Below are 113,087 nucleotides of genomic sequence, written 5' to 3' on the forward strand. Positions count from 1 at the left end.
ATCCACCGACGGTGTCCGAGGGCGCGGCATTCAGCTGGCGCCCGACGGAGCATGACACCCACGAAACGGCCTGGGAGCGAGCGCATATCGGCGCGGACGGGCTGCTCGACTGGAGCGAGTTCTGTTTCACGCCCGAATACCGCGCGGCCATCGCCGCCACCGTCCTGGAGGTGGATCAGGCGGAGGAGCGGACGCTCGAGGTGGCGTGCACCGGGCCGGTCGCGGTCTACCTCGACGGTGAATTACGGCTGTTCACCCGGAATTTCACCTATATGGAGCCGCGTCGCGAGCAATTGCGGGTGCGGCTGCGTTCCGGGCGCACCGCCGTGCACCTGCTCACCTGGCAGCTGGCCTTCCGCGAATGCAGGCATATCGCGAGCCTGCGGGTGATCGGGCTGCCGGTCCGGGTGGTCATACCGGCCCGGGGTGCCGATGAATTCCGTTCGGCGGCAGCGGAATCCATACTCGACGCACTCGGCTGCGCGCCGTGGGCCAGTATCGACGGCACCGTGACGCTCACCGGTCCGGCCGGTGCGCGCTATCTCGTCGAGTCGGACGGAAATCCGCCGACGGCGGTGACGCTCGTCGACGGCACCGCAAGCCTGACGTTATCCGGTGCGGCGGTGGATGATTCGACCGCTTCGATGCTCGCCACCGGCGAGACCACGCTGACGGTACGGGTCGACGATTCCGCCGCCCCGGTGCTGCGGCGGTTGCGCGCGGCGCGCGTACCGGGTGTCCATCGCACGGGCTCCGCCGACGATCCGGCGATTTGGCGGTCCGAACTGCTGCGGCACGTCGCGGATGGTGTGCCCGGCGTTGCGCGCGCACTGGCCCGGCATGCGCTCGAGCCAGGCGCGAAGCTGCGCGACGAAGATTTGGATCCCGCCCTGGCCATGATCGAATCGCGGTCCGACTGCGCCGATTTCGAAGCGGTCGGGCTCGTACATCTGTGGCGGCGGCTCGATGACGCGGTATGGGCTCCCACCCAGCGCGATCGGGTGCGCCGAGCGCTGGTCGGCTTCAAATACTGGATCGACCAGCCCGGCCTGGACGCCATGTGCTACTTCACCGAGAACCACCAGTTCGTCTGGCATACCGCGGAAACCCTTGTCGGCGACCTGTTTCCGGACGAGGTGTTCGGAAATACCGGCTGGCCGGGCCGACGGCACGCCGCGCACGGACGCGAACTCGCCGCGGAGTGGATGCGACGCAAGCTGTCCGGCGGATTCAGCGAATTCGACTCCAACGCCTATCTCGCGATCGACGCCCTGGCGCTGGTGTCCTGGATCGAATTCGGCACGGAGCCGCCGTTGCGCCGTTTGGCGGAGGCCTTGTTGGACAAGGCATTGCTGACGTTGGCCGGCAATTCGTGGCGCGGGGTGCACGGTGCGGCGCACGGCAGGTCCTATGTGCCGACCCTGCGATCGTCCCGCTTCGAGGAGACCGCGCCGATCATGTGGACGCTGTGGGGCGCGGGTTCGCTCAATACCGCGGTACTGCCCGCGACCGCGCTGGCCACCGCAAGGTGTTACCGCACACCGGATCTCGTGCGCGCGGTGGCCACCGAACTACCCGGCGAATGGGACGGGCGGCAGGTGTATCGCGGCGATTATCGCTGGCACCACGATCTCCTCGAGCGACCGTACGGCTCCGATCTGCGGGTGTGGCGCACCCCCGACGCCATGCTTTCCAGCGTGCAGGACTATCGGCCCGGCTTGCCGGGATTGCAGGAGCATATCTGGGGCGCCACCCTCGGACCCGAAATCCAGGTCTTCGCAACGCATCCCGCGACGGCGAGCACATCATCGTCGGCCCGGCCCAATGCCTGGGCCGGACAGCGGGTGCTCCCGCGCGCCCACCAGCACCTCGACACCGTGCTGGTACTGCATCGCATTCCGGAACCGGATCTCCTCGGCACCACCCACCTCTGGTTCCCCACACCCCATTTCGATGAATGGATCCAGCACGGCCCTTGGCTCTCCGGGCGAGCGGGCAACGGATACGTCGCGGTGGCCACCGAGGGCGGTTTCCGACCGGTCAGCCGTGGCGACGAGGCACGACAGGCCTGGCTGCCGCGCGGCAGCGGGCTCGGTTACGTCGCGACCGTCGGCAGGGCCGCGACCGACGGCTCGTTCTCGGACTTCGTATCCGCGCTCACCACACCGGATTTCGCCTCCGATTCGATAGCGGTGACCACCCGCGACGGCCGCGCGCTCGCCCTCTCCTGGCCGGGCGCGTTCACGGTGGACGGCGCGGCGGATTTCGCCGAACCACCGCATCTCGACAATCCGGCGCTGCACCTTCCGTTCGGTGCGGACCGGCTGGAGGCCGAATGGGGCGGGCACCGGCTGGTGCTCGACCTGAGCGAGGGTCGCCGGGTGGAACCGCCCAGCGGCGTGCCGGGGGCGGGCGATGCGGACTGAACGCCCACATCACGGCCCAGGCAATAATTCGGACTCCGGCGCGGATCTGACCTCATCCCGGCAGGCCCATCCCCCGCTGCCGCCTTTGACCGATCTCTCGGCGGCGCGACTCGCCGAGATCGGCGATCTGCTCGTCGCCCGAACTTGGCGGATGGGCCTGCCGTCCTGGTTCTGGGGCGAGGGGGTCTGCCTGCTCGGCATGCTGCGGCTCGCGCGGGCGCGGCGTCTTCCGGTTCCCGTCGAGGTGGTGGACTGGCTGCGACACCACCGCGAACGGGGCATCGACATCGGCCACGTCAACAACCTCGCGCCGGGCACCGCCGCGGTGCTGGCCGCCGCCGAATATCCGGAGTTCGCGGATCCGGCCATCCGGCTCGGCGAGTGGTTCAACGAAACAGGCTCCTGCACAAGATCTTTCAACGGCGCGCTGGAGCATTGGCCCGGCGGCGTCTGGGCGGACACCACGTTCATGGCGGGCGTGTTCCTCGGCCATCTCGGCGCGTACCGGCGCGACCCGGAGCTGCTGGCCGCATTCGGCGATCAGCTGCTCGCCCACGCCGAGATCCTGCAACACCCCGAGCTCGGGCTGTTCGCGCACGGATCGCACCGGGGCGAAACGCTGTGGAATTTCTGGGGCCGCGGCAATGCCTGGTGCGCGCTCAGCGCGGTCGAATTCCTGGAGCTCGCCGCGACGGCCACCGTCGACGCCACCCAGGTCCACCGGATCACCGCCGCACTGACCCGTCAGCTGATCGCGCTGGCGCAACGGCAACCGGCACATGGCGTGTGGAGCGTGCTGGTTGACGATCAACCGGAGAATGCCGGGATACTGGAGACCTCGGCCGCCGCGGGCATCGGCGCCGCCATGCTGCGCGCCGCCCCCCTGATCCCCGAGCACACACCGACTTTCACGACGGCGGGCTGGCGGGCAATACGCGGCGCACTGGCCTACGTCGATGCCGAGGGCGCACTCACCCGAGTGAGCGCCGGCACCGTCCTGCAACTGATCCCGTTCGGCTACAGCGTAATTCGCGACGACCGCCCGCAACTCTGGGGCCAGGGCCTCGCCATGCACGCGGTGGCCGCGGCCCTCGAGAACTTGGCTCAGGCCCGCACCTGAACCTCGGGATCGACCGGTTCGGCCTCGGCCAGACCGAACCGGGCATGCAGTGCCGCAAGGGGTTTCGGTGACCACCAGTTCCAGGTGCTGAACAGGCGCATCAGCGCGGGAACCAACAGCAGGCGGATGATGGTCGCGTCGGCGATCACGGCCAGCGCGAGGCCGATGCCGAAGAGTTTCATGATCGCGACCTCGGAGGTGGCGACGGCAAGCAGCACCACCGCCATCAGGCCTGCGGCGGCGGTGAAGATCGGGCCGGTCCGTGCGGTGCCCATGGCCACCGCGTGCGTATTCGCCTGTGCCGCACGGTCGGAGGCGAGCCATTCCTCCCGGATCCTGGACAGCAGGAATACCTCGTAATCCATCGACATGCCGAATGCCAAGCAGAACATGAGGATCGGCATATAAAGGTTGGTGGTGCCGGTCGGGGTGAAGCCGAGCAGCCCGGACAGATGCCCGTCCTGGAAGACCCACACCATCGCGCCGAAGGTCGCGGTGAGCGATAACGTGTTGAGCAGCAATGCCTTCAGCGGCAGCAGCACGCTTCCGGTGAACAGGAACAGCACCGCGAGCATGACGACGGCGATCAGCGCGATGGCCAGCGGCAGCCGCGCCGCGATACTCGCGATGGAATCCGCGTTGATGGCCGCAGCACCGCTGAACTCCACCGCGCTCGGCGGGTGCACCGCACGCAGCGCGGCCAGTTGTGTCTCACCCTCCGGCGCCGACGGCTCAGCCCGCGTCACGATGGACAGATACGTCCCTGCGGCACTTGCCATTTCGGGAACATCGGCGGCCACGCGCAACCCACCGGCATAGACGCCCCCACTGGACAGCACCCCGCGCACGCCGTCGACCCGCGACAATTCCGCCGCATACGAACCGATTTCGGCCGAGGGGCCATCGAATCCCGGCAGTGCCGCCACCAACCCGGCCGCCATATCCGCGTCGAAATCCCGGCGCAGCGCGTCGCTGACGATCCGGCTCGACGCCGACGTCGGCAGGACTCGATCGTCCGGTGCGGCGAATTGGGCCGACAGGAAAGGAGATCCGAGCAACAGCAGCACCGCGACCCCGGCGACCGCGACGCGCAGCGGCCGCTTCATCACCGCGACGACCAGCCGGTACCACCAGCTGCGCTCCGGCGGCACCGCGACCGCGGGCCCGCGACGTAACCACCGCCGCAATGGTTTTCGCAGATCCAGCGCATTCACCCGGTCGCCGAGCAACAGCAGCGCGGCGGGCAGGATCAGGACCGACGCGCCGACCGCGGCGGCCACGACGGGCACCCCCGCGTAGGCGAACGACCGGAAGAACACCTGCGGAAACACCAGCAGCGCCACCATGGCCAGTGCGACGGCGAGTCCCGAATAGACCACCGTCCGCCCCGCGGTCTGCACCGCGCGGATCACTGCGGCCCTGGTATCGCGGGCCGCCGCCAACTCCTCGCGATAGCGGCTGACGATGAACAGGCTGTAATCGATGGCGAGGGCGAGCCCGAGCGCGGTGGTCATATTCAGCGCGAAGACCGAAACGTCGGTCATCGCGGTGAGCGCGCGCAGAATGCCGAGCGTCGCCGCCGTCGCGAACAAACCGATCGCCACCGGCAGCAGCGCGGCGATCACGCTGCCGAACACCAGCGTCAACAGGATCGCCGACACCGGAAGCGCGATCGCCTCCGCGACGATCAGATCCCGTTGGACGTGCGCGTTCACATCGGTGACCACCCCGGCAAGCCCACCGCCCCGCACCGCGACACCGTCGCGGTCCCGCTCGATATCCGCGGCCAGCGCCGCCGTGCGCCGCTGCACCTGGCTGTCGTCGCCCGCGATCTTGGCGACGATCAGCGCACCGCGGCCGTCCCGGCTGCGCAGGCCGAGCGCCAGATCCGGCCGGGTCGACCAAAATGATTGCACGCCGGTGACATTCGGATCGCTGCGCATCCGTTGCGCCACCTGCTCGGCCACCGCGCGCGCCGCCGGGCTTTCCACACCGTCGGCCGCGGTGATCAGCACGACGTAGTTCGGGTTGCCGCCGGGGAAATGGTCCTGGATGAAGCGGTTGGCCCGCACCGATTCCAGATCGGCGGCCAGATAACCGCCGCTGGACAGGTGCCCGGGCACGGTGGCCCCGAAACCACCGCCGATCAGCGCCAGCAGCAGCGCCACCAGCAGCACGATTCGTGGTCGCGCGGTGGCGAATTCGGCGAATGTGGTCGGCATCGGTGCGTACCTCTCGGAACGGCTGCGACGAACGGGTCGATCGTATGGGCCGCCCGCTCCGCGGACCGCAGTGGCCTTCGTCATAATCCGATCCGAGGTACCATTTTCGCGGTCCGGACGAATCCAGGTGTACCGCTGCGGGATCGGAGACAGATGGGTCTCAACGTCAGGCGTTTTCTCGATATCGTCGGTAGTAGGCGGATGGCCGTCGCGGTGCTCGCCGCCATCACCGGCTTCTACTACCTGTTCGTCGCCTTCACCAATTGTGTTGATACCGATACCAATCGGCGCGGCGTCGCCGCGGTGCTCGCCATGCGCTCGACCATCCACAATTCCGGCACCGACTGGCGGGCCATCACCAGCGGCAATATCGCGCTCATCGCCTACATCCTCATCGTGATCTGGGAATTCCTCATCGCGTTCGTGCTGCTCGCGGCGGCGGTCGCGTGGCTGCGCGCGCTATCGGGGCGTCCGGCCCGGCTGCGCGCCGATCAGGATATCGCCGAGAAGCTGTCGAGCCTCGGGTGGACGATGGTGATCCTGCTGTTCGCCGGCGGTTTCCTCACCATCGCGGGCGAATGGTTCCGCATGTGGGCCAACAAGGAGGTGAACGCCTCCTCGGCCGCGCTGCAGAATTTCCTCATCGCCGCCGTCGGCCTCATCCTGCTGCACCTGCCCGACCGCCCAGTGCCGCCCGATCGCCCAGTGCCGAAAGGGCGTTGAACGTTTCGCAGGCACCGCGCGATAACCACGTGGGACTCCCCCTCCGACACCCCATCGGCGTCGAACTACGAAGAACGGCAACGTGACTCGAGGGATACGTGGTTATCGACAAGAAGCCCAGGGCATTCCACCCGACACACGGCTCGCTGCTCGGCGGCCTGCTCGGGTGCGCGATCCTGCTGGCCGGAGCCATCTGGGCGGCTAATACTCTTCCGGCGCACAACTATTCGTCCAATTCCGCACCGCTGCTGGTGGCCGGGTCCGGTGGGCTGATCCTCGCCGCCAGCGTGTACGGGTACCACACCGGTAGGCGCAGGCTGGAATTGCGCGCCTGGCTGGGCAGGCACGGCCGCTCGGTCTGGGTGCCGTCGGAGCACACCCGGGTCCGGATCATCTTCCACGATCCCGAGACCAACCGGCCCAGCATCTTCGTCGTCGACGCGCTGTGGACCGATCCGGCCTCCGGCCGCACCCACACCGCGACCAGCGCGCACCTGCGCGACGATCCGACCACCCACCTGAGGTCGTACCGCCGCGTCCTGGTCCGCTACGACCCGGCCGACCCGGCCCGCTGCCTGGTCGACCTCGACGCGCCGTAGTTCCTTGACCTCGAGTGCGGTTGGGGATGAATCCTGGAGTCATGACACGTCCTGCCGAAATGTGGAACACCGCCTATGACAACGACACCGCGCCGTGGGTGATCGGCGCGCCGCAACCGGCGATCGTCGCACTGGAAAAGACGGGGCTGATCAGCGGCCGCGTCCTCGATCCAGGATGCGGCACCGGTGAGCACACCATCCTGCTGACCGAGCTCGGCTATGACGTACTCGGCGTCGATCTGGCCCCGAGCGCGGTCGAGTACGCCCGCCGCAACGCGGCGGACCACGGGGTTGTCGCGCGATTCGAGATCGCCGACGCGCTGCGCTTCGGCGAACGGACGGACTGGGCGGGCGCTCCGGCCGGCTCCGCACCGGCCTTCGACACCATTGTGGACAGCGCGCTGTTCCATGTCTTCGGCACCGAACCCGAGGCCCGCGCGGAATATGTGAACAGCCTGCATTCGATCCTCAAACCCGGCGGCCTGCTGCACATCCTCGCGCTCTCCGACACCGAATCCGGTTTCGGCCCGCGGATCAGCGACGCGCTGATCCGCGAATCCTTCGGCACTGGTTGGGAATTGGAGGATCTCCAACCGTCCAGCTACCGAGGCAGGCCGATCACGACGGCGCAGGAGGGCCGGTTCGACGGCATCGAGCTGGGCGAGGGCACGATCGATGTCGCGGCCTGGCTGACGCGGCTGCGCCGGGTCTAACGCATCCGCGCCAGGAAGTCGTCGATAGCCGCCCACATCGCCGGGTTCAGCTGGGTGTGCCTGCCGGTGCCGGTGACCGTCCGGAAATCGACGCCGTTGGCGGCGAACTGGGCCGCGAGCGCGGCATGCAGCGGGGACGGGACCATGGTGTCGGTGGCGTTGAGCAGCAACAGGATCGGCGCGTTGTAGCCGCGCGTCGGCACCGTCAGGTACTCGGTGTACACGTCGCGAATCCGCTTGTCCGATAACGGTTTCGAGAGCAGGTCGCCGATGCCGAGACCATTCACCCGTGCGTCGATGGCGGGCTGGCACATGGTGGCGATCTCGTCGAGTACGGTCCGGCCGAGCGGGCTCAGGTAGTCGTCGACGCCGGCGTCCGGCCGGGCGGTGCGCAGCCCGGCCAGGATGTCGGCGATGAAACCGGTGGTGCCGTCCAGGCCCGGCAGCGCCGGAAGGCCCGGTCCCGCAACGGGAAGCCCCTTTTCCACATCGGATTCCGGGTCGATCGCGATGGTGCCGCGGAAATCGAGGTCGGGCGCGTAGGTCTGCTGGAGATATCCGGTGCCGAGCGCGGCCTGACCACCCTGAGACGGCCCCATCACGGCCCAGGTGCGCGACAGGTCCGGGCGGGCCGAGCGCGCGGCGCGCACCAGATCGATGGTCGCCGTCGCCTCGGTCTGCCGCTCCAGGTACGGGTGCGGGCCGGTGTCGAACAGGCCGAGCCCGAGGTAGTCGGGCGCCACCACCGCGAAGCCGCGGTCGACGAGGTGACGCATCATCGCATCCTCCTCGCCGATGAAGACGGTCTGCGGCCCGGTGCTCGGATCCGATTTACCGCCGCAGCCCGCGCCGAGGCCGGTGGTGCCGTGGGTGAAGGCGACGATCGGCCAGCCACCCGGCGGCGGCGTACCGCGCGGCACGAACATCGCGCCGCTGGCCGGGCGCGGGCTGCCGTCGGAACCGGCCATCCAGTAGCTGATCACCGAACCGCCGGGGATGCCGTGGAAGCTGTCGGGCTGCCGAACAACGGAGGTCAGCATCCCCGGAGTTTCCGCCGCGGCCTGACCGGCCTGCACCGTGAGCGCGGCACACGCCGATATCGCCCCCATCGCGACAAGACTCCGCCAACCACGGGAAACCCGCATCTGCCCATCCTCCGATTCGAACGACATCGTTCCTGTCAGGCAGCAGCCTATGCCGTGTTATGCGCGCGCAGCACGTCGACAATCGGGTGACAGCGAACACAAGGCAACCGCATCGGCTATGCGGTCGACAGGGCTTCGAGCAGCGGATACCGGCCGTCAGCGCGCGGGACCAGCAGTCGCGGAACAGTCAAGTGTTTCCAGACTCACATGCCGCCGCACGGCCTCGGCTTCGATCATGAATGGCTCGGCACGCGACTCGCGACGGTCGCCTACCCAACTGGCTGGGGTGCGATTTCTCCGGTTTCCGTTCTTCGACAACCGAATTCGTCATCAGCCGGGAAACCCGACGCGGATCGTACGCGTAAAGGCTTGCCGCTCTGCGACACCGGGTACGCAACAGGTAGCACCCCTTCGAATGACTCGCCGCATCCGCCCCGGCCTGGCGAAACGATGCGGCTTCTCATCGAAACAACCGGCCCATCAACCCGATTGACACGCGGCCGAAGCATGACCGCGCGCTCGCGCGGAAGGAGCGAGCATGACCGACTGGATCAGCACTCCCATCGAATCCACAATCCTGCGTGGGGTTCTCGAATTGGAGCGCACCGCACGCGGCGTCTTGCCGCACCGGTTGCCCGCGCGGGCACGCCGCCAATTCCCGAACAGTTCCCTTTCCATGGTCGAGACGCAGCCGACGGGTGTCCGGCTGGCCTTCCGCACCCGCGCCACCGCGATCGAATTGGATGTGCTGACGACGCGGGTCACCTGGCTCGGCGCCCCGGCCCCGCTCAACAGCGGCTACGACCTGCGGCTGAACGGCAGCCCCGCCGGACAGGACGAAACCGGCGCGGGAAATCTGCTGATCATCGACACCCGCACCGGGGCGGGGACCACCGAACCCGGACCGATGGGCACCGTCCGGTTCGCCGGGCTGCCCGCCGTGGCGAAGGAGGTCGAGATCTGGTTGCCGCATACCGAAACCGTCGAGTTGATCGCGCTGCGCACGGACGCACCGATCGAACCGATCGATGTCGGAGATCGCAAGGTGTGGCTGCACCACGGCAGTTCGATCAGCCACGGCGCCAACGCCGACTATCCGACCGGCACCTGGCCCGCCCTGGCCGCCACGCTCGGCCAGGTGGAACTGGTCAATCTGAGCCTGCGCGGCAACGCACTGCTCGACCCGTTCGTCGCGCGGACCATCCGGGATACGCCCGCCGACCTCATCAGCGTCAAGATCGGCATCAACCTGGCGAATACCGATCTGATGCGGTTGCGCGGCTTCGGACCCGCGGTGCACGGGTTCCTCGACACCATCCGCGATGGCCATCCCGGCACGCCGCTGCTGGTGGTCTCGCCGATCCTGTGTCCGATCCAGGAGGACGCTCCCGGCCCGATCACACCGGACCTCAGCGGCGGGCGGCTGCGCTTCCGCGCCCCCGACCCACCGGCCGAGCCCGACCCGGGGCGTTTGACGCTCAACATCATTCGCGAGGAACTGGCCGCCATCATCGCTCTCCGGGCGATCGACGATCCGGACCTGTACTACCTCGACGGCCGCGAACTCTACGGCGCGGCCGATTTCGCCGAACTGCCGCTGCCCGACGCACTGCATCCCGACACCGCGGGCCACCGCCGCATCGCCGAAAACTTCGCCAGGACAGCCTTTTCCGCCGATGGACCGTTCGGAGTTCGGACCCGCCGACAGGTTGCCGCCACGGTCTGATGGGGTCTGCCGACCCGCTGCTATCCTGATGGCGTGATCTCTTTCCGTCAGATGTGGTGGCGGCCGTCCCGACGGCCCGCGTAGAACCATGTCCACGGGCTGTACACAGCCCGTGAAGTCCGTTGCGCGGAAAGAGCTTTCGTACAGCCCTCCAATTTTCAGGAGCTGTACCATGAATTCCTTCACCGCTACCAGAGCCCGCAGCGACCAGCTGGCCGCCGATGTCGCCGCCCACCCGGACCGCTACCGCATCCTCACCGGTGAACGCCCGACCGGCCCACTGCATCTCGGCCACTACTTCGGCACCATCGCCGAACGGGTACGGCTGCACGGGCGCGGCGTCGACACCTTCATCATCCTGGCCGACTACCAGGTCATCACCGACCGCGACGGAATCGGGCAGGTCCGCGACAACGTCTACGGCGCGGTTATGGACTACCTTGCCGCGGGCATAGATCCGGAAACCGCGACGATCTTCACCCACTCCGCGGTCCCCGCGCTGAACCAGCTGATTCTGCCGTTCCTCAGCCTGGTCACCGAGGCCGAACTCCATCGCAACCCCACCGTCAAGGCCGAACACAGCGCATCGGGGCGGGCATTGAGCGCGCTGCTGCTGACCTATCCGGTGCATCAGGCCGCCGACATCCTTTTCTGCAAGGGGAATCTGGTGCCGGTCGGCAAGGACAACCTGCCGCACGTCGAGCTGACCAGGGTGCTGGCCCGCCGATTCAACGATCGCTACGGCAAGGTATTTCCGGAGCCCGATGCGCTGCTCACCAGCGCACCGGAGGTGCCGGGCCTGGACGGCAGGAAGATGTCCAAGAGCTACGGGAACGCGATCACGCTCGGCATGACAGCCGACGAGACCGCGGCCGTCATCCGGCGCGCCCCGACCGACTCGGAACGCCGCATCACCTTCGATCCCCAAGGGCGCCCGGGCATTTCGGCGCTGCTGAGCACCGCCGCACTGTGCGTCGGCATCGATGAGCACACGCTCGCCGACCAGATCGGCGACCGCGGCGCGGGCGCGCTCAAACAGCGAACAACCGAATTGGTGAACGACTACTTCGCCGCCCATCGCCGCCGCCGCGCGGACCTGGCGCGGCAGCCGGATCTGGTGCGCGACATCCTGCGCGCCGGGAACGGGCGGGCCAACGCGATCGCCGAGCGGACCCTCGACGAGGTGCGCGCGGCCATGGGCACCAGCTACTGATCCGCCGCGCCGAGCCGGAATTTCCAGCATGATCGTCCAATGGCACAAAATGCTGATTCGACAACCACCGCGACACCGGCGTTGACCTACGGTTCGTATCTTGCGCTGGACGAACTCCTGAACGCCCAGCACCCGCGCTCGGACGAGCACGACGAGCTGCTGTTCATCGTCATCCACCAGGTGTACGAGTTGTGGTTCAAACAGCTGCTGCACGAACTGGGCCTGCTGCAGCAGAAGCTGGCGGCGGGCGACACGCCGCACGCGCTGCACACGCTGAAGCGGATCCTGACCATCCTCAAGGTGGTCGTCGCGCAGATCGACGTGCTGGAGACGATGACACCCCGGCAGTTCGCCGGTTTCCGCGCCCGGCTCGCCGCATCGAGCGGATTCCAGTCGGCGCAGTTCCGTGAGCTGGAGGCGGTGCTCGGCCGCCGGGATACCGCGGCGTTCGCGCACTATCCGGCGGACAGCACGGGCCGGGCGCGGATCGAGGCGGCGATGGCGCGGCCGTCGCTGTACGACTCGTTCCTGCACTATCTGGCTAAGCAAGGCTATCCGGTCCCGGCCGGGTGGCTCGAGCGCGATGTTCGCGAATCCGCAACGCCCGCACCGGAATTGCAAGAGATTCTGCTGCGCGTCTACGCCGACGACGGCGGCCCGGCCCAGGTGGCCGAGCGGCTCGTCGACGTGGACGAGGGGCTGCAGGAGTGGCGCTACCGGCACGTGATGATGGTGCGGCGCACCATCGGCGACAAGCCGGGCACCGGCGGCTCCTCCGGCGCGGATTACCTGCGCGGCACACTTTTCCGGCCGGTATTCGCCGACCTCTGGGCGGTTCGGAGCCGCCTGTGATCACGCTCGAAGACCTACGCGGCACCCCGAACGCGTTGGCCCCGCACTATTCTCGCTTCCGAGTGGACGAACGGGCGCTGCTCACCGGACATTCCCATCAGGCGTGGCCCGATGTGGCGCTGCGCGGGCAGATCGAGGCGTTCACCGATGCCGCCGATGCGGTGGATGCCAAGTGGGACCGCGCATTTCGCAAGGCCGACGCGGTGAAGGACGGATTCCGGCGGATATTCGGCGATCCCGCGGCGGAACTCGCACTGAGCGCGAATACCCACGAGCTCGTCGTACGGTTCCTGTCCAGCCTCGACTTGCGCGCGCGACCACGCCTGGTCACCACCGCCGGTGAATTCCACAGCATTCGACGGCAATTGGCACGGCTCGCGGAGGCGGGCATCGAAATCGTCCGGCTGCCAACCGATCCGGTCGAGACGCTGGCCGAACGGTTGGCCGCGGCGATCGACGACCGAACGGCGGCCGTACTCGTCTCGGCGGTGCTGTTCGAAACCTCGCGCATAGTCCCGCAACTCGGCGAGCTGGCCGAGCGCTGCGCGCACCTCGGCGTCGAGGCGCTGGTCGACGCGTATCACGCGCTCGGCGTCGTACCCTTCTCCGTGCCCGAACTGGGTTTGACCGAGGCCTGGCTGGTGGGCGGCGGCTACAAGTACCTGCAGCTCGGCGAGGGCAACTGCTTCCTGCGCGTGCCACCGCACGCGCGGGATTACCGGCCGGTGATCACCGGCTGGTACGCGGAATACGGCGAACTGTCCGCCGGACGCGACGACGATCTGGTGAACTACGCGCCGGGCGGAAACCGCTTCGCGGGCGCGACCTACGATCCGACCAGCCACTACCGGGCCACCCAGGTATTCGACTTCTTCGCCGAACACGGACTGGACCCGGCCCTGCTGCGCCGAATCTCGTTGCACCAGAACGAATTACTGGCGCAGCGCTTCGACGGTCTCGATGCGCCGCCGGACCTGATCGACCGGGATCGCCGCGCGCCCCGCACCGCGTTCGGCGGCTTTCTCGCGCTGCGCACGCCCCGCGCCGCCGAGCTGCGCAATGCGCTCGCCAAGCGCGGCGTATCCACCGACAGCCGCGGTGATTATCTGAGATTCGGTCCCGCACCGTATCTTTCGGACCTCCAGCTGGAATCCGCGATAGCCGCGCTCGGCGACGCACTGCGCACGCTCCGGCCGTGAGCACCGGGCCCGGTCGCCACCCGACGGCCGGGCCCGCAGTCCTCGTCCGCGGGCCGCAGCACGGTCCGGCGCGCCCGCGACCGCCCGAGCGACCGGGAACAACAGAGTTAGCCGGGGTGTTGCTTATAGCCGGAGCATTGACGAAAGCGAGGGACGACCGTGCGGGTCGAGATCTGGACCGATATCAACTGCCCGTTCTGCTACCTGGGCAAACGGCGATTCGAGGAGGCGCTCGCCGACTTCCCGGACCGTGCGGCCGTCGAGGTGGTGCACCGCTCGTTCGAGCTGGATCCCGGATTGCCCGCGGACGAGACCGGGCCGGTCATCGCGAAGATCGCCCGCAAATACGGGATCAGCGAGGCGCACGCCGCGGCCAACGAGCGCGGCATCGGCGCGCAGGCCGCACAGCTCGGCCTGCCGTATCTGACCGATGGCCGCGACTACGGCAACTCCTTCGATATGCACCGCCTGCTGCATTTCGCGCGGGAACAGGGCAGGCAGGAGGCGCTGCTCGACGCCCTGTATCGCGCGAATTTCGCTGAAACGGAACACCTTTTCGGTGATACGGAGCGTTTGGTCGGCGTCGCGGTGGCCGCGGGCTTCGACGAGACCGAGGTCCGCGCGGTGCTGGCCGATCCGGCCGCATACGCCGACGCGGTCCGCACCGACGAGCGCGAGGCGGCCGAGCTCGGCGCCACCGGTGTCCCGTTCTTCGTCTTCGACAATAAATACGGTGTCTCCGGCGCCCAGCCGTCGGCCGTCTTCACCCAGGCGCTCGAACAGGCCTGGTCCGAACGCGAACCCGCGGTCCAACTGCTCGCCGAGGGCGACGCCTGCGGACCCGACGGGTGCGCGCTGAACTGATCAGCGCCCGCCGAGGCTGCCGCCGCCGTCGACGTCCAGCACCTGGCCGGTGATGTATCCGGCGTCGTCCGAGAGCAGGAACGCGGTGGCGGCGGCGACATCGTCGGGTGTGCCGAGGCGGCCCATCGGGATGGACGCGAGCGCGGCCGCCTCGCCGGCACTGCCCCGCGGGCGCGCCCGGTAGAACAGTTCGGTGCCGATCGGTCCCGGCGCGACCGCATTCGAGGTGATGCCGTCCGCGGCCAGTTCGAGCGCCCAGGTTCGGGTGCAGCCGACCAGTGCGCTCTTGGCCGCGGAGTACGAGGTGCGCTCTCGCGCGCCGTAAACCGCGCGCGAGACGATATTCACGATCCGGCCGAAATGCCTTGTGCGCATGCCGGGTACGAGCGCCTGCACGATCTGCGCCGACGCGCGCACGGTGACCTCCCACACCAGTCGCATGGTCGCCAGGTCGAGCTCATCGATCGGCTGCGGCTCGGCGATACCCGCATTGTTCACCACCCGGCTCACCGAATACCGCTCGGCGATCGTCCGCAACGCCCGCGCGGTATCGTCGGTATCCGCGAGGTCGCAGCGCACGAATTCACCCGGGAAATCCGGCCCCGGCGCACTCCGCCCGACGCCGATCACCCGGTAACCGGCCGTGGCGAGCCGATGTGTGATGGCCAGGCCGATCCCACCCGTCGCACCGGTTACCAATACATCCGATGAATTGTCGCCCATGGGCCGATTCTGGCACAGCGCAAAGCCTCTCGACCGCCATGGTGACGCGGGTAACCCGTCTCACGCAGGAGCCCGGCGCGGGCCGACGGCGCCCGAACCGGTCCGTCGGCTCGCTTTGGTCTCCACCGTGCAATAACGACGAAACCCCTTTCGGCTCAACAGGTACCAAGCGCGGCACGCACGGCATCCAGGTGCCCCTGTACGATCGGCCCCGCCTGCTCGGCCAGGATCCGCACATCCGCCGACTGCCCGGTGGCGACCTCCTGGTTACCGGCGCTCAGCGCGGCCAGGTGGCCGGACTCCTGAGCCCGCAACCAGTTGATGTCGAAATCGCGGCCCATCTTCGGCACCGTGACCATCAGCGTCCGCATCTGATCGGAATCGGGCATCATCGGCAGCATGACGCCGTACCGTGCGGCCACCGTCGTGACCATGCCGTCCAGCCGAGTGTGATCGCGGACCAACATGGGCGCCAGATCCCGGATCGCCGGGCAGGACGACATCGCGGCGGCCCGCGCGCTCAGCGCGATTTCGGCCATATTCGTCTGATGCGCGGCACTCAGAAAGTTCTGATCCTGTTGCGACACAGTCGGACCGGCGGCCGGACCGGCATTCGCCGCACCGGCGGCGCCGACGCCGACCGCTGCGGCACACAGTCCGACGGCCATCGCCCGTGACAGAGTTCCCATACTGACCTCCTGGTGGATAACGGCTCCCCGCGGCGCGATTACCCCACATCCCCCGCCATACACCGCCTGCCGAAACCCCTGGCAGACCGCGAACTATCCGCTCGTCCGCTACGGTTGATCCCGAGTCGCACCTGCCGAACAGGAGAGGCCGATGCCGAACGACCGGACCGACGGTGTACCGACCGAGCAGACCATCGCCTCCTGGATCGAACAGCTCGTCGAGCTCGGTATCCGCAGACCCGGCTACCCCGCCGACGACGCGGCGGCCGCGGCGATCGCCGACCACCTGCGCACCTTCGGACTGGAAGACGTGCGCCTCGAACCGATTTCGGTCCCGCACTGGGAGCCGGTCGACTGGTCGCTGCGGGCGACTCCGGCCGGCGGCGAGCCGCGCGATCTCCCCTGCTTCCCGCTGCCCTTCTCCGCGCCGACACCCGGCATCGAGGCCGAGCTCGCCGCCTTCGACGCCGAGCAACCACATTCCACCGCAGGCAAAGTCGCGCTCTGCGAGATCGAAATGCTGTCCGCGCCCGCGGATCTGCTGGTGACCGCCGGCAGCGCGCCCGCCGATCCGGCGGGCCGGGTATACGACCCGGACGACACGCTCGCCGGTACCACCCAGCTCCTCCCGTTCAGCCCGGCATGGCACGACGTCATGGAACCGGCGGCGGCCGCGGGCGCCGTCGCCTTCATCGGCGGCCTCACCGGCTATATCGGCGACTCGTACGAGTACTACGTGCCCTACGACGCCAAAGCTCGCCCGATTCCGGGGGTTTGGGTGCGCGCGTCCGACGCGGCATGGCTGCGTGCGCAACTCGGAGTCGGGTCGGTCCACGTCCGGCTCGAGATCGAATCCAACACGGGGACAAGGCAATCGAGCAATGTCGTTGGCGAACTGCCCGGCGCCGACGCCGAGCGGGTGATCATCGGCTCGCATCACGACGGCCCGTGGGAGTCGGCGGTCGAGGACGCGAGCGGTGTCGCGCTGGTACTCGCTCAGGCGGCCTACTGGGCGCGCCGTCCGGCCGAAAAGCGGCCGCACCGGCTGATTTTCGTGCTGCACGGCGGCCATATGGCCGGTCTCGCGGGACCGCGCGCCTATGTCGCGGCACATCGCGCCGAACTCGATGCCACCGTGCTCGAGCTGCATCTCGAACATGCGGCGCTGGAATACCGGCAGACCGCCGACGGCGATTACCTGCCGACCGGCCTGCCGGAACCGCGCTGGTTCTGCACCAGCCGAATCCCGGTGCTGGAACGGGCGGTATCGGACGCCATCGTCGCGAACGATCTGCGCCGCTCGATGATTCTGGCGCCCGACGCCGTCGGCGCGCATCCGCCCACCGATGCCGGGCACTACCACGACGCGGGTGTGCCGGTGGTCAACTTCATCACCACCCCGGCCTATCTGTTCGATCGGATGGATCGCCTCGACAAGATCGATTTCGCGGGCCTGGTGCCGCTCACCAGGGCCGCCATTCGAATCATCGAATCGACGGCGGGTATCGGCGCGGCGGAAATGCGCGAGCGGATGATTCGCTGATCAGTCTTCCGAATACCGGTAGAACCCCTCACCGGTGGCTATGCCCAATTTGCCCTTATCGATGTAGTTCTCCTTCAACCACGCCGCGAACCGCCGCCCCTGTTCATCGCCGTGCACCATGATGTTGTACGGGGTGGTGAGCCCGATGACATCGAGTATCTGGAAGGGTCCGACGGGGGCGCCGGTCGCGATCCGCCAGGTCTCGTCCACGGTCGCCGGTTCGGCGTAGCCGTCCGCGCTGAGTTCCATCGCGGCGCGCAGCAGCGGGACCAGCAGCGAATTCAGTACGTAACCCGCCTTTTCCTTGTGCAGCTCGATCGGCACCATTCCAATCGCCTGGGCGAATTCGGACACCGTACGGAACACCTCCGGATCGGTATCGGGCGAGCCCATGATCTCGGCGGTATTGCGTTTCCACACCTGATTCGCGAAATGCAGCGCGAGGAACCGGTCCGGTCGCCCGGTGGCGTCCTTGATCGCGCTCGGCAGCAGCGTCGACGAATTCGTTGCGAAAATGGTTCGCTCCGGCGCCAGTTCGCTCAGCTTCGCATATATTTCCTGTTTTATCTCCAGTACCTCGGGCACCGCCTCGATGACGAGATCGGCATCGCGCACCGCCGCGCCGAGATCGGCGACCAGCACGATGTCCGCCGCGGTCTGCTCGGCCTTCCCATCGCCGCCGCCGGGAACCTCCGCGCGATATGCCGCCGCGAGCGCGTCGAACCGGCTCCGCCCGGCCGCGAGCACGGCGTCATCGATGTCGTATGCGGTCACCTCGAAGCCGTGAAACGCCGTCTGGTACGCGATTTGTGAGCCGAGCACCCCGGTCCCCAGCACCGTCACCCGGCGGATCTCCATCGCCACCGATCACTCCTTTCGAAAGCCGAAACAACGCTGTCGCCTCATCTTCGTCCATCGGTCGCCGTCGGCGCAGATCGATCGCCGGCCGTATGAGGGTGTGCCGCACCCGACAGCTGGTGCGTACAGTCAGCTATCGAGGCGCGAAACACATTCGGCCACAACATATTCGATCGGATCCCCCGAACGCTGGGGACACTTTTCCCAGTGCCACGGCATCTTCCGGCTGCCTGGTGAACCGGGCCCGCCCATAGCCTTTCGCGGACCCCGTCGCGATGGCGGGCCTGCGCGAGGAGCTTCGACGAAAATGCTGCTATCCGTTGTCATTCCGGTGCTGAACGAGGAGAACTGCATCGCCGCGACCCTGGACCGGCTCACCGCGCAGGACACCATCGACGAGATCGTCGTCGTCGACAACGGCAGCACCGACGCGACACCGCGAATCGTGCGCGAGTACGCGCTGACCCACCCGCGGGTGGTGCTGGTGGCGGAGCCGAGGCGCGGTGTCGCGCGGGCCCGCAACACCGGATTCGACCACGCGAGCGGCGATTTCATCGGCCGGACCGATGCCGATACACACGTCGCGCCCGACTGGGGCGAGGTCGTCGTGCGACATCTGACCGCGCACCCGGACACCGCCGCGCTGACCGGCATCACCACCTATTACGACTCGCCAATCGGCTTTCTGTTGAAATTCGGTCTCTGGCTACAGAATCGGCGCGGCAAGCTGGGTGGCCCCGTCGGCAATATGCACGGTCCCAATATGGCGATCCGCCGCACCGCCTGGCTGGAGGTCCGCGAGCAGACCGTCACCCGCCCGGATGTCATCGATGATCTGGACCTGGCGCTGTGCCTGTCGAAACGCGGGCTGCACATAGAACAGTTGACGGATATGCGCGCCGAGACCTCCGCGCGCCGCCGCCGGACCAGTCCCCGCCGCTGGTGGCAGTTCCAGCTGTCGGGTCTGCGCACCATCGCCGGCCAGGGTTACCAGGTGAGCCCGCATCACCGAATGTTCGTCGTGGCCGCCTGGCTCGGCCACACCGCGCAGTGGCCGATCTATCGGTTCTGGGATTTCGACGGCCGTCGCTTCACCCTCATCCCGGCGAAGGAGCGGCTGTTCCCGCTCAGCGCGGCGAATTGACTTCCGGCCGCGCGGCTTTCGCCCCTGCCGGACGGTGCAGCCAGCCTCCGATGCGCCGGTGCACGGCCGGTGTGACCAGGTAGGTCATGATCGGCACGACGATCAGCACCACCAGCAGGGTTCGCGCGGGAACTATCCAATGCGGAACGATCATGCCGACGAGCATCGAGACGAGGGTGACCACCGGATACAGCCCGGTGAAGCCGACCACCGCCAGCTTCCATTTCACCGGAGCAACCGAAACAGGCTGAGCCACAACATCTTCCATTTCACGAACAACTCCTTGCACCAGATCGAATCTAGTGATCGCGCCGGATGCTGTGAAAGATCGAAATCCGCGGATTGAGTAATCTGGCGTTATGAATCTGGAGCTGCGGCACCTGCGCTACGTGGTCACCGTGGCCGACGCGCTCAATTTCACCCGCGCCGCACAGCAGCTGCACATGTCCCAGCCCGCGCTCTCGGCCCGCATCAAATCGATCGAGCGCCATCTCGGCGTCGCGCTCTTCCGCCGCACCACCCGCTCTGTCGAGCCGACCGAGGCAGGCGCCGAATTCGCCGACCGGGCCAGGGAAATACTGCGGCTGCTCGACGAGGCCGAACGCGAATGCCGGAATTCGGTGAACGGCACCGTACTTCGCGTCGGCTACTACGGTGCGGCTGCCCGCGAGTCGACCACCGCCGTCATCGAGCGCTTCCGGGCCGGACATCCCCGAGTCGAGGTCGAACTCGTCCGGTACGGCTGGGAGGATCCCACCGCCGGGCTGCGCGCCAACGAGGTGCGATTGGCCTTCGTACGGCCGCCTTTCGATACGAAGGGGCTGCGCCTGCTGACCCTCGGTGTCGAACCGCGCATCGCCGGACTGCCGGCAAACCACCCGCTGGCTACCAGAGCGACCGTCGACGTCACCGAATTACTGAGCGACCCAATCGTTTACCGCATCACACCGGACCGGGCCTGGGCCGACTTCTGGTATGGCGCCGAGGCACGCGTGCACGCCCCGCCGCCGCGTCGTATCGAGGTCCGCAATCTCGACGACGAACTGCAGGCGGTAGCCGCGGGTCGCGCCATCACGCTGACCACCGCGACCGCCGCGACCTACTTTCCGCGCCCCGGCGTCACCTATGTCGCGCTCACCGGTCTGCCGCCCAGCAGTATGGCGCTGGCCTGGCGCGCCGATGAAACGGATCCACTCTGCCACGCATTCATCGACGCCGCACGCGCATACGTGGCGGCCGGATAACGTCGTCGATTATTTCGGAAATCCGGGACCGAAAAGCGCACAGGGGAATCCCCAGTTGAACTCGCGTCAATCGTGGGCCTATGTTGGCCGAAATTATCCGGTCCGGCCGACTTCGCGAGGATTACCATGATATCGATACCCGGAATTTACCGAATGTTTTCCGCCGTTGCCGGAGCCGCGGCGCTGACCGCCGCCGCGGTGGCCACGCCCGCACCGGCCGCCGCCGCGACCATCCCCAAGTTCGACCACATTGTGCTGGTGATGTTCGAGAACACCGGCTACGACAACATCATCGGCAGCCCGGACGCACCGTACTTCAACCAGCTCGCCGATAACGGTGCGCTGTTCACCGACGCACACGCGCTCACCCATCCCAGCGAGCCGAACTACATCGCGCTGTTCTCCGGCGACACCCAGGGCGTCACCGACGACGGCTGCCCATACGATTTCACCGGCGTCGACAATCTGGGCAACCAGCTGAACGGTCACGGATACCGATTCGTCGGCTATTCCGAGGATATGCCGAGCGCCGGATACACCGGATGCAGCGCAAGCGACGGACTATACCGCCGCAAGCACAATGGCTGGGTCGATTTCGACAATGTGCCCAAGGAATCCAATCAGCCCTACTCGGCCTTTCCGGCCGATTTCACCCAATTACCGACCGTCTCATTCGTGACACCGAATATGTGCAACGATATTCACGACTGCCCGGTATCCACCGGCGATTCCTGGTTGAAGGACAAGTTGTCCGGCTACGCCGACTGGGCCAAGGCCAACAACAGCCTGCTGATCATCACCTTCGACGAGGACGAGGGCACCGACGTCAATCGGATCCCGATCATTTTCTACGGCGCCACCGTCAACACCGGCCAATACGGTGAGCGTATCGATCACTACTCCGTCCTGCGCACCATCGAAGACGCCTACGGCCTGACACCGGTCGGCAATGCGGCGGGCGCCACCCCGATCACCGACGTATGGAACACCTCCGCCCGGTGAGTGCGAGCCCGCGCCCCTCAGTCGGGGATGTAGTCCCGCAGGGGCGCGGGCCGCAGCCCGGCCGCATCGACGGCCGCCAGCGCCCTGGTCAGATCGGCGAGCACGGTGTCGTTGAAATGCAGCAGCACGATGTCGCCCGGCCGCAGCACCGGCGTCGGCGGGGTCGCGCCGCCCCAGGTGGTGAAGTCATAGGTCCAGGTCGCGAGGGCCTTGGCACCGCAGGCCGCGGCAACCGTCCGAGTGGTGTCGTTATACGCGCCGAACGGCGGCCGGACCAGCCGCGGCTCCTGCCCGAATTCCGCCAATGCTCTTTCCCGCGCCCCGCACAGCTGCGCCCGCTGGCCCGCCGCGTCCAGCGCCGTCAGATCCGGATGGTCGATGGTGTGGTTCTCCACCCGCGACGGCCCGCGATCGACCAGCGCGTGAAAGTACCCGGCATCGTAGGAATAGGCGCCGGGCAACAGGAATAGCGATGCAGGAATATGCCTGTCCAACAACAACTTTTGCGCGGCCGCATCGTGATTCCAGCCGTCGTCGAGCGTGATGAATACGACCGGATCCGCCGTCGCGACATGTGCGACGACGGGTACCGGGGTGGGCCAATCAGCGGACCGCGCGGGTGGGCCGAATCCGATGAGCAGCAATACGATAGCGGAGAACAGTAGCGATGCTTTCGGCATTCCCGCATGATCGACTTGTATAGCGGTTGAAATCAACTGGCGGACAATATGTTTCAACTGGGGATCGGCTCACCGCAATGTATCCGCCGAATCGGCGGCGTCGAATTGACAGATAGTCGATCGACCGCGATAGGGTCGCACCGTCCCGATCCGCCCGGCGAATTTCGGAGGTGCGATATATCCGGCAAGGTCGGCTCACCCGGATGGTGGCAGCAGCGGCTGGCGGCCGACGCCGCACCGCGGCTGACCCGACAGCAGATCGTCGCCACGGCCGTCGAGGTGCTGGACGCCGAGGGCTTGGCCGGATTCAGCATGCGGCGGGTGGCGACCGCGCTGACCGGCCGCCCGGCCATCTCGTCGCTGTATCGGCACGTCGGCTCGCAGCGGGAATTGCTGCTCGAGGTCTTCGATGCGGTGCTCGGCGAACTGTTCGACGGGCATCCGGAGACGGCGCCACCGAGTTTCCGGCGCGGTAGCTGGCAGCAGCGGGCGCGCGCAATGGCGACGGCGCTGCGCGATGTCCTGCTGCGCCATCCCGCCGTGGTACCGCTGGCGGTTCCCGGACAGCCGCTCGGGCCGAACGCCATGCGCGCGCGAGATATCGGGCTCACCATATTCACCGATGCCGGGCTCGCCCCGGAGTCAGCGGCGCTGGCCTATATGAGCCTGTCCCACTTCATAATCGGTGCCACCTCGGTATATCTGGCCGCCGATGCCGACGACCGGTCGCGCGCCGAACTGGCCGAGCTCTACCGCTCACTGCCCGCGACGAAATATCCGGCCGTGGTCCGCCACGCCGACGCGCTCGCCGGGGCGACCAGCGAGGCCGAGTTCGAATTCGGATTGCGCACCCTGCTCGCGGGTATCGCCGCACAGCTCTGACCGACGTACGGGATTTCGATTGCCAGCGGCTTGCCCGTATGCGATCATCGATCACATATCGCGATCATTGATCGCATCTCGTGAGGAGTGGATCGATGCCGGAGACACTGCCGAATGACGGCCTGCTGCCGCACTTCACCCGGCACACCGTGCCGACTGGCGATGTGGCGATCAACCTGGCCACCGCCGGTACCGGACCGCCCGTCCTGATGCTGCACGGATATCCGCAAACCCATGTGATGTGGCATCGGATCGCCCCGCGGCTGGCCGAGAAATATACGGTCGTGCTGACCGATATGCGCGGTCAGGACGGCAGCGCCAAACCACCGGGCGGCCCGACCCATCGCGAATACGCCAAACGGACCCTCGCCCGCGACAACTACCTGGTCATGGCCGAACTCGGCTTCGAAAGATTCGCCGTCGTCGGCCACGATCGCGGCGCTCGGGTCGCGCATCGCATGGCCTTGGACTACGCGGACAGCGTCGCGGCCTTGGCGGTGCTCGATGTGCTGCCCAACCGGTATACGTTGCGGCACATCGACTATCTGGTCGCGCAGAAGTACTTCCACTGGTTCTTCCTCGGCGTCGAGGATCCGCTGCCCGAGCGGCTGATCGCCGCTATGCCCGAGCAATGGGTTCGCAGCGCAATGACTTTCGCGGCAGGACCGGACTCGCGGGGCCTCGACGAGGCAGCGATTCGCGAATACATCCGCTGCTTCGCCGATCCGGCCGCGATCCACGCCGGTTGCGAGGACTTCCGCGCCGGCAGCCGCGCCGACCTCATGGACGACGACGCCGATCACGCACTCGGCAAACGCGTGACCTGTCCGGTGCTCGCGCTCTGGGGCCGGGACGGCTACGGCGGTTTCTACGGTGACGCGGTGCTCGACGCCTGGCGCGAGTACGCGACCGACGTGCGCGGCCACGAGATGCCCTGCGGCCACTGGGTTCCTGAACAGGCCGCACCCGAGGTCATCGCCGAGTTGACGGATTTTCTCGACGAACCGATGTCCGCACACACCTAGGAGATCGAGATGACGGACAAGAAATCCCGTATGCGCAAACAGTTCCGGCAAATGCTCGCCGAGCAGGACGGCCCGATCCTGATCCCCGGCGCCTACGATCCGGTGAGCGCGCTGCTGATCGCCGAAATCGGCTTTCCCGCAGTATATTTCGGCAGCTACGCGGCGTCGGCCACGCTGCTCGGCCAGCCCGATGTCGGCATCGTCACCATGCCGGAGATCGTCGGGATGACCAAGGCCATCGCCGATGTCGTCGACATTCCGGTGCTCGCCGACGCCGAGGACGGCTGGTCCAACGCCGCCAACATCTGGCGCGTGGTGCGCGCCTTCGAGGATGCGGGCGCGGTGGCGATCCACATCGAAGATCACATACTCGGTAAGCACACCGGAACACTCGGCCAGGACGAATATGCCCGCGTCACACCGCGAATCGCGTCGCGCGAAACGCTCGTCGGCAAGATCCGGGCGGCGGTCGCCGCCCGCACCGACCCCGGCTTCGTCATCATCGGCCGAACCGACCTCGGTTGGGCGGGCGGCACCGCCGACGAAATCCTGGACCGGCTCAACGCCTGCTTCGCCGCGGGCGCCGACCTCGTTTTCCCCGCGGGTATCGATCTGGAGATGCTGCGCGAGATCCGACCGAAACTTCAAGGGCCGGTGATGATTACCGAACACCGCGGCCAAACACGCTCGGACGAGCAGGCATTGGGAGTCGACATCTCCATCCACACCTCGCTCGCCCTGACCGCCGCCTTCACCGCGGTCAAGGCGGCGCTCATCGAGCTGCGCGACGGAACCGGCACCCTGTCCTGGGCCGAATACCTTTCCCGCTACATGGAATTCGAGCAGTTCCTGCCGTACGCGGCGTACGAGCAGCGAGTGGCCCGATACGTCCGCTGATCGGTCTCGAAAGCCCGCCGGATAGCGCCTTATCTGCCCCACTTCCACGCGACAACGATCAGCGAGATATTCACGGCGAACGCCGCCGCGATCAGCACCCACTGACGGCGCGGAGACCACTTGCGCTTCAACTCGGCCCCGACCATCCCGACACCCTTCGCACCCTCGGCAACCTCGCCTCCTGCCGGGTGGACACCGGCGATTTCGCAGGCGCCATCAAGGATTACGAGCAGCTACTCGCCGCACGAATCCGAACTCTCGGCCCGGATCACGAGGACACCCTGCGCACCCTGGGCGACCTGATATACACGCACAGCCAGCAGGACTCGAAGCCATAACCCGAGTCCGTCGCTGAATACCTTGCGCGGCAACGATTCTGCGGCATACGACGTCGAGCGAATCACCCACTCTGCACGGACACCAACGGCTACCTGTTGGCTCGCCGACAGAATCGACAGCGTCGCACCATCGTATTCGGTGCCCGGGCAACGATATTCGCTGCGACACACCCCGGCATCGTCATCATCGCGCAAACCGGTCCGCTGGCTTGGAAGCCAGCAATCCCAACAATCGACCACGGCGTAACGGTCTGGCGGAACCGGGCGCGAAGGGGAGGCGCCCGGCCGCACTGTCCTGACGGGTAACCCGTCAGGTTTTCAAATACTACGCTTTCACAACGGTTTTCGGGTTTCGAAGATTTCGCGCAACGCCGCGAGCCAAGGCAACCAGCGCGGGTCGGGGCCCACACTGTCATCCCCGGTCATGTTGGTACAGCTGTAGGCGACCGCGACACCCGATTCCGGGTGGGCGAAAGCGAGCCGCCCACCGGTGCCCAGGTGCCCGAACGATCCGTCGCCGAGCATCGGGCTGACGGGGCGGGTCAGCTCATAGCCGCAGGCGAAGCGATGGGTCACCGGCAGTACGTTCAGGGGTGCGGGATGGCTCAGCCCATCGGTCTGCGGTTGCCGTGCCCGGTCCACGGTGTCGGGCGACAGCAGTCGGACCCCGTCGACCTCGCCGATCGTCGCCGCGTACATCCGGGCAAGGGAGCGTGCATTGCCAATTGCGTTGCCGGCCGGTACTTCTGCCGCGTGCCCCGCGCGGGTGTTCAGCAGTTCGATCCCGGCGTCCCTGGTGGCAACGGTGCCCAGCGTCGCGCGAACCAGGCGCGCCGTGACATCGATCCCCATCCCGGCCAGCGCCGCCTCCACTTCCGCCGCCCCGGGCCACCGGTCGCGGTGGAACTGCGGGACCACCCGATCCTCCTCGGACTCCGGCAGACCGATCCATAAGCTCAGCCCGAGCGGTTCGGCGATTTCGGCAGCCAGAAAGTCGCCGACGCCCTTGCCACTGACCCGCCGGATGAGCTCACCGGCCAGGTAGCCCCAGGTGATGGAGTGGTAGTAGATCGCGGTTCCCGGCTGCCACAGCGGAACCATCGGCTCCAACGCGGCCACGCACGCCGACCAATCCGTCAATTCTTGAACGCCGATACCCGCCTCTGGATCGAAGCTCGACAGGCCCGCCCGATGCGACAGCAGCTGGGCGACGGTGATGTCGGACTTACCCCCCGCCGCGAATTCCGGCCAATACTCCCGCACGGGGGCATCGATATCGAGCTGCCCCCGTTCGACCAGCATGTGCACGCAGGTCGCGGTAACGCCTTTCGACACCGACATCTGCACCGCCAGCGAATCCCCATCCCATATCTTCCCGGATATCGGATCTTGTCCGGTCCATAGATCGACAACAGCCTCGCCGCCGCTGTACACGCAAAGTTGCGCGGCCCCCTCATCGCCGTTCTGCGCGAGCGCGAACGCATCACGCACCGGCTCGAAGCCGTCTTCGACAAATCCTTCCACCGCCGCCTCCTGGACGAGATTCGCACGAAACCAGTTCGCCGCCAACAGTATTCGATCTATGAGGTCACCGCGACAGCGCCACTCGGTGCCGGTGGTCGGCCAATTCGATCTGGAGCCGGTACGCGGCCTGTGCCGAGCGGGCGGCGTTCCAGCACGCCCGCCGGGTCGGCCGGAATTCGTAGGTCTGGTCGAGTACGACTTCCGGGCTGGACTTGCGCGCCTCCATCCAAGTACGGCCGTGGCGTCGCAACAGCACATAGCGACGCAGCCGATCCCGCAGGGTGTACCACGCGTAGGTCGCGGCCGAGAATCCCGCGGCCGCCAGCGACGCGAGCCCCAGCGAATTCTCGATGGGTTCGGAATGCCGGAAGAAGAAAGAATCCGTATTCGTATACTTCAACGCCAGATTCGCCACGTTGAAGACACAGTAGGCGAATCCGAGGAAGTATGCCGTCGCGACGCCCGCGAGCGCCCGCGCGAACGGACCTCGGCGCACCCACGACAGTTCACGGGCGGTATACGCGAAGCCGACGAGCGTGCTGATGGTGAGCGGAGCGATGAACGCTATCCAGAACGCCAGCACCTTGCCCGTCACTTCGAAATGGTTCTGCAGAAACGGCACCGCTTTATGAGCCATCGGCGAGCGAAGGTAGGTCGCGATCATCGCAGACATGATCACGACGGCCGCCGAAACCTGAACCTTCGCGGACAGGTTCCGGCCGGTTATATACGAACTGAACGCGAGAACCGGTATGGCCGAAAGTGCCCCGAACGTCATCCCGGCCAATGTCATCAGGTTCGTGACGCCGGTCAATCTTTGCAGTGCCGGGCTGAGCACATCGTCGGTGATGTACGGGACTCGGCATAGTTTCGCCAAACCCAGGGTCAACAAGATCTGAGTGAACGGATTCCGGATTCCCGTCGACCGGCCCGGCCCGGCTCGGCCGCCGGACCGGATGCGTTCGGCAGCAAGTACGAGCAGAAAGATAGGTATGAGTGCGGAGATCGCAATTTTCACATCGCCCATCCGAAGGTAGCGGCGGCACGTTCCAGCATCAGACGTCGCCGAGGCGTGAGGTTCTTGTCGGGAAACAAAGGGCGACTGAGGGATTCGGCGGCTTCCATCAGCAAGGTGGCGAACCATTCCGCCTGGCGCTCCAATGGCAGATCGAAATTGGAACGTAGACACGCCTGCTGCGCCAAGAGCCGGGCGACCACCGCCGTCGGGATCGCCGGTGCGGTACGGGTGAAATACTCGAGCCGTTCCTCGGCCGAGACCTCGTGGCCGAGCACTATATGCCCGAGCTCATGTGCGATGATGCCGTCCCGTTCGACCGTGGCCACCCCGGCCCGATGCCGGATGATGTCCTTCTCGGGCAACGGGATCCAGATGCCGGAGAAGTCGATGCTCTCGTATTCGCCTAGTCCTTCGACGATTTCGATGGGCCGGTCGCGCTGAAGGCTCAGTTCCTCCACAAAGCGTTGAATCGACCACGGACGACGCAAGGTGAAACTCGCGATAGCCCGCTCCGCGACAAGGCGATCCTGATCTACATCATCACTGGCCGAGGGACTCAAGGTAGTTCGTCAACTCCTGTAATGCGTCGTCACCCAGATGGTCCGCGCTCGGCCGCAAGGCGACGAAGGGAATTCGCTTGTCCCGCTGCGCGATCAGCAGACTCAGCTGACGGTATGGACTGTGGTACTCGTCGGGGTCGTCGGAAAGGAAGTTCCCCGGCATATCGAAGTAGCGAGCCAACGCCGTGAGCAGGTGCTCGTCCGGCCGGTGCGCACCCGGCCGCCGCAGCGCATCGATATCCGCTTCCGATACCGAAAGTGCTTGCGCCACAGTCGCCGTGGCAACCTCGACGCCATTGCTGTCGACGACCGTCGCGAAAAGTATGTTCACCCGATCTTCCAATGGCACAACGCGGCTGCTGCTCCGGCTCACCGGCCTTCTCCCTCGGTCAGGCTGATCCGGTCCAGCTTAGACCGCCACCGCCTGGTGAAGGTCGCTTCCAGAGCAGGATCCAGATCCGTTGCGACGCCGGCGAGCCACCGCCGATACTGCTGGTTCTCCCGCTCGATTCCGGTCGCGGTCGGCGGCGTCGCCAACAGCGCACCGATGAGGCGTTCGATGCTCTTGGGAAGTTCGTGACCCGGCCCGCCTGCTCGCTCCAGCACCTCGGTCGCCTGCGCGGCGGCAAGCCTGCCGACGGCCACACCGAGTTCCTCCTTGACCGCCCGCGCCGACTCCTGAACCACCGCAGGAAGATCCGATCGCTCGAAGAGCTGAAAGCAGCGATCGGCCGCCGCGATGAGGGTGTCCACCAAGTCGATGTCGACCTCCACCACACGGAAGCTCAGCGGGTCCTTCCCGCGGCCCATGAGAGGCCGACCATTCGACGCTCGATCCTCCATTTCGATCGAGTCGCCACCCCAAAGCACCCTCGCCGCACTGCCTTTCACCCACCCGAACGCAATATCGAGCTGCTTCAACGTGTTCGGACTCGGCGGCGCGGTACCAGGCACCGGATTCTCGACCCGAGCCATCGTCGAAACGGAAGGCCCCCCGGCGGCACGCACCTGCGACCGCGTCAGCCCGAGCTCCTCACGCCGGTCGGCCACGATCCGGCCGAAGCGCTCCTGCAGATCCCGCGTCACCACGAGGCGAACCCTATGCAACCCATGCCCGCCGATCTCCCTCTCCCTCGTCGGCCCACCAAGATCCACCGGGTACCCACAACTATCATTACATGCTCACAAATCATTCACGACCATAAACCCGGATGTCATGATACTTTCATGCTTGCGTTATCCGGCACATTGAGTAGCACAACGACGTTTTGCTCGTACTTCGGACAGCGGCGAAAGTGAACAGCTCACCGGCCACTCGCGAGAATGCCGACTGGAGGGGAGACGACAATCAGCCTGGCCGGTGAGCGTTCCTCGTCAGCGACGTAATCAACGCCATCCGGCAGAGCCAGGCCGTCGGCGACGCGAAATCCCGAGAGCGTCGGATTCACGGTGGATCCGACGCTCTCTTGGAGGGATTCGCGATACTCAGGCGGGAACCACCTCATCGCGGCGGGCTGTGATGGCCTGGTACACGGTGAGGAAGAACAGCACGAATCCGATGGTCAGCAGGATGTGACCGCCGCCGGCCAGGTGCGATAGGGGCGAGGATTCGCCGTACCCGAGGACGGTTCGGGCACCGATGATCGTCATGCACGAAACCGTCCAAAGGACAGCGACGTTGTAGACGGCGAAGAACCAGCGATAGGCGCGGGTATTCGACAGGGCGAGTTGGTGTTCGAGCACCAGGACGATCAGGAAGAACAGCGTTCCCAGCGCCAGCAGATGCGTATGGACCACGGCGAGTTCGGTTTTGCCGGTGAATTCGTGAGCCTTGGTGAGTTCGCGGTAGAACAGGCCCGACGGCAGTCCCAATGCGGTGTAGGCGACGGCGGCCCAGTAGAGCTGTTTCATCGAGTCCTCGTTCGTGAAATATGTTGCGGTCGTTGGGATCAGGCGGGCTGCGCGGCGAGCACCGGAGCGGTCTGCGGCGCGGGCGCCTCGCTGGTTTCGCGGAGGATCAGCAGGCCCGTGACCGCGATCAACGCGCATGTCAAGCCGTGTACACCGAATGCGGTGGCCATGGAGCCGTGGTGGGCCAGGACGTTGATCATGTCGCCGAACGGGGCGACGTCCACCGTCAGCAGAACCCAACTGAGGGCGCGGCGGTGGCCGGTCACCAGCAGGATGCCCATGCCCAGGCCCATCGCGAGTTCGCGGCTGCCCTTCACGATGAGAAAGCCGCCGCCGTCGCCGGCGGGCCAGTGCGGCAGGCCGAAGCCGGGCGCGGACGTCGCGGGGGTCAGGACGAAAGAGATCCCGAGGTAGAAGGTGAAAAGGACGACGGCCGTGGCCAGGACGGTGTTGAGGTTCTTGCGCGACATGGTTGTTCTCCGGTGCCGTTGCTGTTGTCCGGCAAGGGAACTGGCCCTGCCGAGGGGTAGTGCCCGGCTTCGTGCGGGTCGGCCGGGCGTTGAATCTTCGAGTCGGCGGTCACCGGGAAAGCACGTCGCCGGGCGCCAATTCGAGGGCGAGGTGGTAGATCATCGGTCGCGCGGTGAGGTCGAGATCGTTCTGAATCCGCAGCGTCAACTCACGCCATTCCGGAGTGCCGAGGGCGTTGCGCAGGGAGGTACCGCTATCCCAGTCCCCCACGTTGACGAAAACCGCCTCGGCCGCCTCTCCGACCGCCTGGAACATCCGGGTCCGGCGGAAACCGGGCGCGGCCGCCATGTACTGGGCGCTATCGCGCCACCGCTGCAGAAACAGGTCCCGCTGTGCCGCGGGCACCGACATCGTGTTGATCACTGTGACCGGGACATCGACGTCAGGGACAACCGGGGTGTTGGGAACGGCGGCGCTGGTTGAGTTCGTCATATTGCACAGTTAAATGACAATCTCATTAGATGTCAATACTGCTACCTGGCAATCACTTTGAGTTGCTAGTGTGAGGTCATGGTGACCCGCCCGCTGGACTCACGCGCAGCATTCCTGTTGTCGCAGATCGGTTATCACGTGTCGTATCGGCTGACCGAGCAGCTAGCGCGGCTGGATCTCGACCCAGCCCACTTCGCAGTGCTGGGCCACCTGGCCGCCGCGGATGGCCGCAGCCAACAGGAACTCGCGGACCTGCTGCGCGTCCACCGCAACGCAATGGTCGGACTGGTCGACGAACTAGAGGAACGAGCCCTGGTAACCCGCCGCCCACACCCGGCAGACCGCCGCGCCCACGCCGTCCATCTCACCACCCACGCCCGCGAAATGCTCGAGACAATCCAATCCGAAGCCGACGCCCTCGAATCGGAAATCCTCGCCCCCCTCAACAAGACCGAACGAACCACCCTCCTCCCCCTACTCCACCGCATAGCCGCCCACGCCAACCTCCCCCAGGAGTCCACCCCGGCCTACAACGCCGCCGCCGCCCACGCCGCCGATGACCTCAACCCACCGAACAACACCCGAGCACCCGGCCCGGAATGCACGCAGCCAATCACCTGAGCCGGTGCGAGTCCGATGAACTTTACAGAATAGGTCCGGAATGGGACATTATCTGTCATGGCTGAAGGTGACTTCGTCAGCCTCGAGGCGGCTGCGACAACACTCGGCGTTTCCGTTCGGCAGGTTCGTCGCCTCGCGGACGCCGGAAGCCTGACAAGGGTCGCCAGAGGACTGCTCGAGCGCGACTCGATGGATCGCTACCTTATGTCGCAGCGCCGAGGTCGCACCCGCGCATGGGCGGAATACACGGCATGGGGGGCGATCGCCCTTCTTTCCGGCGAGGAGGCCGGCTGGCTTGGGCCGACGCAGACTTCCCGGGTCCGGCGTACGCTTCGCGAACTGACGGATCCGACCGAGCTGGTCGCACGGGTCCGAGATCGTGCGCGTATTCGACTATTCACGGCCCACCGCGCAGCCCTGACTCGGCTCGGTACGACCATCCTGCAGCCCAACTTGGGTGCTCTCGGCATCGTCGACATCGAGGACGGCCACCTCGATGGCTACATCGCCACACAAGAACTCGACAACACCATCCGAACTTTCGGACTCCGAGAGAACGCCTCCAGCAACGTCACCCTACGTGTCACCAGCTTCGACATCGACCAGGTCGACACACTCATTTCCGCCGGCGTCGTCGCGGCACTGGACTCCGCGACCTCACTTGATCCGCGGATCCGGGGAGTCGGGCAACGCGCCCTCAGCGAGATACTGGAGAACTATCGATGAGTGATCAACGACAGCGGCCGACAATCAACGTCGACTCTCCGCCCGGCGGCTGGCCACCGCCCTGGCCCAATGTTGCCGAACTTGCCGACGTACTCCCACGCGATCACTGGACCCTGGTCGGCGGGCTTATGACCCAGTTACACACCATCCACTACGGAATCGGCATCGTTCGCCCGACCAACGACGTCGATATCGTGCTACATATCGAGACCCAGCGTGGAATCCCGGCCGCCTCGGCGTCCGCGCTCGAAAGCCTCGGATATCAACTGCAGCCGTCCATCGATCCACGCAACAACACCGCTCACCGGTTCGTTCGCGGGACGACAACCGTAGACCTTGTCGCGGGTGCCCAGGCGGAGGAGCACGTCGATGTGCTCATTGCCGACCACCCGGCACCGAAGGTCATCGAACGACTCCGCGGCCGCGAAATGGTTCGCGTCGAAGGCGGAACCCAGGCGCTGCGCCGAACCATCAACGCACGCATCGAAATCGCGTCGGGAACAGTCGCAAACATCTCCGTGCCGCGCCCATTCGGTGCCCTGATCCTCAAAGCCGCGGCCTACACGACAGATTCCCGCGACCGGGATCGACACCTTTACGACGCAGCCGCGCTGCTGGCCTGCATAGCGGATCCGTTCACAGAGCGTGACGACTTCGCCGGCTCCGATCGACGTCGAATCTCCATGCTCGCAACCCATCTCGTACCCGAGCACTCCGCTTGGCGCGCACTGCCACGCCGACATCGCGTCCAAGGCGAGGCAGCCCTGGCCATCCTGTCCAACACGGACCCAACACCGCCGCACTGATCACCGAAACGATATCGAGGCTGGTGCTGCAGGTTCGGTACCGGCCCCGGCGGAATCGATTCATGCGATGTCAAAACCGTTGGCAACACGGCGATTTCGAGATAGCAGGTCGCGATCGCGAGCAAAGATGCGCGTCGCTACGTCCGAGATGATGGCCGGGACGGATTGCGGCGAGACGCGAAGACCGGGGCTCCGTAGGGTGCCTGGCCATGAAACGAATGCGGGGGCGCGGATTGCGGGCTGGGTAAAGGTGGCCGGAGGGTATGTGCCGCAGGCCAGGCGACCGGCTCCAGCGCGGACCGCGGGTCGAGCAGATAACGGTGAGGGTTCAATCGGATGGCGCGGGTGCCAACATGTGCAGCTCCACACGGTGGCGGTGCATTCTGCAATGGAGTCGATCGGGAACCTTCACCGTCCAGGTGCAACCCGAGCGACCGACCCGAGAAAGCAAAAACCCCAGCCCGGGCTGGAGTTGGAGTTGGAGTGGGCCTAACGCTTCACAACCCGAACACCTTGGCAGGTGACGTCACCACAAAAGACGACCACAGAATCGGAGGTCCCGCGGGCTCGCCCCCGGCTGGGTTGTGGGGGCTCGGCCCCCACAAAAAACGACGATGATCGAAACCAGCGAAGGCGTGCCCGGCGAGCAGGACACGCCTTCGATCGAGTGGAGCTAAGGGGAATCGAACCCTGACCTTCTCGGTACCGCCGAGGGTTACTACCGCGAGCAATCACTGACTGTCAACGACTGGCAGAAAAATATGCCCTGAACAGCCAATACGTCAACCATTGACGATCTTCGACAACCGAACGTATCTTCGATTGCTTGAGGTGTTCGGATGGTTTGTTGGGACTTAGTTGGACGGCTGTGTGGTGCCCCTTGGCGTGTCGTTCTCAAGACACGTCGCGTAGGTCGATCGGGTAGCAACCGGACGGCTGCTGGACTGCGCTAAGGCGCACCGCATATGGCCTCGCGGCAGTCGGAGCGCGCATTCAATATGGCGTCCGCTGCTTCGGACTGCTGTGCAGAAGGCGCAACGTTCCGCGCGTCCTGAACGATGAGCGAGTGACTGACGTCACACCCGCCACCGGATCGGCGGCTGAGTTCACTGGGAAGGGGCCAAAGCTTGATGGACGGGGACCAGGTTGCCGTTGACAACGGCGCGATGGACGATGGCGTGCTGTTGACCGCTGGCGTGATCGATCGGGTAGCTGCCATGGAGAGTCCCTACGCTTTCCTTGATGAGCTCCGGAGTGAACTTGGGTTCTTGCATCCGTGGGAGGTTCCTGATGATGCATCGCCGGTCAGCAAGGCCGCCTTCTGGGCGTTTGGCTACGAGATCGAGTTTACCGAAGAGAATGGCAGGAATCGCATCAGTCTATCGCCGCGTCACATGTTCGGAGAGGTCTATCACCCGCCCAAATTGTCGGATATACCCGATGAAATTGTAGAAATCTGGCGAGGCTTGCAGAACGCTGTCAAGTCGGCTCACGCTAAGGCTCGGTTCTCTCATATTCTCTTTGAGCTCAAGGTAGCCGACAAGAGGGAGCAATGCCTCGCGGCGATAAATGCATATTTTGATTCCGCACTCGGGTGGGCCAGTCTACTTGATTCGGCTATGGATCTAGGTGCCGCATTGCGATTGTCTCGCGCAATCGGAGAAAATGGCAAGCGCGCGGAAGCTTTAAATAAACTGCTAGATATCGCCGACAATGTGTTGAAGGTTGAAGAGCCGTTGGCTGGCGTAGTCTATCGAGCGCTCAGCTACGCGATCACAGATCCCGATTGTCCGGATCGTATCGACGAATTACTCGAAACGGCGTCTAACAGTTGGCCGGATGCGAATAGGAATGATCACGCATTTGAGTTCATGCTTCAGCGCAAGCCGTCCGAGGAGAAGCGGGCTGAGATATGGAGTAGGCGTGTTGAATCCTATCTCGCAGAAGCTGAGCGCGAGTCTTCGCCTATCGTGCGTTCCGTACGCCGCGAACGGGCGCTCGAACTTGCAGACAAATCGGGATATCCGACGCTAAGAAATGTGGCTGCCGTCGCTCTGCAATCTGTCAGGAACGAGCAGCTTGATTTCATGCATTTTTCTGCCGCTACCAGCCTGTTCAGGGAAGAATGGGAGCAGTTGCGAGACACCTTTATATCCGATGAAAGCTGGCAGAAGTCGCTGATCTCGTTCGGTTGCGCAGGACCGCTGACGGGCGATTTTGAGGTCAATCGGATATTTGTTTCAGAATCAAATGCGCAGCATCCCTTGGCTTCGCTCTTTCCGGTTCATGTGACCGGCCCGGACGGTCTCCCTGTATTTAAGACCTCTACTTCGGAAGAGAAGTTTGAGTACGACCTCGTGCAGCGTGAGTTGCAGTTCCTGAGGATGAACATAACGCCGCTGGACGATGCTTGGATGGTTATACCGCAGCGTTTCGGTATGCCTGGTTCCGCAGAACTTTCCGACTTCCTCGGAAATTTCCCCGGCATCCCGAGGGAAATTATCCGGCCGCTGATAAGGTCGATGCAGCGTTCGTGGTGCGGAGATGATGAGGGTGCGTCATATGCTCTGATGCCTAGGATAGAGATGCAGGTACGGCGTCTGGTGATTGAAGCTGATGCCGGGGTTTATCGCCTTCAGCGAGAAGAATCTCCCGGCCAGTTCCCGGGATTGGGATCATTGATCGGTACGCTTGTAAAATACTATGACATAGATGAATCTCGTCGACGTTTTCTAAATGCCATATTCTGCTACCCGGGAGGGATGAATATGCGCAACTTAATGCTGCATGGATTTTATTCGGGTGACAATGAGGTCGCTGCACCCTTGCTAATACACACAGTTCTTATGCTCGGACTCCTGCAGAAGAAGACTATGCCTGACGAGTAGTGGGTCCAGCTCGCAGTGAGCTGTTGTGTACTCGGCGACAAGATTTCGTGGCAAGGCCCGGAGGGGCGCGGCAGCACTTCGGGATTGGTGTGGACCATTGTGAGATGCGGTGTTCGATTCGGTCCCCCTACTCTGGTTCTGCGCCGGGGTGCCCGCCCGCAGCGGAGCGAGGACCGGACACCCTGCGCGATTCCTCAGAACGTCGGTCACGAGTGGCAGCGGGTACGTGATGCCCTCGGCATTCCGGAGGACGTGACGGCGCACAGCTTCCGGGGCGCTGTGGCGACAATTCTGGACGATGCCGGATTGTCGGCGCGGGTGACTGCGGACGTGCTCATGCACGTTGACCCGGCGATGACCCAACGGCACTACATGGCTCGCGGGCGGGCGCACCAGGCCGCCGCAGATGCGCTGGATCGGGCGGTCGGCGGGCAGGGCTGATCCGCCGTGGGAAACGGAATTAGTTGGGAGTTAGTTGGAAGATCCGGAAAAGCAAGAAGCCGGTCCCTGACGAGGAACCGGCCTTCACCTGCGGTGATTGTGGAGCTAAGGGGAATCGAACCCCTGACCTTCTCGATGCGAACGAGACGCGCTACCAACTGCGCTATAGCCCCGTGCGGCTCCGGGGAACCGCGCTGTGCAACTGTAGCAGGCGATGACCGCGGATTCCGAATCGACCTGTTTACCTGCGGTTTCAGGAACCTTAGGCGCCGGCGGCGCGGCGCATTTCGCCGCCTGCGGCGCGGGTGCGGACGGCGCGGGCGGTGGCGGGGTCGAAGGGGTCGAGGTGTTCGAACATGGGGTCTTCGTCGTCGGGTTCGAGGAGGACGGAGCGGCGGCGTAGGGCTCGGGCGGTGTCTCGGTCCATGAGGTCGGGTGGGCGGTGTTCGGCGCGGCGGGGGGCGGGTTCTTCGCCGAGTTGTTGGGCGCGGCTGAGGCGGGCGGCGCGGCGGCGGCGGATGTCCTCTTCCATGCGGACCTGTTTGCGCAGGTAGGCCAGGTAGGTGACGAGGATCAGGGTGGCGGCGCCGCAGCCCCACCACAGCAGGGGGGTGACGGCGATGGCGACGCCGCCGCAGCTGAGGGCGGCGAGGATGAGGGCGAGGACGGCGCGCTGGCGGAAGGTGTAGCGGGCGGCACGGGCGATGGCGTCGGCTTCGGGGTCGAAGCCGCCGCGGCCGCGTCGGCTGGGCACGAATTCGTCTTCGTCGAATTCGTCTTCGCCGGAATAGTTTTCGGGCTCGTCGCGGACGCGGGCGGGGGCGGCCGACCGCGCCGGTGGTATCCGGGCCCGCGCGGGTTCGGGTTCGTCGACGAACGAATCCACCTCGTCATCATCGACCGATTCGTCGGTCTCCGTGGGGTGTTCGGCTTTCCCGGCCGGTTCGGCCACCTCGCGTTCGTGGGAATCGGTTGTGTCCGATCCGGTTTCGGCGCCTGCGGTTTCGTCGTCAGCCTCGGTGACGGGCTCTTCGGCCGGTGTCGTCATCCGATCCTCCGCATCATCGCTATGGGTAAACCTTCTCTGCGCTCGGGTCGGCCGATAGTCCGGGTCGCTTTCGTGCCCGGCGGCAGGCCCTTTCTTGGCACGCCGTTTGGAGCCGCCGCGGTGCAGTACCCGGGTGGCCAGTGCGGCGTCGGTGGTTTGCCGGATCCTCGGATGCCGGTCGGCGAGGATGGGGAACAGGACGAAGACCCAGAGCACGACCAGGCCGATCCACAGGATCGAATTAGGCATCGTGTCCGCACCTCCGTCCCCGCCTGGATTGTCCGTACGGCCTGTTCGTTTATCGCGTTCCGCCCCCGTTGCGTCTCACAGGCTCGCCATCGATGGCGCAGGACGCACCACCGACGTCCGTAGGTTAATTCGGCGTGGCGGCAGTTTCCGGCAGGCGCGCCGTGCACATGCGCCACACCTGTCACATTTCCACCATAACCGCGGCGCGCCATGGCAATCGGGCGCGTCACGGCCGGGTCGCGCGACCCTCGCGAACGAGCCGGTCCAGCACGGTGCCGGTGACCTCCTCGACGGTCATGCCGACCAGCAGGTGATCGCGCCACGCACCGTCCACGTCGAGGTAGCGGCGCAGCAGCCCTTCCTCCCGGAAACCGACATTGCGCAATACCGCTTGGCTGGCCAGGTTTTCCGGCCGCACGGTGGCCTCCACCCGGTGCAATCCGACGGGACCGAAGCAGTGGTCGAGCCCCAGCGCGAGCGCGGCGGTCGCGACCCCCTGACCGCCGACTTCCTTTGCCACCCAATACCCGATCCACGCCGAACGCAGTGCGCCGCGCACGATGTTCCCGATGGTCAACTGCCCGCTGAACACCCCGTCCACCTCGATCACCAGCGGAATCATCGCGCCGCGCCGGGCCTCGGCCTTCAGGCTCGACCACAGCGACGGCCAGTTGGACGCGTGGTTGCGCGCCTCCCAGGTGCCGCGGCCGGTGGGTTCCCACGGCTCCAGATGTTCCCTGTCGCGCAGGCGAATCCGGCTCCAGGTCGCGGCGTCGCGCAGCCGCACGGGACGCAAGGTCACCTGACCGGCGGCGACATGGGCCGGGCCGAGTCGCGCGGGCCAGCCGGGATGCTGGGTGACCCGGAAGACGTTCATGTCCACGCCTCAGCCACGCTGTGCGAGGAAGGCGACCCGCACCTCGTCACCGGTGCGGATCTCGGTTTCGTCCGGGTCGATGACGATCAGACTGTTTGCCTCGGCCAGCGTGGCGAGCAGATGGGAGGAGCCCGTGCCACCGCCGAGCGGCTGCACCAGGTATTCGCCGGTGGCCTCGTCGCGCATCAACTGCGCGCGCAGATAGCCCTTGCGGCCCGCCATGGAGGTGATGGGGGTGATGGTCCTGGCGTGGATGATTCGGCGCATCGGATGTCTGCGCCCCAACGCGATCCGGATCAGTGGCCGCACCATGACCTCGAAAACTACCAGCGCGCCAACGGGATTCGACGGCAACAGGAATGTCGGCACCTCGTCGCGGCCGAGCCGCCCGAATCCCTGCACCGAACCGGGATGCATGGCGACCCTGGCGATTTCGAGCTCGCCGAGCCCGTCCAGCGCCTCACGCACCTGGTCGGAGGCCCAACCGCCGACCGCGCCCGCGATGACGACGACCTCCGAGCGCACCAACTGCCCCTCGATCACATCGCGCAACCTGCGCGGATCGGCGCTGACGATGCCCACCCGGTTCACATCCGCGCCGGCATCGCGCGCCGCGGCCGCCAGCGCATAGGAATTCACGTCATAGACCTGACCCGGTCCGGGCGTGCGATCGATATCGATCAGCTCACCGCCCACCGAGATCACCGACAGCCGCGGCCGCGGATGCACCAGCACCTTGTCCTGCCCGACGGCGGCGAGCAGACCGACCTGGGCCGCGCCGATGATGGTGCCCGCGCGCACCGCGACATCGCCGGGCTGCACGTCATCGCCGATGCGGCGCACGTAATCCCCGGAGCGCACCGCCTCGTACACCTTGATCCTGGCCCGGCCGCCATCGGTGAAGTCAAGGGGCAGAACGGCATCCGCGAGCGTCGGCAGCGGGGCGCCGGTATCGACCCGAACGGTCTGGCGCGGCTGCAACCGGATCGGCTGCCGGGAACCCGCGCTCACCTCGCCGACCACGGGCAGCGTCAGGTCGACGAGTTCGCCGTCCTCGTTGCGGATTTCGGTACCCGCCGCGGATACGTCGACGCTGCGCACCGCGTAACCGTCGATCGCGGCCTGATCGAATCCGGGCAGCGGACGCTCGGTGACCACGTCCTCGGCGCACAGCAGACCCTGCGCTTCGGAGATCGCGACCCGGACCGGCCGGGGCGCGACCGCCGCCGCGGTCACCTTGATCTGCTGATCCTCAACCGAGCGCATCGAACCCTTCCCTGACTCCTGTCCGCACGCCCTGCGGGTGCCTGACGGTGAACCTTCATTCGTACCCGACGGTCCACCGTCGGCGAAAGCCGATGCGTGGCGTCAGTCGGTCGCCGTCAGCTGCGGATCCCAGTCCGGACCGAGCCGATGCTGCAGCCACTCCCGCAGAGCGGGGCCGTATTCCTCTCGTTCCAGAGCGAAATCGACCGCAGCACGAAGATAACCGCCCGGGTTGCCCAAATCATGGCGCGACCCACGGTGCACCACCACATGCACCGGATGCCCTTCCTCGATGAGCAGCGCGATGGCGTCGGTGAGCTGCAGTTCGCCACCCGCGCCCGGCTCGATGCGGCGCAGCGCGTCGAAGATGGCGCGGTCCAACAGATATCGGCCCGCCGCGGCGAAGGTGGACGGCGCGTCGGCCAGGGCGGGCTTCTCCACCATTCCGTTGACCCGCAACACATTCGGGTTCACCGCATCCGGCACCGGCGCGACGTCGAAAACGCCGTACGCGCTGACCTGATCCTTGGGCACGTCGATCGCACACAGCACCGATCCGCCGCGCTTGCGCCGCACCCGGCTCATCACGTCCAGTACGCCGCACGGCAGCACCAGGTCGTCGGGTAGCAGCACCGCGATGGCGTCCTCGTCGGGATCGAGCACCGGCTCGACCTGCGCGACCGCGTGTCCGAGCCCGAGCGGCTCCTCCTGCACCACCGACGCGACGTCGAGCAGCGCGGGCGCTTTGCGCACCTTTTCCAGCAGCTGGAATTTGCCGCGCTCGGCGAGCGTGCCCTCGAGCACCAGATCCTCGACGAAGTGCGCGACGACGCCGTCCTTACCGGGCGAGGTGACGATCACCAGCCGCTGCGCGCCGGAATCGGCGGCCTCGGAGGCGACCAGTTCGATACCGGGTGTGTCGACCACCGGTAGCAGTTCCTTGGGCACCGTCTTGGTGGCGGGCAGGAACCGGGTCCCGAGCCCGGCCGCGGGTACGACGGCCGTGCGGAAGCACGACCCACCGGCGGGTTTCGCGGTTTGCTCGACGTTCACGTCATCGGCCCCTGCTGTCATGTGCGTACCCTATCCATCCATTTCACCGTTGGGTTCAGCGTCGCCGACGCGGCTTCCCGGTGAGCTTAAGGTGATCTCCGTGGAGATGCCCGGTGACGCCGACAAACATGCATGGCGGATCGAAATCAAGGCTCGACGGCTGGCGATTACGCCGGAGGAACACGCCGCCGAGGCCATGGGCCTGGTTTCGGCCATGCGCGCGCTGCGTCCGCGCGGTTGGGTGTGCGCCTATGTTCCGGTGGGCGACGAACCCGGTTCGACGGCGATGCTCGACGCGCTGCGCGCCGCGCACGCGCGGGTGTTGCTACCGATCACCGGCGCGCCGGGTCCCCTGCTCTGGTCGGAGTACGAGGGCCGTAACAGCCTGCGCCGGGCCAAGTTCGGGCTGTTGGAGCCGACCGGCGCGACGCTGCCCGCCAGCGCGGTCGGCTGGGCCGAACTCATCCTGGTACCCGCGCTCGCCGTCGACCGGCGCGGGGTGCGGCTCGGCCGTGGCGCCGGATACTACGACCGGACGCTCGCAGCGGCCCGTCCGGACGCGCGCCTGGTCGCGGTGGTGCGTGATGACGAGGTCGTCGACAAGTTGCCGGAGGAACCGCACGACCTGCGGATGGGCTGGGCGCTCACCCCGCGCGGCGGTTTGTTGCGGCTCGGCGATGGTGATCAAGGGGACACGACGGCCGCGGAATGAAAATCCGATTGGCGGTGTTGGCACTGTCGGCTGTAGAGTGCTAGATCGACGACCCAGCGGAGGAACCGAAGTGCCTACTTACTCGTACGCGTGCACCCAGTGTGACAACCGCTTCGACATCGTTCAGTCCTTCTCCGACGAGGCGCTGAGCGTCTGCTCGGAGTGCTCCGGGAAGTTGCGCAAGCTGTTCAACTCGGTCGGCATCGTTTTCAAGGGCAGCGGGTTCTACCGCACCGACAGCCGGGGTGGTACCTCCACGGCCAGCGAACCGGCCAAATCCGAGTCGAACGGCGCCGCCAAGTCCGACTCCGGAAAATCCGATTCCAGCGCCTCCTCGGCCGCTTCCACTCCCGCGCCCGCGGCCGTGGCCAGCTGATTTCCGGGTTATCCACAGCCTTCTCGTTATCCACAGGCCCCGGTTTTCCCGGGCGATCCGATGGGCGGCCGGTCATACGATTCGGCCATGACTCGATCGCTCGCCGACCTCGGCCGCGGCCTGCCGCTGTGGCATCGGCCACCATGGGCGGATGCCCTGCTCGCCCGGCGCATCGCGGCCGCCGTTCTAGCACTGCTGGCGCTGATGCTGTTCGTCCGCGGCGATCCGTCCGCCGAACGCACCGAGGCGGTGATCGCCGCCCGCGATCTGGCGCCCGGCCGACTCATCGAACCCGGTGATCTCCGCATCTCGGCCTACCCGGCGAAATCGCTGCCGGGCGGCGCGGTCCGCGACCGGCAACCGCTGATCGGCGCGACGCTCACCGGCGCGATGCGCACCGGTGAGGTATTCACCGATCTGCGCACCGTCGGCCCGCGCCTCGCCGCCGCGGCGAGCGGTGCGCGCGATGCTCGGATCGTACCGATTCGCTTGGCGGACAACGCCGTTGCCGAAATCCTGCGGGCGGGCGACCGGGTCGATGTCGTCGGCGCCGATGAGCAGTCCGGTCAGGGTGCCCGCCCGGCGCGCACCCTTGCCACCGATGCCGCGGTGGTGCTCGTCGCGGCGGGCGATGCCCGCGGGCGCGGCTCGCCCGAACGGGTGGTGCTGGTCGCGTTGGACGCACCGCGCGCGACGGCGGTCGCGGCCGCCTCGCTGCACACCGCGTTGACGGTCGTCTTCCACTGATCTCGAGATAACAACAGCTAGCGACCGGCTAGCGTTCACCATCTATTTGCCCTGGTGGTCGTCTAGCATCACACCGAAATACGGCAAGCGGGACCGCCAGCTCCATCGACAGAGGAGATATCGGCAATGCTCAAGGGTTTCAAGGATTTCCTGTTTCGCGGCAACGTCGTCGACCTGGCGGTCGCGGTGGTCATCGGCACCGCGTTCGTCGCCATCGTCACCGCGTTCACCAACGGCATCATCAACCCGATACTCGCGGTCTTCGGCGGCACCGATTCGCTAGGGCTCGGCTTCCGGCTCGTCGCCGACAAACCGGCGACCTTCGTACAGGTCGGTCCGATCATCACCGCGCTGATCAACTTCGTAATCATCGCGGCCGTACTGTATTTCGTGCTGGTGGCGCCCGCGATGCATGTGCGCAACCGCTTCGGTTCGAAAGAGGATGCGGCGCTTACCGATTCGGAGGTGCTGATCCAGATCCGCGATCTGCTGGCCGAGGGGCCGGACAGCGCGGGCGGGCGGCACGAATCGTGAGCCGGGTGAAAAAGCAAACGGGCCCGGTGCTTTCGCACCGGACCCGCTTTACCTGTCCGATCGGTTAGTCCCCTCCGAGCGGATCAGCCGAGGCTGAAGGGCTGACCCCACAGCGTGACCCAAGTGATGACGTTGTCGGTCTCGATCTCGGTGCTGACGAACGCACGCGCCTGCGCGTAACCACCGCAACCGGTCAGGGCGATGGTCTCATCGGCCCAGGTCACCGAGCCGTGGCCACCGGTGAACTTCGCCTTCTTCGAGTGCGATTCCTGGCCGTAGTCGTCCGGGACTTCCCGGTCGATGATGTAGAACGACTTCGCCTGGCCCGGACCCAGGTTCAGGGTGCCGCCCGTGCCGACGCCGGCATCGAGGCTCTTGCCGTCGTAGGTGCCCGACGCGTTCGCCGAACCGTTCATGTTGCCGCCACCGATATTCACCTGGCAGCCAACGGTGTAGCCCGGGATGACCTTGCCGCCCTTGGCGGTGGTGTCGCCGGTGATGTCCACGGACCCGGTACCCGAAACCCACGCGTTGCGGTGCACCGGGGTGGCGCCCAGCGACGGGTTGATGTTCGCGGACTCGTTGGTCAGGCGGACGGTCACCACGGTGCCATCCGACAGCGTCTTGACGATTTCGCCGCCCGGCAGCGGCACGAAGGTGTCGGCGTTGGCCGCACCGGTGGACAGGAGGCCGATGGCCACGGTAGCGGCGGCGCCGAAACCGGCGACCTTCGCCACAGTTTTGCGGTTGATCATTTGGTATATCCCTCTGGGGTTTTCGAGTTCGATTCGGCGAGAAGGGTTTTCGATGGGTTCGACACGTCAGCCGATGCTGAACGGCATCCCGTAGAGGGTGGTCTTCGAGTAGTCGTTGCCGATGATTTCGACAACGGTGTACGAGCGCGCCTGGGCGTAGCCACCGCAACCCTGCACATCGACCTGGAAGTCCTGGTACTCGACCGAGTAGGTGCCGGGCTTCTGGATGTCCTTCGAGTCGACCTGAACGAAGGCGACCTGACCCGGGCCGAGGTTCAGACCGATACCGCCGCTGACACCGGCCTTGGTCAGGCTGGCGGTGGCGCCGACGTTCGCGGAGATCGCGTTCTCACCGATGGAGACCTGGCAGCCGATGATGTAGCCGGTCGAAAGTTCCGAGGTGCCGTGAGTCGACGAGTTGTTGGTGCCGGGGTTGTTCTTCGGACCGTTGTTCGGGCCGACCTTGCCCTCGGGGGTAGCGGTGACCTCGGCGATAGCGTTGCCGGAGAGCCAGGCCACGCGGCCCGCGCCATTGGCCGCCAGCGACGGCGAGATGATGGCGTGCTCGTTGTTGTGCGTGATGGTCACATTGGGGCCGAGCTTCTGTCCGTCCGGCAACGGCACAAAAGTATCGGCGTTCGCGGCACCGGTCGAAAAGAGGCCCAGTGCGACGGTAGCGGCGGCGCCGACCCCCGCGATCTGGACACCGCGGCGCAGACCGGCGGTGCGGTTGTTGCTCATACTTCCCCTCATCAGGTTCTAGCGGTCGGCCGCGGTGGGTTCGCCGCGGCCGAGGTATTTCCCTTTCAGGCCGGACCGACCTGTGCTGGAATCTACTGCCCAGCAAGGGATCTTGCCGACCGTCTCGCCGCACAACGATTGCACAACGATCTTGGGTCGCGCCCATCCTAAGCTCTTCTGAGGAAAATCTCAGGATTTCCGATCAACTTACACCGAAACCCGCGCAACACCGCTACCATCCCGTGCGATGGCGAGGTTCGGGCACTCACATGGCCGAACGGATCCGTTGCCGAAGCAACGGACCTGTTCTTTTGGCCTCCTATCCAGCCCATCCCGCCTGACCTGCGGCTATGCCACGATGAATCCGACAGGGACAGAACCGGGCTCAGCCGAGACTGAATGGCTGACCCCACAGCGTCACCCAGGTGACGACGTTGTCGGTCTCGATTTCGGTGCTGACGAACGCACGCGCCTGCGCATAACCACCGCAACCGGTCAGGGCGATGGTCTCATCGGCCCACGTCACCGAGCCGTGCTCACCGGTGAACTTCGCCTTCTTGCTGTGCGATTCCTTGCCGTAGTCGTCCGGAACTTCCCGATCGATGACGTAGAACGACTTCGCCTGCCCCGGACCCAGGTTCAGCGTGCCACCCGTACCGACACCGGCATCGAGGCTCTTGCCGTCGTAGGTACCCGACGCATTCGCCGAACCGTTCATATTGCCGCCACCGATATTCACCTGGCAGCCAACGGTGTAACCCGGGTAGATACCGCCGCCTTTGGCAGTAGAGCCGCTGGAAATATCGACCGACGCGCTACCCGAAACCCACGCGTTGCGGTGCACGGGGGTGGCACCCAGCGACGGGTTGATATTCGCGGATTCGCCGGTCAAACGGACGGTGACCACCGTGCCATCCGACAGCGTCTTGACGATTTCGCCGCCCGGCAGCGGCACAAAAGTATCGGCATTCGCCGCACCGGCGGAAAGCAGGCCAATGGTGACGGTGGCAGCCGCACCGAAACCGGCCGCCTTCGCCATATCCTTACGGTTGAACATTATTCGTTTACCCTTCGAGGGTTGAAAATCGCCGCAGCGAGAAAATTTCGATCCGGCTCAGCCGATGCTGAACGGCATGCCGTAGAGGGTGGTCTTCGAGTAATCGTTGCCGATGATTTCGACCACGGTGACGGCCCGTGCCTGCGCGTATCCGGCACAACCCTGGATGTCGAGCTCGACGTCCTGGTACTCCACCGAATAGGTTCCGACCTTGGTGATGTCCTTGTTGTCGATGGCGACCCATTTCACCTCACCGGGGCCGATATCCAGCCCGATACCGCCGCTGACGCCCGCCTCGGTGAGGCTGGCGGTGGCGCCGAGGTTGGCCGAGATCGCGCTGTCGGAAATGGAAACCTGGCAGCCGATGATGTAGCCGGTGGTGAGTTCCGAGGTGCCGTGTGTCGACGAATTGTTGGTGCCCGGGTCATTCGTGGGACCATTATTCGGACCCGCCGTGCCCTCGGGGGTCTCGGTGACTTCGGCGACCGCATTGCCGGAAACCCAGACAACGCGTCCGGCGCCGTTCGCGGCCATCGACGGGGAAATAATGGCGTGCTCGCCATTTCGCGTAATAGTTACACCCGGACCCATCTTCTGACCGTCCGGCAACGGCACGAAGGTGTCCGCATTCGCTGCACCGGTTGAGAGCAGCCCGATGGCCACGGCCGCGGCGCCGCCGACGCCCGCGACGCGCACACCGAGACGCAAACCGTTGGTGCGGTTCTCGCTCATACTTCCCCTCATCAGGTTTCTAACAGTCAGCCTCGACCATCGAGGCTGGACAATGGTCCGCTCAGGCCCAGCTCAGTTTGTCGCCCTGGTGTTGCCGGTTTGTAACCGGCCGTTATTTCGGCGCAACAAAGTCGGGAGGCTCACGGAACCGAGCCGGGTTCCGTTGAGTTGGCAACTACGTGCGCAACTCGGGCCTGCGGGGTCCAATAGTCGGGTTAGCTCGTGACGGACATTAAACCGCCGGTAATTCGGCCGCAACGTAGTGTTCTGCGAACCTGTGAATGTGATTCACGTCACAGAACCTGTATGCACCTATCGCGTGACGTGCATAAATAGGTAAACAGAACAGACCCATCGGTCTGATAAGGGGAACAAAACGACCTAAAAGGGCAGATGCGGCATACGCGCCAGCTTCGTAAAAGTATCGCTAAATTAGCGGCGAAACCGTAAGGATAACGGGTATATCACAACGCTATAGGTCGCGAATTACGTAGCAGGGCCGTAGAAAAATACAGCTCAACCGTGATGCGGCGGCACCTGGGAGCGCAGCCAGTCATCGGACGAACCGGCGGTATCCGGTTCGGGACCGCGCTCATCGCTCGTCGTATCCGGGAGGGTGTCGCCGAAGATCCGCGCCAGACGCGCGGCATCCCTCGCCCGGCGCTGCGCCGGACGAGGGTCGTCGGAATTCGGTGCCGGGGAGATTATTCGGCCAATCCGGACAGCTCGCCGATCACTCGGCTGGCCAGCGGCCCGAGGGTTGCCATGCCGTCGCGGACCGCGGAGCGGGTGCCGGGCAGGTTTACCACGAGTGTGCTGCCGGATACGCCCGCCAGACCGCGGGACAGGCCGGCGTCGAGCGAACCCGCCAACCGGCCGGAGGAACGCAGCGCCTCGCTGATCCCGGGCAGTTCCCGGTCCAGCACCTGCGCGGTCGCCTCCGGGGTGACATCGCGGGGCGACATGCCGGTGCCGCCGACCGAGATCACCAGGTCGACGCCGCCGATCACCGCGGTGTTCAGCGCATTGCGGATCTCCACCTCGTCGGCCTGAACGGACACCGACGCGTCCACCAGAAAACCCGCCTCCGTAAGCAGCTCGGTCACCAGCGGACCTAGCGAATCCTCTCCCCCATGTGCCGTTCGATCATCGACGACCACCACCAGTGCACGCCCCGCCACAGGAGCATCGATTTCCATGGTGCTCACCGTAGCGCCTAGGCCGGCAAGGTCGATCGCCGCGCCGAGATGCGCGGCGGAGTCCGTGGTCAGGGTTCCCTTACCGCCAGGTAGCAGCCGCATCATCGGCCACCGTCCGCGGGCGCGCCGGCGAGGGTCACCTCGACGGTCTTCGGATTGTTGCCTTGATCGTCGGTGTAGGTGAGCTTCACCTTGTCTCCCGGTGCGTGCGAACGGATCGCGGCGACGAGCGCGTCGCCGGAGTCGATGTTGCGGTTGTCCACCTTGGTCACCACGACGCCCGCCGGAATTCCGGCCTTGGCGGCCGGGCCGTCCGGCGTCGCCTCCAGCACCCGCGCGCCGTTGACGGTGTCCTGCGCCTGGATCTTGATGCCGATCTGGGCGTAGGTGGCGTGACCGGTCTTGCTCAACTCGTCGGCGACCCGGCGGGCCTGGTCGACCGGAATGGCGAAGCCGAGGCCGATGGAACCGCTCTGCTGCTGCCCCAGACCGGGCATTTCATTCGCGCCGAGGGTGGCGATGGCGGTGTTGATGCCGACGAGTTTGCCGCTGCCGTCGACCAGTGCGCCGCCGGAGTTGCCCGGGTTGATCGCGGCGTCGGTCTGGATGGCGTCGATCACCGGGTTCACCGCCGCCTGGCTCTGCGGCGCGCCCTCGCCCTGGGTGGAAACCGGGCGGTTCAGCGCCGAGACGATTCCGGTGGTGACGGTGCCGGACAGGCCGAGCGGCGCGCCGATCGCCACGACCGGCTGGCCGACCTGCAGATTCGCCGAGGTGCCCAGTTCGATCGGGGTCAGGCCGTTCTTACCGGAAACCCTGATCACCGCGAGATCCGAAACCGGATCGGCGCCGACCAGGGTGGCCGATGCGGTGCTGTTGTCCGAGAAGACGACCTGCATCTTGGCGTTCGGACCGGCGCCGCCCGCCACGTGATTATTGGTCAGGATCAGGCCGTCCGAGGAGAGCACGACACCGGAGCCCTCGCCCTCGGCCCGGGAGCCCGCGACCTTGATGGTCACCACGCTCGGCAGCACCTTCTGGGCCACCGCCTGCACCGATCCCGGCGGGGCCGATGACGCGTTGCTGATATTGGGCTTCGGCGCGTCGAGGGCATTCGTGACGGTGGAGGTGCCGTTGTTGTGCGCGACGAGCGCGCCGACGGCGCCACCGACACCGCCGCTGAGCACCGCGAGCACCACCGCGCCCGCGACCATCGAGCCGCGCAGGGTACGGCGGGGCTGCGGTGGCTGCGCGCCGAAGGGCGCGCCGGGCGGCGGGGCGGGTGATTCGAAGGACATGGCGGCGTACTCCGGGCCGGGGAACGGCTGGGTCGGATTGGGCCCATGCGGATGGCTCGCGAATACCCCGCTCTGCGTCGGGTATTCGGGCTGCGGACCGTACTGACCCGTCCCGCCGAATTGTGGCTCGCCGGAACCGAATTGGGGTTGTCCCGCCGGATCAGGCCGTTGCCACGGGGAATCGGGCTGCTGCGCCGAATTCGGCCGAGCCTGCGATTCGGCCGGACCGTATGGTGGCGCCGCTGGACCGGCCTGCGACGCCTGATCGAACCGCGGCTCCGCCGCACTGTTCGCGGCGGGCAGCTGCTCGGTCGGCTGGTGATCCGGCGCGGTGTTCGCCGCCGACTCGTCCTGCCGGTCCTTCGACTCCTCGGTCATGGGCTCCTCGTTTCTCCTCACGTCTGCACCAAGCATGGTGACGACGACTGAGAGCGGACTGAGACCGCGCTTTCATTTCTCCGAGATGTACCTGCGAGCACCACGCTCACCAGGAAATACGATACGTAAGCCGGATATATGCGCCGCGACGCTCACCCCGCCGCCGGTGTGTCCGGGTTGCCCGGCTCGCCGGGCAGGACGATGCGGACGAGGGTGCCGCCGCGCCCGGAGGTGTCGATCGCGATGGTGCCGCCGTGTCTGGTGATGACCTGTTTGACGATCGCGAGGCCGAGACCCGAACCGGGCATCGAGCGAGAGGCGGTGGTTCGGTAGAAGCGCTCGAAGACGAGTTCGCGTTCGGCGGGCGGGATGCCGGGGCCGCCGTCGTCGACGGTGAATTCGAGCAGACCCGGGGCGCACTCCCGCATCGCGACCACGACGGAGGCGCCCGCCGGGCTCCATTTCGCCGCATTGTCGAGGACGTTGAGCGCCGCGCGTTCCAGACCGGCCTCCTGTCCGAAGACGAACCAGGGGCGCAGTTCGGCGACGAATTCGATGCCGGTGCGCCGCCGCCTGGCCCGCTCGAGCGCGCGTTCGACGACCTCGCCGAAATCGACCCGCTCGTAGATGGCCTCGGGTGCGTCCTCCCGCGCAAGATCGACCAAATCGCCGACCAGCGTGGACAATTCCTCGATCTGGGCCATGACGTCGGTGCGCAGGCCCGCCATGTCCTCCTCCGGAACCGGCGGCGCGCCCGGCCTACTCGATGCGATGAGCAGTTCCATATTGGTACGCAAGGAGGTCAGCGGCGTACGCAATTCGTGACCGGCGTCGGCGACGAGTCTGCGCTGCCGCTCCCGGGATTCGGCAAGAGTGCGCAGCATGGTGTTGAAACTCTCTGTCAGCCTTGCCAATTCGTCGTCACCGGAGACCGGGATCGGTGTCAGGTCGTCGGTGCGGGCAATGCGTTCGGTGGCCGCGGTGAGACGCGCGACGGGACGCAATCCGGTGCGGCCCACCGCGGTTCCGGCCGCGGCGGCCAGCACGACGCCGCAGCCGCCGACCACGAACAGCAGCCAGGCGAGCCGGTCCAGCACTTCCCGCGTCGGTTCGAGTCGCTGCGAAATCACAAGGGTGGAACCGGAATTCGTGTGCCGGGCGAGCACTCGCTGATTGCTCACGGTGCGCAGCGATAGGCTCAACTCCCCGCGTGCCACCGCGATCTCCGGCGCGCCGACCGGCGGATTGGTCGGCTGCGGCGGAACATACGACCGCAGGTCGGGGAATATCAGCGCGACACCGATATCGTTCGAATACAGGCCGGCCACCAGAATCGCCTGGAAACCGAGCCGTTCGATGTCGTGGTCGATCATCGTCGCCGCCCGCGCCTTCAGCTGCGAATCCACATCGCTGTACAGCGAGCTGCGCACCATGGTGTACGCGGTGATCGAGGTGACCGCCACCGCGATGGCGACGACCGACGCCGCCAGCAGCGTCACCCGCCAGCGCAGCGAAACCGATTGGGTCAGCGGTGTCGGCGGACGCATTTCCGGCGGGTCCGGGGGTCGCGGCTGGCCGAGGCCGGCGACGACGGCCCGCCGTGGGATGGTTCTCGACATGCCGCGCGGCCTACGGCGGGGTTTCGCGAAGTACATATCCGACGCCGCGCACCGTGTGGATGAGCCGCGATTCGCCCTCGGCCTCGGTTTTGCGGCGCAGATATCCGATATAGACCTCCAGCGCGTTACCGGACGTCGGGAAGTCGTACCCCCACACCTCTTCCAGGATGCGGCTGCGGGTGAGTACCCGGCGCGGATTGGCCATCAGCATTTCCAGTAGCGAGAACTCGGTACGGGTCAAACTGATCGCGCGTTCGCCCCGCGACACCTCACGCGTCACCGGATCCAGCGACAGATCCGCGAACTTCATCGCCTCCGAGGCATCTCCGGCATCACCCGCCGTACGCCGCAGCAGTGCCCGCAAACGCGCGAGCAATTCCTCCAACGCGAATGGCTTCGGTAAATAATCGTCGGCGCCCGCATCCAGTCCGGCGACGCGTTCGGAGACCGAATCCCGCGCCGTCAAAACCAGAATCGGCAAGTCGTCACCGGTACTGCGCAGCCGCCTGCACACCTCCAGCCCATCGAGCCGGGGCATCATCACATCGAGTACGAGCGCGTCCGGTCGCTGCGCCGTCGCCTTCTCCAGGGCGTCGACTCCGTCCACCGCGAGATCGACGGAGTAGCCGTTGAAGGTCAGCGACCGGCGCAGCGATTCTCGGACGGCGCGATCGTCGTCGACTACCAGAATGCGCATGCGACCAGTTTGACCGGCCCGACTGAGAGGCGACTGAGAGGTCCGCTACGACACGCCGGGCGCGGATCGCCCATACCACACCGCGAACCTAGTCGCGTGACCAGGAGATATTGTCCGGCCGTCGCCGACGACGGATCCGCCGTTTGTGATCACCCCGGCAATTGAACACGAAACTTGTTCTGCCCAGCCATATTCGAGCAATTGCGATGGCGCGCGCCCAGATTGCCGACGAACACTCTGCGCGGTATGTTCCGTCCGGTAAAAAGAAGACCTCTAGTCGGTTCTGCGCGTTGAATCCAAACATGAACAGCGGCACGCGGACTGGGGGGTCACCGGCGAAGCGGAGGCGACTCGAGCGGATGGAAGCTGCACCGCGGTCCTGGCAACTGAGCCTGTACAACTGGTCGGTCACCCGCAAGGTTGGCATCGTCCTGGTCCTGCCCGTGCTGCTGGCCACGGTCTTCGCGGTGCTGCGGATCAACACCGAACTGCGCACCATGAGCCAGCTCGACGCGGCCACCGAGCAATCGAGCATCATCCGTCCGATCGTCAAGTTCAATACCGCGGCCGAACAACTCGCGGTCATCACCACCGCCTCGTGGGGCAACACGGCCGATCCGCAAACCGATACGGCCCTCGGCAAATTCGATCAGTCGGTAGCCGACCTGCAAACGGCGATGCACAACACCCGGCTGCTGTCGAAGACGACCGAGGAATTGTCGGCGGCCATCGCGACCGCGACCGCGATGCGCAACAACCTGCGCACCGGTTCGGTGGCGGCGCTCGGCCAGCAGGCCGACGAAATCGCGGGGCACACCGGCAACGCCATCGCGTACGCGCCGAATATCGACGACATCAACGTGCAGCGCTACTTCCTGCAGTTGGGCGCGATCCAGACGGCCCGGCGCAGCATGACCCAGGTGCGGTTGCTGATCACCGCACCGGGGGCGGGCAACAACCCGAGCGTGCGGCCGCGAGTGCTCACCACCACCGGCGCGGAGATGACCATCATCGGCACCTACGCGATGATCAAGCCGGAGAACGCGGTCTTCGCGCAGCCGCTGATGGAGGCAGTGCAGGCCCGGCTCGGGATCTTCAGCCAGAACGTCGGCGACCCGACCAGCAATCCGGCTGTGCTCGATTCGCTGCAGGCCAGCTCCGACACCTACGACAAGACCTCGGCCCAGCTGGCGGACCAGATCGATAAATCGCTGGCCAACGCCACCTCGACCTCACAGAACGACGCGCTGCGCGAGGCCGCGCTGGTCATCGGCATGCTGCTGGCCGGTCTGGCGCTCGCCCTCGCGGTGGCGCGCACCCTGGTGGTGCCGGTGCGCAGGCTGCGCCGCGACGCGCTGGAGGTCGCGCACACCAAACTGCCCGAGGAGCTGTCCGTGGTGCGGGCGGGCGGCACCACCCCGCAGATCGAGCCGGTCGCCGTGCGCGGCACCGACGAGATCGGCCAGCTGGCCCGCGCCGTCGACGAAATGCACGAGCAGGCCCTCAATCTCGCGGCCGAGCAGGCCCGGCTGCGGCTGCAGATCGGGAATATGTTCGAAACCCTCTCGCGCCGCAGCCAATCTCTGGTCGAACAGCAGCTGGCGCTGATCGAGGACCTGGAACACGACGAGGACGACACCGAACGGCTGCAGAGCCTGTTCCGCCTCGACCACCTGGCCACCCGGATGCGCCGCAACGGCGACAACCTGCTGGTGCTCGCCGGTACCGCGCTGCGCCGCGGCCAACTGCTCCCGGTGCCGCTCTCGGATATGTTGTGGAGCGCGGTATCCCAGGTCGAGGACTATCAGCGGGTCGAGATCGGCGCGGTGCCCGACGGCGTCGTCGCGGGCGAACCCGCGGTCGATATCGAACATCTGCTTGCCGAGCTGATCGATAACGCGCTGCGCTATTCGCCGCCGACCACCCCCGTCGCGGTGACGGTCGCGCGCGCGGTGGACGGCGGCTACCTCATCGAGGTCACCGACCGCGGCCTCGGCATGGCGGAGGACGATCTGCGCACCACCAACGACCGGCTCGCCTCCGGTGGTGAGGTCACCATCGAAACCGCCCGCCGCATGGGTCTTTTCGTGGTCGGCAGGCTCGCGAAGCGGCACAACATAACGGTCGGCCTGCGTCGCACCTCGACGATGAGCCAGCAGCCGGGCATCACCGCGAGCGTGCACCTGCCCGGCACGCTGGTGGCACCGCCGCTCGACGACACCGATCCGACCGGAATCGTGCCGCCGCTGTCCGCCGAATCCGCAAGGCCCGCACCGCCACAACTGTCCGCCGCCGCGGCGCAGCAGCCGCGCACCCTGGTTCCGGTGCCGAACCTGCCGCAGTCGGGTCAGCACGACAGCGGCGCGCAGCAGCGCGAGGCCGGACTCTTCGGACTGACGAGTGCCGGTCTGCCGCAACGCAAACCGGCCATTCGAGTAGCGGAAACGCCGGAGCAGCCCGCGATTTCGGCACCGACCGGTTCCGGCCAGTTCCCGACCGGGCCGTTCGGCCCGCCGACGCAGTTCACCGAACCGGTCAGCGGTTCGCAGCCGATACCCCTTGTCCCCCAATCGCTCAGCGGCCCGCAGAGCATGTTCGACGATGCCGATCCGGCGCCGACCGATATCTGGGCCGAGATCAAGGACGACGACGAGCTGCCGACCGGCCGCGTCTACCGCGAGCCGCCGACCGCGTACCGGCCCGAACGCTCCGGGCCGATCGAACTGCCGACCATCTCGGAAAACCGGACGCCCGAACCGGATTCGCCGCGGCACGGCCCGGATCCGCAGCGGCGCAGGCTCGATCCGGCCGAGGACACGGCAGCGCCCGCGCAGGAACCCGCGGCGACGTCCACCCGGCTGCAGCCGGTGGCCGGATCCTCGCCGACCCCGATCTACCAGCGCATGGTCTCGGAGTGGCTGGTCGAACCCGCGGCGACGCAGGCGCCCGCGGACGGGTGGACCTCACCCGCCGACGCCGGATGGCTGGCCGCCGAGGACGCCAGCCACCCGACCGCCACCGGCAGAACAGCCGGCGGCCTGCCGATCCGGAAGCCGGGCGCGCAACTGGTCCCCGGCGGCGTCACGCAGGTGGATGAGCAGGGCATCCGCGATCCGGAGGAGATCCGGAGCAACCTGACGAGACATCTCAGTGGGGTCCGCAGCGGGCGGGCCAATGCGCAGTACAACGACGGAGGGCTTGCATGACCAACGCGAACAGCACGGATGAGAACCTGAACTGGCTGGTCGCCCGCTTCACCCGCGACGTACCGGGGGTTTCCCACGCCGTTCTGGTTTCGGCGGACGGCCTGCTGCAGGCCACCAGCCCGCACCTGCCGAGCGATCGGGCCGAACAACTTTCGGCGGTGACCGCCGGTCTGGCGAGCCTCGCCGCGGGCGCGGCCTCGCTGTTCGACGGCGGCAAGGTGATGCAGTCCATCGTCGAAATGCAGCGCGGCTATCTGCTCGTCATGAGCGTCGGCAATGGTTCGCACCTGGCCGTGCTCGCCAACAAGTCGCACGATATCGGCCGCATCGGTTACGAAATGGCGCTGCTTGTCGATCGAGTGGGCTCCGTGGTCACCGCCACGGCCCGCACCGCCGTCTGAGCGTGAGATGGTCAGCCAACACGGTTCCGGACCACATCGACCAACAACTCGCGTCCGGCCGTACGCCCTCACCTCGGGGCGTACCGAACCTGCGGTCGACCTACCGCTGGAAGCGGTCATCGAAACCGTCAATTACAGCGCTTACATGGAGTGGCCGATCGGCGATATCCGTACCGAGATCCTGCGATTGGGCGTCCACCGGCTGTCCGTCGCCGAAATCGCGGCACACCTGGATCGCCCCCTCGGCATGGTTCGGGTGATGATCGGTGATCTCGTGGTCGACGGCGCGCTACGCGTGCATTCGACCTTGACCGACCAAGCGAGCTTTGACGAGCGTCGTTCTTTGATGGAGAGGACATTGCGTGGACTCCGTGCCTTATAGGAAGATCGGGCCCACCGGGACAGCCGGGCAAGAGGACGCGGAGCAGCGGGTCGCGTCGACCAAGATCGTCGTCGCCGGCGGTTTCGGCGTCGGGAAAACGACCTTCGTCGGCGCGGTTTCGGAGATCGTGCCGCTGCGCACCGAGGCGATGGTCACCAGGTATTCGGACGGGGTCGACGATCTGGCGGATACGCCGGAGAAGGAAACCACAACGGTCGCCATGGATTTCGGCCGGATCATCCTGCCGGGAAATCTGACGCTGTACCTGTTCGGCACGCCGGGTCAGCGCCGGTTCTGGTTCATGTGGGACGACCTGATTCGCGGCGCCATCGGCGCGGTGGTCTTGGTGGACACCAGGCGGCTGGAGGACAGTTTCGCGGCCGTGGACTTCTTCGAGGCGCGCAAGCTGCCGTTCTTGATCGCGGTCAACCGTTTTCCGGACGCGCCGCGCTTCCCGCTCGCCGAACTGCGCGAGGCGCTTTCGATCCGCGAGGGGGTGCCGATCGTCGATATCGATGCGCGCAATGCGATGGAGGTGCGCCAGTCGCTCGCCGCGGTAACCGAATACGCGATAGCGCAGCTGAAGGCGCTGGAGCTGGAAGGGATCGCCAGGCATGCCTGACGGTTCGATGCGAATGCTCGCCGAAAGCGCGTCGTTCGAACAGTTTTCGATGGGTTACTGGCTGGCCGCGCTGTCGTTCATCGTCTCGGTGGTCGGCACCGTCGTCGGCCTGGCCTGCGTGCTGAACGGGGCGCGCTCGGCCCGATTCCGGATCGTCTGGGTGGTCTCGGCCGCAGTATCCCTTGGCGGCGTCGGTGTTTGGCTGACGATGGCGGTGGCGCTGCTCGGATTGAAGGTGCCCAACGGTGCGATCCGTTACGACGCCGGAAAATTGATCACCGCGATGGTGGTCGCGGTGGTGGCGGTGCTGGTGGGCCTGGCGTTGATCGGACGCACCCGCAGAACACCGTGGCTGATCGCGGGCGGTTTGGTGATGGGTCTCGGCACCGGAGCCACCATCTACCTCGGGGTGAGTTCGGTGCGGGTGCAGGGTTCGGTGAATCTGGCGCTGTGGCTGATCGGGATCTCGGTGGGTGTCGCGGTGATCACCGCGCTCACCACGCTGTGGTCGTTCCAGACCTACCGCAATCACTTCGCGCGCGGCGCAACGACTTTGCTGTTCGGCATAGGGGTGGCCGCCAGCTATTACGTCGCGATCGCGGCGATGGATCTACACGTCGATCGGGCCGTGCCCGCGCCGACCGGGATGGCGCTGTTCGATTTCGTCTTCCCGATGTTCGTCGTCGGTTCGCTGGGGCTGGCGGTGCCGATCTCGGCGGTTCTGATCGCGCCCGGCCGCGATTCGGGCTGGGGCGCGACCGCGACCGCGAACTGATTCGCCGGATCCGGCGAACGCCCGCGGACGTTCGCCGGATGATGATGCGTCAGTTCGGATTCGGCAGTTCGCCCACCCGTTTGCTCGGGTCGATGATGCCGAACACCTCACCCTGCGGCGCGGCGATCAGCGCGGTGCGGCCGACCGGCGAGTCGGCGGCCGCCTGCAGCACCGAACCACCAAGTCCCAGCGCCTTTTTCGCGCCGGCGTCCACATCGTCGTACTGGAACCAGGTGAGCCAGTAGGACGATGCGGCCTTGGCCACCGCCGAATCGTCGCTGATGCCGCCGACCACCTCGGTGCGGCCGGGCGGGGTGAACGCCACGTATGCGGTGTCGCCGAAATCGTATTCGGTATACCGGTAACCGAATACGTCGCGGTAGAAGGCCTTCGACCGGTCGTATTCGCGGGTGTGCAGTTCGTTCCAGGCGTAGCCGCCGTGCTCGTTGTGCAGCGCGGCGCCGTTGTGCGCCCTGGCCTGCCACACCGCGAAGATGGCGCCGCCGGGATCCTCGGCGACGAACATCCTGCCGAACTCCATCACGTCGAAGGTTTCCAGCACCAGTTTGCCGCCCGCCCGCCGTACCGCCGCGGCGCTGGCGTCGGCGTCGTCCACCGCGATATAGGTGGTCCACCCCGACGGCATTGCGGCCAGTGCGGACGGCTTCGGCCCGATTCCGGCCGCCGCCGCACCATCTTTCGACGCCATTAGGTAGCCGCCCGCGTCAGGACCGCCGTCCTGCAGCACCCAATCGAACAGTTCGCCGTAGAACCGGCCTGCCTTGACCGGGTCGTTCACCTGGCAATCGATCCAGCACGGCGTCCCCTGCGGCCAGGCCGCATTGTGTACGGGCATAGGTCATCTCCGTTTCGAATTGAGTATTTCGTCACGCGAGCCACCCACTAGTGAACCAGTCCGGCCGGTGAGTTTCGCGCGGTTCGGCGATGCCGATGTGCCGAGGTGACGGCCCACTTACAGTGGGCGACATGCGTTTCGGTATTTCGAGGAGGGACCGGACTTGACTCCGGAGCAGGACGCCGTTTTGCGCGATATCCAGGCCCAGCTGTCCTCGGCACTGCACGGCATCGATCAATTGACGGCCGAATCCACCGCGCTACGCGGACAGATCGACGAATTACGCAAGGAAATAGGAGATTTGGAGACCACGGCGGCCGAACTCGCCGATCGGCTGCGGCAGTTGCGCGGCGGGTGCCTACCGTGGCCGCTCTCGCTGCTGGAGGAACCGGCCGCGCTGGTGGCGTCCAGATTGACCGCACTGCTGTCCGACTTGCCCGGTTTGCCGGGACCGCAACAGCTTGCGACGGCCGAGGACGAGTCGATATCGCACGACAAGGCGGATGCGTAGCGCGCCAGGCGAATTGGGGTGGCCGAGGGGCCGGACTTTTGGCGATGAGCGGGTTCTCGCCGGGAATCGGGAGAACCCGCCCTCGACGACGAGAGTACCGGCGTCGTGTTGCGTTCGCATCACTTCAAGGGGACTTTTACACCTGTCAAAAACCAACTCTCAGTAGGTATTTCACATTTTAGCAATCAGTCCGCAACCATGCGACGAGCAAGGAACCTCGTAGTAGCTGGCGTACCGGTAACTTACCGGTTGCCAGAAACGGTGATCGTCATCAACCCGAATTCATCCGATCATCAGATCGTCACGTTCGGCCCAGCATCGCGCGCGTTCAGCGCCCATGACGAGACGGGTCGGCTCAGAGTCGCGCCGGATCGATCAAACCGCGCCGGATCGCGGCGACGAGCCTGCGCGGCACCCGGTGCACGACGCCGCCGACGGTGATCGGCACCAGATCCACCGGCGCCGCCTTCCACTGCGCGCGCCTGCTGCGGGTATTCGACCGCGACATCCTGCGCTTCGGTACCGCCATGTCAGCCCTCCTGCCCGCGGCGGATTCGCCTGCCGTACTTGCGTTCGAACTTCTCCACCCGGCCCTGTGTGTCGAGCACGCGGTGCGCACCGGTCCAGAACGGATGCGAGTCGGCCGTCACATCGACCACCAGCAGCGGATACGTATTGCCGTCCGGCCACTGCACGGTCCGGGTACTGGTGGCGGTGGAACGGGTCAGAAACTGCTTTCCGGTACTGGAATCCTCGAAGACCACCGGGTGGTAGTCGGGATGGATACCTGCTTTCATTTCGCCTCTCCTCTCGGGCTCCGCTGTGCGGCAACGTCTTCCGCGGCCGATTCGCAGGGATCGGTGTGCCAGGTGCCGAAGGGGTCGTCCCACCGCGCCACCAGTTCGGGCGCGCGGCGCACCAGGTCCAGTTCGTCGTCCTCGACCAGTGCCCAGTGCAGCGCCTGCCGGATATCGGCCGGATCGGCGTCGTGCACCAGGATCACCAGCGAGCTGTCCCGGTCGCCGAAGTCCTCGTCCCAGCGCAGCGCGGCGAGCGCGCGCCGTTCCGAATCCTCTTGCGCCAGTTCGTCTTCCGACATCGCGGCCAGCCAGCGTCCGGCACCGCCGACCCGCAGGCCGCCACCCGCGGACTCCAGCCACACCACCTCCTCGGGTTGGGTGGCCAGCCAGATGCGGCCGCGCGCGGACACCACGCCGTCGAACAGCACGTCCAGCGCCTCGTGCAGCCGCGCCGGATGAAACGGGCGACGTGCCGCGAATTCCATGAGCTGCACCCCGAAATCGCCGGTGAGCGGCGGCTGCCCGCGCAGCAGCGGCGCGTGCGCGTCGAATATCCTGCCGCGCCGGGCGTGCGCGGGAATGCGGGCGAGCAAAGCCTCCACCTGCCTCCCGGTGAGCAGGTCCGGATCGTCCACCCAGGCCACCGGCGCGTCGGGTGCGAGCCGGGTGAGCACGGCGGCCAGCCTGCCGCGGTCCACCGGATCGCCCGCCGGTCCGAAAGCGATTACGGCATCGGCGAATTCGACCTGACCGACGGCGAGCTGGGCGACCGTGCGCTCGTCGTCGGCATGTGCGAGCCCGCGTTCGGCGAGGGTGTCCTCGCCGGTGGCGTCGGCCAGCCAGTTGTCGGCGTCCAGGCAGGTGAGCACGGCCTCGACGCGGACGTCGCGCGCGGCGGGCCCATCCACCCTGCCGACGACGCCGCTCACCACCACGTGCTCGACGGCGTGACAGATCGCCTCCGCCTCGAAGGCCGGATCCAGTTCCAGCACAATGCGATTCACCGAGTCGCGGGCGGCGAGCAGGCAGAGCAGCGGCAGCAGGTCCAGCCGCAGCGTGCAGGAGACGCAGCCGTGCGCCAGCTCCAGCACGGTCGCGGTCTGCCGCTCGGCATCGCGGACGGTGCGGTGCACGACGCCCTCGCGCAGGCGGCTCAGGTCGTGCCGGACGACGACGGTGCCGGGCGGATGGTCCGCGGCGGGCGGCCGGGCGCCGCACAGCGCCGAAGCCGTGCGTTCCGCACCGATCGCCGCGCGCCCGGCGAAGCCCGCGACCAGCACCAGCGCAGTTCTGCGGTCGGCCACGGGCGAGTTGGGATCAGGCGCAACCACCGATACCCCTTTCGACAATGGTTTTCATTTGCTCGCCGATCACGGTACAGTGCCGAGCGACCATTGTCGAAAATGATTATCATCTGCCGGAAGGAGGCTGCCGCCATGTCGGCCCACTGCCAGGTCACCGGGCGCAAGCCGGGCTTCGGCAAGTCCGTTTCGCATTCGCACAAGCGGACCAGCCGCCGCTGGAATCCGAATATCCAGCGCAAGACCTACTACCTGCCGAGCGAGGACCGCCGCATCACGCTGAACGTCTCCGCGAAAGGCATCAAGACCATCGACCGGGACGGGATCGAGGCCGTGGTGGCCCGCCTGCGCGCCCGCGGCGAAAAGATCTGAGAGAGGACGCTTTTCATGGCATCCAAGGCGACCGAACTGCGCCCGATCATCAAGCTGAAATCGACCGCGGGCACCGGATACACCTACGTCACCCGCAAGAACCGGCGCAACGATCCCGACCGGATGGTGCTGCGCAAATACGATCCGGTGGTGCGCAAGCACGTCGATTTCCGTGAGGAGCGCTGAATGGCCAAGAAATCCAAGATCATTCAAAATCAGCGGCGCCGGGAGATCGTCGCCCGCTACGCGGACCGCCGGGCCGAGCTGAAGGAGCTGATCCGCCGGCCGAGCACCCCGGAGGACCAGCGTGCGGCGGCCGAGCGGGAACTGCGCAGGCAGCCGCGCGATGCCAGTCCGGTACGATTGCGCAATCGGGACGCCGCGGACGGACGACCGCGCGGTCATCTGCGGAAGTTCGGACTCTCCCGTGTACGTGTGCGCGAGATGGCCCACCGGGGAGAATTGCCCGGCGTGCACAAATCGAGCTGGTAGACAACCAACGATCTCGTGAGAAGGAACCCGTCATATGGCAGTCAAGCGAGCACCGTCGAAGAAGGTTCGCGCTGAACAGGCCCGCCGCCCGAAGAAGAATCCGCTCATCGCCGCGGGCGTGGAGACGGTCGACTACAAGGACGTGAACCTGCTTCGCACGTTCATCTCCGATCGCGGCAAGATCCGCAGCCGCCGGGTCACCGGGCTCACCCCGCAGCAGCAGCGGCAGGTCGCCGTCGCGGTGAAGAACGCCCGCGAGATGGCGCTGCTGCCGTTCACCAGCCGCTGAGCCAGACGAAAAAGGCCCCCGATGTGCGAGACATCGGGGGCCTTGCTCGTTGGGTGCCGAAACGGATTACGGGATGGTGAGCACCTGGCCGACGTTGATCGCGTCCGGGTTGGCGATACCGCTGGCGTTCGCGATCTCCTGGTAGCGGTTGCCATCACCGTAGAAGCGTTCGGCGATGGCCCAGAGGGTGTCGCCCGGCTCGACGGTGTAGGTCTGCGCGGCGGGCGGGGGCGGCGGCACCTCCTCGGCGGCGGGCGCGGCGGCCTGCTCCGGTTCCGGGGCGGGCAGCGGGTTGTCGGTGTTGGTGCCGGAGGCCCACAGCGCGGTGCCGTCCTTGCCGTAGAGCACCACGTTCCGGTCGGCCTGCACCTCCAGTCGGTCCACATCCTTACCGTTGGTCTCGGTGGACCAGGCGGCGCCATCGCCCTTGTAGAGCACGAAGTTGCCGTCCTCCTGCAGCACCGCCCGCTCCACGCCCTGATCGTGAGTTTGAGTGGCCCACACCACATTTCCGCTCGGCTCGGTCAGCACGAGGTTGCCGTCCGGCTGCAGCGCAAGAGTGTACGCACCGCCGGTCAGGGCCTCACCCGATTTCAGTTCTTCTCCTACGCGCAGCGTGTTGCCCACGTTCGTCCTTTCGAAGAGTTACTGTGCAGAACATCCGAGAGAGTGATGCCGCCGGAGGAACCGTGGCGGGCATCAATTCCTAAGTTAACGCTCCCGCCGCCATTGCGGAGGGATTACGCGCAGGGTTCGCGGAAAGTTCACTGTGTGAGCCGCGTCGCCGTGTTGGCTTGGCGCACAAACCGGCCGGTGCCCGTGCGGGTTAGCTGGAAACGCCGCGGCGGGCGACCAGTTCCGGTCCGCGCCCACTCGACTAGGGTGAGCCCATGAATCGGAAGTCTTGCGTACGGGCCTCGGTGCTGCTCGCCGCCGCACTGCTCGGCCTCGCCACCGCGGCCTGTGGCGGTTCGGATAACGGTGCGGCACAGGCGAATACGAGCGCCAAACGCACTTCCGCGGCGAACACCCCGGTGCCGGAGACCAAGAGCTCGATCGGCCGCGAATTCACCGCCGACCCGACAATCGTTGGGGCACACCCGATCTCGTTCGAGTCATGGCGCAAGGTGGCCGAGGACAAGATCGCGGTCAACTTCCAGGTCGGCGCGCCGGAATGCTACGGGGTCGACGCATCGGTGGCCGAGACCGACAAGACGGTCACCGTCGAATTGCGCTCGGGGACCCGCGCCGACGCGACCGGACGGATGTGCACCATGATCGCCGTCTTCGGGACGCTGGAGCTGCCGCTGAAGTCACCACTGGGCAATCGGCAGGTGCTGAGCGCGGTGTAATCGCTACGGCACGGGTTCGCCGACCGCATCGGCGCGCGCCGCGAATTCCCGGTAGCTGCGGGGATGCGCAAGATCTTGGCCGGTCGCAACCGGATTCCAGGTCTGCTGCGCGATCACCCGAAGCCGCCAGGTGATGGCCACCGAGATCTGATCAGGGGTCTGAACGGTTGGGTCGTCGGCCCAGACGAACAGACCGGAACCGCGGTTGCGCGCGTCCTGCTCGGAGGTCAGCCGGGTGCCGTCGACGAACAGCGCCGGATCCCAGAATTCGTATGCGACCTCCGGCGGCACGTTCGCGATGCTCGCCGGTCCGCCCGCGACGTAGTACGTCGGCGTGAATGCCGCGTTCCGGATCTCATGCCCCGCTGCGATGAGATCTGTTGGGGTGCGGGCGGTTCCGAAGAAAGGCAGCGGCAGCTCCGGAACACCCGCTCGGCTCCAGTAGTCGACGACGATATCCGGGTCGATGCCGATGGTGCCCTCGCCGGTACGCAGCCCGTCGTTCCAGATGCGTGGCCGCTTGCCGTGCGCGCGCACGATGCCCGCACCCCATTCGATCAAGCCGAGCAGCGCGTCCGCCGGTTGCGCCCGCGGGCCGTATGCGGCACGGGCGTACGCGCCGAGCTGCGGATAGTCGTCGTAGCTCGCCACCTGCGCACCCTGCAGCAGGAATTCGTCGCCGCCGAGATGCCAGTAGCGGCCGGGGAACAGCGGTAGGAACTCCTCCAGGATGTCGCGCATGAGGTCGCGACCGCGTGGATCCGAAATATCCATGGCCGCATCGGATATCGCGCCCGTCCTGCTGCGCAGCTTCAGTTCCGGATGCGCGGCGAGCACACCGTTCAGGTGGCCGGGAAAATCCACCTCGGGCAGGATCTCCACCTGGTTATCGGCCGCGTAGTCGATCAGATCGCGGATGTCCTGCTTCGAATAGTGTTGCGGTGCGGTGATTTCCGGATGCCTGGAACTTTCCAGCCGGAAGCCGTATGTATCGGACAGATGCAGATGCAACAGGTTCATCTTCAGATAGCCCATCCGCCGGATCTGCTGCCGGATCATCTCGACCGGCATGAACTCGCGGCCGACATCCAGCATCAGGCTGCGCTCCCGGTACTGCGGCCAATCCGTCGCCGTGCCGCCGGGGAGTTCGGTGCGCTGCCGCAGCATCTGCAAGGCGGAACGGGTCGCGTAGAAGGCGCCCGGTACATCGGCGCCCCGCAGTTCCAGCTTGTCCCCCACCGTAATTCGATACGCCTCGGGCGTATCTGGCGCTCCCGCAACAGATCCCGTGCTCAGCACGATATCGCCGGGTGCCGCCGCCGCGCCGGATTCGGCGATGACCTGGCGGCCGGTAGCCGTAGCCAGGCTCGCGGCGAGGTCGGCGGCGGCGGCGCGCAGTTCGTCCCGGGCGTACCACACCCGTGGCCGCGCACCGAGTGCGAACCCATCGCCGCCGGATGTCCAGTCCCGTACCGACGGCACGGTCGGCGGTGGCGCGACCGCCGCGGCCGCGAGCGGCGCACCGGCCGACAGCAGTCCGGCGCTCACTGCCGCGACCACGGCGGGCACCAGCGTCCTTCGAATCACACCAGCTGCCATGCGGCCCACTGTATTGGCCAGGCGGCGCGGCCGGGGCGTGCAGACGCACCAGCAGACATCGGTGGCGCGGCAAGACAAACCGGAAAATTCCGTACGGTCGGCACGAATTACCGTACGACCCAAACTCTTCCGCGCACCTACCGCGTGCCGCCGGGGCAACCCTGCGATACTCGCCCCACCCGATCCGCTCTGCCACTGGAAAGGTCATGCTCATGTCAGTGCTCGACAAGCTCAAGGGCCTGCTCAAGGGTCGCGAAGACACCACCCCTGACACCGACGAGGCGGCCGAGACCCTCGAGGGCAATACCAAGAATGCCGAAACCACCGCGGAACCCGAATCACCGACGGCGCAGGACAACTGACCAAGCGAATCGAGCCCGGCCGGAACTGTTTCCGGACCGGGCTCGACCTGTGCTTACCTCAGTGCGCGAAGTGACGGGACCCGGTGAGGTACAGCGTCACATTGGCCTCGCGGCACAGATCGATCGTGTCCTTGTCGCGGATCGAGCCGCCCGGGTGCACGATCGCGCGAACACCGGCGGTGATCAGGATCGCCGGGCCGTCGGAGAAGGGGAAGAAGGCGTCGGAGGCGGCCACCGCGCCCTTCGCCCGGTCACCGGCGCGCTCGACCGCGAGCTTGCAGGAGTCGACCCGGTTCACCTGCCCCATGCCGACGCCGACGGCGGCGCCGTCGTCGGCCAGCAGGATCGCGTTCGACTTCACGGCACGGCATGCGCGCCAAGCGAATTCGAGGTCGCGCAGGGTCGCCTCGTCGGCGGGTTCACCGGTCGCCAGCGTCCAATTGGCCGCGCTGTCGCCGTCGGCGTCCAGGATGTCCCGGTCCTGCAGGAGTGCGCCGCCGCTCACCGGGCGCAGCTCCGCGCCCTTGCGCTGTGCCGGTTCGGCGACGAGCACCCGAACGTTCTTCTTGCGCTGCAACACCTCCACCGCACCGTTCGCGTAGGACGGCGCGACGATCACCTCGGTGAAGATGTCGGCGACCTGTTCGGCCATCTCCACCGACACCTCGCGGTTGGCCGCGATCACACCGCCGTACGCGGAAACCGGATCGGTGGCGTGCGCCTTGCGGTGCGCCTCGGCGATATTCGCACCGATCGCGATCCCACACGGATTCGCATGCTTGATGACGGCGACGGCGGGTTCGTCGAAATCGAATGCGGCCCGCCATGCCGCGTCGGCGTCGGTGTAGTTGTTGTACGACATTTCCTTGCCGTGCAACTGCTTTGCCTGTGCCAAACCGGCAGGCCCGGCCTCATTGGTGTAGAGCGCGGCGGCCTGGTGCGGGTTCTCGCCGTAGCGCAGCACCGAGCCGCGGTTCCAGGTGGCCCCGATCCAGGCCGGGAAACGCTGCGCCCCTTCGGTTTCCACCGCAGGCACCGCGACATTGGTCATCCAGCTGGCGACGGCGACATCGTAGGTGGCGGTGTGCTGGAAAGCCTTGGCGGCCAACGCCGTTCGTTCGGCCAGCGTGAAACCGCCGTGCTGCGCGGCCGCGAGCACCCGATCGTAGTCGCCGGTATCGACCACGACGGCCACCGAAGGATGGTTCTTGGCCGCGGCACGCACCATGGACGGACCGCCGATATCGATCTGTTCGACGCACTCATCGATCGACGCCCCGCTCGCCACGGTCTGGGTGAACGGGTACAGGTTCACCACCACCAGTTGGAACGCCTCGACGCCCAGTTCGACGAGCTGATCGACGTGCTCCGCCTTCCTGGTGTCGGCGAGAATGCCCGCATGCACCCTCGGATGCAATGTCTTGACCCGACCGTCGAGCGTCTCCGGGAAGCCGGTCAGATCCTCGACCTTGGTGACCGGAATGCCCGCGTCGGCGATCCGGCTCGCGGTCGAACCGGTCGAGACGAGCTCGACACCCGCGGCATGCAGGCCGGTCGCCAGCTCGATCAGTCCGGTCTTGTCGTAGACACTGACCAGCGCCCGGCTGATGGGCTTGCGTTCAACTGTGCTCACGGGGAATAACTGCCTTTCGTCCGTCGGAGACAATGCCTCGCGTCGCGACGGCGGCGACAACCTCCGCCAGCAACCGTCGCTCGACAACCTTGATGCGCTCGTGCAGGGTCGCCTCGTCGTCATCGGGGAGCACCGGCACCGCCTCCTGCGCGAGGATGGGTCCGGTGTCGACACCCGCGTCCACCAGGTGCACCGTCGACCCGGTGACCCGCACGCCGTATGCGAGTGCGTCACGCACCCCGTGCGCGCCGGGGAAGGACGGCAGCAGCGCGGGATGGGTGTTGATGATCCGCCCGCCGAACTGATCCAGGAAGGACGGGCCGAGAATTTTCATGAACCCGGCCGAGACCACCAGATCGGGCGCGTGGTCCGCGACCGCCTTGGTCAGTGCCGCATCCCAGGCGGCGCGATCGGGAAAGTCGTTGAGCGCCACCGTGAAATGCGGAATGTCCGCGGCCTCGGCGTGCGCGACGGCCTGGCAGGCCCGGTCTACGCCGACCGCGACGATCCGCGCCGGATAGTCCGGCGCCGCGGCCGCGTCGAGCAGTGCGCGCAACAGCGACCCGGTGCCCGAGGCGAGCACGACGACGGTGGCCGGGGCCGCTGCGGGCACCCACTGGGCATGCGGGGTCAGCGCTCTACTCCTGCGTTGTAGGTCTGGAAGACGGCTGGACGAACCGCCGCGGTAGAGCCTAGTCGGCGCGATTGGACGGGCGTTCGGCGGTAGCCGGGGCCAGGCCCTGTGTCGAAGCCCGGCCGGATGCATCCGTGGTCCAGCTCGTCGCCTGGCAAGGCGGAGGAGGAGCCGATACCGGGGTTGTATCGGCGACGACGACAACGCGGCCAGGCGGCGAGCTGGGCCGCGGAGGCGCCGGATGGGACTTCGACACAGGGCCGGGCTAGGCCTTGTGGTCGCCGCTCGGCAGATCGCTCTCGACCACCTCGGCGTCGACGATGTCGTGTGCGTCATCGGCGGATTTAGTTGCGCCGATGGCCGTTTGCTCCTCGACGAGTTCGCCGTCCACCTCTACGTGCAGGTCGGGGCCGTCGTAGTCGGTGTAGCGCTCGTCGTCGTAGTACGGGTCGTCGTCGTAGTCGTCTTCGGGGTAGTCGCGATCGTCGTCGTAGTCGTCGCGTTCGTAATCGTCGTCGTAGTCGTCGTCCGCGTATTCGTACGAGTCGGCAACGTACGGCGATTCGACCGGCACCACGAACCAGCGGGCGAACAGCAATCCGAGATATCCCGGCACGGCGAGCAGTGCGAAGGTGAGCATCACGAAAAGCGGCAGTTCGACACCGATATGACCGAAGTTGCCGAGTTCGCCGCCCGCGATCGCGGCGAGCACGGTCAGCAGCAGCGCGGCCAGTGCCGCGGAGGTCAGCGTCGCCCAGGGCGCGGTGGCCCGGTCCTGCGAGGTGCGTCCGCAATCCAGGCCGCCGAGCACGCCGACCGCGACCGGCGCCACCAGCAGCACCACCCACCAGCCCGCGGCCGGCCCCTCCGGCACCGCGGCCAGCACCGGCACCGCCGGAATCGGCCCGCCGACGACGTCGAACAGTCCCACCGATGCCGCACCGAACTGCGCACCGGCACCGACCAACACCCCCGTGGCCAGCAGCACCACATTCGGCAGGTAAGCGAGCGAGAGCACGCTCAACCCGATCACCCCGGCGGCATTGCCCGCGCCGCGATAGGTCTCGCCGATGCGCGACCAGTGCACGAGAAAGGAGAGCACGGTGATCGCGGTGGCGCAGGCCAGCAGCCGCGCCGCGGTGCGGCCCGCAGCGAATATCGCGGCGATCACCCACTCCGGCGGGCGCACCAGCGCGATCAACTCCGGCTTGCTGCGGCCGGCGATACCGGCGGCCGCAGCGACGAGATGCAGTCCGGCGACCCAGCCGAACGCCACGAGGGTGTGCGGCGGTTGCAGCGCGATGACCCCGGACGCGTCCTCGGCGACGGCCAGACAGACCGCGGTGATCAGCAGCGGCCCGCCGAGCGCCGCCCCGACGATCCAGCCCAGATCCGCCCGGGAGGCCCCCGGCTCGACCGCCGCCGCGCATTCCCTGGCCACCAGCCAGAGCAACAGCGCCGTCGCGAACAACGGCAGCAGGCCCAGCGTCGTCTTCCCGATAACAAGCGGAACCTGATGTGCGGCAAGCCAACTCGCGGCGATCGCACCGGAGACGCCCGCCATGCCGCCACCCGAGGTGAGCAGCGTGACGAGCACCAGCACCGTGATGACGATCAACGCGTAGGCCGCGGGCCGCGCCGCGACCAGCAGCAGCACCTTGGCCCGCTCCGGGGTCAGCGACAGAAACCCGGCCTCGTCGGCCTCGGCGCCGCGACCACCACGCCCCGGGTCAGGATCCCGGTGCGGCTCGGCGGCGCGGCGCACGAGCGAATTTCTGGGGGAGCTCATGACAATTCAGCGTGGCAGCTCCCCCGGCAGGCAGCGGGAGGCGCGCCGTTCTACTACTTGTTCTCGTCGGACGGCCGGAAGGTGTGCGTGGGGTCCGAGGACGGATCCGACGTCTTCTCCGAGCCGAACGGCTGGTTCGGCTGACTGGTCTGGCCGGCGGGCTGCGCCGAACTCTGTTGGCCCTGACCGAAATTCAGCGAACCGTATGGCTGCTGCTGGCCCGGCTGGGCGGCGCCGAAGTGCTGGGTGGCCGCCGCCTCCTGCTGACCGGTCTGCGATCCGCCGTACGGCGAAGGCTGTTGCGGCGCACCGTAACCCGCGGGCTGCTGGCCGTAGCCGGCGGGCTGGCCCTGGTACTGCTGGGTGGGCGGGGCGGCGTAACCCGCCTGCGCCTGCTGGCCCTGTCCGTACTGGGAGCCGTATCCGGATTGGCCGTACGACTGCTGCCCGTAGGGCGACTGACCCTGTTGGTAGGACTGCTGCCCGAAGCCCTGCTGACCGTACGGCTGACCGTAACCGCCCTGGCCGTATCCGGCGGGCTTGGGCGCGGGCGCGGCCAGCACCCCGGATTCGAACAGCACGACGGCCACCGCCAGCGCGGCCTGCACGAACAGCAGGAACAGCACGACGTAGGCGCCCCACTCCAGCTTGACGTTGTCGCCCAGCTTGAAGGACTGGAACAGCAGACCGACGAACGCGGCGACGGACAGCGCCGCGGCCGCGCCCGCCCACTGCTGCTTGGGCAGCATCGAGAGCCCGGCGAGCACACCCGCCGCGAGCGCGACCGTCAGCAGCGGGGAACCGAATCCGATACCGCCGTCGAACAGGCTGACCGTCTTACTGGTGCGGACGACGGAGCTCGTCGCGTAGGGCAGGAAGCCGAGCAGGAAGTTGATCACACCGAGCGCAAGGACGCCGATCGTCAGGAAGAACGGCAAACCCTTACCGGCCGCGCTCGAACCGGCACTGGTACCACCCTGCTGAGCGAAGCTGGGCGGTGTTGCGGGCGTCGGCGCGGGTGCGTTGTACCCGGAGCCCCCGGTCGGGTATGACATGTCGTCGTCTCCTAGGTCGAAGTTCGTACATGGTCTTCACGGCGTGGATCTCTTCCTGACGCTACTGCACTCGTCGACTCAGGTCACCCTCGACCGACCGGCCGTTCCGCCACGGAAATGGCCGATGACCCGGCCACAACCGCTGAGCTGGCGAAGTTATCCACAAGTCGGCGATATTCCCGCGGGCGATATCCACAGGGCGCTTCACCTGTCCCTGGTCAACCGATCCACGTAGCGGCGCCAGCCGAATCCGGTCGTCGCGCACTCGGTCCGCAATTGCGCGGCCAGCTCGTCCGCCGCCGCGACCGCGCCACGGGCACGCAGCAGCGTGACGCGCACCGTGTGCGCCGCGAGCAGCGGAATCCCCTTGGCCTCGGCGACGAATTCGGTGAGCAGCCGCTGCGCCTCGTCCAGTTCGCCCTTCGCGATCAGCACGTCGGCGAGTTCCACCCGCGCCATCCCGGACGCGTCCCCCTCGTGCGCGTACGCGGCGCGACAATACGATTCGGCCGCGTCGAGCTGCCCTTCCGCGGCTGCGACACCCGCCCTGATCAGATCGTTGAGCGGCAGGATCTGCCGGTCGTCGAGTCGGCGCGCGTAGTAGTCGGACCGTTCGAGGACGGACAGCGCCGTCGCGAACTCACCCAGTTCGAGCAGCGCCCGCGCTTCATTGCTGAACCCGCGGGAAAGCCCGTGCTCGTTGTCATACGCTTTGTCAACCTCGATAGACCGGCGATAGGCGGCGAGTGCGGCAGCGGCGTCGCCGGAGTAGAGCAGCGCACTGCCCAGCGCATCGGCGAACGATGAGGCCTGAGTTTCCCGGTCCGCCAAGCGTTCACCGAGCCGGAGATGGTCGATTCCGGAGCGCAGGGCGGCCCGTTCGATATCGATGATGCCCTGGTAGTAGCGCACGGTCTGGGCCAGTTCCAGATCATCCAGCGGTTCGGCGAGTACGGCCGCGCGCGCAAGTTGTTCGGCCGCCGAGTCCAGGTCACCGGCCATCAGAAGGTGAAAACCGTAGTGGCACAGGCCCTGTGCCAGTTCCGCAGGCGCCAGATCGGGCACCTCGACCAGTGCGGCGAAATGCCTGCACGCCTCGGCGAACCGGGCGCGGGCCAGCCACGGCACATGCATGGCGAGCGCCAGCCGCAGACCTTCGGCCGCCCGCGGCGTACCCGGCGCATTCTCCAGCGCGGCAAGGATATTCGGCCATTCCGCGAATACCGCGGCCACCGCGTCGGCGGAGGTGGCGCCCGCGGTCGTTTCGGCCGTTTCGACCAGGTTCCGGCACCATTCGAGCTGGGACGCCCGCAGCCGCTCGATCTCACCGGCCTCGGCTAGCCGGGCGAGCGAATAGTCGCGGACGGTTTCCAGCAGCGCGAAACGCTTTGCACCGCCGTCGGATTGGACCGTTACGAGACTGCGGTTGACCAGATCCGCCAGCGCGGGCGCGATATCGCCGACATCCAGATCCGCGCCGGGCAGCACCGCCTCGGCCGCCTCCAGGGTGCAACCGCCCGCGAAGATGCCGAATCGGCGCAGGACCGTGCGCTCGCGGTCGGCGAGCAGTTCATAACTCCAGTCCAGCGCCACCCGCAGACTGGTGTGCCGCCCGCCGCCCGCGTCCCGTGCGCCGCCGACCAGCAGCCGCACCCGATCATCGATGCGCTTGGCCACCTGGGAAATCGTCATGGCTCTGGTGAGACCGGCGGCGAGTTCGATGCCGAGCGGCAGCCAGTCGACGGCCGCGCAGATGTGCACCACATCGTCGCGTTCGGCCGCGGTGAGCAGGCCGCGCACCCCGGCGCGCTCGGCGAACAGCTCGACCGCGACCCCGCGCTCCAGCGGTCCGAGCGGGTACACCGTCTCGCCCGGTATCGGCAAGGACGACTGCGAGGTCAGCAGGATGCTCGAACCCGTTGCGGCGCCGACTATTCCGGTCGCGGCATCGATGACGTGCTCGACATTGTCCAGCACCAGCAGCGGCGGCGCATGCGCGGCGGTGACCTTCGGCGATCCGGCACCGAGCGCCGCCGCGATCGCGGCCAAAGGGTCGGCCGGATCCACGGAATCGTCGAGCAGACCGCCGGATTCGAGTGCGGCGAGCACGGCGGGCGCGACATCCTGCGGCTTGGCCAGCGGCGCCAACTCGACGAACACCACCGAACGCCCGGAAGCCGCGGCGGCACGGGCCAATTCGACGGCCAGCCGGGATTTGCCGCTGCCCGCGACACCGGTCACCGTCGTCGGCCCCACCTTCGCGAGACGTGTTGTCAGCGTGGCGATTTCCCGGCTCCGCCCGAGGAACACGGTATCGGGAGCACCCAGCGCCGGCTCCGATACCTGCCCGGATTCCGTTGTGGCCGAGTTACTTTCACCGCCCGAAATGATGGTCCGCGGTGGGTGCAGCGCCGGATCGTGGTCCAGGATGCGCGCCTCCAGCGCGGCGGTATCCGGCGACGGATCGACGCCGAGTTCGTCCGCGAGCGCGCGGCGCAACCTGGCCAGCCGATCCAGCGCATCCCCTTGCCGCCCAGTGCGATACAGCGCCAGCGCCAGCAGCACGGACAGCTGTTCGTGCAGCGGATGCCTGGTCACCAACCCGCTCAACTCGGCGAGCACCTCACCGGCCGCGCCGAGCTCCAGATCGGCCGTCAAACCGGCGACCGTCAGCTGCAGCCGCCAATCGTCAAGGCGCTCACCCTCGGCCATCGCGAAGGGAATCGCCCGCAGATCGGCCAGCGCGTCACCGCGCCAGTTGGCCACCGATTCGCGCGCGGCCGCACGCACCGCGGCCAGATCCCCACCGCGGCGGGCGGCGTGCATTCGCTGCGCCGCCGACTCCGCCGCCCGCAGATCCGTGACCACCGCCGCCGTTCGATAACCCGCGGGCGTCCGCGCGACGACGTCCGCGTGCGGGCCGAGCGTCGAGCGCAGGCGGGAAACCACAACGCGCAGCCGCTGCACCGGCCGCTCGATCTCGGCGCCCCACAGATCCTCGGCCAAGCGCGCGTCCGGCACCGGAACCCCGTCCGCCAGCGCCAGCCGCACCAGCACTGCCCGCTCCAGCGGTCGATCAATGGCGACGGCCCGACCCTCGGCCCACACCTGCACCGGACCCAGTCCCAGCACGTCCACGCTCACAGCATCGCACGCGGAAACGGCGGCGCGGTTGCCTCGACCCGCCGCGCACGCGGCACGCGCTCATGCGAGGCTTTGTCACGATGCTGACCTACTTCCAAGCCGTCGTGATCGGCGCACTGCAAGGCGTAACCGAACTCTTTCCCATCTCCAGCCTTGGGCATTCGGTGCTGGTGCCCGCCTGGATCGGCGGGTCGTGGAGCGATCTGGTGACCCAGGGCGACTCCGACAAGGGCACCCCGTACCTGGCGTTCGTGGTCGGCCTGCACGTGGCCACCGCGCTCGCGCTGCTCGGCTTCTACTGGCGCGACTGGGTCGACATCATCGTCGGCTTCGTCACCACGCTCCGCACCCGCCGCATCGAAACGTCCAGTCAGCGCCTGGCCTGGCTGGTGATCCTGGCGACGGTCCCGGTCGGCGTGCTCGGGCTCGCGCTGGAACATCCGCTGCGCACCCTTTTCGCGAAACCCCTTGCGGCGAGCATCTTTCTGACGCTCAACGGTTTCGTGCTCATCGCGGGTGAGGTGCTGCGCAGGCGCAGCCAGCCGACGCTGGCCGAATACGGCCGAGCCTTCGCCGAGGCCGAGGCGCGGGCCCAGTCCGCCCGGGGTCTGCCCGCGGGCCCCGAGCAGGAAAGCGAGGCCAGGCTGGCAAGGCTCACGGTGAAGGACGCGCTCGGCATCGGTTTCGCCCAGACGGGCGCGCTGTTCGCGGGTATCAGCCGTTCCGGCATGACCATGGTCGGCGGTCTGCTGCGCGGACTCGACCACGAGGATTCGGCCAAATTCGCCTTCCTGCTGGCCACCCCGGTCATTCTGGCGGCGGGCGTGCTCAAGCTGCCGACGCTGGCCGGACCACAGGGTGACGGCATCCTCGGCCAGGTGCTGGTCGGGTCGATCGTCGCCGGCGTGGCCGCCTGGCTCGCGGTGAAATTCCTCGAGCGCTACTTCAAATCCAACTCGCTGCTGCCCTTCGCGGCGTACTGCCTCATCGCCGGGCTCGCCTCGGTCGTCCGGTTCACCATCTTCAACTGAACCGGATCGGCCGCCGTCTCGTGTCCTCTTACGGAGACGAATGGACGCGACTGCGAATGGCTTGTCAGGACGCTCGGTTTCCGCCCCGGCTGAGATCCCCTGCCTCGGCCGGGGCCATTCTGCCCGAACCGAGCGTCCGCAATAACGAAGGCCGCCTCCCTAGCGAACCAGGAAGGCGGCCTTCGTCTTTCGCGCGAACGGATCAGGCGGTGATGGAGGCCTTCTCCAGGATCTCGCGGGCCAGCGCGGCGGTCTCGGACGGCGTCTTGCCGACCTTCACGCCGGCGGCCTCCAGCGCATCCTTCTTCGCCTGGGCGGTACCCGCCGAGCCGGACACGATGGCGCCCGCGTGGCCCATGGTCTTGCCCTCGGGGGCGGTGAAGCCCGCGACGTAGCCGACGACCGGCTTGGTGACGTTGGCCTTGATGTAGGCCGCGGCCCGCTCCTCGGCGTCGCCGCCGATCTCGCCGATCATCACGATCAGCTTGGTCTCCGGATCCTTCTCGAACGCCTCGATGGCGTCGATGTGGGTGGTGCCGATGACCGGGTCGCCGCCGATGCCGATGGCGGTGGAGAAGCCGAAATCACGCAGCTCGTACATCATCTGGTAGGTCAGGGTGCCCGACTTCGACACCAGGCCGACCGGGCCCTTGCCGGTGATGTTGGCCGGGGTGATGCCGACCAGCGACTCGCCGGGGGTGATGATGCCGGGGCAGTTCGGGCCGATGATGCGGGTCTTGTTGCCCTTCTCCACGTTGTAGGCCCACGCGTAGGCGGTGTCCTGCACCGGGATGCCCTCGGTGATGACCACGAGCAGCGGGATCTCCGCGTCGATGGCCTCGATGATGGCGTCCTTGGCGAACTTCGGCGGCACGAAGGCGATGGAGACGTCGGCGCCGGTCTCCTTGATGGCCTCGGCGACGCTGCCGAATACGGGCAGCTCGACCGCGGCGCCGTCCTTGTCGGTGTGCGACACGGTGGTGCCCGCCTTGCGCGCGTTGACACCGCCGACGACCTGGGTGCCCGCCTTCAGCATCAGGGCGGTGTGCTTGGTGCCCTCGCCACCGGTGATGCCCTGGACGATGACCTTAGAGTCCTTGTTGAGGAAGATAGACATTTCCGGATTCCTTACTTGGCCGCTGCCAGTTCGGCGGCCTTGTCGGCGCCTTCGTCCATTGTCTTCGCGAGGGTGACCAGCGGGTGCGCGGCGTCGGCGAGGATCTTGCGGCCCTCGTCGACCCGGTTGCCGTCGAGACGGACGACCAGCGGCTTGGTCGCGGAGTCACCGAGGATCTCCAGCGCCTTCACGATGCCGTTGGCGACCGCGTCACAGGCGGTGATACCACCGAACACATTGACGAACACGCTCTTGACCTGCGCGTCGCCCAGGATGACGTCCAGACCCGCGGCCATCACCTCGGCCGAGGCGCCGCCGCCGATGTCGAGGAAGTTGGCGGGCTTGACGCCGCCGTGGTTCTCACCGGCGTAGGCGACCACGTCCAGGGTGGACATGACCAGGCCCGCGCCGTTGCCGATGATGCCGACCTGACCGTCCAGCTTGACGTAGTTGAGGTCGTTCTCCTTGGCCTTGAGCTCTAGCGGATCGGTGGCGTCGATATCCGCGAAGGCCTCGTGCTCGGGGTGCCGGAAGGCGGCGTTCTCGTCGAGGGTGACCTTGCCGTCCAGCGCGAGGATCTCGTTGTCCGGGGTGCGGACCAGCGGGTTCACCTCGACCAGGGTGGCGTCTTCGGCGATGAACACCTCCCACAGCTTCTGGATGGTCACGGCCGCCGCGTCGAGCACGTCGGCGGGCAGATGGCCCTGCTCGGCGATCGAGCGGGCGAAGGCCAGATCGACGCCCTTGACGGCGTCGACCGGAACCTTGGCCAGCCGCTCCGGCTTGGTGGCGGCGACCTCTTCGATCTCCATACCGCCCTCGACCGAGCACATGGCCAGGTAGGTCCGGTTGGAGCGGTCGAGCAGGAAGGAGATGTAGTACTCCTCCGCGATGTCCTTCGCCTCGGCAACCAGGATCTTCTTGGTGATGTGACCCTTGATGTCCAGACCGATGATGTTCTGCGCGTGCGTGAACGCGTCCTCCGGGGTGGCCGCGTACTTGACGCCACCCGCCTTGCCGCGGCCACCGGCCTTCACCTGGGCCTTGATCATCACCGGCTTGCCGATTTCCGCGGCGATGGCGCGGGCGTCGTCGGCCGTATCCGTGACGCGGCCCTCGGACGAAGGCACTCCGTGCTTAACGAAGAGCTCCTTCGCCTGATATTCGAAGAGATCCATGTACTCACCGTCTCGTCTGCGTTGTGATGACAACGTCTTTGTTGGCGGCCCGACGTCGGAAGCGGGTCGGGTCGGACTCTAACCAGTCACATGGATGGCCCAACGGCCACGTACATCCTAAGTGGCGCAGGTCACGGGCAGATATGCGCGTCCGGAAAAGCGCTGGCCAACGCTACTGACGAGTAGGTTGCCCACGGCACGGCAGGTAGAGCCGCTCCGGCCGAGCACGCGCCCGCCTACTACATTCTGTCGTCGAATAGGCGCGTTCGAGTGCCCGACGAAACGTGGAGTATTCCGATCCGTTACGGTGATCAATCTCACATGTTTGGACAGAAGCCGCGCACCGCTTGCAGACCCTGCAATCGTTTCGTTACCGTTGTTGCGGTCGATGTCACAGCCAGGTCACGACTAGGAGGACGGCAAGCTTGATGCAGCATCCCGCTCCGCAGGCCAAGAGCCGTGCCCGTGATGACCGCATGACAATCGTCACCCCCCTTATCGCCGAATCGATCACGTGGCGACTCCGATGAACCATCGCGCGGCCGGTTCACAGACTTCATTACGCCCCTCCCCCTCGTGGTCCGCGAACCAGTCGTGGGAGTCGGACGACGAGCCCTGGCACGACACGTCGGATACCTGGGCCGACACCGGCGCGTGGGCCGACACCGGCGCGTGGTCGGTACCCGATTCCTGGGCCGCCGAGGACGCGTTGCCCGCCGAGGAGCCCGAACGTCCGCGCAAGTCCGCGCCCGTCGTCATCCCGGGCCGTCGTCCGGCGCGCCGCGGTGGTGCGCACCGGATGCCCGCCCCACCCGCCGCCCTGAAGGGACGTGCGGCAGTGGCCGCCGTCGCCGCGGGCGCCTTCGTCGCCGCGGGCCAGGCCGCGATGACCACAACCGGAGAACCGGCCGCCGCCGCGGCCGACTACCAGGCCGAGGGCCAGGTACACGAGATCGCCAACCAGTCGATGAGCGTCGACGATCCGTCCGCGAGCGCGATATCGCCGCAGGTACTCACCGTCGCATCGCCGACGAACCTGGACCAGTTCAACGACATCCTGCAGAAGGGCCAGAAGTACGCCCAGGACCTCGCCGCCAAGGAGGCGGCGAAGCTCAGGCCGCTCTTCACCCGGTTCGCGGAGGGCACCTTCACCTCGGGCTTCGGCGCCCGCTGGGGTGTGCAGCACCTCGGCGTCGACGTCGCGGCGCCGATCGGCACCCCGATCCGTGCCGTCGCCGACGGCACGGTGATCGAGGCGGGCCCCGCCGCGGGCTTCGGCATGTGGGTGCGGCTGCTGCACGACGACGGCACCGTCACCATCTACGGGCATGTCGACACCACAACGGTGTCGCAGGGGCAGCGCGTACTGGCGGGCGATCAGATCGCCACCGTCGGCAACCGCGGCTTCTCCACCGGCCCGCACTGTCATTTCGAGGTCTGGCTGCACGGCAGGGACAAGGTCGACCCGCTGCCGTGGCTGGCGACCAGAGGCATCAGCCTAGGACCTGAACGAGCTTGATACGCAAGGGATTTCCAGTAGATTACCGGCGGAGGACAACGTGGTCCGATGCCTCGAAGAACCACTAGCCACACGGGTGCCCGGACCGGAGGACGAACAGTTCCATGCACGTTGAGAAGTCCGAAGGCGCCCGGTTACGTCCATGAGCAGAGCACGCGCACGCCGTTCCGAAGGCAAAGCCATCCCGGTTCAAGATCTCATCAACAACCTTCAGCAGTCGTCCGGATACGACGGTGAATACGACCGCTTCGATGCGGACGATTTCGGTTGGTCGGCGAATGACTCCTGGTCACAAGCGGATTCATACGATGCCGAGTACGGCGACCGCGTCGAGCAGGACTATAGCGCCCCATTCGAGCCGAATTCGCCTGCCGCCCATCATGATTCGAACAATCAGGATTTCGGCTGGGAATCCGATCAATGGTGGGCGCCCCAGGGTGATTACCCGCCGCGCCCGGTCGAACCGGCCGCCGAACCCGCGGTCGCCACGCCGATCGTCCCGGCGCGCAAGACTCAGCAGCGCAAACCGCGCCGCGGTGGTGCGCACCGACTTCCCGCACCGCCCGCCGCGCTGAAGGGCCGCGCCGCGGTGGTCGCCGTCGCCGCGGGCGCGGTCGTCGCGGCCGGGCAGAACGCCTTCGCCAGCGTCGACAAACCGGCGGCCAATACCGTCGAATTCCAGGCCGTCGGCCAGGCGCAGGCACTGCCCGGCGCACCCGATCCGGCGGCCACGCCGGGGCAGAATCCGGAAGCGCCCCAGCTGCTTTCCAACCCGGGGCCCGCCAACGTCGCCCAGTTCAACGAGATGCTCGACCACGGCGCCGCCTTCGCCCAGGAGCTCGCGGCCCAGGCCGAGGCCCAGTGGCGTCCGCTATTCGTGAAGTTCACCTCCGGCACCTTCACCTCCGGCTACGGCGCCCGGTGGGGCGTCCTACATCCGGGTGTCGATGTCGCGGCCCCCATCGGCACCCCGATCGTCGCCGTCGAGGACGGCACCGTTATCGATGCGGGTCCGGCCGCAGGATTCGGCATGTGGGTGCGCGTGCTCGGTGACGACGGCACCGTTACGGTCTACGGTCACATCAATACGGCCACCGTATCGGTCGGCCAACATGTGACGGCGGGCGATCAGATCGCCACCGTCGGCAACCGCGGCGAATCCACCGGCCCCCATTGCCATTTCGAGGTCTGGCTCAACGGCACCAACCGCATCGACCCGCTCCCCTGGCTCGCCACCCGCGGCATCAGCCTCGGCCCCGAACGCGACTGAACCCTTCCGGATGTGGTGATCAAGGGCACGCTTCCCGGGGTCGGAACGGGGGGATAGCTTTTGGGTATGGCAAGTACAACGTCGTACACCCAATTCATCGCGTTGCCGCCGGAAGTTGTTTGGGGAGTGCTCGGGGATCCGCGGCGGTGGCCCGAATGGAATCCCGGCGTCGACTCGGTGCGGTTGCGCGGCCCGGTGGAGCCAGGCACCAAGGGTGACTATCTGCCTAGGGGGCGGATTACCGGAACGATGCACGGGCGGACCGCGCCGCCGTTCGTGCTCACCGCGGTGCGACCCGAGCGCGAGCTGACCATCGAACAGCCGGAACCCGTTGGGCGCATGCGGCTTTCGTGGACGCTGACACCGCGCGACGGCGGCACCGAACTCACCCAGCGGCTCACCTTCAGCGGGCCGTCCGCGCCCGCCATGCGCGGCATCGTCGCCAGGCTGCTGGAACACGACGCCCGAGTCTGCTTCGCCCGACTGGCCCTGCTGGCCGGAATCGAACCCGCCGCGGACGGGTTGACCGTCGTAATCGCCAGCGGCACCGGAGCATTGGGCAAACACGTGGCAGCGGATCTGACCTGTCGCGGGCTGCGGGTGAGAATCCTCACTCGACGTCCCGATCCCGCCCTGCCGTTCGAACAGATCCGGTGGGATGGCAGGACGGTCGGCGATTGGGTTGGCGCCCTACGAAATTCAGGGCCGACCGCACTGCTCAATCTGGCGGGCAAACTGGTCGACTGCCGACCCACCGAACGCAATATCGCCGAATTGCGCAGCAGCCGAGTGGATTCCACCCGCGCGCTGGTCGAGGCCGCGGCGACGCTCGACCGGCCGATCGAGTACTGGGTGCAGGCCAGCACCACCGCGATATGGTCGGATGCGGGCGAAATCCGGTGCACCGAAACAACTCCGCTTCCGATCGGGCTGCCGCAGATGACCGGCGTCGCGGAACCGTGGGAGCGGGCGTTCGACGATGCGGAGGCCGTACATCGAACCGTGTTGCGCACCTCGATCGTGCTCGACGCCCAAGCGCCCGCGCTGAAACGCCTGAGCCAGTTGACGAAAGCGGGTCTCGGCGGCCGGATCGGCAGCGGTACGCAGTGGTTCAGCTGGATTCACGTCGAGGACTGGCTCGCCATCGTCCGCGCCGCGCTCGGCCTCGATCCCCGAGTGTCGCTACCGGACGGAATCGTCGTCGCCGCAACCGATTTCCCGGTCCGCAACCACGAACTGATGACCGTGCTGCGCAGGCGCCTGCACCGGCCACCCGCCCCGCCGACACCGGAATCGGTGCTGAAGATCGGCGCGGTCTTCCTGCGCACCGACCCGGCACTCGGGCTGACCGGGCGGCACGCAACCTCCGAAGTCCTGCGGAAAGCCGGTTTCGCCTTCCAGTACCCGACACTGGACGAAGCACTGAGCGACCTCCTACCGCGCTGAACGCAGCCCAGTCGTCCAGTGCGCGTCGCCGCAGCTCCCGCGCACCAAATAGCTTCCCGCGCAAGCTATTGCATGCGCGGGAAGCTAAAGGCCACGGGTCGCCGTAGCAGAGACGTTGGGACACTGCTCATTCCGCTGGCGCGGTATCGGTAAGTGTGGCCAGTTGGAACCGTTCGAGCCGGGCGGGGTCTGCGACGAGTTGATCGGCCTCAGGCGGCCGTGCGCATCTGCTCAACGGCGAGCCCGTAATGCTCTGTTGTCCAGGCAATTTCGGCGTTGTCGACGAGGGGGTGGTGCACCCCAACCTCAATATCCGCCCAATTTCGGCCGCTGCTACGGCGACCCCGGCTACGCGGGAACAGGCCCTATGGAGCGGCGGCGATGGCGAGGCCGATGAGGGCGACGACCTTGGTCAGTTCCAGGCCGATGTACCAGTAGTGCGCGTGCGAGCGCGGCAATTCCTCTCCGGCGAGGACGCGATCGGAACGGCGGGTGAGCGGCGGGCGGACGACCAGGATTTGGGCGGCCAGGATCGCGGCGGCGATGACGAGCCAAATCCACACGGCCGCAACGGATCCGGCCACCGCGGCGGCCGCGAGCAGCAGCGCGGCGAGCACCGCCTCGACCGTGTTCAGTGCACGGAAGACCAGGCGCCCGATTCCGAGCCCGAGTGCCAGCGTGACGCCCGGCGCGCGGAACTTCAGCGGCGCCTCTAGGAAGGAGATGGCCAGCACCATGCCCAGCCAGAGCATCGGCAGGAACCAGAGGAGGTGTAGCGCCAATGTCTTCACCTCGGCGACCATACCGACGCATCGCGTGCCTCGTCAGAGGGCCAATGACCCTTCAGCGACAACAATCTGCCCTATCGAATGCGCCCAGTGGCCCGCCCATCAGCGACAGCCGCTCGCCGCACTTCGGCCGAGATCCACTCTCCGGCCCGGAACCCTCCCGACCGATCCGGACAGCCCTACAACTTCACCAACGTTCGGCTGTACTGCGGAATCAACCGGATCTTCCCGGCCGTACCGAAATCGATGGTCACCGTGGCCAGCGGACCGAAACCCTCGGCGGCGATCACTCGGCCGAGACCGTATTTGTCGTCGCTGACCCGATCGCCGACGGCGAGCACCAGATTCGTGTTGTTGCGGGTGACGCCGCCGGGCGCCGGGCGGCGCGGACCGCGGTCGCGCAGGCCGGGGCGCTGCTCGGACCAGCCGTCGCCGCGGGTCCAATCGCGTTCCAGGTCGTCGCCCTCGGAGCGCTTGCGGATGCCGCGGCCCCCGGGTGAGCCGGCCGGTTCGAGGCGTCGCCAGTCCATCAGGTGACCCGGAATCTCCTGGAGGAAGCGGGATTCCGGATTCGAGACGGGCTGCCCCCAGCCGGAGCGAATCACCGCGCGGGTCAGGTAGAGCCGCTGACGGGCGCGGGTGATGCCGACGTAGGCGAGGCGGCGTTCCTCCGCCAGCTCGGTGGGGTCGCCGAGCGCCCGCATATGCGGGAACTGGCCGTCCTCCCAACCGGTGACGAAGACGACCGGGAATTCCAGGCCTTTCGCGGTGTGCAGGGTCATCATCGTGACGACGCCGGCATCGTCATCGGGCAGCTGGTCGGAATCGGCCACCAGCGAAACCCGCTCCAGGAAGGCGGCGAGTGAGCCGGGATCCGGTTCGCCGTCGGCGGCCTCTGGCAGTAGGCCCTCGGCCCGCGCGGCCTCAGCGTTGTTATGCGCTTCGGAGCTGAATTCCCGTGCGACGCTGACCAATTCGTTCAGGTTGTCGAGCCGGGCACCGTCCTGCGGATCGTCGGAGCTCTCCAGTTCGGCGCGGTAGCCGGTGCGCTCCAGCACCGCCTCCACCACATTGCCGAGATCCGGATAGGCCGAATCCTCCTGCGCCCCAGCGGCCCTGATCTCGTCGAGCAGGTCGAGGAAGCCCGCGATGGCCCGCTGCGCCCTGGTGTTCAGCAGTGCGACCTTGCCGTCGGCCGCATCGCGCAGGGCCGCCGCGAAGCCGATGCCGCGCTGTTCGGCATGCACCGCGACACACGCCTCGGCTCGGTCGCCGATGCCGCGGCGCGGGGTGTTCAGGATGCGCCGCAGGCTCACCTGATCCTCCGGGTTATCGAGGACCCGCAGGTAGGCGACGATATCGCGCACCTCTTTGCGCTCGTAGAACCGCACGCCGCCGACGACCTTGTACGGCAGGCCCATCCGGATGAAGATCTCTTCCAGCGCGCGGGAGTTGTTGTTGGTGCGGTAGAACACCGCGACATCGCCGTAGTTGGCGTCGCCCTGGTCTACCAGGCGGTCGATTTCCCGCGCCACGAACGAGGCCTCGTCGTGTTCGTTGTCGGCGACGTAGCCGACGATCAGCTCACCCTCGCCGGAATCGGTCCAGAGCTTCTTGTCCCTGCGGTTCTCGTTGCGCGCGATGACCGCGTTCGCGGCCGAGAGGATGTGCTGGGTGGAGCGGTAATTCTGTTCCAGCAGAATGGTTTCCGCATCCGGGAAGTCGCGCTCGAACTCCTCGATATTGCGGATGGTCGCGCCGCGGAAGGCGTAGATGGACTGGTCGGCGTCGCCGACGACGCACAGTTCGCTCGGCTCCACCTCACCGCCCTCGGTGTGATGGCCGACCAATTCCCGCACCAGGACGTACTGGGCATGGTTGGTGTCCTGGTACTCGTCCACCAGCACGTGCCGGAAGCGGCGCCGGTAGTACTCGGCCACCTGGGGATGGTTTTGCAGCAGCGCGACCGTCTCGCCGATGAGGTCGTCGAAATCGAGGGCGTTGGCCGCGCGTAGCCGCCGCTGGTATTCGGTGTAGACGCGGGCCACCAGCGCGGGCAGTTCGGTGTCGTCGGATTCCGCGTCGGCGCTCGCCTGTTCCGGACCGATCAGTTCGTTCTTCAGATTGGAAATCGCGGTCGACAGCAATCGCGCGGAATATTTCTTGACATCGATGTCGAAATCGCGGCTGATCATGGTGAGCAACCGGCGGGAATCATCGGCGTCGTAGATGGAGAAATTGGAATTCAGCCCCGGCAACAACGCGGCTTGCATGCGCAGGATGCGCACACAGCTGGAGTGGAAGGTGGACACCCACATGTTGTTGGCGCGCGGGCCGACCAGCCCGATGACCCGCTCGCGCATCTCGGCGGCGGCCTTGTTGGTGAACGTGATCGCCAGCACCTGGCCGGGCGTCACCCCGCGCGCGGCGAGCAGGTAGGCGATGCGCCGGGTGAGCACCGCCGTCTTACCCGAACCCGCGCCCGCCACGATGAGCAGGGGCGCACCGGTGTGCACCACGGCCGCACGCTGCTGCGGATTGAGACCGTCGAGCAACCGCGCGGCCTCTTCGGCGCGGCGCTGTTCCCGCTCGGCGCGACGCTGCGCGATCTCCGCGGCGTATGCGTCGTCGGCCTGGGGTTGCGTCTTGGGAGCCACCGTGATGTCCATCGCCCATCCACGCTACCGGCGGGCACCGACAGAGATGAAGTCCCATCCGGCGGATTGCGGCGCGGCGAACGGAACGTGAACTGCCCCTGGTGGACCCGGCCTGGCACAATGCCGTTCTCAGCAGATTTCTAAATAGAAGTGTTTTGCTTGGCTACCGGCCCGTGGCAGACTGGCGACATGACAAGCGCTCCACATCGGCCTCGGAGGCGGCTATCCGCCGGATATCGAGTTTGCCAACCTTGTTCGTGAGCGCTAAACCTTTCTGGGGGAACCCACGACCCGCCAGGTCTTGTTTCACGGTGAAAGAACCGGTCGGTAACGCGTTCGGCTCGCCTGCCGATCCCTGTTCCGACACGAGGAGATGAATTGATGAGCACCCCTGCCACGACGACCGGGTCCGACTCGGCTCTGCCGCAGACCGAGGCCGAGATCGACAAGCTCCGCAAGGAGATCGATCGGCTCGACGCCGAGATCCTGGCCGCCATCAAGCGCCGCACCGAGGTCTCCCGGATCATCGGCCGCACCCGCATGGCCTCCGGCGGCCCGCGCCTGGTGCACAGCCGTGAGATGAAGGTGCTGGAGCGCTTCAGCGAGCTGGGCCAGGAGGGCCACACCCTCGCCATGCTGCTGCTCCGCCTCGGCCGCGGGCGCCTCGGCCACTGAACCAACGCGGCGTTCGCAAGGACATCCGCTGCCCAAAGGCCGCCCCGGGTGTATGCACCCCGGGGCGGTCGTTTCATGTCTCGGTCAGGTGAGCGCGATGTACTTGGTCGAGAGGTACTCCTCGATGCCCTCGGTACCACCCTCGCGGCCGAAGCCGGAGGCCTTGACGCCGCCGAACGGCGCGGCCGGATCGGAGATGACGCCCCGGTTCACACCCACCATGCCGGATTCCATCCCCTCGGCCACGCGCAGGGCGCGATCCAGGTCGCGGGTGTAAACGTAAGAGACCAAACCGAATTCGGTGTCGTTCGCGGCGGCCAGACCCTCCTCCTCGGTCGCGAAGCCCACGATCGGCGCCACCGGCCCGAACACCTCCTCGCGCAGAATGCGCGCCTGCGGCGGCACCTCGCTGAGCACGGTGGCCGGGTAGAACCAGCCGGGACCGCCGGGCGCCTTGCCGCCGAGCCGCAGCCGCGCACCCGCGGCCACCGCATCGTCGACCAGGTCGGTGACGGTATCGAGCTGCTGCTCGTTGATCAGCGGGCCGAGGGTGGTGTTCGGATCGATGCCCGGCCCGAGCGTCACCTGGCTCGACATGGCATCGACCAGTTTGGTGGTGAACTCCTCCAGCACACCGTGCTGGACGTGGAAGCGGTTCGCGGCGGTGCACGCCTCACCGCCGTTGCGCAACTTGGCCAGCAGTGCGCCCTGCACCGCCGCGTCGACATCGGCGTCGTCGAACACCACGAACGGCGCGTTGCCGCCGAGTTCCATGGACATCCGCAGCAATCCGTCGGCGGCCTGCGCCACCAGCTTCTTGCCGACCTCGGTCGATCCGGTGAAGGTGAGTTTGCGCAGTCGCGGATCGTTGAGCAGCGGCTGGGTGACCGCGCCGGACCGGCTGGTGGTGATCACCGAGAGCACGCCGTCCGGCAGCCCGGCCTCGTGGCACAGCTTGGCGAGCAGCAGCATGGTGAGCGGGGTTTCGCTCGCGGGTTTGACGATCATGGTGCAGCCCGCCGCCAGCGCCGGACCGATTTTCCGAGTGCCCATGGCCAGCGGGAAGTTCCACGGCGTAATGGCAAGGCACGGGCCGACCGGCTGCTTGTGCACCATGATCCGCCCGGTACCGGACGGGGCATGCAGGTAGCGGCCGTGGATGCGGGCCGCCTCCTCGCTGAACCAGCGGAAGAATTCGGCGCCGTAGCGCACCTCGTTGCGGCTCTCCGGCAGCGCCTTACCCATTTCCAGGGTCATCAGCAGCGCGAATTCCTCTGCGCGCGCGGTGATCTGCTCGAATACCGTGCGCAGAATCTCGGCCCGCTGCCTGGCCGGGGTCGCCGCCCACTCGGCCTGCACGGCGACCGCTGCGTCGAGGGCGCGAACGGCGTCCTCCGGGGTCGCGTCGGCAACTTCGGCCAGCACCTCCCCATTGGCCGGATTGCGCACCGCGAAGGTGCCTCCCCCGCTCGCGGCGACCGGACCGCCGATCCACAGCTGCGTCGGGACGGATTCGAGGACATCACGTTCGGAGACCATGTGGTTCAGCGTAGGCGAGTGCCTCGCACAGGAGCTCGGCCCGGCGCGGGCTGAGGACGGCTTCGCCGACAGCGCCCATTTGGCCGCGGCCGGGGATGCTACCCCGGTTCGCATACCAGCGGCACATCGGAAATCTCACCGCGCACATCCGCCGACGTCGGCGGCGCACCGAACCCGGTTCTCGTGCGCGCGCCCTGGGTGGTGAGTAATCTCGGCGGACGTGAGCAGCGACATCACCGCGACGGCGGCCTGGCGGAAACTGCACGACCATCACGCCGCCATCGCCGGTCGGCACCTGCGCGAATTCTTCGCCGAAGATCCGGAGCGCGGCCGGGAATTGACCGTCCAGGTCGGCGATCTGCATATCGACTATTCCAAACACCGCGTCACCAGGGAGACGCTCGGCCTGCTCGTCGCCCTGGCGGAAGAGGCGGGCGTCGAGCGGCGCCGGGACGCGATGTATCGGGGCGAGCACATCAACACCTCCGAGGATCGCGCGGTCGAGCACATCGCGCTGCGCCTGCCCGAGGGTGAATCGCTCGCGGTGGACGGGGCCGATGCGGGCGCGCAGGTGCACGAGGTGCTGCGCCGGATGGGCGAATTCACCGATGCGCTGCGCTCCGGCGCCTGGCGCGGTGCCACCGGGCAGCGCATCGCGACGGTGGTGAATATCGGGATCGGCGGTTCGGATCTGGGTCCGGTGATGGTGCATCAGGCGTTGCGGCACTACGCCGACGCCGGCATCGACGCACGGTTCGTCTCGAATGTCGACCCGGCCGATCTGGTGGCGAAGCTGTCCGGTCTGGATCCGGCGACAACGCTGTTCATCGTTGCCTCCAAAACCTTTTCGACGCTGGAGACGCTGACCAATGCCACCGCGGCCCGGCGCTGGCTGGTGGCCGCGCTCGGCGAGGACGCGGTGGCCAAGCATTTCGTCGCCGTATCGACGAATGCCGAGCGGGTGGCCGCGTTCGGCATCGACACCGCCAATATGTTCGGTTTCTGGGATTGGGTCGGCGGACGCTATTCGGTGGATTCCGCGATCGGCCTTTCGGTGATGGCGACCATCGGCAAGGAGCGCTTCGGCGAATTCCTGGCCGGAATGCACACCGTGGACCGGCATTTCGCGACCGCGCCGCTGGACGCGAACGCGCCGGTGCTGCTCGGACTGCTCGGCGTCTGGTATTCGAACTTCTTCGGCGCGGAATCCCGTGTGGTGCTGCCGTATTCGAACGATCTGGCCCGCTTCCCGGCCTATCTGCAGCAGCTGACGATGGAGTCGAACGGCAAATCGGTGCGCGCCGACGGCAGCCCCGTGACCACCTCCACCGGCGAAATCTTCTGGGGCGAACCCGGAACCAACGGCCAGCACGCGTTCTACCAACTGCTGCACCAGGGTACGCGGCTGATCCCGGCCGACTTCATCGGATTCGCCCGTCCCACAGACGATCTGCCGACCCGCGACGGCACCGGCAGCATGCACGACATCCTGATGAGCAACCTGTTCGCGCAGACCAAGGTGCTCGCGTTCGGTAAGACGGCCGAGGAGATCGCGGCGGAGGGCACCGATCCGAAGGTGGTGCCGCACAAGGTGATGCCGGGCAATCGGCCGAGCACCACCGTACTGGCGCCGGTGCTCACACCGTCGGTGGTCGGGCAGTTGATCGCGCTCTACGAGCACCAGGTGTTCGTCGAGGGGACCATCTGGGGCATCGATAGCTTCGACCAGTGGGGCGTCGAGCTGGGCAAGCAGCAGGCGCTCGCGCTGGCTCCGCTGCTGACCTCGGCGGAAGAGCCTGCGCCCCAAGATGATTCGTCCACCGACGCGCTCATCCGCTGGTACCGCGGCAACCGTCAGAACTGATCGGCCGCGATGGTGTAGTAGCGGCCGTCGCGCTCGCGCAGCACCAGGTCGGCGCGCACGCTGGTGGCCGCGACCAGGTCGGCGTTGCGCAGATCGCTCTCGTCGACCTTGGCCGCCGCGTCATCGGGGGTGCGGCCGCCGCGAATGTGCCGGTCCAGCAGGCGTTTCGCGAGCTGGTCGCGCGGAACGTCCAGGTACCAGCACTCGTCGAGCCGTTCGCGGACGGCCGACCATTCGGCATGGGACGGGTCGCCGGTGAGGGTCGCGTCGACCAGCAGGTAATTGCCCTCGGTGATGACGATGGTCTGCTTCTCGAACACCACACCGCCCGGCACCGTTTCCTCGATGGACCGGTCGAAGGTCGGCCACGGCACCGGCTCGCCGAGCGCGGTGTCGCGCAGCTTGCGCAGGCTCGCGACGTAGCCCACCGGGTCGAAGGTGTCCGGTTCCCCTTTGCGCGCAAGGCTTCCCGACGCGCGCAGCACCGAATTCGGCAGGTGGAAACCGTCCATCGGGGCGATCTCCGCGATGGGGCCGCCCGCATCGGCATTGAGCTCGTCGCGCAGCGCCAGCGACAGGGTGGACTTGCCCGCCCCCGGCGGTCCGGCGATGCCGAGCAGATAGCGTCCGGCGCGCGCGCCTGCCCGCGCTCGCACGCGCTTGGCAAGAACGCTCAACGGTACTTCGATGTGTGCCTCGGCCACTGGTGCGACTCTACCTGTGCGGGATCGGAATTCGTTCGATGCGCGGTCCGTTCACCGATTACATCGCGCTGCGGCCGCGGTGCGAAACAGGGTGTACCGATTGTCCGGAAATGTCCGACAATCGTCGACTGGGGAATCAGCGGCCGGACAGGCTCTCGAAGAATTCGCGAATGAAGCAGAGCGGGCAGATGGGGTCGAACGGTGGCGTCGGTTGGCCGCCGACGACCGGTGCCGACGGCTGGCCGTCCGGTGTCGCCGTGGCCAGTGCGGGCGGTAGGGCGAGCGTCAGGAAGATCGCGGCGGCCATCACTTTCGGTACAACGCGGTTCATGGCGCCTCCCTGACAATGACGTGCGCTCTGCACGGTACCAAAACCAGGTGGCCCGCACACGCCCCGGCGAACCGGGGACCTATTCCGGCGGTACCGATCAGATTCTCGATAAGCCGTTGTGCCGCAAGTGTATTCACAGAATTTCCGATGCGATGCCAGCATGCGACGCTCCGGCCGAGACGCGCCGTATCCCGCCGGGCGGGTCGGCGTACTGATCGCGATTCGGTCAGCGCAGGCGCTGGCGGACCAGTGCGGACAGGTGCGCCGCCGCGTCGCGCAATGCCTCGGTGAGGTCGCGGCGAACCCGGTCGTCGCGCAGTGTGGTGCGGTAGACGACCGCGGTGCGCCGGACGGCGTCGGGGTGGTCGATGCGGACCAGCGCGACCGTCGATGGCAGCACCGGGACGGCGATGCCGGGTACGACGGTGCTGCCCATACCCGCGGCGACCAGGCCGAGTTTGGCGAACCAGTCGCGGGCGACGAAGGCGATATCGGGCGGCTGGGCCGGGTCGTACCAGGCGCCGAGCAGGGTGCTGCCCGGGTCGGCGCTGCCCGCGATCCAACGTTGGTCGCGCAGCCGGTCCGGGGTTACGCCGAGTTGATCGGCGAGCGGATGGTCCGGCGCGACCGCGACGAGTAGCGGATCGTCGAGTAGATGTTCGACGACGACGCCGTCCGGTATTTCGGCGGGTGTCGGCACCACCGCCAGGTCGAGTCGGCCCGCAGCGACAGCGGTCAGCAGGCGCGGGCTCAGCCCCTCCCGCAGCGGCACCCGCGCCGCCGGATGGCGCGCGACCAGCGTGGCGATGGCCCTCGGCAGCAGAGCGGACATGGCGGTCGAGAAGCCGCCGACCCGGATCCGAACGGGCGCAAGGGATTCCAAGTCGCTGAGATCTTGGCGGGCGGTGTCGAGTTCGCCGAGTACGGCGTCGGCGTGCCGGACCAGGATTCGTCCCGCCTCGGTCGGCCGGACACCGCGCGCCTGCCGTTCGAACAGCGGCTTGCCCGCGGCCCGCTCCATCAGCGCGATCTGCCGCGAGACCGCCGACTGGGTGTAGCCGAGATGCTCGGCGGCGGTGGAGAAGGATCCGGTGGCCGCCGCCTCGCGGACCACCCGCAATCCGGCGATTGTGAACTCACCCATGCGAAATACAGATACCAGATATGCAAGATCTGCGCTTGTCGCATACCTAATGCCTACATAGCGTCGAGCACATGAACACCGAAGCGAATAAGCGACTGTTAACCGATATCTTCGAGCGAACGGCCGCGGGCGATATGCGCGCGATCAGCGAGGCGATGGCCGACGAATTCCGTTGGATATTCCCGGGAAACTGGTCCTGGTCGGGCACCTGGGGACCGAAGTCGGTGGCGCTCAACGGGTTACTGCGTCCGCTGATGGCCCAGTTCCGCGACTACCGGATGACCGCCGATTTCATCGCCGCCGAGGGTGATCGGGTGATCGTGCAGGCCCGCGGCCACGGCGTGACGCGGCGCGGCGACGCGTACGAGCAGACCTACTGCCTGATCTTCCGGCTGGCCGACGGGCGGTTGATCGAGGTGATCGAGCACTGCGATACCGCACTGGTCGAACGGGTACTCGAACGGCCCGTCGGCTGAAATCGGCTGCCGCGGTTCAGGATACGAACGCCCGCTCGATGATCGCGCCGGTGTCGACGCCGGTGGGCAGGGTGCCGAAGGCGATGCCCCAGTCGTCGCCGAGGCGGGTGGCGCAGAAGGCGTCGGCGACCGCGGGGTGACCGTGCCGGATCAGCTGCGCGCCCTGTAATACCAGCGCCATCAACTCGATCACCCGCCGCGCCCGGTACTCGATATCGTTCAGATCCGAAAGTTCCTTGCCGACACGGGCGATCGCGTCGTCGAGCCGAGGGTTCTCCCCCTTGGCCAGCGTGACCTCGTTGAAGTACGCCTCCACCGTCTCCGGCTGCCTGCCCATGGCGCGCAGCGCGTCCAGCGCCGCGACATTGCCGGAGCCCTCCCAGATGGACATGAGCGGGGCCTCCCGGTACAGCCGCGGCATACCCGACTCCTCGGCATATCCGTTGCCGCCCAAGCATTCCAGCGCCTCGGCCGCATGCGACGGCGCGCGCTTGCACACCCAGTACTTGGTGACGGCGAGCGCGATCCGGCGCAGCGCGGCCTCGGCGGGATCGGTGGCGGCGCGGTCGGTGGCGCCGGCCAGCCGCATCATCACCGTCGTCGCGGCATCGGATTCGATCACTAGATCCGCCAGCACATTTCGCATGGCGGGTTGATCAATCAGCTTGGCGCCGAAGGCCTCCCGATGCCGGGCATGGTGCACCGCGAATACCGCGCCGACGCGCATACCGGTCGACGAGCCGATCACACAGTCCAGCCGGGTCATATTGACCATCTCGATAATGGTTTTCACGCCCGCGCCCTCGGCGCCGACGAGCCAGCCGGTCGCGTTCTCGTACTCGATTTCGGAGGACGCGTTCGACTTGTTGCCCAGCTTGTCCTTGAGCCGCTGGATCCTGATCGGATTACGGGTGCCGTCGGGCAGTACGCGCGGCAACAGGAAACAGGACAGTCCGCCGGGAGCCTGCGCCAGCGTGAGGAACATATCGGACATCGGCGCCGAGGTGAACCACTTGTGGCCGACGATGCGGTAGGAACCGTCGGATTGCGGTGTCGCCGTTGTGGTGTTGGCGCGCACATCGGAGCCGCCCTGCTTCTCCGTCATCGACATGCCGGCGATCAGGCCCGCCTTCGTCGACGGCTCACGCAGACCGAAATCGTAGGTGCGGGAACCCAATAGGGGTTCGTACCGGGCCGATAGCTCGCGATTGTGGCGCAGCGCGGGAACCACCGCGTACGTCATCGAGATCGGGCACATATGCCCGGCGTCGGCGACACCCCAGGTGTAGAACTTGGCGGCGCGCGCGACGTGTGCGCCCGGCCGCTCATCCAACCACGGCGAACCGTGCAGGCCATGTGCGACAGCGACATTCATCAGGTTGTGCCAGTAGGGATGGAATTCCACCTCGTCGACCCGGTGGCCCCAGCGGTCGTGTGTGTGCAGCACCGGCGGGTATTCGTTCGCCAGCCTGCCCCACTCCTGCGCCTCGGATCCGCCTGCCAGCGCGCCGAGTTCGCGTACCTCGGACTCGGCCCAGCCCGCGCCCTCGCGGTGCAGACCCTCCAGCAGCGCCGGATTTCGTGATACGTCGAACGGCACGATATCGGGCACCTGGTTGAAGACTTCATGCGTCGGCATCGGATACTCCTGATTCTCGCCGAGATACCTCGCGTACGCCCAATGCGCGCAGCGCGAAGGTAACTAGTTGCGGCACAACGGATTCGCTGTGCGGCGCGGCGGCAAGCGGACCGACGAGCACCTCGCCGATCGCGCCGACCAGTGCGGCGGCGCTGGTCCGCGCGTCCTGCGCGGGTAGCTCGCCGCGCGAAATCCCTTCCCGGATGGCGGATTCGAATGCCTCGGCGAAGGCGCGGCGGAAGTGCAGCCGCTCCACGTCGACCTCGGTGTCCACCGGTTCGGCCAGCAGTACATAGGCCAGCTTGGGATTCTTGAGCGCGCGGCCCGCGAAGGTCTCCACCGCGGCGGTCACCCGAGTGACGGCGTCACCGGTGGCGGCCGCCGCCGTCACCGCGGCGACCTCGCCCGCGACCACCTTGCGGAATACCGCGGTGACCAGTTCGGCCTTGCCGCCGAAGTGCTTGTACACGGTGCCCGTCGCGATACCCGCCTCGGTCGCGACGGTGGCCATCGAAAGTCCCGCGTAACCGGCCCTCGACAGGATTTTGGTCGCGACCTGCACGATCAGCCCGGTTTGCGCGTCCAGCCTGGCCTGGACGGCGGGCGTTCTGCGGTACGCCATGAAAGAAGTGAATCACGAATTCACTCCTTCACACAAGGGTCGGTTGGCCGTATCGTCGGGCGGTACGGAGCGCAGCGCCGATGCTGAGCCCGACGAGGAGGAGGCGACGTGACGGACCCCGAACCACCCGCCGTGCGGGTGGAGCACGCCGGACCCGTGACAACGGTGATCCTGGATCGCCCCCATGCGCGCAACGCCGTCGACGGGCCGACCGCGCAGGCGCTGGCCGAGGCATTCCGCGCCTTCGACCGCGACCCGAATGCCGCCGTCGCGGTGCTGTGGGGTGCGGGCGGCACCTTCTGCGCGGGCGCCGACCTGAAGGCGCTCGGCACCGAAAAGTCCAATCACGCAAGCGAAAACGGCGACGGGCCGATGGGGCCGACCAGGATGCGGCTGTCCAAGCCGGTGATCGCGGCGGTATCCGGCTACGCGGTGGCGGGCGGCCTGGAGCTGGCACTGTGGTGCGACCTGCGAATCGCCGAGCAGGACAGCACATTCGGCGTCTTCTGCCGCCGCTGGGGCGTGCCGCTCATCGACGGCGGCACGGTGCGGCTGCCGCGCGTCATCGGAATGGGCCGGGCAATGGAACTGGTGCTCACCGGCCGCCCGGTCAGCGCGCCGGAGGCGTTGCAGATGGGCCTGGTGAACCGGGTGGTGCCGACGGGTGACGCGCGCCGCGTCGCCGAGGAACTAGGGGCCCAACTGGCCGCATTGCCACAGACCTGCCTGCGCACCGACCGGATGTCGATGCTCGAACAGGAGGGCCTGGACGAGGAGGCGGCGCTGCGCAATGAATTCCGGCACGGCGTAACGGCTTTGGCCAACGGTGCGCTGGACGGCGCCCAGCGGTTCGCCGCGGGCGCCGGTAGGCACGGGGTGTTCTGACCGGGGTGAGCACCTACGGGGACGCGGTAGACCGGTTGAGTGTCGTCGACGAGATCTTCCTGCGCACCCACCGCGGCTTGGGCACACCGATAGTGCTGCAAGGACTTTGGCGCACCGCCGACCGAATCGATCCGGAACTGCTGCGCAGGCTACACGCCGAGCTCAGCGTTGGACCGTTGGGGCGCAGGGTGATTCGTCCGCGGGTACCCGGCGCCCGCCGCGGTTGGCGGCCGAACATTCGCTCGCACGCGCTCGAGTTGTCCGATGAACCGATTCCTGTCGCGAGGCTGCTCGATTGGGCCGATGGACAGGGCAACGACCTCGATCCCGAATCCGGGCCCGGTTGGCGGCTCGCGGCGACCGCGCTGGACGACGGCGGAACCCTTGTCGCGCTGACCTGTTCGCATGTGCTCGCCGACGGTAGGGCGCTCGCGCTCGCGGTGGATATCGCGCTGCGCGCGATCGATACGCCGGATTCGGCGGATTCCCGACCGCCCGCATCCCCTGTTTCGGATTGGGCCGACGCGCGGCGGCAATGGTGGATTGTCCTGCGCGGTACGGCCCGTGCACTGCGCAACGGCATACCGCGGCAACCGGCCGCTGCGGCACCGGATGAGCGTGCGGGCACCGGCCTCGTGCCGACGGTGGGCGCGGTCCTGCAATGCCCGTCCGCCGATTGGGACCGAGTAGCCGCGACAGCTGGCGGAACTGCCAACAGCCTCTTCATCTACCTCGTCGCGAAAGCGCTGTGGGACAGCGGCTTTCCCAATGAGACAATCGAGGCGAGCCTTCCGGTCGACACCCGCGCGGAACCCCGCGTCCATAACGACCTCGCGATGACGTCCATCACTGTCGATCGCATCGACAACCCCGCGACTATCCGCGAAAAGGCCAGGGCCGCATACGAATCAAGAATGTCCAGCCCCGGCGGCATGCCGGAGGAGCTGTTGCAGTTGATCCCGGACCGCCTGGCGTACGCGCTGTCGCGAGGCGCGGGCGAGCGAGACATCCTGTGCTCCAATATCGGGACGCTGCCCGATTCCCTGCGCGCACTCGGCCCGCACCGGTGCGTCGGGGTCGCCGCGCGGGCCATCCACCCTGGCCTCGACGCGAATCATCTCCCACGAACCAGACTTTCGGGCTACCTGACCCGCATCGACGCGGATTACACGATGGCGCTGGTCGGCCTGGACCCGGCACACATCCGAACGACGACCGAACTGCGCGACCTGATCCGCAAGCCTGCGGCGGAGCTGGGCCTACCGCTCACCTTCTGGTGATACTGAGCGGAATTCAGCCGATCGACTCCGGCAACTCGACGAGGCAGAACGGGTGTCCCTCCGGGTCGAGCAGCACGGTCCACTGATTCGGGGAGACACGGTCGGGTGCGTGACCCGGCTGGAAATCCGGTACCGTCGCGCCCAATTCGACGGCGCGGGCGATGGCCTGCGCCGTGTCGGCCACCTTCAGATCGATGTGCGCGCCCTTCGAATGCGCCGGATCGTCCGGCCACGGCGCGGCGACATGCCCGTCGACCCGGGTGAAACCGAGTACGGCCGAACCGTTGCCGATGATCGAGTACGCGTCCTGTTCGTGGTAGAGGCGCCAATCGAGCAGCGCGCGGTAGAACTCCGCGAGCGCCTTCGGATTCGCCGAATCCACCGTGAAACAAAGCAATTCGATCGACGTGGTCATCCCGGCCCCCTCGGTTCGATGCGTCAGGATCCCAATTCTGCCCGTGCGACGGACCCGATGCCATGCCGGTCCACTCAGCGGACCGACGGCTCGTACGCGGCCCCGACGCACCAACCGCTTCCCCGCCAGGGGATGACCCACGTCCGGAATTCACCGGCGCACAGGCAACCTTCCCGGTTCCGGCCGCTCCGAAACATCCTGCGGCACCGGAATTCCTGGTTCGAGATCGGCGGAAGTGATCGGCGCGTCCCAAATCTGACGCAGTGGCAGCACGCCCGCCCATATCCCGCCGGTCGCGATATCCGCCGCGTCGTCACCGGGGTCGCCGGACCGCACCTTGACCGACGCCTCGGTGAGATCGAGGGCCAGCACGATCGTGGCGGCCAGTTCCTTCTTGTCCGGCCTGCGCACCCGGTCCCACGCGCCCGGCGCGCTGTGTTCGATGATCACCCGCAGCGCGTCCAGCCGTCGCGCCGGATCGGTCACCTCTACCGGTCGGCCGTGTACGACGGCGGAGCGGTAGTTCATCGAGAAATTCATCGCCGAGCGCGCGTAGACCACCCCGTCCACCAGCGTCACCGCGACCGAGACCGGCCCGCGCAACGCGGCCCGCAGATTGCCCGCTCCGGTGGAACCGTGCAGGTAGAGGGTGTCGCCGTCGCGGCCGTACACGGTGGGCAGCACCACGGGAGCACCGTCGAACAGCACGCCGAGATGGCAGACCAGCCCGGCGTCGAGCACCGCGTCCAGTTCGGCGCGATCCGAACGCGCCCGTTCCTTCAACCTCTTCGGCGTGCTGCGCGGCGTCGGCGAGAGCGGAGTTCTCGGGGCACTCATGCGTTAAGCCTCCCGGACAGAATGGCATCCTTGAATAGCCAATTCGCCTTTGAATCCAAAGACCACTTCGGGGGGACCGATGCCGAACAACTTCCACGAACTGCCGCTGAAACTGGATCGCAAAGGCCTTGCGCCATTATCGGTCCAGGTCGCCGATGGTCTGCGGGCCGCGGCGGCGAGCGGCGTGCTGCAGCGCGGCGATCGGCTGCCCTCCTCCCGCGCGCTGGCCGACCAGCTCGCGGTGAGCCGCACCGTTGTCGCCGCCGCCTATGACCAGCTGCACGCCGAGGGGTGGATCAGCGGTAAGCAGGGCTCGGGCACCTATCTGCTCGCGGCGCCGGAGATCACCGAGCCGCGCACGATTATGCCGGTCCCCGAGGATGATTCCGCCGACCTGCTCGACCTCGGACCCGGTGCGCCGTGCACCGACACGATCGATCCGGCCGCGTGGCGCCGGGCCTGGCGGGCCGCGGCGGATCAGGCGCCGCGAATCAGGAAAGACCGTGCGGGCGAACCGGATTACCGCGCGGCGGTGGCCGAACACCTGCTGCGCCACCGGGGTTTGACCGCGGGCGGCGGCACCGTCGTCCTGGCTACCGGCGGAACCAGTTCCGCGGTCAGCGAATTCGCGGCGGCGGTGCTGCGGCCCGGCGACCGGATCGCGATGGAGAATCCGGGCTATCAGCGCGCGGTCGGCGCGTTCCGGGCGGCCGGGGTTCAGGTGCTTCCGGTGCCGGTGGACGCCGAGGGATTGCGGGTCGACCGGCTGCCGCAGGACATCAGGGCGGTGTATTGCACTCCGGCGCACCAATTTCCGCTCGGCGGCCGGATGCCTGCCGCGCGCCGGGTGCAACTCGTCGAATTCGCGCGCAGGCACGGCATATTGATCCTGGAGGACGATTACGACGGCGAATTGCGTTATGACACCGCGCCTTTGCCGCTACTGGCCGCGCTGGCCCCGGATGTCGTCGTGCATCTCGGCACGACGAGCAAGATTCTCACCCCGACGCTCGGCGCCGGTTGGCTCGTCGCGCCGCCGGGCATCGCCGATGCGGTGCTCGCGCACCGCGACCGCACCGGAACCGGCCCGGCGCCCGCGGGGCAGCTGGTGCTGGCCGAACTGGCCGGCAACGGCGATCTGGCCCGGCACCTGCGCAGGTTGCGCCGCGAGATGCCGCCCCGGCGCGCGCTGGTGGTCGACGAACTGCACCGGCGCGGGCTCACGGTGCTCGGTGACGACGCCGGATCGCATGTGGTGATACCGCTGGAGTCGGCCGAGGAGGAGCTGCGGATCACCGCCGCCGCCCGCCGCCGCGGCGTCTACCTGGACGGGCTCGGCCGCCACCACATCGGCCCCGCGCACACCTTCGGCATCAGCCTCGGCTATGCCGCGCTGCCGGAGTCGGCGCTCGGGACGGCGGTGCGCATCGCCGGTTACTGTTTGACGCGGCCGTAGCATTGACCGCATGACCGAACAGGACATCCTGGCCCGCATCAAACAACTGGTGGACCGCGAGCACGCGCTGCGCGCCCAGGCCACCAGCGGCGACCTCGATCCGAAGACCGAGCGCCAGCAGCTGGCCGAACTGGAAGTGATGCTCGATCAGTGCTGGGATCTGCTGCGCCAGCGGCGCGCCCGGATCGACCGCGGCGAATCGCCCGACACCGCGGAGGCCAATTCCGCGACCCAGGTCGAGGGTTACCTGCAGTAATCCGATGACCACCGAATATGACGTCATCGTGCTCGGTGGCGGACCGGCCGGGGAGAATGCCGCGGCCTATGCCATCGCGGGCAGCACGCGCACCGCGGCCATCGTGGAGCGCGAGCTCGTCGGCGGGGAATGTTCGTACTGGGCCTGCATTCCGAGCAAGGCGCTGTTGCGGCCCGGCCATGTGCTGGCGGAAGCGCGTGCGATGGACGGGTTGGACGCGACCGGACTCGATATCGCCGCCGTGCTGCGGCGGCGCGACGAGTTCGTGCACAACCACGACGACGCCTCGCAGGTCGAGTGGGCCACCGGCAACCGGATCGATATCGTGCGCGGCAGCGGACGGCTGGCCGGTCCGCGGCTGGTCGAGGTCGGCGGCCGGACGCTGCGGGCCAGGCATGCGGTGTTACTGGCCACCGGCACCACCGCCAACGTTCCCGATATTCCGGGGCTGCGCGCCGCACTACCGTGGATCTCCCGGGACGCGACCAATCTGCACGAGGTTCCCGGCCGGATCGTCATCGTCGGCGGCGGTGTCGTCGCCTGCGAAGCCGCGACCTGGCTGGCCGCGCTCGGGGCGGAGGTCACCCTGCTGGTGCGTGGAAAGTCGCTGCTCGGCGCGGTGGAACCGTTCGCGGGCGAGCGGGTCGCCGCCGGATTGGCCGAGGCCGGTGTGCGGGTGCGGTTCGGCGCGGCGCCCGTCTCGGTGGACCGGCCCGCCGCGAAGGACACCGGCGAGGGCTGGATACATGGCGGCCCGGTGAGCGTCCGCGTGCGCGACGCGCAGGGCGAGGCCGAGCTGATCGCCGACGAGATCCTGGTGGCCGCCGGGCGGACCCCGGCCACCGCGGGTCTCGGGCTGGAGACCGTCGGACTGCCGGAAGGGTATGTATCCGTTGACGATCACCTCACCGTCACCGGCGTTGACGGCGAATGGCTTTATGCCGTAGGCGATTTGAATCACCGCGCGCTGCTCACGCATATGGGCAAGTACCAGGCGCGGGTGTGCGGTGACGTCATCGGCGCGCGGGCCGAGGGAAGGCCGCTGAACGGTCCGCGGTATTCCGCGAGCGCGGACAACGGGCAGGTACCGCAGGTGGTATTCACCGAGCCGGAGGTCGCCGCGGTCGGGTTGACCGAGGCGGCGGCCCGGGACGCCGGACATGCGGTTGAGGTGGTCGATCTCGATATCGCGGTGGCCGGAACCGCGTTGGCGCGCAACGACTTCGCCGGACATGCCAAACTCGTCATCGATGCGGCGACCGATACGCTGCTCGGCGCGACCTTCGTCGGACCCGATATGGGTGAGCAGCTGCATGCGGCGACCGTCGCGGTGGTCGGCCGGGTGCCGCTGGAGACGCTTTGGCACGCAGTGCCCGCCTTCCCGGCGGCGAGCGAATTCTGGTTACGTCTGTTGGAGGCGCGGCGGGCTGGTTACCATCGGTGAATGATGGTGGCTCAGACAGAAATCCCGACCGCGGCCGGAGTAGTGCGTGGCAGTCGCGGCGCCAGGGTGCTGCGCTGGCGCGCCATCCCCTATGCCGCGCCGCCGGTGGGAGAGCTGCGTTTTCGCGCACCGCAGCCGGTCGAGCCGTGGTCCGGGGTGCGTGCGGCGACCGAATTCGGCTTCGCCGCGATGCAGCACCGGACCGGGGCGCGCACCGGGCTGCGCACCTTCCAGCCGACGGGCGAGGATGCCCTGACACTCAATGTCACGGTGCCGGTGGCCGCGTCCGAGACACCGCGCCCCGTCCTGGTCTTCATCCACGGCGGCGGCTATCTGTTCGGCACCTCGGCAACCTATCCCAGCGGGCGGCTGGCCACCCGCGGCGATGTCGTCGTGGTGACGCTGAACTATCGGCTCGGCGCGTTCGGATATGCCGACTTCAGCGAGTACTCCACGGGCACAAGGATTTTCGACACCAATCTCGGGTTGCGCGATCAGGTAGCCGCGCTGGCGTGGGTGCGCGACAATATCGCGGCCTTCGGCGGGGACCCCGATAACGTAACCGTCTTCGGCGAATCGGCGGGCGCGCACGCGGTGCTCAGCCTGTTCGCGACGCCAGCGGCCAGCGGACTGTTCCGGCGCGGCATCGCACAGAGCCCTCCCGCCGACTGGGCGGTAAGCACAACGGACGCAAGGGCTTTCGCGCGCTGCTGCCTCGACGAACTCGGCATCCGCCCCGACGAGGCGGCCGAAGCGCTGCTCGCGGCGGTCCCGAACGATATCCGCCGCGCGGCCGACAGGCTCGCCGCCCGGGTGCGCCGGGAACGGCCGGGCGTCTACCTCATCGCGCCGGAGGTCGACGGCGATTTCCTGCCGAAGGCGCCGATCGACGCGCTGGTCGACGGAACGGCGCATCGGCTGCCGCTGATCATCGGCACCAATCGGGACGAGGGCACGCTGTTCGCCCGCAATCCCGGCGAACTGCCGACCCGGCCGGCAGAGCTGCGCGCCGCCATCGGCGCCGAAAGCGAATCCCGGGTCGCCGCAGCATATTCCGGCTATCCCGGGCGACGGGCCGCGGTACGGGCCGGCGGCGATTTCACCTTCTGGCGGCCCTCGGTGACGATCATGGCAGGCCACAGCCGCTTCGCGCCCACCTACGCGTACCGGTACGACTTCGCACCGCGCGCGCTGCGGCTCACCGGATTCGGCGCCACCCACGCGAGCGAGCTCATACCCGTATTCGGGCTCACCGATACCGCCATCGGCCGCGCGGTCACCGCGGCGGGCGGCGGGCGCGGCCTGCGCGAGGTGACCCGTCAGATCCAGGACAACTGGCTGGAATTCGCGCGCACCGGGACGCCGCTGCCCGCTTGGCCCGGCTACACCGAGGACCGGCGGACCACGCTGATCATCGACGCGCCGACCCGGCTGGTCGACGATCCGGATCGCGCCAAACGCCTTGCCTGGGAAGGGGTTTGCGCGCCGACGCTGGCCGCGACACGGTCGTGAACTACTTCAGCAGCCGCGACATCCTGCGGTCGGCGAGGATCTTGCCGCCGGTCTGGCAGGTCGGACAGTACTGGAACGAGCGTTCGGCGTAGGAGACCTCGCGAACGGTGTCGCCGCATACCGGGCACGCCTCGCCGGTGCGCGCGTGTACCCGCATGCCGGAACGCTTTTCGCCCTTCAGCCGGGCCGCGTCCTGGCCGACCGATCGGGTGACCGCGTCGGTCAGCACCGCGCGCATGGCCGCGTAGAGTTCCGAAACCTTCTCCGCGGAAAGGGTTTTGGTATTAGCGAAGGGTGAAAGCTTTGCGGTGTGCAGTATTTCGTCGGAATACGCGTTGCCGATACCGGCGATCAGCGACTGATCCACGATGGCGGTCTTGAGTCGCTGCGCGGCGCCGCGCAGGATCGCGGCGAATTCGTCCTCGCTCACCGCGAGCGCGTCCGGGCCGAGTTTGGCGATGCCGGGCACCGTCTTCGGGTCCTCGACGATATAGACGGCCAGCCGCTTCTTGGTGCCCGCCTCGGTCAAATCGAATGCGGGCGTCGCGCCCTCCGGCGTGAAGAAGTGCACCCGCAGCGCGAGCGGACCCTTACCCGGCTTCGGCGGTGTCGCACTCGGCTCATCGATCCACCGCAACCAGCCACCCCGCGACAGATGGGTGATCAACCACAGCCCACCGCAATCCATTCCGAGAAACTTCCCCCACCGCCCCGCCCCGGTGACATCCCGCCCGGACAACGCCGTCACCGGCGGCTCGAACGTCTTCACCGCACTCAACGCGGCCACATCGACGCGCCCCACCACCGCGCCGACCGCATGCTCCCGCAGGAACTGCGCCAACGCCTCCACTTCCGGCAGTTCAGGCACGCGCCCAGGCTACCCGGACCCACCGACAAATGCGGTCCGGCACCTATTCGACAGTGCGCCGCGCGGTGAGATCGTCGAGATCGATGGTCAAAGGAAAGGGCTGCTCCACCTTGACTATGCCGGTGGCGCGCGGCGTTATTCGGTACCCGCCCGCACCATCCAATGTGTAGACGGTCAACCCCGGCGCTTCGGTATCCAAAATATCGATCACCCAGTAGTGGGCGATTCCATTGGCCGCATACTCACTCGCTTTCGTAGTGCAGTCGCGCACAGCGGAATCGCCGGACGATGCGACCTCGACTATCAACGCGATCTGCTCACTGAGCACGCGGACCTGCTCGTCGACTTCGATGGGGGCGACGACGAGGTCGGGCGCTCGCCGCGGTGACCCGCCTATCGGCAACTCGGCTTCGAGTTCGGGAAACGATTCCAGCCCGGGCGGCAGCTGATTGTCGAGCTGGGCGGCCAGGCGTTTGATGGCGCGGCTGTGCGGCGGAGCTGGGCGGGCGTTCACGAGCAAGAGTCCGTTCTCGATCTCGTAACGATGGCTGTTGTCGACAGGCAGAGCGTCGAATTCTTCCACGCTGATCGGTTGCCCGTGCGAAATCGGCGCCATCCCGATCATCATCCTTCGCCTCCGTATGCTCACCCACGAACGTGCGTGTCAATCGCCCACCACATCATCCCACTTCGACGGCAAACAGGTCGGCGACCGCGATGTTCACCCCCGCCGGAGCAGGTAGATGTCCATGATCCAGCCCTTTTCGGCGCGCAATTGGGTGCGCAGGTCGACTATTTCGTCCTCCACCTTGCGCAGTGGGCCCTCGATCAGGGTTTCGTCGGGGAGGCCGAGGTAGGCGGCCCACCAGATGTGGATGTCGTCGCCGCAGATGTCGGTGAAGGCGCAGTCGCCGTCGAGCATGACGAGGGTGGAGCCGGGGCCGAGACCGTCTTCGCGGAGTTTGCGGCCGGTGGTGATGTGGAGGGGTTCGCCGACGCGGTGCAGCACGATGCGGTGCCGGGCGGCGAGGGCCTGCGCGCTGGTGATACCGGGTATCACCGCGTAGTCGAAGGTCTGGTTGCCGCGGGCGATGACGCGGTCGAGCATGCGCAGGGTGCTGTCGTACAGCGACGGATCGCCCCAGACCAGGATGCCGCCGACCCCGTCGACCGCGGCGAACGCCTCCTCCAACAGTTCGGAGCGGCGCTCGTGCCACTCGTCGACGACGGCGCGGTAGTCGTTGGGGGTCCGGTCGCGGGGCGGGTCCTGGATTTCGACGATCCGGTACGGCGAATCGAGGTGTTCGGCGAGGATCGCGGTGCGCACATCGACGAGTTCGCGTTTATCGGCCCCCTTGCCGATGACGAAGAACACGTCCACCTCGCGCATGGCCTTGATGGCCTGCACGGTCACCTGGTCGGGATCGCCGGCGCCGATGCCGATCACGTAGAGCTTGCGCATGCGCCAGAGCTTGCCACGCGCCCGGCAGTAAGGTGGTGAGGCGTGGCGACCACCGATACTCAGTACGAAGATCTGCTCCGACTGGTGCTGGAGTCCGGAACGCCCAAGGCGGACCGCACCGGTACCGGCACCCGCAGCATCTTCGGGCACCAGCTGCGCTACGACCTGTCGAAGGGCTTCCCGCTGATCACCACCAAGCGGGTGCACCTGAAGTCGATCGTGTACGAGTTGCTGTGGTTCCTGCGCGGCGATTCGAATGTGGCGTGGCTGCAGGAGCACGGGGTCTCCATCTGGGATGAATGGGCCGACGCGAACGGCGAACTCGGACCGGTGTACGGCGTGCAGTGGCGGTCCTGGCCGACGCCCGACGGCACCCATATCGATCAGATCGCGCAGGTGTTGCAGACGCTGCGAACCAATCCGGATTCCCGGCGGATCATCGTGTCGGCCTGGAATGTCGCCGAGCTGGACCGGATGGCGCTGGCGCCGTGCCACGCCTTCTTCCAGTTCTATGTCGCCGACGGCAGGCTGTCCTGCCAGCTGTATCAGCGCAGCGCCGACCTGTTTCTCGGGGTGCCGTTCAATATCGCCAGTTACGCGCTGCTCACCCACATGGTCGCGCAGCAGACCGAGCTGCTGCCCGGTGATTTCATCTGGACCGGCGGCGATGTGCACATCTACGACAATCATGTCGAGCAGGTCACCGAACAGTTGACCCGCGAGCCGTACCCCTTCCCGACGCTGCGCCTGCATCCCGCGCCGACGCTGTTCGACTACCGCTACGAGGATGTGGAAGTCGTTGGCTACCAGCATCATCCGGCTATCAAGGCGCCGGTGGCGGTGTGAGTACGCGAACCGTCGCGCTGATCTGGGCACAGACCGGGAATGGCGTCATCGGCTCCGGCAATACCATTCCGTGGCGAATTCCGGAGGATATGGCCGGATTCAAGGAGACCACCATGGGCCATCCGGTGGTGATGGGCCGTCGGACCTGGGATTCACTGCCGCCGCGGTTCCGCCCGCTGGCCGGGCGCCGCAATATCGTGGTCACCAGGCAGCCCGATTGGTCGGCCGAGGGTGCGGAGCGGGCCGGATCGATCACCGAGGCACTCGAGCTGGCGGGCGACGATACCGTCTGGATCGCCGGTGGCGGTGAAATCTACCGCGCGGCAATGCCTTTCGCCACCAAGCTGCGGGTTACCGAGGTGGACGCGGAAATCGCGGGCGATGCGTACGCGCCGGTCATCGGGCCGGAGTGGGTCGCCGATGCCCCGGAGCCGTGGCGCGAATCCACGGGCGGCCTGCGCTTCCGGGTACGCAACTACACGCGAGCCTGATGCACTCCGCTACCCGGCGGCAATACCAGCAAACTCTCCGCATCGGTATCTTCGGCTGCACAACGGTATTCGCCACGAGAACACGCCGGATCGAATACGGCCGTGGCAATCCCGACCCGCGGACCGGACCCGTCCGGCATACTCCTGGGTATCAGCCCGTTCGCCCAGCCGGATACCGGCTGAGATGCCCTGCGAAAGGCGGTCCATGGACAAGAAATCGCTGACCGCGGTAGCGCGCCAACAGCTGAAGCTGGCCGCCACCGCCACGAGCGGACGCAGTTCGCAAACGATATACGGCGGCCACGCGCACGCCCTGCGGCAGACCGTCGTCGGTCTCACCGCCGGGCAGAGCCTGGCCGAGCACGACAATGCGGGCGACGCCACGCTGCTGGTGCTGTCCGGCACCCTCACCTTGATCAGCGGATCCAATGAATGGAAGGGTTCGGCGGGCGACCTGCTCGTGGTGCCGAAGGCCCGGCACAGCGTCAAGGCGGTGGACGATGTCGCCTTCCTGCTCACGGTCGCCAAGCAGTAGCTGGTAATCCGCCGAATGAGGTCGGTTACCCGCCGAATCGACGTGCCGGGTGGCCGATCCACCTGTCAAGGGTTCTAGGCTGGATGGCATGGGTGAGCCGCAGCCGATTCTGGAACCGCTGTCCCCGGCCGCGCTGTTCCTCGTCGCGACCATCGACGCGGACGGCGTTGATACGGTCCGCGATCTGCTCGCCGAGCTGCCCGGTTTGCGCCGTTCCGTCGGCTTCCGGGTGCCGGGGTCCGGGTTGGCGTGCATCACCTCGATCGGGTCCGCCGCATGGGATCGGCTCTTCGCCGGGCCGAAACCGGCCGAACTGCACGAATTTCCGGGATTCGCCGGCGCCCGGCATCGAGCGCCCGCGACGCCGGGCGATCTGCTGTTCCACATCAAGGCCGAAACCCCGGATGCCTGTTTCGAATTGGCCATGGCGATCGGCGAGCGGCTGGACGGCGCGGTGACCTTCGTCGACGAGACAACGGGCTTCCGCTATTTCGAACAGCGCGATCTGCTCGGCTTCGTCGACGGCACCGAGAATCCGGAGGGTTCCGGGGCGGTCGCGGCCGCGTTGATCGGCGACGAGGATCCCGAATTCGCCGGTGGCAGTTACGTTATCGTGCAGAAATATCTGCACGCCATGCCGGACTGGCGCGCGCTGCCGGTATCGGAGCAGGAGCGGGTGATCGGGCGGACCAAGCTGGAGGATTTCGAGCTCGACGACGAAACCAAACCGGCGAATTCGCATGTCGCGGTGAACACCGTGTACGACGCGGACGGCGATCAGCTGCAGATCCTGCGCGCCAATATGCCGTTCGGCAGCGTGGCCGACGGCGAATTCGGCACGTACTTCATCGGTTACGCATCGACGCCGAGCAAGCTGGAGACGATGATCCAGCGGATGTTCGAGGGCACCGAGGACGCCGCATACGACCGGATACTCGACTTCTCCACCGCGATCACCGGCACCCTGTTCTTCACCCCGCCCGCCGCGTTCTTCGACGACCTGCCCGAAGCCGCGGTCGCGGATGTCCGGGAATCCCTGCCCGCCAACGGCGTTGACCCCGGTGGGGACGGTTCCCTCGGTATCGGCACGTTGAAAAGGAGTACGCAGTCATGAACAACCTCCACCGTGAGCTCGCGCCGATCACCGCCGAGGCCTGGTCGGCGATCGAGGAAGAGGCGAGCCGAACCTTCAAGCGGCACATCGCCGGTCGCCGCGTGGTCGATCTGTCCGGGCCGCACGGCACCGCGTATTCGGCCGTCGGCCTCGGTTACACGACGCCGATCGCGGCGCCCGACGAGGGGGTGCAGGCTCGCCAGCGCGCGGTGGCGCCGCTGGTCGAGCTGCGGGTGCCGTTCCGGCTGTCCCGCGACGAACTCGACAATGTGGAGCGCGGGGCCAAGGACACCGACCTGGACGCGGTCAAGGACGCGGCGAAGAAGATCGCCTTCGCCGAGGACCGCGCCATCTTCGAGGGTTACGAGGCCGCCAACATCACCGGTATCCGCGCCGCCTCCTCCAATCAGTCGATCAAGGTGCCGACCGATCCGAGGCTGGTGCCCGAGGCGGTGACGCAGGCGGTTTCGGCGCTGCGCCTGGCCGGTGTCGACGGGCCGTATTCGGTGGCGCTCAGCGCCGACCTCTACACGGCGGTCAGTGAGACCTCCGACCACGGTCATCCCATCCGCACCCATATCGAACGCCTGCTCCCCGACGGCGAGATCATCTGGGCCCCGGCCATCGATGGCGCCTTCGTGCTCACCACCCGCGGCGGCGATTTCGATCTGCAACTGGGGCAGGACCTTTCGATCGGCTACCTGTCCCATGACGCCGAGTTCGTGCACCTGTACTTCCAGGAGAGCCTGACCTTTCTCATCTACACCGCCGAGGCGGCTGTCGCGTTGGAGGCGTAGGGATCAGGCGCCGCGGATAATCGCATCGATGGTGGAATACGTTGGCCGCCAGGCCAATTCATAATTCGCCCGGGTGCTGTCGCTGATCAGGCACGGCGGTTCGGCGACCGGCGGCCCGTATTCCACCGGGATGGCGCGGCCGGTTATCCGGGCGATGGCGGCTATCAAGCCGTTCAATGTGGTGCCGACGCCGCTGCCGATGTTGTAGCGCCGGAACCCGCCCGGATCCGGCAGCCGGACCACGGCGGCCGCGAAAGCCGATGCGGCATCGGCGATGTGCAGGTAGTCGCGGATCACCGAACCGTCGCCGTTGACGCGCAGCGGCTGCTCGGGGGTCGCGGCGAGAATGCGCGGCAGGATCCGGGTCGGATCCGGATCCGGACCACCGGCGACATTGCACAGCCGCAGCACGCTCGCCGCTAAATCGCCTGTGGCGGTCCGGGATTCGATGAGGCGTTCGGCGGCGAGCTTGGTTTCGGCGTACGGGTGTCTCGGGTCTTCGGGCAGCTCCTCCGGCATCGGTTGCCGGTCGGGCGTGCCGTATACGGCGACGGTGGACGCGAAGACCAGACCGCGAATTCCGGCCGCGCGCATGGCATCCAGCAGATTCCCGGTGCCGTCCACATTGATGACGACGTATTGCGCCCGCGCCGCGGCGGATTCGCGGACGCGGGTGAGCGCCGCGAGGTGGCAGACCGCGTCGACATCCCGGACCGCCGCCGAGAGCGCCTGGGGATCAAGCAGATCCGCGGACCGCACGACGGCCCCGTCCGGCACCCGCGACCGGTCACCGCGCACCAGCGCGACCACCTGGTGCCCGGCGGTCAGCAGCGCTTCGACCACCGCGCTACCCAGGTAGCCGTTGGCCCCCGTGACCAGTACCCGCGGGTTTCGCATGACACCAGACGGTAGTCGCCGTGCCGCGCCTTATGGACAATGCAGGTGACAAAGGAGTCGGTATGGAAAGCATTGTGTCGGTAACGGGCGGCAAGGTTCGCGGGACGATCCAGGACGGCATCGGCGTGTTCCTCGGCATCCCGTATGCGGCGCCGCCGGTGGGCCCGGCGAGATTCGAAGCGCCACGGCCGGTCGCGGAGTGGTCCGGGGTACGGGATGCGTCGGCGTTGGGGCCGACCTGCGCCCAGGCGGAGTATCCACCGCCGGTCCATGCGCTGTTCGGCAGCGACCGGATTCCGGGCGCGGAATACCTGAACGTCAACGTGTGGACCCCGGATCCGGGCGGGTCCGGGCTGCCGGTCATGGTCTGGATACACGGCGGCGCGTTCGTCCGCGGCGCGAATTCGAAACCGATATACGACGGCGCCGCATTCGCCCGCGACGGCATCGTGCTGGTCTCGATCAACTATCGGCTCGGCATCTCCGGATTCGCGGAAATCCCTGGCGCACCGTCCAATCGGGGCCTGTTGGACCAGGTGTTCGCGCTGCGCTGGGTGCGGGACAATGTCGCCGCCTTCGGCGGTGACCCGGACAACGTCACCCTCTTCGGCCAATCGGCGGGCGGACTGAGCACCGGTCTGCTCGCCGCCTCGCGAACGGCGCGGGGGTTGTTCCGCCGAGCGATCATTCAGAGCGGGCCATCGATCGTCTGTGCGCCCGACGACGCCCAACTGGTGGCCGGGGAGGCCGCGAAGATCCTCGGAATCGAGCCGACCACAACGGCATTCGGCGCCCTGGAAGCTGATCAACTGCCACCGGCGCAGAGCGCGGTCGCGCTCGCGTTGATGTCCGATCCGGACCCGAGGCGCTGGGGCGAGACGGTGATCGCCAACGGACTCGGTGTGCTCAGCTTCTTCCCGGTGGTCGACGGTGAGCTGGTCGAGGGCCGGGCGGTGGATGTCCTCGCCGCGCATCCGGATCGGACACTGCCGCTGCTGACCGGCTGGACCGCGGACGAATTCCGCTTCTTCACCGTTCCCACCGGGGTGGCCGCGGGCATCACCGACGCGAACCTGCCGCCGCTGCTGTCCAGGTACGGCGTGGATCCCGCGGTGGCCGAGGTCTATTCGGCGAACCGACCGGGCCGGCCTGCCGCCGAGGTATTCAACGCGATCATCACCGACAAGGCCTTCCGCAACGACACCGTCGCCGCCGCCGAGATCAACGCGGCCGCGGGACAGCCGACGTTCGTCTACGAATTCGCCTGGCCCAGCGGCATCGACGGCATCGGCGCCTGTCATGTGCTGGAACTGCCGTTCGTCTTCGACACGCTCGCCGTCGCACACAAATTCACCGGGCCGAATCCGCCGCAGCGGCTGGCCGATGAAATGCATGCGGCCTGGGTCGAATTCGCCAAGCATGGCGATCCGGGCTGGGCACCCTTCGAAACGGGCACCCGGTCGGTGTTCACCTTCGAGGGTCCGCGCTCACATCTGGTCGATGATCCGCGCGCCGACGAACTGGCCGCTCTGCGCGGCGAACGAGGTTAACCCGCGACGAATAGCCGAATGCCGACGAAATACCGCCGCGACGCGCGGCAAGGTGTTTGTCACCCGGCGTACCCGGAAATCCGTCATCCTGTACTCGTCACTCGCCGTCCGCACGAAGGAGCGAACCATGTGGGGCATCATCTCGATGATCGTCATCGGTCTCATCGCAGGGGCGATCGCCCGCCTGCTCGTCCCCGGCAAAGAGAATTTCGGCTGGATCGGCACGATCGTGCTCGGCATCCTCGGCGGTTACGTCGGCGGCACGCTGGGCAGTCTGGTGTTCGCGCCGCACAAATTCAGCGTGCACCCACCGGTCACCCACTCCTTCATCGGTGCCATCATCGGCGCGGTGATCCTGCTGGTGATCTATAAGTTCGTCAGGGCGCGAGTCTGAACGAGCCGGATCGGGCCGGGCCGCGCAACGGGCGCGACCCGGCCTTATTCGTCTCCGAGTATGTTTGCGGCCCAGCCGATTTGGGGGTTGCGCGGGGTGTACGACGACCCGCGAATGGTGGCATGATCGGCGGGCATGGGGAGAAATCACTCATATACCGGAGCTCTGCTGGTCGGCCAGGCCATCGTGATGTCGTTACTGCTGGCCGGGAACTGGCATCCGGTGCGCGCGGCCGTATACGTCGCGATCTTCGTGGCCACCGCGGTCGCGCTGATCGCCATGGACCGGCGGCACAGCAGGGCCGAAATCACCGACGAGACGGTCGGCGCGGCGGCTCCCCCCGTCGCCTCGGCGGTGCCGCCCGGCGCATGACCGGCGCGTCCGTGTGCGGATTCGCACATGGTTCGCCCTGGTCGGTGCGGTTTCAGCGCGGTAGCGTTGCATTCGGTACACCGGCGTCACCCCACCCCAACGGCTTCCCCCAGGTGGATCTGGGGCGGGGAGCGCCGGATGAGGTCGGACACGGAGGCCGGGATTGACGACGGTGCACGCGGGTGTTGTGCCCGCTCGGCGGGTACTTGGCTACAGTGCGATCGGCTTGCTGGTGCTCGGCGCCGTCTGCGCCGGGTTCGTGATCGGCTTCGGCATCAACCGGGTGTTCACCGGGTTGCTCATCGGCATCGTCCTCGCGATCGCGACGCTGGCGCTGCTGTTCACCAGGGATTCCGTCGTACTCGCCGAGGAGGCCATCTACCGGCGCAAACCGTGGTCGGTGTCCAGCTTCGGCTGGGATCGCGTGGTGGCCGGGCGGTTCGCGCTCGACGAGCGCGCCCGCTGGACCCTGGCACTGGACCTCACCGCGGGCGCCGAACGTCACGGCGAGCTGGTGCTGCTTTCCATACCGCCGGTGGTGGGCCCGGTCGCGGGCGCCTATGACCTGCGCAAGCGGGAGCAGGTGACGGAGATCCGGGAGATGCTGCGGCGCAAGCGCGTTCCGGTGACCGTACTGCCCGAGATCGCGGGCGCGCTGCACAACTACTGGCAGATCGCCCCGCCCACCACCCGCTGACCCGTCACCGCGGCCGGATCGGTTGCGGCGCCAGCCGCTCCAGCAACGACCGTGCGGCGCCGCGTAATTCGGTGAATTCACCGCACCAGCCGAGCACCCGCAGCGCGGCATCGGGGATGGTGTGCTCGGCGTAGGCGGGTACCGCGCCCGCGTCGGAGCGGATATTGATCACGGTTTCGACGAGCCGGAACGGCAGCACCTCGGCGCCGCCGATACCGCCGACCGCCGTGGCGAAAATCTCGTAGTGGCCGCGTAATTCGTCGCGGCGCAGCCGAAATGCGGCGAATCGCTCGGTGCGCAGCTCCGGCAGCAGGTAGAGGGCGCCGAGATTCCAGCCCGCGGTACATAATTGGCGCACATCGAACCAAGCCATGGCATAGAGCTTGGCGGCGGCCGGATCCGGCGCCGCGTTCAGGCGCGCGGCGAGTTCCAGTGAGGTCGCGATCGTTTCGGCGAGCAGCGCGTCGAGAATGTCGTCCTTGGCCGCGAAATGGTGATAGAGCGAGGCCTGCCGGATGCCGACCGCGTCGGCGATGGCGCGGGTCGAGGTGTTCGCATAGCCCTTGGTGGTGAACAATTCGGCGGCGGCATCGAGGATTTCGGCGCGCGGCGTGCGGCCGCGGCGGTGCCGCTGCGCTGATCGGGGGCGGCCGGGGCCGAGATTCGCCACCCGCCCATTCTGGCACCGTTGAGCGTTGTCAGGTCATGGTCGACGGAACCACCGGACCGTTCCAACCGCACGGCAGACCACAGGTCGCCACGACCAGCGCGGCCGAGGAGC

At 67.0% G+C, this 113,087-nt stretch carries 116 protein-coding genes, 1 tRNA gene and 1 pseudogene (2 of these 118 running past the window's edge); 61 read left to right on the plus strand and 57 right to left on the minus strand.

The genetic code is table 11. From position 1 onward, the window contains the following. Together F5544_RS40110 and F5544_RS40115 are read left to right on the plus strand one after the other, a co-directional pair. Window positions 1–2,426, plus strand: partial view of a hypothetical protein gene (locus tag F5544_RS40110; RefSeq protein WP_167477967.1) — the 3' portion only. 247 nt of this gene lie to the left of the window's left edge; 2,426 of the gene's 2,673 nt are visible here — the last part of the coding sequence; the start codon falls outside the window, past its left edge; the stop codon is at window positions 2,424–2,426. Continuing rightward, a complete protein-coding gene (locus tag F5544_RS40115; protein WP_167477968.1) occupies window positions 2,416–3,546 on the plus strand; it encodes a glycoside hydrolase family 88 protein in 1,131 nt (376 codons plus the stop codon). The genes F5544_RS40110 and F5544_RS40115 overlap by 11 nt, the downstream gene beginning before the upstream one ends. Here the strand turns inward: F5544_RS40115 and F5544_RS40120 are convergent. Continuing rightward, window positions 3,531–5,768 (minus strand): MMPL family transporter, encoded by a 2,238-nt coding sequence (locus tag F5544_RS40120; RefSeq protein ID WP_167477969.1) that lies wholly within the window; start codon window positions 5,766–5,768, stop codon window positions 3,531–3,533. The two genes, F5544_RS40115 and F5544_RS40120, sit on opposite strands and share 16 nt — an antisense overlap. A 153-nt stretch (window positions 5,769–5,921) precedes the next feature. On the opposite strand from F5544_RS40120, the gene F5544_RS40125 reads away from it, so the two are divergent. From F5544_RS40125 to F5544_RS40135, 3 genes are all read left to right on the plus strand, one after another. Beyond that, on the plus strand, window positions 5,922–6,491 hold the full coding sequence (locus F5544_RS40125; RefSeq protein ID WP_167477970.1) for a DUF2165 domain-containing protein: 570 nt from the start codon (window positions 5,922–5,924) through the stop codon (window positions 6,489–6,491). A gap of 98 nt (window positions 6,492–6,589) precedes the next feature. Beyond that, window positions 6,590–7,090, plus strand: coding sequence for a hypothetical protein (locus F5544_RS40130; protein WP_167477971.1), 501 nt, complete (start codon window positions 6,590–6,592; stop codon window positions 7,088–7,090). A gap of 41 nt (window positions 7,091–7,131) precedes the next feature. Then, window positions 7,132–7,803 (plus strand): class I SAM-dependent methyltransferase, encoded by a 672-nt coding sequence (locus F5544_RS40135; RefSeq protein WP_167477972.1) that lies wholly within the window; start codon window positions 7,132–7,134, stop codon window positions 7,801–7,803. On the opposite strand, the gene F5544_RS40140 is transcribed toward F5544_RS40135, so the two are convergent. Further along, window positions 7,800–8,948: a lipase family protein gene (locus tag F5544_RS40140; protein ID WP_167477973.1), complete on the minus strand. Its 1,149-nt coding sequence runs from the start codon at window positions 8,946–8,948 to the stop codon at window positions 7,800–7,802. The two genes, F5544_RS40135 and F5544_RS40140, sit on opposite strands and share 4 nt — an antisense overlap. A gap of 538 nt (window positions 8,949–9,486) precedes the next feature. Between F5544_RS40140 and F5544_RS40145 the strand changes: the two genes are divergently transcribed. The 5 genes from F5544_RS40145 (at window position 9,487) to F5544_RS40165 (ending at window position 14,802) form a co-directional block, all read left to right on the plus strand. Beyond that, complete coding sequence (locus F5544_RS40145; protein ID WP_167477974.1) at window positions 9,487–10,674, plus strand: GDSL-type esterase/lipase family protein; 1,188 nt, start codon at window positions 9,487–9,489, stop codon at window positions 10,672–10,674. 172 nt (window positions 10,675–10,846) lie between these two features. Then, on the plus strand, window positions 10,847–11,887 hold the full coding sequence (gene trpS, locus F5544_RS40150; protein WP_167477975.1) for a tryptophan--tRNA ligase: 1,041 nt from the start codon (window positions 10,847–10,849) through the stop codon (window positions 11,885–11,887). Window positions 11,888–11,926: 39 nt separating this feature from the next. Next, window positions 11,927–12,739 carry a tryptophan 2,3-dioxygenase gene (locus F5544_RS40155; RefSeq protein WP_167477976.1) on the plus strand — a complete coding sequence of 271 codons (813 nt, stop codon included), beginning with the start codon at window positions 11,927–11,929 and terminating at the stop codon, window positions 12,737–12,739. Then, complete coding sequence (locus F5544_RS40160; RefSeq protein ID WP_167477977.1) at window positions 12,736–13,938, plus strand: kynureninase; 1,203 nt, start codon at window positions 12,736–12,738, stop codon at window positions 13,936–13,938. The genes F5544_RS40155 and F5544_RS40160 overlap by 4 nt, the downstream gene beginning before the upstream one ends. A gap of 159 nt (window positions 13,939–14,097) precedes the next feature. After that, window positions 14,098–14,802, plus strand: a complete 705-nt coding sequence (locus F5544_RS40165) for a DsbA family oxidoreductase (RefSeq protein WP_167477978.1) — start codon at window positions 14,098–14,100, stop codon at window positions 14,800–14,802. Here the strand turns inward: F5544_RS40165 and F5544_RS40170 are convergent, their stop codons facing one another. Continuing rightward, window positions 14,803–15,525 carry an SDR family oxidoreductase gene (locus F5544_RS40170; protein ID WP_167477979.1) on the minus strand — a complete coding sequence of 241 codons (723 nt, stop codon included), beginning with the start codon at window positions 15,523–15,525 and terminating at the stop codon, window positions 14,803–14,805. A gap of 155 nt (window positions 15,526–15,680) precedes the next feature. Then, window positions 15,681–16,214, minus strand: coding sequence for a DUF4142 domain-containing protein (locus F5544_RS40175; RefSeq protein WP_167477980.1), 534 nt, complete (start codon window positions 16,212–16,214; stop codon window positions 15,681–15,683). A gap of 151 nt (window positions 16,215–16,365) precedes the next feature. On the opposite strand from F5544_RS40175, the gene F5544_RS40180 reads away from it, so the two are divergent. Continuing rightward, entirely contained in the window at window positions 16,366–17,757 is a 1,392-nt protein-coding gene (locus tag F5544_RS40180; RefSeq protein WP_167477981.1) for a M28 family metallopeptidase, read from the plus strand. Here the strand turns inward: F5544_RS40180 and F5544_RS40185 are convergent, their stop codons facing one another. Continuing rightward, window positions 17,758–18,615, minus strand: coding sequence for a 3-hydroxyacyl-CoA dehydrogenase (locus tag F5544_RS40185; RefSeq protein WP_167479824.1), 858 nt, complete (start codon window positions 18,613–18,615; stop codon window positions 17,758–17,760). It lies immediately after the preceding gene. Window positions 18,616–18,922: 307 nt separating this feature from the next. Between F5544_RS40185 and F5544_RS40190 the strand changes: the two genes are divergently transcribed. Next, on the plus strand, window positions 18,923–19,759 hold the full coding sequence (locus tag F5544_RS40190) for a glycosyltransferase family 2 protein (RefSeq protein WP_167477982.1): 837 nt from the start codon (window positions 18,923–18,925) through the stop codon (window positions 19,757–19,759). Here F5544_RS40190 and F5544_RS40195 read toward each other — a convergent pair. Continuing rightward, window positions 19,743–20,027, minus strand: coding sequence for a hypothetical protein (locus F5544_RS40195; RefSeq protein WP_167477983.1), 285 nt, complete (start codon window positions 20,025–20,027; stop codon window positions 19,743–19,745). The two genes, F5544_RS40190 and F5544_RS40195, sit on opposite strands and share 17 nt — an antisense overlap. Before the next feature lie 91 nt (window positions 20,028–20,118). Here F5544_RS40195 and F5544_RS40200 point away from each other — a divergent pair, with 91 nt between their 5' ends. Beyond that, window positions 20,119–21,003 carry a LysR family transcriptional regulator gene (locus F5544_RS40200; RefSeq protein ID WP_167477984.1) on the plus strand — a complete coding sequence of 295 codons (885 nt, stop codon included), beginning with the start codon at window positions 20,119–20,121 and terminating at the stop codon, window positions 21,001–21,003. Window positions 21,004–21,156: 153 nt separating this feature from the next. Continuing rightward, window positions 21,157–22,005 (plus strand): alkaline phosphatase family protein, encoded by an 849-nt coding sequence (locus tag F5544_RS40205; RefSeq protein WP_275106996.1) that lies wholly within the window; start codon window positions 21,157–21,159, stop codon window positions 22,003–22,005. Window positions 22,006–22,022: 17 nt separating this feature from the next. Here the strand turns inward: F5544_RS40205 and F5544_RS40210 are convergent, their stop codons facing one another. After that, window positions 22,023–22,685, minus strand: coding sequence for a polysaccharide deacetylase family protein (locus tag F5544_RS40210; protein ID WP_167477986.1), 663 nt, complete (start codon window positions 22,683–22,685; stop codon window positions 22,023–22,025). Between the two features lie 105 nt (window positions 22,686–22,790). Here F5544_RS40210 and F5544_RS40215 point away from each other — a divergent pair, with 105 nt between their 5' ends. From F5544_RS40215 to F5544_RS47235, 4 genes are all read left to right on the plus strand, one after another. Beyond that, a complete protein-coding gene (locus tag F5544_RS40215; RefSeq protein WP_167477987.1) occupies window positions 22,791–23,567 on the plus strand; it encodes a TetR/AcrR family transcriptional regulator in 777 nt (258 codons plus the stop codon). 95 nt (window positions 23,568–23,662) lie between these two features. Continuing rightward, a complete protein-coding gene (locus F5544_RS40220; RefSeq protein WP_167477988.1) occupies window positions 23,663–24,592 on the plus strand; it encodes an alpha/beta fold hydrolase in 930 nt (309 codons plus the stop codon). Between the two features lie 9 nt (window positions 24,593–24,601). Next, on the plus strand, window positions 24,602–25,489 hold the full coding sequence (locus F5544_RS46085; protein ID WP_203217457.1) for an isocitrate lyase/PEP mutase family protein: 888 nt from the start codon (window positions 24,602–24,604) through the stop codon (window positions 25,487–25,489). Between the two features lie 101 nt (window positions 25,490–25,590). After that, window positions 25,591–25,827, plus strand: coding sequence for a tetratricopeptide repeat protein (locus tag F5544_RS47235; RefSeq protein ID WP_275107073.1), 237 nt, complete (start codon window positions 25,591–25,593; stop codon window positions 25,825–25,827). Between the two features lie 333 nt (window positions 25,828–26,160). On the opposite strand, the gene F5544_RS40230 is transcribed toward F5544_RS47235, so the two are convergent. The 8 genes from F5544_RS40230 to F5544_RS40260 form a co-directional block, all read right to left on the minus strand. Then, window positions 26,161–27,351, minus strand: coding sequence for a serine hydrolase domain-containing protein (locus tag F5544_RS40230; RefSeq protein ID WP_203217459.1), 1,191 nt, complete (start codon window positions 27,349–27,351; stop codon window positions 26,161–26,163). Between the two features lie 64 nt (window positions 27,352–27,415). Further along, the gene (locus tag F5544_RS46095) at window positions 27,416–28,369 is read right to left on the minus strand and encodes a hypothetical protein (RefSeq protein WP_203217460.1); all 954 of its coding nucleotides are present in this window, start codon (window positions 28,367–28,369) and stop codon (window positions 27,416–27,418) included. Continuing rightward, window positions 28,366–28,929, minus strand: a complete 564-nt coding sequence (locus F5544_RS40235) for a hypothetical protein (RefSeq protein ID WP_167477990.1) — start codon at window positions 28,927–28,929, stop codon at window positions 28,366–28,368. The genes F5544_RS46095 and F5544_RS40235 overlap by 4 nt, the downstream gene beginning before the upstream one ends. Beyond that, window positions 28,910–29,260 (minus strand): hypothetical protein, encoded by a 351-nt coding sequence (locus F5544_RS40240; protein ID WP_167477991.1) that lies wholly within the window; start codon window positions 29,258–29,260, stop codon window positions 28,910–28,912. Before F5544_RS40240 ends, F5544_RS40235 begins: the two co-directional genes overlap by 20 nt. A 38-nt stretch (window positions 29,261–29,298) precedes the next feature. Beyond that, entirely contained in the window at window positions 29,299–30,018 is a 720-nt protein-coding gene (locus tag F5544_RS40245) for a helix-turn-helix domain-containing protein (protein ID WP_167477992.1), read from the minus strand. Window positions 30,019–30,414: 396 nt separating this feature from the next. After that, a complete protein-coding gene (locus F5544_RS40250) occupies window positions 30,415–30,840 on the minus strand; it encodes a DUF2871 domain-containing protein (RefSeq protein ID WP_167477993.1) in 426 nt (141 codons plus the stop codon). Between the two features lie 38 nt (window positions 30,841–30,878). Next, complete coding sequence (locus F5544_RS40255) at window positions 30,879–31,310, minus strand: DUF4267 domain-containing protein (protein WP_167477994.1); 432 nt, start codon at window positions 31,308–31,310, stop codon at window positions 30,879–30,881. Between the two features lie 109 nt (window positions 31,311–31,419). Then, window positions 31,420–31,803 carry an antibiotic biosynthesis monooxygenase family protein gene (locus tag F5544_RS40260; protein ID WP_167477995.1) on the minus strand — a complete coding sequence of 128 codons (384 nt, stop codon included), beginning with the start codon at window positions 31,801–31,803 and terminating at the stop codon, window positions 31,420–31,422. A gap of 78 nt (window positions 31,804–31,881) precedes the next feature. On the opposite strand from F5544_RS40260, the gene F5544_RS47240 reads away from it, so the two are divergent. From F5544_RS47240 to F5544_RS40285, 5 genes and pseudogenes are all read left to right on the plus strand, one after another. Then, window positions 31,882–32,424, plus strand: coding sequence for a MarR family winged helix-turn-helix transcriptional regulator (locus F5544_RS47240; RefSeq protein WP_275106997.1), 543 nt, complete (start codon window positions 31,882–31,884; stop codon window positions 32,422–32,424). 57 nt (window positions 32,425–32,481) lie between these two features. Beyond that, on the plus strand, window positions 32,482–33,150 hold the full coding sequence (locus F5544_RS40270; RefSeq protein ID WP_167477996.1) for a type IV toxin-antitoxin system AbiEi family antitoxin domain-containing protein: 669 nt from the start codon (window positions 32,482–32,484) through the stop codon (window positions 33,148–33,150). Continuing rightward, window positions 33,147–33,956, plus strand: coding sequence for a nucleotidyl transferase AbiEii/AbiGii toxin family protein (locus F5544_RS40275; protein ID WP_167477997.1), 810 nt, complete (start codon window positions 33,147–33,149; stop codon window positions 33,954–33,956). Before F5544_RS40270 ends, F5544_RS40275 begins: the two co-directional genes overlap by 4 nt. A 1,130-nt stretch (window positions 33,957–35,086) precedes the next feature. Continuing rightward, window positions 35,087–36,844, plus strand: coding sequence for a DUF4209 domain-containing protein (locus F5544_RS40280; protein ID WP_167477998.1), 1,758 nt, complete (start codon window positions 35,087–35,089; stop codon window positions 36,842–36,844). A gap of 165 nt (window positions 36,845–37,009) precedes the next feature. After that, window positions 37,010–37,285: pseudogene (locus F5544_RS40285) on the plus strand (tyrosine-type recombinase/integrase); the annotation flags it as partial. A 100-nt stretch (window positions 37,286–37,385) separates the two neighbouring features. Here the strand turns inward: F5544_RS40285 and F5544_RS40290 are convergent. The 5 genes from F5544_RS40290 to F5544_RS40310 form a co-directional block, all read right to left on the minus strand. Further along, window positions 37,386–37,458, minus strand: a tRNA-Ala gene (locus F5544_RS40290). 89 nt (window positions 37,459–37,547) lie between these two features. Further along, window positions 37,548–38,582: a divisome protein SepX/GlpR gene (gene sepX / locus F5544_RS40295; protein WP_167477999.1), complete on the minus strand. Its 1,035-nt coding sequence runs from the start codon at window positions 38,580–38,582 to the stop codon at window positions 37,548–37,550. A gap of 226 nt (window positions 38,583–38,808) precedes the next feature. Then, a complete protein-coding gene (locus tag F5544_RS40300) occupies window positions 38,809–39,459 on the minus strand; it encodes a GNAT family N-acetyltransferase (RefSeq protein ID WP_167478000.1) in 651 nt (216 codons plus the stop codon). A 9-nt stretch (window positions 39,460–39,468) separates the two neighbouring features. Beyond that, on the minus strand, window positions 39,469–40,725 hold the full coding sequence (gene glp / locus F5544_RS40305) for a molybdotransferase-like divisome protein Glp (protein WP_167478001.1): 1,257 nt from the start codon (window positions 40,723–40,725) through the stop codon (window positions 39,469–39,471). A gap of 102 nt (window positions 40,726–40,827) precedes the next feature. Beyond that, window positions 40,828–41,799 carry a UTP--glucose-1-phosphate uridylyltransferase gene (locus F5544_RS40310; RefSeq protein ID WP_238846915.1) on the minus strand — a complete coding sequence of 324 codons (972 nt, stop codon included), beginning with the start codon at window positions 41,797–41,799 and terminating at the stop codon, window positions 40,828–40,830. Window positions 41,800–41,884: 85 nt separating this feature from the next. On the opposite strand from F5544_RS40310, the gene F5544_RS40315 reads away from it, so the two are divergent. From F5544_RS40315 to mscL, 4 genes are all read left to right on the plus strand, one after another. Beyond that, on the plus strand, window positions 41,885–42,490 hold the full coding sequence (locus F5544_RS40315; protein WP_167479827.1) for a 5-formyltetrahydrofolate cyclo-ligase: 606 nt from the start codon (window positions 41,885–41,887) through the stop codon (window positions 42,488–42,490). Window positions 42,491–42,560: 70 nt separating this feature from the next. After that, a complete protein-coding gene (locus tag F5544_RS40320) occupies window positions 42,561–42,866 on the plus strand; it encodes an FmdB family zinc ribbon protein (protein WP_167478002.1) in 306 nt (101 codons plus the stop codon). A gap of 87 nt (window positions 42,867–42,953) precedes the next feature. Further along, a complete protein-coding gene (locus F5544_RS40325) occupies window positions 42,954–43,613 on the plus strand; it encodes an SAF domain-containing protein (RefSeq protein WP_167478003.1) in 660 nt (219 codons plus the stop codon). Between the two features lie 126 nt (window positions 43,614–43,739). Beyond that, on the plus strand, window positions 43,740–44,147 hold the full coding sequence (mscL, locus tag F5544_RS40330; RefSeq protein ID WP_167478004.1) for a large conductance mechanosensitive channel protein MscL: 408 nt from the start codon (window positions 43,740–43,742) through the stop codon (window positions 44,145–44,147). A gap of 83 nt (window positions 44,148–44,230) precedes the next feature. On the opposite strand, the gene F5544_RS40335 is transcribed toward mscL, so the two are convergent. The 8 genes from F5544_RS40335 to F5544_RS40375 all read right to left on the minus strand — a co-directional run bounded on the left by F5544_RS40335 (window position 44,231) and on the right by F5544_RS40375 (window position 52,623). Further along, on the minus strand, window positions 44,231–44,902 hold the full coding sequence (locus tag F5544_RS40335; RefSeq protein ID WP_167478005.1) for an MspA family porin: 672 nt from the start codon (window positions 44,900–44,902) through the stop codon (window positions 44,231–44,233). A 66-nt stretch (window positions 44,903–44,968) separates the two neighbouring features. Continuing rightward, window positions 44,969–45,643, minus strand: a complete 675-nt coding sequence (locus F5544_RS40340; protein WP_167478006.1) for an MspA family porin — start codon at window positions 45,641–45,643, stop codon at window positions 44,969–44,971. A gap of 385 nt (window positions 45,644–46,028) precedes the next feature. After that, a complete protein-coding gene (locus F5544_RS40345; protein ID WP_167478007.1) occupies window positions 46,029–46,700 on the minus strand; it encodes an MspA family porin in 672 nt (223 codons plus the stop codon). Between the two features lie 57 nt (window positions 46,701–46,757). Further along, window positions 46,758–47,432, minus strand: coding sequence for an MspA family porin (locus F5544_RS40350; protein WP_167478008.1), 675 nt, complete (start codon window positions 47,430–47,432; stop codon window positions 46,758–46,760). 704 nt (window positions 47,433–48,136) lie between these two features. Beyond that, window positions 48,137–48,631: a MogA/MoaB family molybdenum cofactor biosynthesis protein gene (locus F5544_RS40360; RefSeq protein ID WP_238847539.1), complete on the minus strand. Its 495-nt coding sequence runs from the start codon at window positions 48,629–48,631 to the stop codon at window positions 48,137–48,139. A gap of 101 nt (window positions 48,632–48,732) precedes the next feature. Then, window positions 48,733–50,307, minus strand: coding sequence for a S1C family serine protease (locus tag F5544_RS40365; RefSeq protein WP_167478009.1), 1,575 nt, complete (start codon window positions 50,305–50,307; stop codon window positions 48,733–48,735). A gap of 152 nt (window positions 50,308–50,459) precedes the next feature. Beyond that, window positions 50,460–51,926, minus strand: coding sequence for a sensor histidine kinase (locus F5544_RS40370; protein WP_167478010.1), 1,467 nt, complete (start codon window positions 51,924–51,926; stop codon window positions 50,460–50,462). 10 nt (window positions 51,927–51,936) lie between these two features. Further along, window positions 51,937–52,623 (minus strand): response regulator transcription factor, encoded by a 687-nt coding sequence (locus F5544_RS40375; RefSeq protein ID WP_167478011.1) that lies wholly within the window; start codon window positions 52,621–52,623, stop codon window positions 51,937–51,939. 359 nt (window positions 52,624–52,982) lie between these two features. Here F5544_RS40375 and F5544_RS40380 point away from each other — a divergent pair, with 359 nt between their 5' ends. From F5544_RS40380 to F5544_RS40400, 5 genes are read left to right on the plus strand one after another with little or no spacing between them, the layout of a single operon-like run. Beyond that, on the plus strand, window positions 52,983–55,829 hold the full coding sequence (locus tag F5544_RS40380) for a sensor histidine kinase (RefSeq protein ID WP_167478012.1): 2,847 nt from the start codon (window positions 52,983–52,985) through the stop codon (window positions 55,827–55,829). Then, a complete protein-coding gene (locus F5544_RS40385) occupies window positions 55,826–56,230 on the plus strand; it encodes a roadblock/LC7 domain-containing protein (RefSeq protein WP_167478013.1) in 405 nt (134 codons plus the stop codon). Before F5544_RS40380 ends, F5544_RS40385 begins: the two co-directional genes overlap by 4 nt. A 7-nt stretch (window positions 56,231–56,237) precedes the next feature. Continuing rightward, window positions 56,238–56,612: a DUF742 domain-containing protein gene (locus F5544_RS40390; protein ID WP_167478014.1), complete on the plus strand. Its 375-nt coding sequence runs from the start codon at window positions 56,238–56,240 to the stop codon at window positions 56,610–56,612. Then, window positions 56,602–57,234 (plus strand): GTP-binding protein, encoded by a 633-nt coding sequence (locus F5544_RS40395; protein WP_225725536.1) that lies wholly within the window; start codon window positions 56,602–56,604, stop codon window positions 57,232–57,234. Before F5544_RS40390 ends, F5544_RS40395 begins: the two co-directional genes overlap by 11 nt. Further along, the gene (locus tag F5544_RS40400) at window positions 57,227–58,009 is read left to right on the plus strand and encodes an MHYT domain-containing protein (protein ID WP_167478015.1); all 783 of its coding nucleotides are present in this window, start codon (window positions 57,227–57,229) and stop codon (window positions 58,007–58,009) included. The genes F5544_RS40395 and F5544_RS40400 overlap by 8 nt, the downstream gene beginning before the upstream one ends. Before the next feature lie 49 nt (window positions 58,010–58,058). Here the strand turns inward: F5544_RS40400 and F5544_RS40405 are convergent, their stop codons facing one another. Beyond that, window positions 58,059–58,865, minus strand: a complete 807-nt coding sequence (locus F5544_RS40405) for a VOC family protein (protein ID WP_167478016.1) — start codon at window positions 58,863–58,865, stop codon at window positions 58,059–58,061. Window positions 58,866–59,028: 163 nt separating this feature from the next. On the opposite strand from F5544_RS40405, the gene F5544_RS40410 reads away from it, so the two are divergent. Next, on the plus strand, window positions 59,029–59,376 hold the full coding sequence (locus F5544_RS40410; RefSeq protein ID WP_167478017.1) for a hypothetical protein: 348 nt from the start codon (window positions 59,029–59,031) through the stop codon (window positions 59,374–59,376). A gap of 355 nt (window positions 59,377–59,731) precedes the next feature. On the opposite strand, the gene rpmF is transcribed toward F5544_RS40410, so the two are convergent. From rpmF to mrf, 3 genes are read right to left on the minus strand one after another with little or no spacing between them, the layout of a single operon-like run. Then, window positions 59,732–59,905: a 50S ribosomal protein L32 gene (gene rpmF, locus F5544_RS40415; protein WP_167478018.1), complete on the minus strand. Its 174-nt coding sequence runs from the start codon at window positions 59,903–59,905 to the stop codon at window positions 59,732–59,734. Between the two features lies 1 nt (window position 59,906). Further along, the gene (locus F5544_RS40420) at window positions 59,907–60,173 is read right to left on the minus strand and encodes a type B 50S ribosomal protein L31 (protein ID WP_167478019.1); all 267 of its coding nucleotides are present in this window, start codon (window positions 60,171–60,173) and stop codon (window positions 59,907–59,909) included. Next, window positions 60,170–61,507 (minus strand): ribosome hibernation factor-recruiting GTPase MRF, encoded by a 1,338-nt coding sequence (mrf, locus tag F5544_RS40425; protein WP_238846916.1) that lies wholly within the window; start codon window positions 61,505–61,507, stop codon window positions 60,170–60,172. Before mrf ends, F5544_RS40420 begins: the two co-directional genes overlap by 4 nt. A 105-nt stretch (window positions 61,508–61,612) precedes the next feature. On the opposite strand from mrf, the gene rpmB reads away from it, so the two are divergent. Genes rpmB through rpsR form a run of 4 tightly spaced genes read left to right on the plus strand, consistent with a single transcriptional unit; the run spans window position 61,613 to window position 62,630 of the window. After that, window positions 61,613–61,849, plus strand: a complete 237-nt coding sequence (rpmB, locus tag F5544_RS40430) for a 50S ribosomal protein L28 (protein ID WP_167478020.1) — start codon at window positions 61,613–61,615, stop codon at window positions 61,847–61,849. Between the two features lie 15 nt (window positions 61,850–61,864). Next, window positions 61,865–62,035 carry a 50S ribosomal protein L33 gene (gene rpmG / locus F5544_RS40435; protein WP_167478021.1) on the plus strand — a complete coding sequence of 57 codons (171 nt, stop codon included), beginning with the start codon at window positions 61,865–61,867 and terminating at the stop codon, window positions 62,033–62,035. After that, complete coding sequence (rpsN, locus tag F5544_RS40440) at window positions 62,036–62,341, plus strand: 30S ribosomal protein S14 (RefSeq protein WP_167478022.1); 306 nt, start codon at window positions 62,036–62,038, stop codon at window positions 62,339–62,341. Between the two features lie 34 nt (window positions 62,342–62,375). Beyond that, on the plus strand, window positions 62,376–62,630 hold the full coding sequence (rpsR, locus tag F5544_RS40445; protein WP_040695439.1) for a 30S ribosomal protein S18: 255 nt from the start codon (window positions 62,376–62,378) through the stop codon (window positions 62,628–62,630). A 66-nt stretch (window positions 62,631–62,696) separates the two neighbouring features. Here rpsR and F5544_RS40450 read toward each other — a convergent pair whose 3' ends face one another. Then, entirely contained in the window at window positions 62,697–63,257 is a 561-nt protein-coding gene (locus F5544_RS40450) for a LysM peptidoglycan-binding domain-containing protein (RefSeq protein ID WP_167478023.1), read from the minus strand. A gap of 263 nt (window positions 63,258–63,520) precedes the next feature. Here F5544_RS40450 and F5544_RS40455 point away from each other — a divergent pair, with 263 nt between their 5' ends. Continuing rightward, on the plus strand, window positions 63,521–63,982 hold the full coding sequence (locus tag F5544_RS40455; protein WP_167478024.1) for a hypothetical protein: 462 nt from the start codon (window positions 63,521–63,523) through the stop codon (window positions 63,980–63,982). Between the two features lie 3 nt (window positions 63,983–63,985). Here the strand turns inward: F5544_RS40455 and F5544_RS40460 are convergent, their stop codons facing one another. Continuing rightward, the gene (locus tag F5544_RS40460) at window positions 63,986–65,581 is read right to left on the minus strand and encodes a family 20 glycosylhydrolase (RefSeq protein ID WP_167478025.1); all 1,596 of its coding nucleotides are present in this window, start codon (window positions 65,579–65,581) and stop codon (window positions 63,986–63,988) included. A 212-nt stretch (window positions 65,582–65,793) separates the two neighbouring features. Here F5544_RS40460 and F5544_RS40465 point away from each other — a divergent pair, with 212 nt between their 5' ends. Continuing rightward, complete coding sequence (locus F5544_RS40465; protein ID WP_167478026.1) at window positions 65,794–65,943, plus strand: hypothetical protein; 150 nt, start codon at window positions 65,794–65,796, stop codon at window positions 65,941–65,943. A 58-nt stretch (window positions 65,944–66,001) separates the two neighbouring features. On the opposite strand, the gene purH is transcribed toward F5544_RS40465, so the two are convergent. The 5 genes from purH to F5544_RS40485 form a co-directional block, all read right to left on the minus strand. After that, window positions 66,002–67,576, minus strand: coding sequence for a bifunctional phosphoribosylaminoimidazolecarboxamide formyltransferase/IMP cyclohydrolase (purH, locus tag F5544_RS40470; protein WP_238846917.1), 1,575 nt, complete (start codon window positions 67,574–67,576; stop codon window positions 66,002–66,004). Next, on the minus strand, window positions 67,563–68,189 hold the full coding sequence (purN, locus tag F5544_RS45840; RefSeq protein WP_238846918.1) for a phosphoribosylglycinamide formyltransferase: 627 nt from the start codon (window positions 68,187–68,189) through the stop codon (window positions 67,563–67,565). Before purN ends, purH begins: the two co-directional genes overlap by 14 nt. A 286-nt stretch (window positions 68,190–68,475) precedes the next feature. Then, the gene (locus F5544_RS40475; protein WP_167478028.1) at window positions 68,476–69,999 is read right to left on the minus strand and encodes a cell division protein PerM; all 1,524 of its coding nucleotides are present in this window, start codon (window positions 69,997–69,999) and stop codon (window positions 68,476–68,478) included. Window positions 70,000–70,052: 53 nt separating this feature from the next. After that, the gene (locus F5544_RS40480) at window positions 70,053–71,054 is read right to left on the minus strand and encodes a DUF5336 domain-containing protein (RefSeq protein WP_167478029.1); all 1,002 of its coding nucleotides are present in this window, start codon (window positions 71,052–71,054) and stop codon (window positions 70,053–70,055) included. A gap of 204 nt (window positions 71,055–71,258) precedes the next feature. Beyond that, complete coding sequence (locus F5544_RS40485) at window positions 71,259–74,192, minus strand: BTAD domain-containing putative transcriptional regulator (protein WP_167478030.1); 2,934 nt, start codon at window positions 74,190–74,192, stop codon at window positions 71,259–71,261. 86 nt (window positions 74,193–74,278) lie between these two features. On the opposite strand from F5544_RS40485, the gene F5544_RS40490 reads away from it, so the two are divergent. Next, window positions 74,279–75,229, plus strand: coding sequence for an undecaprenyl-diphosphate phosphatase (locus tag F5544_RS40490; protein ID WP_167478031.1), 951 nt, complete (start codon window positions 74,279–74,281; stop codon window positions 75,227–75,229). A gap of 202 nt (window positions 75,230–75,431) precedes the next feature. On the opposite strand, the gene sucD is transcribed toward F5544_RS40490, so the two are convergent. Both sucD and sucC read right to left on the minus strand, forming a co-directional pair. Next, on the minus strand, window positions 75,432–76,346 hold the full coding sequence (gene sucD, locus F5544_RS40495) for a succinate--CoA ligase subunit alpha (protein WP_167478032.1): 915 nt from the start codon (window positions 76,344–76,346) through the stop codon (window positions 75,432–75,434). An 11-nt stretch (window positions 76,347–76,357) separates the two neighbouring features. Beyond that, entirely contained in the window at window positions 76,358–77,524 is a 1,167-nt protein-coding gene (sucC, locus tag F5544_RS40500) for an ADP-forming succinate--CoA ligase subunit beta (protein ID WP_167478033.1), read from the minus strand. A gap of 526 nt (window positions 77,525–78,050) precedes the next feature. Between sucC and F5544_RS40505 the strand changes: the two genes are divergently transcribed. From F5544_RS40505 to F5544_RS40515, 3 genes are all read left to right on the plus strand, one after another. After that, window positions 78,051–79,043 (plus strand): M23 family metallopeptidase, encoded by a 993-nt coding sequence (locus tag F5544_RS40505; RefSeq protein ID WP_167478034.1) that lies wholly within the window; start codon window positions 78,051–78,053, stop codon window positions 79,041–79,043. Between the two features lie 142 nt (window positions 79,044–79,185). Continuing rightward, a complete protein-coding gene (locus F5544_RS40510; protein ID WP_167478035.1) occupies window positions 79,186–80,313 on the plus strand; it encodes a M23 family metallopeptidase in 1,128 nt (375 codons plus the stop codon). A gap of 66 nt (window positions 80,314–80,379) precedes the next feature. Next, the gene (locus F5544_RS40515) at window positions 80,380–81,759 is read left to right on the plus strand and encodes a DUF1731 domain-containing protein (RefSeq protein ID WP_167478036.1); all 1,380 of its coding nucleotides are present in this window, start codon (window positions 80,380–80,382) and stop codon (window positions 81,757–81,759) included. 365 nt (window positions 81,760–82,124) lie between these two features. Here F5544_RS40515 and F5544_RS40520 read toward each other — a convergent pair whose 3' ends face one another. Then, a complete protein-coding gene (locus F5544_RS40520; protein ID WP_167478037.1) occupies window positions 82,125–82,550 on the minus strand; it encodes a hypothetical protein in 426 nt (141 codons plus the stop codon). Between the two features lie 176 nt (window positions 82,551–82,726). Beyond that, on the minus strand, window positions 82,727–85,216 hold the full coding sequence (pcrA, locus tag F5544_RS40525; RefSeq protein WP_167478038.1) for a DNA helicase PcrA: 2,490 nt from the start codon (window positions 85,214–85,216) through the stop codon (window positions 82,727–82,729). A gap of 369 nt (window positions 85,217–85,585) precedes the next feature. Between pcrA and F5544_RS40530 the strand changes: the two genes are divergently transcribed. Next, complete coding sequence (locus F5544_RS40530; protein ID WP_167478039.1) at window positions 85,586–85,879, plus strand: chorismate mutase; 294 nt, start codon at window positions 85,586–85,588, stop codon at window positions 85,877–85,879. Window positions 85,880–85,963: 84 nt separating this feature from the next. On the opposite strand, the gene F5544_RS40535 is transcribed toward F5544_RS40530, so the two are convergent. Then, entirely contained in the window at window positions 85,964–87,418 is a 1,455-nt protein-coding gene (locus tag F5544_RS40535) for an NAD-dependent succinate-semialdehyde dehydrogenase (RefSeq protein WP_174867495.1), read from the minus strand. Window positions 87,419–87,638: 220 nt separating this feature from the next. Between F5544_RS40535 and pgi the strand changes: the two genes are divergently transcribed. Further along, a complete protein-coding gene (gene pgi / locus F5544_RS40540) occupies window positions 87,639–89,282 on the plus strand; it encodes a glucose-6-phosphate isomerase (protein WP_167478040.1) in 1,644 nt (547 codons plus the stop codon). Here pgi and F5544_RS40545 read toward each other — a convergent pair. The 3 genes from F5544_RS40545 to F5544_RS40555 form a co-directional block, all read right to left on the minus strand. After that, complete coding sequence (locus F5544_RS40545; protein WP_238846920.1) at window positions 89,273–89,986, minus strand: nucleoside/nucleotide kinase family protein; 714 nt, start codon at window positions 89,984–89,986, stop codon at window positions 89,273–89,275. The genes pgi and F5544_RS40545 overlap by 10 nt on opposite strands. 136 nt (window positions 89,987–90,122) lie before the next feature. Further along, complete coding sequence (locus F5544_RS40550) at window positions 90,123–90,317, minus strand: hypothetical protein (protein ID WP_167478041.1); 195 nt, start codon at window positions 90,315–90,317, stop codon at window positions 90,123–90,125. A gap of 226 nt (window positions 90,318–90,543) precedes the next feature. Then, a complete protein-coding gene (locus tag F5544_RS40555; protein ID WP_167478042.1) occupies window positions 90,544–91,461 on the minus strand; it encodes a LysR family transcriptional regulator in 918 nt (305 codons plus the stop codon). 71 nt (window positions 91,462–91,532) lie between these two features. Between F5544_RS40555 and F5544_RS40560 the strand changes: the two genes are divergently transcribed. Then, a complete protein-coding gene (locus tag F5544_RS40560; protein ID WP_167478043.1) occupies window positions 91,533–91,937 on the plus strand; it encodes a nuclear transport factor 2 family protein in 405 nt (134 codons plus the stop codon). Window positions 91,938–91,953: 16 nt separating this feature from the next. On the opposite strand, the gene F5544_RS40565 is transcribed toward F5544_RS40560, so the two are convergent. Then, window positions 91,954–93,576: an acyl-CoA dehydrogenase family protein gene (locus tag F5544_RS40565; protein WP_167478044.1), complete on the minus strand. Its 1,623-nt coding sequence runs from the start codon at window positions 93,574–93,576 to the stop codon at window positions 91,954–91,956. Beyond that, on the minus strand, window positions 93,563–94,198 hold the full coding sequence (locus F5544_RS40570) for a TetR/AcrR family transcriptional regulator (RefSeq protein WP_167478045.1): 636 nt from the start codon (window positions 94,196–94,198) through the stop codon (window positions 93,563–93,565). The genes F5544_RS40565 and F5544_RS40570 overlap by 14 nt, the downstream gene beginning before the upstream one ends. Window positions 94,199–94,306: 108 nt before the next feature. On the opposite strand from F5544_RS40570, the gene F5544_RS40575 reads away from it, so the two are divergent. Both F5544_RS40575 and F5544_RS40580 read left to right on the plus strand, forming a co-directional pair. Beyond that, entirely contained in the window at window positions 94,307–95,083 is a 777-nt protein-coding gene (locus F5544_RS40575) for a crotonase/enoyl-CoA hydratase family protein (protein ID WP_238846921.1), read from the plus strand. Between the two features lie 5 nt (window positions 95,084–95,088). Beyond that, window positions 95,089–96,363, plus strand: coding sequence for a hypothetical protein (locus F5544_RS40580; RefSeq protein WP_238846922.1), 1,275 nt, complete (start codon window positions 95,089–95,091; stop codon window positions 96,361–96,363). A 13-nt stretch (window positions 96,364–96,376) separates the two neighbouring features. Here F5544_RS40580 and F5544_RS40585 read toward each other — a convergent pair whose 3' ends face one another. After that, window positions 96,377–96,778 carry a VOC family protein gene (locus F5544_RS40585; RefSeq protein WP_167478046.1) on the minus strand — a complete coding sequence of 134 codons (402 nt, stop codon included), beginning with the start codon at window positions 96,776–96,778 and terminating at the stop codon, window positions 96,377–96,379. A gap of 150 nt (window positions 96,779–96,928) precedes the next feature. Continuing rightward, window positions 96,929–97,615 (minus strand): pyridoxamine 5'-phosphate oxidase family protein, encoded by a 687-nt coding sequence (locus F5544_RS40590; protein ID WP_167478047.1) that lies wholly within the window; start codon window positions 97,613–97,615, stop codon window positions 96,929–96,931. A gap of 79 nt (window positions 97,616–97,694) precedes the next feature. On the opposite strand from F5544_RS40590, the gene F5544_RS40595 reads away from it, so the two are divergent. Genes F5544_RS40595 through F5544_RS40610 form a run of 4 tightly spaced genes read left to right on the plus strand, consistent with a single transcriptional unit; the run spans window position 97,695 to window position 102,283 of the window. Continuing rightward, entirely contained in the window at window positions 97,695–99,071 is a 1,377-nt protein-coding gene (locus F5544_RS40595; protein WP_167478048.1) for a PLP-dependent aminotransferase family protein, read from the plus strand. Window positions 99,072–99,081: 10 nt separating this feature from the next. Further along, complete coding sequence (locus tag F5544_RS40600; protein ID WP_167478049.1) at window positions 99,082–99,327, plus strand: DUF2630 family protein; 246 nt, start codon at window positions 99,082–99,084, stop codon at window positions 99,325–99,327. A 4-nt stretch (window positions 99,328–99,331) separates the two neighbouring features. After that, complete coding sequence (locus F5544_RS40605; RefSeq protein ID WP_167478050.1) at window positions 99,332–100,771, plus strand: dihydrolipoyl dehydrogenase family protein; 1,440 nt, start codon at window positions 99,332–99,334, stop codon at window positions 100,769–100,771. A gap of 3 nt (window positions 100,772–100,774) precedes the next feature. Further along, the gene (locus F5544_RS40610; RefSeq protein WP_167479836.1) at window positions 100,775–102,283 is read left to right on the plus strand and encodes a carboxylesterase/lipase family protein; all 1,509 of its coding nucleotides are present in this window, start codon (window positions 100,775–100,777) and stop codon (window positions 102,281–102,283) included. A gap of 1 nt (window position 102,284) precedes the next feature. Here F5544_RS40610 and F5544_RS40615 read toward each other — a convergent pair whose 3' ends face one another. From F5544_RS40615 to cobF, 3 genes are all read right to left on the minus strand, one after another. Then, window positions 102,285–103,151, minus strand: coding sequence for an Fpg/Nei family DNA glycosylase (locus F5544_RS40615; protein ID WP_167478051.1), 867 nt, complete (start codon window positions 103,149–103,151; stop codon window positions 102,285–102,287). A 43-nt stretch (window positions 103,152–103,194) separates the two neighbouring features. Then, window positions 103,195–103,779 carry a Uma2 family endonuclease gene (locus F5544_RS40620; RefSeq protein ID WP_167478052.1) on the minus strand — a complete coding sequence of 195 codons (585 nt, stop codon included), beginning with the start codon at window positions 103,777–103,779 and terminating at the stop codon, window positions 103,195–103,197. 93 nt (window positions 103,780–103,872) lie between these two features. Then, complete coding sequence (gene cobF, locus F5544_RS40625; protein WP_167478053.1) at window positions 103,873–104,613, minus strand: precorrin-6A synthase (deacetylating); 741 nt, start codon at window positions 104,611–104,613, stop codon at window positions 103,873–103,875. A gap of 42 nt (window positions 104,614–104,655) precedes the next feature. Between cobF and F5544_RS40630 the strand changes: the two genes are divergently transcribed. The 5 genes from F5544_RS40630 to F5544_RS40650 all read left to right on the plus strand — a co-directional run bounded on the left by F5544_RS40630 (window position 104,656) and on the right by F5544_RS40650 (window position 108,396). Further along, a complete protein-coding gene (locus F5544_RS40630; RefSeq protein WP_167478054.1) occupies window positions 104,656–105,459 on the plus strand; it encodes a thymidylate synthase in 804 nt (267 codons plus the stop codon). Further along, window positions 105,456–105,950, plus strand: coding sequence for a dihydrofolate reductase (locus F5544_RS40635; protein ID WP_167478055.1), 495 nt, complete (start codon window positions 105,456–105,458; stop codon window positions 105,948–105,950). Before F5544_RS40630 ends, F5544_RS40635 begins: the two co-directional genes overlap by 4 nt. Before the next feature lie 205 nt (window positions 105,951–106,155). Beyond that, window positions 106,156–106,485: a cupin domain-containing protein gene (locus tag F5544_RS40640; protein ID WP_167478056.1), complete on the plus strand. Its 330-nt coding sequence runs from the start codon at window positions 106,156–106,158 to the stop codon at window positions 106,483–106,485. 88 nt (window positions 106,486–106,573) lie between these two features. Continuing rightward, window positions 106,574–107,599, plus strand: coding sequence for a Dyp-type peroxidase (locus tag F5544_RS40645; RefSeq protein WP_167478057.1), 1,026 nt, complete (start codon window positions 106,574–106,576; stop codon window positions 107,597–107,599). After that, entirely contained in the window at window positions 107,596–108,396 is an 801-nt protein-coding gene (locus F5544_RS40650; protein ID WP_167478058.1) for a family 1 encapsulin nanocompartment shell protein, read from the plus strand. Before F5544_RS40645 ends, F5544_RS40650 begins: the two co-directional genes overlap by 4 nt. A gap of 3 nt (window positions 108,397–108,399) precedes the next feature. Here F5544_RS40650 and F5544_RS40655 read toward each other — a convergent pair whose 3' ends face one another. Then, window positions 108,400–109,293, minus strand: a complete 894-nt coding sequence (locus tag F5544_RS40655) for an NAD-dependent epimerase/dehydratase family protein (protein WP_167478059.1) — start codon at window positions 109,291–109,293, stop codon at window positions 108,400–108,402. A gap of 62 nt (window positions 109,294–109,355) precedes the next feature. On the opposite strand from F5544_RS40655, the gene F5544_RS40660 reads away from it, so the two are divergent. The 4 genes from F5544_RS40660 to F5544_RS40675 all read left to right on the plus strand — a co-directional run bounded on the left by F5544_RS40660 (window position 109,356) and on the right by F5544_RS40675 (window position 112,306). Continuing rightward, the gene (locus F5544_RS40660) at window positions 109,356–110,843 is read left to right on the plus strand and encodes a carboxylesterase/lipase family protein (protein ID WP_167478060.1); all 1,488 of its coding nucleotides are present in this window, start codon (window positions 109,356–109,358) and stop codon (window positions 110,841–110,843) included. A gap of 127 nt (window positions 110,844–110,970) precedes the next feature. Next, complete coding sequence (locus F5544_RS40665) at window positions 110,971–111,237, plus strand: GlsB/YeaQ/YmgE family stress response membrane protein (RefSeq protein WP_167479837.1); 267 nt, start codon at window positions 110,971–110,973, stop codon at window positions 111,235–111,237. Between the two features lie 135 nt (window positions 111,238–111,372). Continuing rightward, entirely contained in the window at window positions 111,373–111,609 is a 237-nt protein-coding gene (locus F5544_RS40670) for a hypothetical protein (protein ID WP_167478061.1), read from the plus strand. Window positions 111,610–111,781: 172 nt separating this feature from the next. After that, entirely contained in the window at window positions 111,782–112,306 is a 525-nt protein-coding gene (locus F5544_RS40675; protein WP_238847541.1) for a hypothetical protein, read from the plus strand. A gap of 4 nt (window positions 112,307–112,310) precedes the next feature. Here the strand turns inward: F5544_RS40675 and F5544_RS40680 are convergent, their stop codons facing one another. Continuing rightward, complete coding sequence (locus F5544_RS40680) at window positions 112,311–112,976, minus strand: TetR/AcrR family transcriptional regulator (RefSeq protein WP_167478063.1); 666 nt, start codon at window positions 112,974–112,976, stop codon at window positions 112,311–112,313. 28 nt (window positions 112,977–113,004) lie between these two features. Continuing rightward, window positions 113,005–113,087, minus strand: partial view of a hypothetical protein gene (locus F5544_RS40685; RefSeq protein WP_167471248.1) — the final stretch only. The gene runs 304 nt beyond the window's last position; 83 of the gene's 387 nt are visible here — the last part of the coding sequence; its start codon lies off the right edge, out of view; its stop codon occupies window positions 113,005–113,007.

Source organism: Nocardia arthritidis (assembly GCF_011801145.1).
GTDB lineage: Bacteria > Actinomycetota > Actinomycetes > Mycobacteriales > Mycobacteriaceae > Nocardia > Nocardia arthritidis_A.

Coding starts and splice junctions, on each gene's coding strand:
- F5544_RS40115 (WP_167477968.1), top strand. CDS start 2,416: ATGCGGACTGAACGCCCACATCACGGCCCAGGCAATAATTCGGACTCC.
- F5544_RS40120 (WP_167477969.1), bottom strand. CDS start 5,768: ATGCCGACCACATTCGCCGAATTCGCCACCGCGCGACCACGAATCGTG.
- F5544_RS40125 (WP_167477970.1), top strand. CDS start 5,922: ATGGGTCTCAACGTCAGGCGTTTTCTCGATATCGTCGGTAGTAGGCGG.
- F5544_RS40135 (WP_167477972.1), top strand. CDS start 7,132: ATGACACGTCCTGCCGAAATGTGGAACACCGCCTATGACAACGACACC.
- F5544_RS40140 (WP_167477973.1), bottom strand. CDS start 8,948: ATGCGGGTTTCCCGTGGTTGGCGGAGTCTTGTCGCGATGGGGGCGATA.
- F5544_RS40145 (WP_167477974.1), top strand. CDS start 9,487: ATGACCGACTGGATCAGCACTCCCATCGAATCCACAATCCTGCGTGGG.
- trpS (WP_167477975.1), top strand. CDS start 10,847: ATGAATTCCTTCACCGCTACCAGAGCCCGCAGCGACCAGCTGGCCGCC.
- F5544_RS40155 (WP_167477976.1), top strand. CDS start 11,927: ATGGCACAAAATGCTGATTCGACAACCACCGCGACACCGGCGTTGACC.
- F5544_RS40170 (WP_167477979.1), bottom strand. CDS start 15,525: ATGGGCGACAATTCATCGGATGTATTGGTAACCGGTGCGACGGGTGGG.
- F5544_RS40175 (WP_167477980.1), bottom strand. CDS start 16,214: ATGGGAACTCTGTCACGGGCGATGGCCGTCGGACTGTGTGCCGCAGCG.
- F5544_RS40180 (WP_167477981.1), top strand. CDS start 16,366: ATGCCGAACGACCGGACCGACGGTGTACCGACCGAGCAGACCATCGCC.
- F5544_RS40185 (WP_167479824.1), bottom strand. CDS start 18,615: ATGGAGATCCGCCGGGTGACGGTGCTGGGGACCGGGGTGCTCGGCTCA.
- F5544_RS40190 (WP_167477982.1), top strand. CDS start 18,923: ATGCTGCTATCCGTTGTCATTCCGGTGCTGAACGAGGAGAACTGCATC.
- F5544_RS40195 (WP_167477983.1), bottom strand. CDS start 20,027: ATGGAAGATGTTGTGGCTCAGCCTGTTTCGGTTGCTCCGGTGAAATGG.
- F5544_RS40200 (WP_167477984.1), top strand. CDS start 20,119: ATGAATCTGGAGCTGCGGCACCTGCGCTACGTGGTCACCGTGGCCGAC.
- F5544_RS40205 (WP_275106996.1), top strand. CDS start 21,157: ATGTTTTCCGCCGTTGCCGGAGCCGCGGCGCTGACCGCCGCCGCGGTG.
- F5544_RS40210 (WP_167477986.1), bottom strand. CDS start 22,685: ATGCCGAAAGCATCGCTACTGTTCTCCGCTATCGTATTGCTGCTCATC.
- F5544_RS40220 (WP_167477988.1), top strand. CDS start 23,663: ATGCCGGAGACACTGCCGAATGACGGCCTGCTGCCGCACTTCACCCGG.
- F5544_RS46085 (WP_203217457.1), top strand. CDS start 24,602: ATGACGGACAAGAAATCCCGTATGCGCAAACAGTTCCGGCAAATGCTC.
- F5544_RS40250 (WP_167477993.1), bottom strand. CDS start 30,840: ATGAAACAGCTCTACTGGGCCGCCGTCGCCTACACCGCATTGGGACTG.
- F5544_RS40255 (WP_167477994.1), bottom strand. CDS start 31,310: ATGTCGCGCAAGAACCTCAACACCGTCCTGGCCACGGCCGTCGTCCTT.
- F5544_RS40260 (WP_167477995.1), bottom strand. CDS start 31,803: ATGACGAACTCAACCAGCGCCGCCGTTCCCAACACCCCGGTTGTCCCT.
- F5544_RS47240 (WP_275106997.1), top strand. CDS start 31,882: ATGGTGACCCGCCCGCTGGACTCACGCGCAGCATTCCTGTTGTCGCAG.
- F5544_RS40270 (WP_167477996.1), top strand. CDS start 32,482: ATGGCTGAAGGTGACTTCGTCAGCCTCGAGGCGGCTGCGACAACACTC.
- F5544_RS40275 (WP_167477997.1), top strand. CDS start 33,147: ATGAGTGATCAACGACAGCGGCCGACAATCAACGTCGACTCTCCGCCC.
- F5544_RS40280 (WP_167477998.1), top strand. CDS start 35,087: ATGGACGGGGACCAGGTTGCCGTTGACAACGGCGCGATGGACGATGGC.
- sepX (WP_167477999.1), bottom strand. CDS start 38,582: ATGCCTAATTCGATCCTGTGGATCGGCCTGGTCGTGCTCTGGGTCTTC.
- F5544_RS40300 (WP_167478000.1), bottom strand. CDS start 39,459: ATGAACGTCTTCCGGGTCACCCAGCATCCCGGCTGGCCCGCGCGACTC.
- glp (WP_167478001.1), bottom strand. CDS start 40,725: ATGCGCTCGGTTGAGGATCAGCAGATCAAGGTGACCGCGGCGGCGGTC.
- F5544_RS40310 (WP_238846915.1), bottom strand. CDS start 41,799: ATGACAGCAGGGGCCGATGACGTGAACGTCGAGCAAACCGCGAAACCC.
- F5544_RS40315 (WP_167479827.1), top strand. CDS start 41,885: ATGCCCGGTGACGCCGACAAACATGCATGGCGGATCGAAATCAAGGCT.
- F5544_RS40325 (WP_167478003.1), top strand. CDS start 42,954: ATGACTCGATCGCTCGCCGACCTCGGCCGCGGCCTGCCGCTGTGGCAT.
- mscL (WP_167478004.1), top strand. CDS start 43,740: ATGCTCAAGGGTTTCAAGGATTTCCTGTTTCGCGGCAACGTCGTCGAC.
- F5544_RS40335 (WP_167478005.1), bottom strand. CDS start 44,902: ATGATCAACCGCAAAACTGTGGCGAAGGTCGCCGGTTTCGGCGCCGCC.
- F5544_RS40340 (WP_167478006.1), bottom strand. CDS start 45,643: ATGAGCAACAACCGCACCGCCGGTCTGCGCCGCGGTGTCCAGATCGCG.
- F5544_RS40345 (WP_167478007.1), bottom strand. CDS start 46,700: ATGTTCAACCGTAAGGATATGGCGAAGGCGGCCGGTTTCGGTGCGGCT.
- F5544_RS40350 (WP_167478008.1), bottom strand. CDS start 47,432: ATGAGCGAGAACCGCACCAACGGTTTGCGTCTCGGTGTGCGCGTCGCG.
- F5544_RS40360 (WP_238847539.1), bottom strand. CDS start 48,631: ATGGAAATCGATGCTCCTGTGGCGGGGCGTGCACTGGTGGTGGTCGTC.
- F5544_RS40365 (WP_167478009.1), bottom strand. CDS start 50,307: ATGACCGAGGAGTCGAAGGACCGGCAGGACGAGTCGGCGGCGAACACC.
- F5544_RS40370 (WP_167478010.1), bottom strand. CDS start 51,926: ATGTCGAGAACCATCCCACGGCGGGCCGTCGTCGCCGGCCTCGGCCAG.
- F5544_RS40375 (WP_167478011.1), bottom strand. CDS start 52,623: ATGCGCATTCTGGTAGTCGACGACGATCGCGCCGTCCGAGAATCGCTG.
- F5544_RS40380 (WP_167478012.1), top strand. CDS start 52,983: ATGGAAGCTGCACCGCGGTCCTGGCAACTGAGCCTGTACAACTGGTCG.
- F5544_RS40385 (WP_167478013.1), top strand. CDS start 55,826: ATGACCAACGCGAACAGCACGGATGAGAACCTGAACTGGCTGGTCGCC.
- F5544_RS40390 (WP_167478014.1), top strand. CDS start 56,238: ATGGTCAGCCAACACGGTTCCGGACCACATCGACCAACAACTCGCGTC.
- F5544_RS40400 (WP_167478015.1), top strand. CDS start 57,227: ATGCCTGACGGTTCGATGCGAATGCTCGCCGAAAGCGCGTCGTTCGAA.
- F5544_RS40405 (WP_167478016.1), bottom strand. CDS start 58,865: ATGCCCGTACACAATGCGGCCTGGCCGCAGGGGACGCCGTGCTGGATC.
- rpmF (WP_167478018.1), bottom strand. CDS start 59,905: ATGGCGGTACCGAAGCGCAGGATGTCGCGGTCGAATACCCGCAGCAGG.
- F5544_RS40420 (WP_167478019.1), bottom strand. CDS start 60,173: ATGAAAGCAGGTATCCATCCCGACTACCACCCGGTGGTCTTCGAGGAT.
- rpmB (WP_167478020.1), top strand. CDS start 61,613: ATGTCGGCCCACTGCCAGGTCACCGGGCGCAAGCCGGGCTTCGGCAAG.
- rpmG (WP_167478021.1), top strand. CDS start 61,865: ATGGCATCCAAGGCGACCGAACTGCGCCCGATCATCAAGCTGAAATCG.
- rpsN (WP_167478022.1), top strand. CDS start 62,036: ATGGCCAAGAAATCCAAGATCATTCAAAATCAGCGGCGCCGGGAGATC.
- rpsR (WP_040695439.1), top strand. CDS start 62,376: ATGGCAGTCAAGCGAGCACCGTCGAAGAAGGTTCGCGCTGAACAGGCC.
- F5544_RS40455 (WP_167478024.1), top strand. CDS start 63,521: ATGAATCGGAAGTCTTGCGTACGGGCCTCGGTGCTGCTCGCCGCCGCA.
- F5544_RS40460 (WP_167478025.1), bottom strand. CDS start 65,581: ATGGCAGCTGGTGTGATTCGAAGGACGCTGGTGCCCGCCGTGGTCGCG.
- F5544_RS40465 (WP_167478026.1), top strand. CDS start 65,794: ATGTCAGTGCTCGACAAGCTCAAGGGCCTGCTCAAGGGTCGCGAAGAC.
- F5544_RS40475 (WP_167478028.1), bottom strand. CDS start 69,999: ATGAGCTCCCCCAGAAATTCGCTCGTGCGCCGCGCCGCCGAGCCGCAC.
- F5544_RS40480 (WP_167478029.1), bottom strand. CDS start 71,054: ATGTCATACCCGACCGGGGGCTCCGGGTACAACGCACCCGCGCCGACG.
- F5544_RS40490 (WP_167478031.1), top strand. CDS start 74,279: ATGCTGACCTACTTCCAAGCCGTCGTGATCGGCGCACTGCAAGGCGTA.
- sucD (WP_167478032.1), bottom strand. CDS start 76,346: ATGTCTATCTTCCTCAACAAGGACTCTAAGGTCATCGTCCAGGGCATC.
- sucC (WP_167478033.1), bottom strand. CDS start 77,524: ATGGATCTCTTCGAATATCAGGCGAAGGAGCTCTTCGTTAAGCACGGA.
- F5544_RS40505 (WP_167478034.1), top strand. CDS start 78,051: ATGAACCATCGCGCGGCCGGTTCACAGACTTCATTACGCCCCTCCCCC.
- F5544_RS40510 (WP_167478035.1), top strand. CDS start 79,186: ATGAGCAGAGCACGCGCACGCCGTTCCGAAGGCAAAGCCATCCCGGTT.
- F5544_RS40515 (WP_167478036.1), top strand. CDS start 80,380: ATGGCAAGTACAACGTCGTACACCCAATTCATCGCGTTGCCGCCGGAA.
- pcrA (WP_167478038.1), bottom strand. CDS start 85,216: ATGGACATCACGGTGGCTCCCAAGACGCAACCCCAGGCCGACGACGCA.
- F5544_RS40530 (WP_167478039.1), top strand. CDS start 85,586: ATGAGCACCCCTGCCACGACGACCGGGTCCGACTCGGCTCTGCCGCAG.
- F5544_RS40535 (WP_174867495.1), bottom strand. CDS start 87,418: ATGGTCTCCGAACGTGATGTCCTCGAATCCGTCCCGACGCAGCTGTGG.
- F5544_RS40550 (WP_167478041.1), bottom strand. CDS start 90,317: ATGAACCGCGTTGTACCGAAAGTGATGGCCGCCGCGATCTTCCTGACG.
- F5544_RS40555 (WP_167478042.1), bottom strand. CDS start 91,461: ATGGGTGAGTTCACAATCGCCGGATTGCGGGTGGTCCGCGAGGCGGCG.
- F5544_RS40560 (WP_167478043.1), top strand. CDS start 91,533: ATGAACACCGAAGCGAATAAGCGACTGTTAACCGATATCTTCGAGCGA.
- F5544_RS40565 (WP_167478044.1), bottom strand. CDS start 93,576: ATGCCGACGCATGAAGTCTTCAACCAGGTGCCCGATATCGTGCCGTTC.
- F5544_RS40570 (WP_167478045.1), bottom strand. CDS start 94,198: ATGGCGTACCGCAGAACGCCCGCCGTCCAGGCCAGGCTGGACGCGCAA.
- F5544_RS40585 (WP_167478046.1), bottom strand. CDS start 96,778: ATGACCACGTCGATCGAATTGCTTTGTTTCACGGTGGATTCGGCGAAT.
- F5544_RS40590 (WP_167478047.1), bottom strand. CDS start 97,615: ATGAGTGCCCCGAGAACTCCGCTCTCGCCGACGCCGCGCAGCACGCCG.
- F5544_RS40595 (WP_167478048.1), top strand. CDS start 97,695: ATGCCGAACAACTTCCACGAACTGCCGCTGAAACTGGATCGCAAAGGC.
- F5544_RS40600 (WP_167478049.1), top strand. CDS start 99,082: ATGACCGAACAGGACATCCTGGCCCGCATCAAACAACTGGTGGACCGC.
- F5544_RS40605 (WP_167478050.1), top strand. CDS start 99,332: ATGACCACCGAATATGACGTCATCGTGCTCGGTGGCGGACCGGCCGGG.
- F5544_RS40610 (WP_167479836.1), top strand. CDS start 100,775: ATGGTGGCTCAGACAGAAATCCCGACCGCGGCCGGAGTAGTGCGTGGC.
- F5544_RS40620 (WP_167478052.1), bottom strand. CDS start 103,779: ATGATGATCGGGATGGCGCCGATTTCGCACGGGCAACCGATCAGCGTG.
- cobF (WP_167478053.1), bottom strand. CDS start 104,613: ATGCGCAAGCTCTACGTGATCGGCATCGGCGCCGGCGATCCCGACCAG.
- F5544_RS40640 (WP_167478056.1), top strand. CDS start 106,156: ATGGACAAGAAATCGCTGACCGCGGTAGCGCGCCAACAGCTGAAGCTG.
- F5544_RS40645 (WP_167478057.1), top strand. CDS start 106,574: ATGGGTGAGCCGCAGCCGATTCTGGAACCGCTGTCCCCGGCCGCGCTG.
- F5544_RS40650 (WP_167478058.1), top strand. CDS start 107,596: ATGAACAACCTCCACCGTGAGCTCGCGCCGATCACCGCCGAGGCCTGG.
- F5544_RS40655 (WP_167478059.1), bottom strand. CDS start 109,293: ATGCGAAACCCGCGGGTACTGGTCACGGGGGCCAACGGCTACCTGGGT.
- F5544_RS40660 (WP_167478060.1), top strand. CDS start 109,356: ATGGAAAGCATTGTGTCGGTAACGGGCGGCAAGGTTCGCGGGACGATC.
- F5544_RS40665 (WP_167479837.1), top strand. CDS start 110,971: ATGTGGGGCATCATCTCGATGATCGTCATCGGTCTCATCGCAGGGGCG.
- F5544_RS40670 (WP_167478061.1), top strand. CDS start 111,373: ATGGGGAGAAATCACTCATATACCGGAGCTCTGCTGGTCGGCCAGGCC.